Annotated in this window: 100 protein-coding genes, 1 pseudogene and 1 riboswitch (1 of these 102 cut by a window edge); of the genes and pseudogenes, 86 read left to right on the top strand and 15 right to left on the bottom strand. The window is 38.3% G+C overall.

Annotated features, from left to right (window positions below):
- The 25 genes from rpsB to IW492_RS04715 all read left to right on the top strand — a co-directional run.
- A protein-coding gene (rpsB, locus tag IW492_RS04600) for a 30S ribosomal protein S2 (protein WP_202065854.1) crosses the window boundary here: on the top strand, positions 1–286 show its final stretch. Its footprint begins 506 nt before the window's first position; only the last 286 of its 792 coding nucleotides appear in the window; its start codon lies beyond the left edge, outside the window; it ends in the stop codon at positions 284–286.
- A gap of 119 nt (positions 287–405) precedes the next feature.
- Entirely contained in the window at positions 406–1287 is an 882-nt protein-coding gene (gene tsf, locus IW492_RS04605; protein WP_202065857.1) for a translation elongation factor Ts, read from the top strand.
- A 197-nt stretch (positions 1288–1484) separates the two neighbouring features.
- On the top strand, positions 1485–2207 hold the full coding sequence (pyrH, locus tag IW492_RS04610; protein WP_202065867.1) for a UMP kinase: 723 nt from the start codon (positions 1485–1487) through the stop codon (positions 2205–2207).
- Positions 2208–2209: 2 nt separating this feature from the next.
- Positions 2210–2767 carry a ribosome recycling factor gene (frr, locus tag IW492_RS04615; RefSeq protein ID WP_202065870.1) on the top strand — a complete coding sequence of 186 codons (558 nt, stop codon included), beginning with the start codon at positions 2210–2212 and terminating at the stop codon, positions 2765–2767.
- A gap of 415 nt (positions 2768–3182) precedes the next feature.
- Positions 3183–4676, top strand: coding sequence for an ABC transporter permease (locus IW492_RS04620; RefSeq protein ID WP_202065872.1), 1494 nt, complete (start codon positions 3183–3185; stop codon positions 4674–4676).
- Between the two features lie 13 nt (positions 4677–4689).
- A complete protein-coding gene (locus IW492_RS04625; protein WP_202065881.1) occupies positions 4690–5364 on the top strand; it encodes an ABC transporter ATP-binding protein in 675 nt (224 codons plus the stop codon).
- Positions 5357–6982, top strand: a complete 1626-nt coding sequence (locus tag IW492_RS04630; protein WP_202065889.1) for a PASTA domain-containing protein — start codon at positions 5357–5359, stop codon at positions 6980–6982. Before IW492_RS04625 ends, IW492_RS04630 begins: the two co-directional genes overlap by 8 nt.
- A gap of 249 nt (positions 6983–7231) precedes the next feature.
- Entirely contained in the window at positions 7232–8035 is an 804-nt protein-coding gene (locus IW492_RS04635) for an isoprenyl transferase (protein ID WP_202065892.1), read from the top strand.
- On the top strand, positions 8032–8832 hold the full coding sequence (locus tag IW492_RS04640; RefSeq protein ID WP_202065895.1) for a phosphatidate cytidylyltransferase: 801 nt from the start codon (positions 8032–8034) through the stop codon (positions 8830–8832). The genes IW492_RS04635 and IW492_RS04640 overlap by 4 nt, the downstream gene beginning before the upstream one ends.
- 57 nt (positions 8833–8889) lie before the next feature.
- Entirely contained in the window at positions 8890–10053 is a 1164-nt protein-coding gene (locus IW492_RS04645) for a 1-deoxy-D-xylulose-5-phosphate reductoisomerase (RefSeq protein ID WP_202065897.1), read from the top strand.
- Positions 10050–11309: an RIP metalloprotease RseP gene (gene rseP / locus IW492_RS04650; RefSeq protein WP_202065908.1), complete on the top strand. Its 1260-nt coding sequence runs from the start codon at positions 10050–10052 to the stop codon at positions 11307–11309. The genes IW492_RS04645 and rseP overlap by 4 nt, the downstream gene beginning before the upstream one ends.
- 252 nt (positions 11310–11561) lie before the next feature.
- Positions 11562–13271 (top strand): proline--tRNA ligase, encoded by a 1710-nt coding sequence (locus IW492_RS04655; RefSeq protein ID WP_202065918.1) that lies wholly within the window; start codon positions 11562–11564, stop codon positions 13269–13271.
- A 263-nt stretch (positions 13272–13534) separates the two neighbouring features.
- Positions 13535–13663: a hypothetical protein gene (locus IW492_RS18310; RefSeq protein WP_267491498.1), complete on the top strand. Its 129-nt coding sequence runs from the start codon at positions 13535–13537 to the stop codon at positions 13661–13663.
- A gap of 587 nt (positions 13664–14250) precedes the next feature.
- A complete protein-coding gene (locus tag IW492_RS04660; RefSeq protein ID WP_202065921.1) occupies positions 14251–18603 on the top strand; it encodes a PolC-type DNA polymerase III in 4353 nt (1450 codons plus the stop codon).
- A gap of 542 nt (positions 18604–19145) precedes the next feature.
- A complete protein-coding gene (zapA, locus tag IW492_RS04665) occupies positions 19146–19598 on the top strand; it encodes a cell division protein ZapA (protein WP_202065938.1) in 453 nt (150 codons plus the stop codon).
- Positions 19599–19616: 18 nt separating this feature from the next.
- On the top strand, positions 19617–20165 hold the full coding sequence (locus IW492_RS04670) for a CvpA family protein (protein WP_202065941.1): 549 nt from the start codon (positions 19617–19619) through the stop codon (positions 20163–20165).
- A gap of 105 nt (positions 20166–20270) precedes the next feature.
- Complete coding sequence (locus IW492_RS04675; protein WP_202065944.1) at positions 20271–22637, top strand: endonuclease MutS2; 2367 nt, start codon at positions 20271–20273, stop codon at positions 22635–22637.
- A 225-nt stretch (positions 22638–22862) separates the two neighbouring features.
- Positions 22863–23174, top strand: a complete 312-nt coding sequence (gene trxA / locus IW492_RS04680) for a thioredoxin (RefSeq protein ID WP_202065958.1) — start codon at positions 22863–22865, stop codon at positions 23172–23174.
- Between the two features lie 212 nt (positions 23175–23386).
- Positions 23387–25180 carry an excinuclease ABC subunit UvrC gene (gene uvrC, locus IW492_RS04685; RefSeq protein ID WP_202065961.1) on the top strand — a complete coding sequence of 598 codons (1794 nt, stop codon included), beginning with the start codon at positions 23387–23389 and terminating at the stop codon, positions 25178–25180.
- Between the two features lie 786 nt (positions 25181–25966).
- A complete protein-coding gene (locus tag IW492_RS04690; protein ID WP_202065964.1) occupies positions 25967–26176 on the top strand; it encodes a helix-turn-helix transcriptional regulator in 210 nt (69 codons plus the stop codon).
- The gene (locus tag IW492_RS04695; protein WP_202065974.1) at positions 26173–26634 is read left to right on the top strand and encodes a DUF6442 family protein; all 462 of its coding nucleotides are present in this window, start codon (positions 26173–26175) and stop codon (positions 26632–26634) included. The genes IW492_RS04690 and IW492_RS04695 overlap by 4 nt, the downstream gene beginning before the upstream one ends.
- A gap of 83 nt (positions 26635–26717) precedes the next feature.
- Positions 26718–27041 (top strand): PadR family transcriptional regulator, encoded by a 324-nt coding sequence (locus IW492_RS04700; protein WP_202065977.1) that lies wholly within the window; start codon positions 26718–26720, stop codon positions 27039–27041.
- A complete protein-coding gene (locus tag IW492_RS04705) occupies positions 27031–27720 on the top strand; it encodes a DUF2812 domain-containing protein (RefSeq protein ID WP_202065979.1) in 690 nt (229 codons plus the stop codon). Before IW492_RS04700 ends, IW492_RS04705 begins: the two co-directional genes overlap by 11 nt.
- Positions 27721–27906: 186 nt before the next feature.
- A complete protein-coding gene (locus IW492_RS04710; RefSeq protein WP_202065981.1) occupies positions 27907–28806 on the top strand; it encodes an ABC transporter ATP-binding protein in 900 nt (299 codons plus the stop codon).
- Entirely contained in the window at positions 28799–30061 is a 1263-nt protein-coding gene (locus tag IW492_RS04715) for an ABC transporter permease (RefSeq protein ID WP_202065983.1), read from the top strand. The genes IW492_RS04710 and IW492_RS04715 overlap by 8 nt, the downstream gene beginning before the upstream one ends.
- Before the next feature lie 145 nt (positions 30062–30206).
- Here IW492_RS04715 and IW492_RS04720 read toward each other — a convergent pair whose 3' ends face one another.
- A complete protein-coding gene (locus IW492_RS04720) occupies positions 30207–31214 on the bottom strand; it encodes a LacI family DNA-binding transcriptional regulator (RefSeq protein WP_202065985.1) in 1008 nt (335 codons plus the stop codon).
- 215 nt (positions 31215–31429) lie between these two features.
- Here IW492_RS04720 and IW492_RS04725 point away from each other — a divergent pair, with 215 nt between their 5' ends.
- Positions 31430–32824: a 6-phospho-beta-glucosidase gene (locus IW492_RS04725; protein WP_202065987.1), complete on the top strand. Its 1395-nt coding sequence runs from the start codon at positions 31430–31432 to the stop codon at positions 32822–32824.
- 715 nt (positions 32825–33539) lie between these two features.
- The gene (locus tag IW492_RS04730; protein WP_202065991.1) at positions 33540–35285 is read left to right on the top strand and encodes a 1-deoxy-D-xylulose-5-phosphate synthase; all 1746 of its coding nucleotides are present in this window, start codon (positions 33540–33542) and stop codon (positions 35283–35285) included.
- An 85-nt stretch (positions 35286–35370) separates the two neighbouring features.
- Here IW492_RS04730 and IW492_RS04735 read toward each other — a convergent pair whose 3' ends face one another.
- Positions 35371–35802, bottom strand: coding sequence for a hypothetical protein (locus IW492_RS04735; protein WP_202065992.1), 432 nt, complete (start codon positions 35800–35802; stop codon positions 35371–35373).
- Positions 35803–36233: 431 nt separating this feature from the next.
- Positions 36234–37523, bottom strand: a complete 1290-nt coding sequence (locus IW492_RS04740; RefSeq protein WP_442896301.1) for an NAD(P)/FAD-dependent oxidoreductase — start codon at positions 37521–37523, stop codon at positions 36234–36236.
- 132 nt (positions 37524–37655) lie between these two features.
- Between IW492_RS04740 and gdhA the strand changes: the two genes are divergently transcribed.
- The 3 genes from gdhA to IW492_RS04755 all read left to right on the top strand — a co-directional run bounded on the left by gdhA (position 37656) and on the right by IW492_RS04755 (position 41237).
- On the top strand, positions 37656–39002 hold the full coding sequence (gene gdhA, locus IW492_RS04745; protein WP_202065996.1) for an NADP-specific glutamate dehydrogenase: 1347 nt from the start codon (positions 37656–37658) through the stop codon (positions 39000–39002).
- Between the two features lie 398 nt (positions 39003–39400).
- Positions 39401–40750 carry a glucose-6-phosphate isomerase gene (locus IW492_RS04750; RefSeq protein WP_202065998.1) on the top strand — a complete coding sequence of 450 codons (1350 nt, stop codon included), beginning with the start codon at positions 39401–39403 and terminating at the stop codon, positions 40748–40750.
- Between the two features lie 349 nt (positions 40751–41099).
- The gene (locus tag IW492_RS04755) at positions 41100–41237 is read left to right on the top strand and encodes a hypothetical protein (RefSeq protein WP_202066000.1); all 138 of its coding nucleotides are present in this window, start codon (positions 41100–41102) and stop codon (positions 41235–41237) included.
- A gap of 140 nt (positions 41238–41377) precedes the next feature.
- Here IW492_RS04755 and IW492_RS04760 read toward each other — a convergent pair whose 3' ends face one another.
- Positions 41378–41578: a cold-shock protein gene (locus IW492_RS04760; protein WP_202066002.1), complete on the bottom strand. Its 201-nt coding sequence runs from the start codon at positions 41576–41578 to the stop codon at positions 41378–41380.
- 180 nt (positions 41579–41758) lie between these two features.
- Between IW492_RS04760 and IW492_RS04765 the strand changes: the two genes are divergently transcribed.
- The 23 genes from IW492_RS04765 (at position 41759) to IW492_RS04875 (ending at position 65323) form a co-directional block, all read left to right on the top strand.
- Positions 41759–43429 (top strand): formate--tetrahydrofolate ligase, encoded by a 1671-nt coding sequence (locus tag IW492_RS04765; protein WP_202066009.1) that lies wholly within the window; start codon positions 41759–41761, stop codon positions 43427–43429.
- A 596-nt stretch (positions 43430–44025) separates the two neighbouring features.
- Entirely contained in the window at positions 44026–44409 is a 384-nt protein-coding gene (locus tag IW492_RS04770; RefSeq protein ID WP_202066010.1) for a hypothetical protein, read from the top strand.
- On the top strand, positions 44399–45100 hold the full coding sequence (locus IW492_RS04775; protein ID WP_202066014.1) for a CBS domain-containing protein: 702 nt from the start codon (positions 44399–44401) through the stop codon (positions 45098–45100). The genes IW492_RS04770 and IW492_RS04775 overlap by 11 nt, the downstream gene beginning before the upstream one ends.
- A gap of 5 nt (positions 45101–45105) precedes the next feature.
- A complete protein-coding gene (lspA, locus tag IW492_RS04780) occupies positions 45106–45576 on the top strand; it encodes a signal peptidase II (protein ID WP_324254761.1) in 471 nt (156 codons plus the stop codon).
- A 71-nt stretch (positions 45577–45647) separates the two neighbouring features.
- A complete protein-coding gene (locus IW492_RS04785; RefSeq protein WP_202066018.1) occupies positions 45648–46550 on the top strand; it encodes an RluA family pseudouridine synthase in 903 nt (300 codons plus the stop codon).
- A gap of 327 nt (positions 46551–46877) precedes the next feature.
- Positions 46878–47420: a bifunctional pyr operon transcriptional regulator/uracil phosphoribosyltransferase PyrR gene (gene pyrR / locus IW492_RS04790; protein ID WP_202066020.1), complete on the top strand. Its 543-nt coding sequence runs from the start codon at positions 46878–46880 to the stop codon at positions 47418–47420.
- A gap of 28 nt (positions 47421–47448) precedes the next feature.
- On the top strand, positions 47449–48744 hold the full coding sequence (uraA, locus tag IW492_RS04795; RefSeq protein WP_202066023.1) for a uracil permease: 1296 nt from the start codon (positions 47449–47451) through the stop codon (positions 48742–48744).
- Positions 48745–48887: 143 nt separating this feature from the next.
- The gene (locus IW492_RS04800) at positions 48888–49814 is read left to right on the top strand and encodes an aspartate carbamoyltransferase catalytic subunit (protein WP_202066025.1); all 927 of its coding nucleotides are present in this window, start codon (positions 48888–48890) and stop codon (positions 49812–49814) included.
- 9 nt (positions 49815–49823) lie between these two features.
- Positions 49824–51107 carry a dihydroorotase gene (locus IW492_RS04805; RefSeq protein WP_202066027.1) on the top strand — a complete coding sequence of 428 codons (1284 nt, stop codon included), beginning with the start codon at positions 49824–49826 and terminating at the stop codon, positions 51105–51107.
- Between the two features lie 2 nt (positions 51108–51109).
- A complete protein-coding gene (locus tag IW492_RS04810) occupies positions 51110–52195 on the top strand; it encodes a carbamoyl phosphate synthase small subunit (protein ID WP_202066033.1) in 1086 nt (361 codons plus the stop codon).
- Positions 52188–55376: a carbamoyl-phosphate synthase large subunit gene (carB, locus tag IW492_RS04815; protein WP_202066039.1), complete on the top strand. Its 3189-nt coding sequence runs from the start codon at positions 52188–52190 to the stop codon at positions 55374–55376. The genes IW492_RS04810 and carB overlap by 8 nt, the downstream gene beginning before the upstream one ends.
- Before the next feature lie 107 nt (positions 55377–55483).
- Positions 55484–56266, top strand: coding sequence for a dihydroorotate dehydrogenase electron transfer subunit (locus IW492_RS04820; RefSeq protein ID WP_202066041.1), 783 nt, complete (start codon positions 55484–55486; stop codon positions 56264–56266).
- A complete protein-coding gene (locus tag IW492_RS04825) occupies positions 56263–57192 on the top strand; it encodes a dihydroorotate dehydrogenase (protein WP_202066050.1) in 930 nt (309 codons plus the stop codon). Before IW492_RS04820 ends, IW492_RS04825 begins: the two co-directional genes overlap by 4 nt.
- Positions 57189–57905, top strand: a complete 717-nt coding sequence (gene pyrF, locus IW492_RS04830) for an orotidine-5'-phosphate decarboxylase (RefSeq protein WP_202066052.1) — start codon at positions 57189–57191, stop codon at positions 57903–57905. The genes IW492_RS04825 and pyrF overlap by 4 nt, the downstream gene beginning before the upstream one ends.
- Positions 57906–58544, top strand: a complete 639-nt coding sequence (gene pyrE / locus IW492_RS04835; RefSeq protein WP_202066055.1) for an orotate phosphoribosyltransferase — start codon at positions 57906–57908, stop codon at positions 58542–58544.
- Between the two features lie 1179 nt (positions 58545–59723).
- The gene (locus tag IW492_RS04840) at positions 59724–60428 is read left to right on the top strand and encodes a carbonic anhydrase family protein (RefSeq protein ID WP_202066057.1); all 705 of its coding nucleotides are present in this window, start codon (positions 59724–59726) and stop codon (positions 60426–60428) included.
- A gap of 12 nt (positions 60429–60440) precedes the next feature.
- Complete coding sequence (locus tag IW492_RS04845; RefSeq protein WP_202066059.1) at positions 60441–61337, top strand: LysR family transcriptional regulator; 897 nt, start codon at positions 60441–60443, stop codon at positions 61335–61337.
- A gap of 131 nt (positions 61338–61468) precedes the next feature.
- On the top strand, positions 61469–61765 hold the full coding sequence (locus tag IW492_RS04850) for a WXG100 family type VII secretion target (protein ID WP_202066061.1): 297 nt from the start codon (positions 61469–61471) through the stop codon (positions 61763–61765).
- A gap of 48 nt (positions 61766–61813) precedes the next feature.
- Positions 61814–62221 (top strand): hypothetical protein, encoded by a 408-nt coding sequence (locus IW492_RS04855; RefSeq protein WP_202066069.1) that lies wholly within the window; start codon positions 61814–61816, stop codon positions 62219–62221.
- Positions 62214–62501 carry a hypothetical protein gene (locus IW492_RS04860; RefSeq protein ID WP_202066077.1) on the top strand — a complete coding sequence of 96 codons (288 nt, stop codon included), beginning with the start codon at positions 62214–62216 and terminating at the stop codon, positions 62499–62501. The genes IW492_RS04855 and IW492_RS04860 overlap by 8 nt, the downstream gene beginning before the upstream one ends.
- 10 nt (positions 62502–62511) lie before the next feature.
- Positions 62512–62802: a hypothetical protein gene (locus IW492_RS04865; RefSeq protein WP_202066079.1), complete on the top strand. Its 291-nt coding sequence runs from the start codon at positions 62512–62514 to the stop codon at positions 62800–62802.
- Positions 62803–63050: 248 nt separating this feature from the next.
- A complete protein-coding gene (locus IW492_RS04870) occupies positions 63051–63728 on the top strand; it encodes a hypothetical protein (RefSeq protein WP_202066081.1) in 678 nt (225 codons plus the stop codon).
- Positions 63728–65323: an Mbeg1-like protein gene (locus IW492_RS04875; RefSeq protein ID WP_202066084.1), complete on the top strand. Its 1596-nt coding sequence runs from the start codon at positions 63728–63730 to the stop codon at positions 65321–65323. Before IW492_RS04870 ends, IW492_RS04875 begins: the two co-directional genes overlap by 1 nt.
- Before the next feature lie 107 nt (positions 65324–65430).
- Here the strand turns inward: IW492_RS04875 and hisC are convergent, their stop codons facing one another.
- Positions 65431–66480, bottom strand: a complete 1050-nt coding sequence (gene hisC, locus IW492_RS04880; RefSeq protein WP_202066086.1) for a histidinol-phosphate transaminase — start codon at positions 66478–66480, stop codon at positions 65431–65433.
- Positions 66481–66654: 174 nt separating this feature from the next.
- On the opposite strand from hisC, the gene IW492_RS04885 reads away from it, so the two are divergent.
- From IW492_RS04885 to IW492_RS04900, 4 genes are all read left to right on the top strand, one after another.
- A complete protein-coding gene (locus IW492_RS04885) occupies positions 66655–67818 on the top strand; it encodes a pyridoxal phosphate-dependent aminotransferase (protein ID WP_202066088.1) in 1164 nt (387 codons plus the stop codon).
- A gap of 300 nt (positions 67819–68118) precedes the next feature.
- Positions 68119–69009: a phosphate ABC transporter substrate-binding protein PstS family protein gene (locus IW492_RS04890; RefSeq protein WP_202066098.1), complete on the top strand. Its 891-nt coding sequence runs from the start codon at positions 68119–68121 to the stop codon at positions 69007–69009.
- 576 nt (positions 69010–69585) lie between these two features.
- Entirely contained in the window at positions 69586–69897 is a 312-nt protein-coding gene (locus tag IW492_RS04895; protein ID WP_202066100.1) for a hypothetical protein, read from the top strand.
- A gap of 14 nt (positions 69898–69911) precedes the next feature.
- A complete protein-coding gene (locus tag IW492_RS04900) occupies positions 69912–71117 on the top strand; it encodes a hypothetical protein (protein WP_202066102.1) in 1206 nt (401 codons plus the stop codon).
- A gap of 468 nt (positions 71118–71585) precedes the next feature.
- Here the strand turns inward: IW492_RS04900 and IW492_RS18315 are convergent, their stop codons facing one another.
- The gene (locus IW492_RS18315; protein ID WP_269160913.1) at positions 71586–71717 is read right to left on the bottom strand and encodes a hypothetical protein; all 132 of its coding nucleotides are present in this window, start codon (positions 71715–71717) and stop codon (positions 71586–71588) included.
- A 239-nt stretch (positions 71718–71956) separates the two neighbouring features.
- On the opposite strand from IW492_RS18315, the pseudogene IW492_RS04905 reads away from it, so the two are divergent.
- Together IW492_RS04905 and IW492_RS04910 are read left to right on the top strand one after the other, a co-directional pair.
- A pseudogene (locus IW492_RS04905) lies at positions 71957–72127 on the top strand (DUF4368 domain-containing protein); the annotation flags it as partial.
- 188 nt (positions 72128–72315) lie between these two features.
- Entirely contained in the window at positions 72316–73137 is an 822-nt protein-coding gene (locus IW492_RS04910; RefSeq protein ID WP_202066105.1) for a YwqG family protein, read from the top strand.
- A gap of 153 nt (positions 73138–73290) precedes the next feature.
- Here the strand turns inward: IW492_RS04910 and IW492_RS04915 are convergent, their stop codons facing one another.
- Both IW492_RS04915 and IW492_RS04920 read right to left on the bottom strand, forming a co-directional pair.
- Entirely contained in the window at positions 73291–75048 is a 1758-nt protein-coding gene (locus IW492_RS04915; RefSeq protein WP_202066107.1) for a sensor histidine kinase, read from the bottom strand.
- The gene (locus IW492_RS04920; RefSeq protein WP_202066109.1) at positions 75045–75758 is read right to left on the bottom strand and encodes a response regulator transcription factor; all 714 of its coding nucleotides are present in this window, start codon (positions 75756–75758) and stop codon (positions 75045–75047) included. Before IW492_RS04920 ends, IW492_RS04915 begins: the two co-directional genes overlap by 4 nt.
- Positions 75759–76359: 601 nt before the next feature.
- Between IW492_RS04920 and IW492_RS04925 the strand changes: the two genes are divergently transcribed.
- The 6 genes from IW492_RS04925 to IW492_RS04950 all read left to right on the top strand — a co-directional run bounded on the left by IW492_RS04925 (position 76360) and on the right by IW492_RS04950 (position 80205).
- The gene (locus tag IW492_RS04925) at positions 76360–76836 is read left to right on the top strand and encodes a DUF523 domain-containing protein (protein WP_202066111.1); all 477 of its coding nucleotides are present in this window, start codon (positions 76360–76362) and stop codon (positions 76834–76836) included.
- Positions 76829–77473, top strand: a complete 645-nt coding sequence (locus tag IW492_RS04930; RefSeq protein ID WP_202066113.1) for an NUDIX hydrolase — start codon at positions 76829–76831, stop codon at positions 77471–77473. The genes IW492_RS04925 and IW492_RS04930 overlap by 8 nt, the downstream gene beginning before the upstream one ends.
- A 50-nt stretch (positions 77474–77523) precedes the next feature.
- Complete coding sequence (locus tag IW492_RS04935) at positions 77524–77862, top strand: putative DNA-binding protein (RefSeq protein ID WP_202066115.1); 339 nt, start codon at positions 77524–77526, stop codon at positions 77860–77862.
- A gap of 4 nt (positions 77863–77866) precedes the next feature.
- Entirely contained in the window at positions 77867–79288 is a 1422-nt protein-coding gene (gene ffh / locus IW492_RS04940; protein ID WP_202066117.1) for a signal recognition particle protein, read from the top strand.
- A 104-nt stretch (positions 79289–79392) separates the two neighbouring features.
- Positions 79393–79968, top strand: a complete 576-nt coding sequence (locus IW492_RS04945; RefSeq protein WP_202066119.1) for a DNA-3-methyladenine glycosylase I — start codon at positions 79393–79395, stop codon at positions 79966–79968.
- A gap of 93 nt (positions 79969–80061) precedes the next feature.
- On the top strand, positions 80062–80205 hold the full coding sequence (locus IW492_RS04950; protein WP_202066120.1) for a hypothetical protein: 144 nt from the start codon (positions 80062–80064) through the stop codon (positions 80203–80205).
- Between the two features lie 84 nt (positions 80206–80289).
- Here IW492_RS04950 and IW492_RS04955 read toward each other — a convergent pair whose 3' ends face one another.
- Entirely contained in the window at positions 80290–80841 is a 552-nt protein-coding gene (locus IW492_RS04955; RefSeq protein WP_202066122.1) for an NADPH-dependent FMN reductase, read from the bottom strand.
- Between the two features lie 145 nt (positions 80842–80986).
- On the opposite strand from IW492_RS04955, the gene IW492_RS04960 reads away from it, so the two are divergent.
- From IW492_RS04960 to IW492_RS04975, 4 genes are all read left to right on the top strand, one after another.
- Complete coding sequence (locus tag IW492_RS04960) at positions 80987–81796, top strand: GNAT family N-acetyltransferase (protein ID WP_202066124.1); 810 nt, start codon at positions 80987–80989, stop codon at positions 81794–81796.
- 478 nt (positions 81797–82274) lie between these two features.
- A complete protein-coding gene (rpsP, locus tag IW492_RS04965; RefSeq protein ID WP_202066131.1) occupies positions 82275–82550 on the top strand; it encodes a 30S ribosomal protein S16 in 276 nt (91 codons plus the stop codon).
- 11 nt (positions 82551–82561) lie between these two features.
- Positions 82562–82807 carry a KH domain-containing protein gene (locus IW492_RS04970; protein WP_202066133.1) on the top strand — a complete coding sequence of 82 codons (246 nt, stop codon included), beginning with the start codon at positions 82562–82564 and terminating at the stop codon, positions 82805–82807.
- A gap of 80 nt (positions 82808–82887) precedes the next feature.
- Positions 82888–83436 (top strand): TIGR01440 family protein, encoded by a 549-nt coding sequence (locus tag IW492_RS04975; protein WP_202066134.1) that lies wholly within the window; start codon positions 82888–82890, stop codon positions 83434–83436.
- A 57-nt stretch (positions 83437–83493) separates the two neighbouring features.
- Here the strand turns inward: IW492_RS04975 and IW492_RS04980 are convergent, their stop codons facing one another.
- Both IW492_RS04980 and IW492_RS04985 read right to left on the bottom strand, forming a co-directional pair.
- A complete protein-coding gene (locus IW492_RS04980) occupies positions 83494–83832 on the bottom strand; it encodes a hypothetical protein (RefSeq protein ID WP_202066135.1) in 339 nt (112 codons plus the stop codon).
- Entirely contained in the window at positions 83798–85138 is a 1341-nt protein-coding gene (locus tag IW492_RS04985; RefSeq protein WP_236671783.1) for a DUF1576 domain-containing protein, read from the bottom strand. Before IW492_RS04985 ends, IW492_RS04980 begins: the two co-directional genes overlap by 35 nt.
- 197 nt (positions 85139–85335) lie before the next feature.
- Between IW492_RS04985 and IW492_RS04990 the strand changes: the two genes are divergently transcribed.
- Entirely contained in the window at positions 85336–85884 is a 549-nt protein-coding gene (locus IW492_RS04990) for a TetR/AcrR family transcriptional regulator (RefSeq protein WP_202066136.1), read from the top strand.
- Between the two features lie 188 nt (positions 85885–86072).
- On the opposite strand, the gene IW492_RS04995 is transcribed toward IW492_RS04990, so the two are convergent.
- Positions 86073–86816: a peptidylprolyl isomerase gene (locus IW492_RS04995; RefSeq protein WP_202066137.1), complete on the bottom strand. Its 744-nt coding sequence runs from the start codon at positions 86814–86816 to the stop codon at positions 86073–86075.
- A 731-nt stretch (positions 86817–87547) separates the two neighbouring features.
- Between IW492_RS04995 and IW492_RS05000 the strand changes: the two genes are divergently transcribed.
- From IW492_RS05000 to IW492_RS05040, 9 genes are all read left to right on the top strand, one after another.
- On the top strand, positions 87548–88642 hold the full coding sequence (locus IW492_RS05000) for a DUF871 domain-containing protein (protein ID WP_202066138.1): 1095 nt from the start codon (positions 87548–87550) through the stop codon (positions 88640–88642).
- 179 nt (positions 88643–88821) lie between these two features.
- A complete protein-coding gene (locus tag IW492_RS05005) occupies positions 88822–88992 on the top strand; it encodes a hypothetical protein (RefSeq protein ID WP_202066139.1) in 171 nt (56 codons plus the stop codon).
- A gap of 34 nt (positions 88993–89026) precedes the next feature.
- A complete protein-coding gene (locus IW492_RS05010) occupies positions 89027–89950 on the top strand; it encodes an alpha/beta hydrolase (protein ID WP_202066140.1) in 924 nt (307 codons plus the stop codon).
- 247 nt (positions 89951–90197) lie between these two features.
- Entirely contained in the window at positions 90198–91091 is an 894-nt protein-coding gene (gene xerD / locus IW492_RS05015) for a site-specific tyrosine recombinase XerD (RefSeq protein WP_202066141.1), read from the top strand.
- 18 nt (positions 91092–91109) lie between these two features.
- On the top strand, positions 91110–91475 hold the full coding sequence (locus tag IW492_RS05020) for an N-acetyltransferase (protein WP_202066143.1): 366 nt from the start codon (positions 91110–91112) through the stop codon (positions 91473–91475).
- A 23-nt stretch (positions 91476–91498) separates the two neighbouring features.
- The gene (locus IW492_RS05025) at positions 91499–92281 is read left to right on the top strand and encodes a segregation/condensation protein A (RefSeq protein WP_202066144.1); all 783 of its coding nucleotides are present in this window, start codon (positions 91499–91501) and stop codon (positions 92279–92281) included.
- Positions 92278–92895 carry an SMC-Scp complex subunit ScpB gene (gene scpB / locus IW492_RS05030; RefSeq protein WP_202066153.1) on the top strand — a complete coding sequence of 206 codons (618 nt, stop codon included), beginning with the start codon at positions 92278–92280 and terminating at the stop codon, positions 92893–92895. Before IW492_RS05025 ends, scpB begins: the two co-directional genes overlap by 4 nt.
- Position 92896: 1 nt before the next feature.
- Positions 92897–93613 (top strand): pseudouridine synthase, encoded by a 717-nt coding sequence (locus IW492_RS05035; protein WP_202066155.1) that lies wholly within the window; start codon positions 92897–92899, stop codon positions 93611–93613.
- A gap of 253 nt (positions 93614–93866) precedes the next feature.
- A riboswitch (FMN riboswitch) is annotated at positions 93867–93990 on the top strand.
- A gap of 179 nt (positions 93991–94169) precedes the next feature.
- On the top strand, positions 94170–94775 hold the full coding sequence (locus IW492_RS05040) for an ECF transporter S component (RefSeq protein WP_202066163.1): 606 nt from the start codon (positions 94170–94172) through the stop codon (positions 94773–94775).
- Positions 94776–95516: 741 nt separating this feature from the next.
- Here the strand turns inward: IW492_RS05040 and IW492_RS05045 are convergent.
- Positions 95517–95768, bottom strand: coding sequence for a ferredoxin (locus tag IW492_RS05045; RefSeq protein WP_442896299.1), 252 nt, complete (start codon positions 95766–95768; stop codon positions 95517–95519).
- 31 nt (positions 95769–95799) lie between these two features.
- Between IW492_RS05045 and IW492_RS05050 the strand changes: the two genes are divergently transcribed.
- The 5 genes from IW492_RS05050 to rpsA all read left to right on the top strand — a co-directional run bounded on the left by IW492_RS05050 (position 95800) and on the right by rpsA (position 101042).
- Positions 95800–96891, top strand: a complete 1092-nt coding sequence (locus IW492_RS05050; RefSeq protein ID WP_202066167.1) for a helix-turn-helix domain-containing protein — start codon at positions 95800–95802, stop codon at positions 96889–96891.
- Positions 96842–98284: a RecQ family ATP-dependent DNA helicase gene (locus tag IW492_RS05055; protein WP_202066169.1), complete on the top strand. Its 1443-nt coding sequence runs from the start codon at positions 96842–96844 to the stop codon at positions 98282–98284. The genes IW492_RS05050 and IW492_RS05055 overlap by 50 nt, the downstream gene beginning before the upstream one ends.
- A gap of 73 nt (positions 98285–98357) precedes the next feature.
- Positions 98358–98888 carry an SAG1386/EF1546 family surface-associated protein gene (locus IW492_RS05060; protein WP_202066177.1) on the top strand — a complete coding sequence of 177 codons (531 nt, stop codon included), beginning with the start codon at positions 98358–98360 and terminating at the stop codon, positions 98886–98888.
- A 152-nt stretch (positions 98889–99040) separates the two neighbouring features.
- Positions 99041–99712 carry a (d)CMP kinase gene (cmk, locus tag IW492_RS05065; RefSeq protein ID WP_202066179.1) on the top strand — a complete coding sequence of 224 codons (672 nt, stop codon included), beginning with the start codon at positions 99041–99043 and terminating at the stop codon, positions 99710–99712.
- A gap of 118 nt (positions 99713–99830) precedes the next feature.
- Positions 99831–101042: a 30S ribosomal protein S1 gene (gene rpsA, locus IW492_RS05070; protein ID WP_202066181.1), complete on the top strand. Its 1212-nt coding sequence runs from the start codon at positions 99831–99833 to the stop codon at positions 101040–101042.
- A 55-nt stretch (positions 101043–101097) separates the two neighbouring features.
- On the opposite strand, the gene IW492_RS05075 is transcribed toward rpsA, so the two are convergent.
- A complete protein-coding gene (locus tag IW492_RS05075) occupies positions 101098–101544 on the bottom strand; it encodes a hypothetical protein (protein ID WP_202066183.1) in 447 nt (148 codons plus the stop codon).
- A 636-nt stretch (positions 101545–102180) separates the two neighbouring features.
- Between IW492_RS05075 and der the strand changes: the two genes are divergently transcribed.
- Positions 102181–103491, top strand: coding sequence for a ribosome biogenesis GTPase Der (gene der / locus IW492_RS05080; RefSeq protein ID WP_202066185.1), 1311 nt, complete (start codon positions 102181–102183; stop codon positions 103489–103491).
- Positions 103492–103728: 237 nt separating this feature from the next.
- Positions 103729–104004 (top strand): HU family DNA-binding protein, encoded by a 276-nt coding sequence (locus tag IW492_RS05085; protein ID WP_069698339.1) that lies wholly within the window; start codon positions 103729–103731, stop codon positions 104002–104004.
- Positions 104005–104192: 188 nt separating this feature from the next.
- Here IW492_RS05085 and IW492_RS05090 read toward each other — a convergent pair.
- On the bottom strand, positions 104193–105047 hold an 855-nt coding region (locus IW492_RS05090; RefSeq protein ID WP_202066187.1), incomplete at its 5' end, for an ISL3 family transposase.

Genomic DNA, 105047 nt, shown 5'->3' on the forward strand with positions numbered 1-105047 from the left:
ACGTATTGCGGTTCAGGAAGCACAAAAATTAAACATTCCAATCGTTGCGATGGTTGATACAAACTGCGATCCTGATGAGATCGATGTAGTAATTCCATCAAACGACGATGCAATTCGTGCAGTTAAATTGATTACAGCTAAAATGGCTGATGCTTTCATCGAAGGAAACCAAGGTGAAGATCAGGCAGTTGAAGAGCTGTTCGTTGAAGAAACACCTGAAGAAGCAACATCAATCGAAGAAATTGTTGAAGTTGTAGAAGGTGCCGGCGAAGACGCTGCAGAATAACACGAGCATAAATAATAGATGACGGAGCTGTCTCAAGGGCTGGGCGATAGGCCTGATTCTCCTTTGAGATAGCTTTTTTAAAAACAATTTTGACAACTATTTGAGGAGGATATAAGAAAATGGCAGATATTTCAGCTAAGATGGTAAAAGAATTACGTGACATGACAGGTGTCGGTATGATGGATGCTAAGAGAGCATTAGTGGAAGTTGAAGGCGATATGGATAAAGCTGTTGACTACCTGCGTGAAAAAGGCATGGCTAAAGCCGGCAAGAAAAATGACCGTATTGCAGCAGAAGGTTTGGCTAATGTAGCAGTTAATGGAAATTTCGCAGCAATCGTTGAAGTGAATTCAGAAACTGACTTCGTGTCTAAAAATGAAATGTTCCAAGATTTAGTTAAAAGCATTGCAAAAGAAGTGGCTGAAAATAAACCAGCTTCTATGGAAGAAGCATTGGCAATTAAAACGGATAAAGGAACTTTGGAAACTGAACTGATTGAAGCTCAAACAGTTATCGGAGAAAAAATCAGCTTCCGTCGTTTTGAAATTGTTGAAAAAGCAGACAATGCTGCTTTTGGTGCTTACCTGCATATGGGCGGTCGTATTACTGTGCTATCTGTTGTTGACGGAACTACTGACGAAGAAGTGGCGAAAGACATCGCAATGCATGTTGCAGCAATTAACCCTCGTTATGTTGACGAGACTCAAATTCCTCAAGAAGAATTGGATCATGAAAAAACAGTCTTGACTGAACAAGCGTTGAATGAAGGCAAACCAGCAAATATCGTAGATAAAATGGTTATTGGCCGCCTGAACAAATTTAAAGCAGAAATTTCTTTAGTGGATCAGCCATTTGTTAAAGATCCTGATATGACTGTTAAAAACTATGTCTCTTCTAAAGGCGGAACAGTGAACTCATTTGTACGTTTTGAAGTGGGCGAAGGCATCGAAAAACGTGAAGACAACTTTGCTGACGAAGTAATGAGTCAAATGAAAAAATAATTTTGAATGAAGGAAGGCGCAGAAACAGTAACTTGGAAATTCTACCGGATTTTCGTAAGCTGCTCATTTCTGTTCCTACCTAACGGGAACGCAGCTTGCTGCGCTCCTTTTTTTTAAGCAATATAGAAGAATTAACTGAAAGAATGCCTGTCTTATGATAGAATGACTTTAGAGAAATGTTGGAGGGAAAAGACAAGATGGTAAAACCTAAATATCAGCGTGTAGTATTGAAACTGAGTGGTGAAGCATTAGCAGGAAACGATGGTTTTGGAATTAAACCTCCTGTTATTAAAGAAATTGTGCAGGAAATCAAAGAGGTTCATGAACTTGGTATTGAAATGGCTATAGTCGTTGGCGGCGGGAATATCTGGAGAGGTCAAATCGGTGCCCAAATGGGGATGGAAAGAGCTCAGGCTGACTACATGGGAATGTTGGCAACTGTAATGAACGCACTGGCATTGCAAGATACTTTAGAAAATTTAGGTGTACCAACACGGGTCCAATCGTCTATTGAAATGAGACAAATTGCAGAACCATACATTCGCAGAAGAGCAGAACGTCATCTTGAAAAGGGACGTGTAGTCATTTTTGCCGGAGGTACAGGAAATCCGTATTTTTCAACAGATACAACTGCTGCATTACGAGCGGCCGAAATTGATGCGGATGTTATTTTAATGGCTAAAAATAATGTTGATGGTGTATACTCTGCTGATCCGAAAGTAGATGCCAGCGCAGTCAAATATGAAGAGCTGACACATTTAGATGTTATCTCCAAGGGACTGCAGGTGATGGATTCAACCGCAAGCTCATTGAGTATGGATAATGATATTCCGCTGCTTGTCTTTAATCTAAACGAACCAGGAAATATCCGTCGGGCATGTCTTGGTGAAAATATTGGAACAACTGTAAGGGGGAAATAATAATGTCTCAAAAAGTATTGGAAACAGCAAAACAAAAAATGAAAAAAGCAGCACAAAGTCTGGAGCGTGAATTAGGTCAGATTCGTGCAGGAAGAGCAAATGCCAGCTTGCTGGATCGTGTGACAGTAGAATATTATGGAACGATGACTCCGGTTAACCAATTGGCATCTATCACTATTCCAGAAGCACGTGTTCTGATGATTACTCCATTTGATAAAAATTCAATTGGAGACATCGAAAAAGCAATCCAGGTAAGTGATATTGGAATCAGCCCAACTAATGACGGAAATGTCATTCGTCTGGTTATTCCTCAGCTGACTGAAGAGCGTCGGAAAGAATTGGCTAAAGATGTTAAGAAGGAAGCTGAAAATGCGAAAGTTGCAGTTAGAAATGTTCGCCGTGATGCAATGGATGAATTGAAGAAGCTGAACAAAAGCGGAGACATTACTGAAGATGAACTAAGAGGTCTTGAAAAAGATGTTCAAAAACTGACAGATGATGGCGTGAAAGATATTGATGCCATTACTGCGGAAAAAGAAAAAGAATTATTGGAAGTATAATACAAGAACTGCAGTCACAACACCTTTGGTTGGGAAATATTTCCCTGTCAGAGGTGTTTTTTCTATTTCTTCATTAGCAGTTGGAAAGGACAATTCAAAATTGAGTTTTTATAGAGTTGAAAGAATGAAGTGGAGCAAATTTTCTTCAAAAAGTCAGATAATTGTCAGAAAGAATCAGTTATCCTCTTGGTAAGAAGCAATAATTTAAGTTTTTTATTCTATCAATATCTTAAGAAAAATGGAAATAAATAGAGATTTAAAGGATAAATACTTTTTTTTATAAAAAGTTATTTGGAAATTGGCGCAAGGGATGTTTGATTTATCTTTCTTTTAAGTCAGAAAAAGATTGTAACTCCCCCTATATTATGGAATAATGAGGAATGAGTAAAGAAATTATAGTTAAGGAGCTGAGGATGTGAATTTTGTCAAAAGGGCGTTATACAGCGTTACCAGAAGAAAAGGAAAATCCATTCTTTTGTTCGCAGTGATTTTTATTTTGGGAAACGTTATAGCAGGAGCGATTGCCATTCAGCAGTCAACACAGAATGTTGAAAAAAATATCAAAAAAGAGTTAGGCGGACTGGCAAGTATTGAAATAGATTATGAGAACAATCAAGATGCTTTTATGTCAGAAGATTTCAAGATGGAATTTTTGTCAGAGGATCTTATTAAGCAGGTGGGTGAATCGCCGTATGTGAAATATTATGATTATAATATCACCAGCTGGATAGAAACAAAGACACTGAAAGCAGCAACAATGGAAGATTTTAGTAATGATGAATCGTACATTACCTCACAGGGCTTCAATATAAAAGGCTCGAATCTGCCGGGAATTTTAGATGCTGAAGAAAAAATAATTAATATAACCGAAGGGAAAACCTTTACTCAGGAGGATATCACTAAAGGGAATAATGTCGTTGTTATTTCATCCAAGGTTGCTGAAAAGAACGGACTTTCAGTGGGTGATCAGATGATCATTGACCAGATAGGGACTCAATACACCGAAGAAGGTACAATGAATGAGGTGTTTAAAATAGATATTCCGGTAGAAATTATTGGAATATTTGAGCCGACAACGGTTGAGCTGGAAGAAAATAAAGGAAATGACGGCTCCACAGCTGCTGCAAGTGACAGTGAGAATCAGTACCTGTCAATGGAAAAAATGAACACGATGTACATGCCGAACAAAACGGTCCTTGAAATGAATAAAACGTATACAGAAAAATATATTGAAAAAGTTCCAGAGGAAGCAGAGTTTCTGACAACGAATGAAGATGAGTATTATTACACACCTGTTTATGTTATGAATAATGCAGATGAAGTGGAAGCTTTTAAAGAAGAGACACAGCCATTGCTGCCTGAACTTTACACAGTGAGAGCGTCAACGGATCAGTACGACCAAATTGCAGGCAGTATGGGCAGCCTTTCTAAAATCTCCGGCTATGTCGTGACAATAGCCGTTGCAGCTGCTCTGCTGATTATTTCATTAGTCGTTCTACTGTTTATGCGGGATAGAAAACATGAACTGGGCATTTACCTTTCTCTTGGGGACAAAAGAGGTCATGTAATGGGACAGATTATTATTGAAATGGTCATAATAAGCGGTATCGCTCTGATTTTGTCATTACTTACAGGTAATTTCCTGGGGAAAGTTGTTTCGGATGCATTATTGAACAGTGATATGCTGAGTACAGCGGACACAATGATGGATGGCATGGTCTATTATGGAGGGGACTCTTTGGGGACGACGAATTTGACAAATACAGACGTCATGAACTCTTATAAAGTAGAGTTTTCTCTGGGATATATCGTTACCTATCTGGTTGTTGGAATGACAACAACATTGCTCTCCGCTGTTATTCCTCTATTGTACATTCTTCGGCTTGATCCTAAAAAAATTATGATGTAGGAGGGGAAAAAAATTGGCAATACTGGAAACGAAAAAAATGGATTACTATTATCAGGATGGCGATAAGCGCCGCTTTATCCTAAAGGATACAAATGCGGCTTTTGAAAAAGGAACCTTCTACACTATATTAGGGCAGTCCGGTTCCGGCAAGACCACCTTTCTATCATTAATCAGTGCATTGGATACACCTAAGTCGGGACAAATCCTCTTTAAAAATAAGGACATTAAGACGATAGGATATGATAAATACCGCAGAGATGCAATCAGTATTATTTTTCAAAGCTATAATCTGGTACCTTATTTAACCGCAGTGGAAAATGTACTGGTTGCAATGTCAATCACCGATAATAAGCTGCCGGAAAATCAAAAAGAAGTAGCCTATAATCTTCTTGATTACATTGGGATTACCAAAGGCAAAGCAGATCGTCTTGTTAATCAGCTTTCAGGTGGAGAACAGCAGCGTGTAGCAATCGCCAGAGCACTGTCAACAAATGTTGATATTATTTTAGCAGACGAACCGACAGGAAATCTGGATGAGGAAATGGAGCAGGAAATTGTCAACATCTTTAAAAGACTGGCAAAGCAGCACAATAAATGTGTGATTGTTGTTACACACTCAAATGAAATTGCCAGTCAGTCTGACAAGACCTATTATTTGAAAAAAGGTGTGTTGAAGCAATATGAGTGATTTTCTAGCAAACTTCGAAAATAAAAATTATGAGAAGACACGTCAGGATAAGCTTTATGAAAAGAAGAAGGACAGCCAAAGAAAGAATAGTCAAAAAGGTCAGGAATCAGAGCAGAAACAAACAGGAAAAGCTGTAAAGGAAAATGATTTGCGTTCAGCAGAATCTTCATTAAAAAAAACGTCAGAGCCTATAAAAAATGTTCAGACAGAGCCGATAGGAGAGCTTTCTGTAGAAGAATTGCTGAGGCAAAAGAAGCAGCAGAGGTATGAGCGGCAGGCAGCTCGTGAAGCAGCAGAGGTACATCTGCTTCAGGGAGTAAATGAGCAGCAGGCTCAAAATACTGCTTCTAAAGCAGCTGTGAAACAGATACAGGAGCCTGTCCAGCAATCACTGGAGTATGAAAATGAAACAGCAGCTCCGGGAGAAGAGCTGACAGAGACAGACCCTGGTTATCGCAGAAAAAAGATTATTAAGTATATTGTTTTGGCAATAGGGACAGCGGCGGCAATTGGAATTGGAATTTTTGCCTACTATCAATATACCCATGTAACCGTTCCTGATTTTGTTGGAAAGGAATTGTCAGAGGCGAGAGCCTGGACAACAGAAAACGGTGTGACACTTAAAATTGAACAGATTTATGATTTTGACAAACCAACAAATCAAATTATTTCTCAGAATGTTCAAAATAAAAAAATTAAAAAGGGCAGTGAATTACTCATTGATGCCAGCTTAGGACCTGATCCAGAAGAAGTCATTGCGCTGCCGGAATTTAAAGATATGTCTAAAGAAGCTGCGAATGAATGGATTGCAGCCAACAAAGCAGACAGTCTCAGTCTCATTGAAGAATACAATGAGACAAAACCAGCCGGCGAGTTTATTAAGCTTGAAATTGGAGCAAAAGATATCACCGTGGAAACGTATCGTAGAAAAGACAAAGCAAATATTTACTTTTCAAAAGGGGCAGAGCCGCTGGAAAAGACAATTGAAGTGACTGATTTCGTTGGTAAAACGAAGGAGGAAGCAGAAGAGTGGTCGAAGAAAAATGAGCTGGCAATTGAAATTTCCGAAAGCGATTCTGATACAGTCGAAACTGGAAAAGTGATTTCTCAAGAGGCGGCAAAAGGAACGAAGCTGGCTAAAAAGGATAAATTCCCAGTTGTCATTTCGACTGGAAAGGCTTATGTTGTTCCTGACTTTTCTCAAATGTCCATGACTGATGCTGAAAGCAATGAGTCAGTTTCAGTTAGACAGATTTATCACGATACGGTACCTTATGGAGGATTTGTCAGTCAGTCTGTTGAAGCAGGACAAACATTTAAAGAAGCTGAGAAACCGGGAATAGAACTGGTTTATTCAATTGGAAAGCCATTTATAAGAGACCTGAAAGATTCGACACTTGAAGGAGACCTGCAAAAGATTTTTTACGAGGAATATCAGTCTAAAGGTGCGAACGTAACTTTCCAAGTGTATTATGTTGACTCTGAGGTAACGAAAGGAACAGTTGTACAGATGAGCCAGTATAATGAATTTGTGTCAACAAATGCCGTTATTCGGATCAGCATCAGCCGAGGAAATATTGTTCGTACAGAGGAAGATCCAGCTTCTGTTGATAATTAAACGAAAATTTTTATGAAAAAAGCGCAGGAAAGATGAAATGATCCTGCGTTTTTTTAGACTATAAAAAAACAAACAAAGTTTTATAAGGTCGTAGAATTTAGGAGTAAATGCCTTGGAATGAATATTCTGCTGGGAGATCCTTTTCATTTTATTAACAAAACAGAAAAATTTGATCTTTGCATAGGTTTTTCTGAAAGTTATTGCTATAATAGTCTAGATAGATTTTTAAAATTGGAGGGAAAAAGAAATATGTTTCGTTTTTTTCCGCAGAAAGATAAGTATATACAGAAAGAATCTGAATATATATTTGATAAAAACGGCAGTATACCTAAACATGTGGCAATTATCATGGACGGTAATGGAAGATGGGCGCAAAACAGAAGACTTCCTCGCATAGCCGGACATAAAGAAGGGATGAATACAGTCAAAAAAATTACAAAGCATGCGAGTCATTTGGGAGTGAAAGTCCTGACCCTGTATGCATTTTCTACAGAGAACTGGAAAAGACCTTCTGAAGAAGTGAACTTCCTAATGCAGCTACCAGTGGACTTTTTTGATACATTTGTACCTGAGCTGATTGAGGAGAATGTCCGAGTTGAAGTGATGGGCTATAAAGAATTTCTGCCTGCCCATACACAGGATGCAGTAAAGCGGGCAATTGAACAGACAAAAGATAATACAGGAATGGTGCTCAATTTTGCTTTAAACTATGGCTCACGGGCAGAAATAGTAACGGCGGTTCAGCAAATTGCCAAAGAGGCGGCAGATGGCAAAATCACTCCTCAGGATATTGATGAAACAGTAATTTCCAAGCATTTAATGACAAACATATTGGACAAAGATCTACGAGATCCGGAGCTGCTGATCCGAACAAGCGGAGAAGAACGTATCAGTAATTTCCTGTTATGGCAGATTGCATACAGTGAGTTATTTTTTACCGATGCGTTTTGGCCTGACTTCAATGATTTTTTATTAGAATCTGCAATTGCTTCATTTCAGAATAGAAATCGCCGCTTTGGCGGTTTGACGCAGAATAAGGAGGAAAATAAATGAGACAACGGGTCATTACAGCTGTTGCGGCACTGGTATTGTTTATTCCAATTATTGTATATGGCGGTATTGCTATAGAGCTTACAGCTGCAGCTTTAGCAGTTGTTGGTGTCTATGAATTATTTAGAATGAAGGGTCTTGATCTGCTGAGCTTCGAGGGAATACTTTCAGCATTAGCTGCGATTGTATTGGTTTTACCGAAAGATCGCTGGTTCTTCTTTTTACCTGAAAAAACAGATAATTTTATTTTATTTTATTTAATGGTTATGATCTTATTGGGCGCACTGGTTGCTTCAAAAAATACATACAGCATTTCGCAGGCAGGTTTTCCGGTAATTGCCAGCTTGTATCTTGGTGTAGGATTTCAAAATTTTGTAGCTGCAAGAGAGACAGGTTTAGTGGTTTTACTTTATGCACTTTTCGTTGTTTGGGCAACAGACATAGGCGCATATATGGCAGGAAGAAAATTTGGGAATAGAAAACTTTTGCCTTCTGTTTCTCCGAATAAAACAATTGAGGGATCAATCGGCGGTATTTTGTCGGCAGTGGCAGTTGGCGGTGTTTATATCGCACTTGTTCCGGGGAAAGAAGCTTTTACCTACAGCTTGCCTGTCATGCTGGTACTAACAGTCATTTTTTCTATTGTCGGACAGTTTGGAGATCTTGTAGAATCATCAATTAAGAGACATTACGATGTGAAGGATTCCGGGAAAATACTTCCGGGACACGGCGGTATTTTGGATCGATTTGATAGTTTGTTGTTTGTTTTTCCTGTTATGCATCTATTTGGTTTGTTTTAAGAATAAGGGAAGGGAAGGTATAAAAACTCTGACCATTCAGAGTTTTTCTTTATTACCATGAAAAAAATTTCATTATTAGGAGCTACAGGTTCTATAGGAGCAAGTACAATTGAGGTAGTCAACGCTTATTCTGAGCGATTTCAAATTATTTCATTAACCTTTCATTCCAATATTGATAAAGGCCGTCAGCTGATTGAACAGCTGCAGCCTGTGTATGTAGGTGTCGGTACAGTTGAAATGAAAGAGCAGCTTGAAAAAGAATATCCTGCAGTACGTTTCGGTATCGGTGAAGCAGGAATGATTGAAGCAGCAGAACTTCCAGAAGTAGATGTTGTTCTAACTGCAGTTTCCGGAAGTATTGGTCTTCGCCCTACACTGGCTGCGATCGAAGCAGGAAAAGATATTGCCTTAGCAAATAAAGAAACATTGGTGATGGCTGGTGAATGGGTCATGGCAGCCGCAGTAAGAAAAGGCGTGTCTATCCTTCCTGTTGACAGTGAGCATTCAGCAATTTTTCAATGTCTGGAAGGAAATCAGCCCTGTAATAATGTAAAAGAAATTGTTATTACAGCATCAGGCGGAAGTTTTCGCGAATTATCCAGAGAAGAGTTAAAAGAAGTTACATTGGAACAGGCACTGAATCATCCTAATTGGGCAATGGGAGAAAAAATAACAATTGATTCTTCCACAATGGTGAACAAAGGGCTTGAGGTCATTGAAGCGCATTGGTTATTTAATATGACTTATGATAAAATAAAAGTTGTTTTACATAGAGAAAGTACAGTCCATTCAATGATTGTATTTCGGGACGGCGCTTATCTGGCTCAGCTCGGTCCGAGTGATATGAGAGAACCGATTCAGTATGCATTGACTTATCCGGAGCGGCTGCCGATGAAAAATGAAAAGCCATTTGATTTGGCAACAATGGGGGCATTACATTTTGCACCAATGGATTATGAACGCTTCCCCATGCTGAAATTGGCGTATAAAGTTGGAAAACTGGGCGGAGGCTATCCTACAGTGTATAATGCAGCGAATGAGGTGGCGGTGGCGGCTTTTATTTCAGGGAAGATTTCTTATCTTCAAATTGAAGCGTTCATTATCAAAGCGGTGGATAATCATATAGAACAACAGATAATAACTTTAGATGATGTAATCAAAATTGATAAAGAAACACGAAACAATGTAGAAAGATGGATAGAGGAAGAAGGAAATTTATGAAAACAATTATTACATTTATTCTTGTCTTTGGGATTCTTGTCATTGTGCACGAATTCGGACATTTCTTTTTTGCAAAGCGGGCAGGTATTTTAGTTCGTGAATTTGCAATTGGAATGGGACCCAAGATTTTTTCTCATCAGGGAAAAGACGGAACAACGTATACGTTGCGTATTTTACCTGTAGGCGGCTATGTTCGAATGGCTGGAGCTGAAGAAGATGATCTGGAGCTTAAACCCGGGATGATGCTCTCCCTGGTGGTTAATGAAGAGAACAAAGTTGTCAAAATCAATACCAGTAAAAAAGTACAGCTGCCAAACAGTATTCCAATTGAATTGCTGGAGTACGATTTGGAAAAGGAGCTGTTTATCAAAGGGTATGAAAATGGTGATGAGTCGCAGGAAGTGGTTTACACTGTGGATCACGATGCAAACATCATTGAGCCGAACGGGGTGGAAATTCGAATCGCACCGGAAGATGTCCAGTTTCAGTCTGCAAAGCTAAGCCAAAGAATGCTGACTAATTTTGCCGGACCAATGAATAATTTCCTGTTGGCGATTGTACTTTTTACCATTTGGGTATTCATGAATGGCGGAGTGACTGTTACGGATACGAATCGTTTAGGTGAAGTACTTCCGGATGGTGTTGCTTCTGAGGCTGGTTTAAAAGAAAATGATGAGGTCCTGTCTATTGATGGAGAAAAAATAGCAGACTGGCAAAGCTTGATAACTATTGTTCAGGAAAATCCTGAAAAGCCTCTTGAATTTGAAGTAAAGAGAGGGAATGAAACTCAGACAATTATGGTAACTCCTGAGGAGGACAGCTCAGGGGCAGGGAAAATTGGTATTGCAGTTCCGAAGAAAGACAGCTTGGGAGATAAATTGTTGGGCGGACTGACTGAAACAATCAACAATTCAACAACGATTTTCCAAACACTGGGTTCAATGTTTACAAACTTTAACATTAATAAACTGGGTGGACCGGTTATGATGTTCCAGCTTTCCTCTGAAGCGTCCAAATCTGGTGTTGATACAGTGATTTGGCTGATGGCAATGCTTTCAGTGAATCTCGGTATCGTAAATCTGTTGCCGATTCCTGCTTTAGATGGCGGTAAGCTTGTACTGAATATTTTTGAGGGTGTTAGAGGCAAACCGCTTAGTCAGGAAAAAGAGATGATTCTGACACTGATCGGTGTAGGTTTTATCATGCTGTTGATGATTTTAGTCACTTGGAATGATATTCAACGGTTCTTTTTCTAAAAAAAAAGAACAATTTACTGTGAATTGGATTTGTGGGGAAATTTGTTGGTTTCGCAAAAGAAAAGAGCTCTGGAACAGCCATTTTGGTGTCAGACTCTTTAATATATAAGTTGAATAAATTTAGTAGTTAAGCGTAACAGGCTGCTGACTGATTGATAATGGATATTTCACTGAAAGTAGTTTTTTCGAGTTGAATCTATTAGAAAATAGTGCAGTGAGCGGTTTTGCTTGTCTGACAAAGGAGAGTTTTTAATGAAACAGTCAAAGATGTTAATTCCTACTTTACGTGAGGTGCCAAATGATGCGGAGGTTCTAAGTCATCAGATTTTATTGCGTGCTGGCTATATTCGTCAGGTTTCTGCCGGACTTTATTCGTATCTGCCGCTGGCAAATCGTGTGTTGGAAAAGCTGAAAAAGATTATGAGGGAAGAGTTTGAAAAAATTGATGCAGTGGAAATGCTGATGCCTGCACTGCTTCCGGCCGAGCTTTGGAAAGAGTCGGGAAGATATGAAACTTACGGACCTAATCTGTATCGGCTTAAAGATCGGAATGACAGGGACTATATTTTAGGTCCGACACATGAAGAAACATTTACTGAATTGATTAGAAATGAAGTAAATTCATATAAAAAATTACCTTTAAATTTATATCAGATACAGCCAAAATACCGTGATGAAAAAAGACCTCGTTTTGGTCTGCTTCGCGGAAGAGAATTTATTATGAAGGATGGCTACTCTTTCCATTCCAGTTATGATAGTCTTGATGAAACATACAAAGACTATGAAAAGGCATACTCTGCAATTTTTGAACGTTGCGGTCTGGATTTCCGTGCAATTATCGGAGACGGTGGTGCTATGGGAGGAAAAGATTCAAAAGAGTTTATGGCTATTTCAGATATTGGTGAAGATACAATTTGTTATTCTACAGAAGGTGATTATGCTGCAAACCTTGAAATGGCAACAAGTCTTTACACACCAAAAAAATCTCATGAGAGTCAGCAGGTTCTTGAAAAAGAGGCGACACCAAAGATTGGAACTATTCAGGAAGTTGCAGAATTTTTTGATATTGAACCTCAAAAAATCATCAAATCACTTTTATTTATTGCTGATGGCGAGCCGGTCATGGTTCTGGTTCGGGGCGATCATGAAGTAAATGATGTAAAACTGAAAAACTTTCTGGGTGTGGATTTCATGGATGAAGCAACTGAGGAAGAGGTTGAAAAATATATTGGTGCAGCGTTCGGATCAATTGGTCCTGTTGGGCTGTCAGAGGAAGTCAAACTGTTTGCGGATCTGTGTATTCAGGACTTGGGCAATGCAGTAGCCGGCGCCAACGAAACTGGTTACCATTATAAAAATGTCAATCCTGAAAGAGATTTTAATCCAATTAAGTATATCGATTTACGGTTTGTTCAGGAAGGAGACCCTTCACCTGACGGAAACGGAGTACTGGCCTTTACCAAAGGAATTGAAATTGGTCATATCTTTAAGCTGGGGACTCGTTACAGCGAATCGATGAATGCTAATGTATTGGACGAAAACGGCAGAGAGATCCCAGTTATTATGGGCTGTTATGGAATTGGCGTCAGCCGTCTGCTTTCAGCGATTGTTGAACAAAATGCGAATGAAGAAGGAATCAACTGGCCAAAAGGAATTGCTCCATTTGATTTACATGTTGTTCAAATGAACATTAAAGATGAGTACCAGAGCAAGCTGGCTCAAGAAGTAGATGAAATGATGAATCAGGCCGGCTATGAAGTATTGCTTGATGATCGAAATGAACGTGCCGGAGTTAAGTTCGCTGATGCAGATTTAATTGGGTGTCCGATTAGAATTACAGTTGGTAAAAAAGCAGTAGACGGTGTAGTGGAAGTGAAAATTAAGAAAACCGGCGAGATGCTGGAAGTTCGTAAAGAAGAACTGGAAAACACATTGTCAATTTTATTGAATACCGATCAATGAAATAACTGAAGAATATAGACTTGAAGAGGTCGCAACAAAGCCGTTTATTCGGGTTTAAGGGTTCTGGACATATTAATGTCACAGAGCCTTTTCTTTTTTCTTAATTTGAAATTCAGTAAGTTCCACTACTTTTATTTAAAAAGTGATAAGAAAATAAAAGTTTTGGAAGGTCCCCCAGCAGCAATGATTCTAAATGGCAGAGCAGATACTTTAAGAGCTGAAGGAGAAGAACAGGTCTGTTATTTAAGTGATCTGGAGCTGATATGACACAAATCCAATTTCAGGGAATGATTCATGATTTTGTTGGGGTGAATTCAATAGACCAAAGTAATACAACCCGTGCAGGGATGGCTGTGTCGGCTCACTGGATTAACAAACAAAATAAATTATAAAAAAGCAGCTCTGCATAAAAAAATAGGAATTTTATGTAGAAAAGCCCCTAGACAGACTACATGCTCCTGCACCTTCTCCGAACAGCCGAAGTTTCAATAAGGAATGTATTTATACTCATTGACCAAACAGCTAAACCACCTATTAAACGATCTTGGATCAAGTGAAAGAATCTTCTATTTTCACTGGCAGCTGTCCATGCACTTTTGAATTTACCCCAAATTTTAGGAACTAATACAGAGAATCATTGAACGAACAGTATTTCGAAGCACATTCTATTTGTTTAGGAAACAGCTTCTGTAACTACTGATATAATAGGATTTTTAGTGAATAATGGGTAAATTCAAATCATGTACTTCGTTGTGTTTCAGGAGAAATAATAGTATACTTAAGAATGATCAGGACTGTACAGTACAGATAAAATTTAACCTATTATTTTATGAATCAAGTGTGCTTTTTTTGTTTTCAGACAGGACAGTCTGGAACAAAAAGGAAATTTGGTTCATTTCATTATTTAGAATGATAAAGGTCATTTGCTTTTAATTAAATAAAGGAATGGCAGTCAAGTAAGTTAGAGGAGGTTCATTTTTTGGAGCAGGAAAAAGAATTATTCATCAAGTTGTTGGATCAGATTCAACTGGAAGATTCAGAAAGAGAACACCCTATTCTTCAAGAGGGAAAAATAAAAAAAGTTGTTGTTCATCAAAAAAGCCGTGTATGGGAATTTCATTTGGAAATCCCTGAGATTTTGCCGGTTATGCTTTATCAGTCATTCATACAGCATATTGAACTGGCATTTCAACAGATTGCCGGTGTTTCAGTCAGCTTTCAGACATTAAACGGCGGAAGCTATTCAGAAGAGCAGCTGACTGATTATTGGCAGCTCGCTTTGTTAAATTATCAATGTGATTCTCCGCTTGTTCAACGTGTCGTAAAAAATCAAACACCTGTTATTCAAGATCAAAGAGTGATTTTACCTGTTGATAATGAAGCAGTGATATCTTATTTGAAACAGCAGTATTTACCAATCATTGAAAATTTATATACACAATACGGGTTTAAAAAATTTCATATTGAGCCTAAAATGGATCAGCAGCAGGCAGAACGTGTACTGAAGCTTTTTGAAGAGCGGAAACAGGAACAGGCTGAAGCGTTTCAGCAACAGGCAGCTGAGTCTCTTGTAAAACATGAGCAGCGTAAAAAAGAAAAGCAAAATGCTGTCGGAGCATTGGACGGACCAGTGAAGCTGGGAAGAAATATACCCAATGATGAAGTGATTATACCAATGGGAAATATTTTGGAGGAAGAACGCCGGGTCACGATTGAAGGTTATATCTTTGATAAAGAAATCCGGGAGCTTCGTTCAAAACGAAAAATTTTAATCCTGAAGATTACTGATTATACTTCGTCATTTATTGTAAAGAAATTCTCAAATGGTGAGAAAGATGAACAGATTTTCGAAGCAATAAGGAGTAACAGCTGGATTCGCGTCAGGGGGAGTATCCAGGAAGATACTTTTATGCGTGATTTAGTTATGAATGCTCAGGACTTGATGGAAGTCAGCCACGAGGCCAGAAAAGATTATGCACCTGAAGGGGAAAAACGAGTTGAGCTGCATCTTCACAGCAACATGAGTACAATGGATGCTACCAATAATATTGGCGATCTGGTTGCTCAGGCAGGCAAGTGGGGACATAAGGCAATTGCGATTACAGATCATGGAGGAGCTCAGTCTTTTCCGGATGCGCATAGTGCAGGGAAAAAGGCCGGAGTAAAAATTCTTTACGGTGTGGAAGCAAACATTGTTGATGATGGCGTTCCAATTGCCTATAACGAGGCACATATTGAGTTAACGGATGCCACCTATGTTGTGTTTGACGTGGAAACTACTGGTTTATCAGCTGTTTATGATACCATTATCGAGTTGGCAGCTGTCAAGATGCATAAAGGAAATATTATTGATACATTTGAACAATTCATTGATCCCGGACACCCCTTGTCACAAACAACCATTAATTTAACCGGGATTACGGATGAAATGGTTCGCGGTTCTAAATCGGAAGAAGAAGTACTCCGGTTATTTAAAGAATTTGCGGAAGGGACGATTCTTGTTGCCCACAACGCTTCATTTGATATGGGCTTCTTAAATACAAGCTACGGCAAATATGGTATTCCGGAAGCAGATAATCCCGTCATTGATACACTTGAACTGTCTCGTTATTTACATCCAACTTTTAAGAGTCACCGATTAAATACGCTGTCCAAAAAATTTGGTGTCAATCTTGAACAGCATCACCGGGCGATTTATGATTCAGAATCAACGGGACATCTTTGCTGGATTTTCTTGAAAGATGCAAAAGAAAATCATAATATGCACTATCACGATGAGCTGAACATGCACATTGGTGAGGGTGATTCTTATAAACGAGCGCGTCCTTTCCATGCAACAATTCTGGCTGCTACACAAGCTGGACTGAAAAATTTATTTAAATTAATTTCTATGTCAAATGTGAATTACTTTTTCCGTATTCCGAGAATTCCACGTTCTCAGCTGAATAAACTGAGAGAAGGGCTAATTATTGGGTCAGCATGCTCAAGCGGCGAAATTTTTGAAGCAATGATGCAAAAAGGGGTGGAAGAAGCAAAGAACCGGGCAAAATTTTACGACTACATCGAAGTAATGCCCAAGGCTGTCTATGCGCCTTTACTTGAACAAGAGCTGGTTAAAAGTGAAGCAGATTTGGAAGAAATTATCTCGAATCTTGTTAAAATCGGTGACGAGTTGAATATCCCTGTAGCAGCTACAGGAAATGTTCATTATCTGAATGAGGAAGACAGTGTCTATCGTAAAATTCTGATTGGCTCAATGGGAGGCGCAAACCCGTTAAATCGTCATAGTCTGCCGTTAGTTCATTTTAGAACTACGGATGAAATGCTAACAGCTTTCAACTTTCTTGGAGAAGACACCGCAAAAAAAATTGTTGTGGAGAATACCAACGCAATTGCTGATATGTGTGAAGAAATTACACCGGTTAAGGATGACTTATATACACCCAAAATTCCGGGCTCTGAGGATGAAATCAGGAATTTAAGTTATTCTAGAGCGAAAGAACTTTATGGAGAACCATTACCGGATATCGTGGAAAAACGTTTAAAAAAAGAACTGGACAGTATTATTGGGAACGGCTTCTCAGTAATCTATCTGATCTCTCAAAAACTGGTTCACAAGAGTATGGAGGATGGCTATCTTGTAGGATCACGGGGTTCAGTTGGGTCCAGCTTTGTGGCCACAATGACAGGGATTACAGAGGTTAATCCATTAGCACCTCATTATCATTGTCCAAATTGCAAGTACTCTGAATTTTTTGAAGACGGGTCCTATGGTTCCGGATATGATATGCCGGAAAAAAAATGTCCTGAATGCGGAGCCAGACTATTTAAAGATGGTCATGATATTCCATTTGAAACATTCCTTGGTTTCCATGGAGACAAGGTACCCGATATTGACTTGAACTTTTCAGGAGATTATCAGGCAGAAGCCCATGGTTATACAAAAATTCTCTTTGGAGAAGAGTATGTTTACCGTGCAGGTACAATAGGTACGGTAGCAGATAAAACAGCGTATGGCTATGTGAAAGGTTATGAGCGGGATCACAATTTGAATTTTCGCGGAGCAGAAATTGATCGGCTGGCAAAAGGATCAACTGGAGTTAAACGGACAACCGGACAGCATCCAGGCGGGATTATTGTTATCCCGGATTATATGGATGTATATGATTTTACGCCGATTCAGTTTCCGGCTGATGATCAAAATGCAGAATGGAAAACCACTCACTTTGATTTCCATTCTATTCATGACAATGTATTAAAACTGGATATACTGGGACATGATGATCCGACTGTAATTAGAATGCTTCAGGATTTATCTGGAATTGATCCTAAAACAATTCCAACAGATGATCCGGAAGTGATGAGGATTTTTGAAGGGACGAATGTTTTAGGCGTTGAGCCGGATCAGATATTCTCGAAAACAGGTACTTTGGGAATTCCAGAGTTTGGAACTCGTTTTGTCCGTGGAATGCTGGAAGAGACACATCCATCAACATTTGCGGAGCTGTTGCAGATTTCCGGACTTTCTCACGGAACTGATGTATGGTTGGGAAATGCGGAAGAGCTGATTCGTAAGGGTGAAGCCACTCTGGCAGAGGTTATCGGCTGTCGGGACGATATCATGGTGTATTTGATTCATGCCGGCTTGGATGACGGTATGGCCTTTAAAATAATGGAAACAGTGCGTAAAGGGCAGTGGAATAAAATTCCGGATGACTTACGGGATACGTATCTAAAGGCGATGCGTGAAAACAATGTTCCTGAATGGTACATTGATTCCTGTTCAAAAATCAAATACATGTTCCCGAAAGCCCATGCAGCTGCTTATGTATTGATGGCCTTGCGGGTAGCCTATTTTAAGGTCTACTTCCCAATCTTGTATTATTGTGCCTATTTTTCAGTTCGTGCAGATGATTTTGATCTTGTGGCTATGTCACAGGGAAAGGATGCCGTTAAAGCACGAATGAAGGAAATTCAGGATAAAGGTCTGGAAGCTTCAACGAAAGAGAAAAATCTCCTAACGGTGCTGGAGCTTGCCAATGAGATGATTGAACGGGGCTATAATTTCAGTATGATAGATTTATACAAATCTGATGCAGAAAATTTTGTTATCGACGGGAACACGCTGATTGCGCCATTCCGCGCAGTACCAAGTTTGGGTATGAATGTGGCGAAGTCAATTGTCGAAGCAAGAGAAGAACCGTTTCTTTCTAAAGAAGACCTGGCGACCAGAGGAAAGGTATCTAAAACGCTGATTGAATATATGAATGAAAATGGTGTTCTAAAGGATTTACCTGATGAGAACCAGCTGTCTCTGTTTGATATGCTGTAAGAAAGGATTAATGAAAAACCGAAGATGCTGCGAGCTCGACTCAAAGCATCTTTGTTTTTTTTTTAGAATTGATTTGATAAGAGAAGCAAGCAGGCGGCAAGGTGATAGGGTGGAACTAAAAGGTGGTATACAGCAAAAATGAAATACCAGTTTATTCGTTCACGTTACTGATTTACTGCAACCAATCCGTTAAAATCAAATGATAATTAATTCCAAAGAATATAGAGCATACATTAGCATATTCTATCTAATAATGGTATATTTTTTCTGGCATGGGTTTATTTATTTCCTGTTATTATTTTAGAGCTTAAATGGAAAACAAAAGAGTAAATGAAACTTTTTGTATGACATCTGTTGAGGATATTGCTCATTAGGAAAGAAAGTGTTTTAATTCTCTTTAAAGCACATAAGAATAATTGGCTTAAACCTTTAATTTTTCCAATAACTAGCATATAATGATATAGGATTATTCACCGGAAATAACTTTTAGCGGTGATTCATGGTATAATGTGGGTTATGGGTTAGTACAGGAGGGGAAAAACATGGCAAAAGAGAAAACAAGATATAAAGCCGTGATAGCAAATCATACGTATACAATCATTGGGCAGGAAAGTAAAAAACATATGGATATGGTCACCAGAATCGTAAATGAACAACTTGCAGAAATTAAGCATATGTCTCCTCAAACCAACACTGAACAGGCCTCTGTCCTGTTGGCAGTGAATGCTGTTTCCGATCAATTGAAGAAACAGGAAGAGGTGCTTAAATTAAGACATGAAGTGGAAGAGCTGAAACGCCGTACGATTAGAGTTACGGAGCTTGAAAATAGAATTAAGCGCATTGAAGCCATTGAAGCAGAGGCAAAGGGAGTTCTGAAGAAAAATGGCAAGGAGGATGTTGAAATTCATAATCATATGGAAGCTCAGCAGATTCTTAATGAAAACCGTAAACAGCAGATTCAGAACAAAGGAACTCAAGAAAATCAGGAAAATTAATCTTGAAAGGATGGCAGGATGTTAACATTACTGATACTTTTCATTTTAGCAGTCGGCTTTTATACTGGAGCTAAGCGAGGATTTGTTTTACAAATATTATATAGTGTGGGCTATTCTATCTCGTATTTGGTAGCGAAGAGCAATTATAAAGAACTGGCTTCACATCTTGAACTGTATATCCCGTATCCTTCGGCATCGGAAGAAACAAAGCTGGTATTATTTAATCAGGAAATTGTGTTTGAGCTGGATAAGGCATTTTATGGAGCAATTGCCTTTTTGATCATTCTGTTTATTGGCTGGCTGATCGTTCGTTTTATTGCAATTTTTGCTCATGGACTGACGTTTTTGCCCATACTAAAACAGGCAGATTGGATAGCCGGCGGAATTTTGAGCACGGTTGTACTGTATATAGGCTTATTTCTAATTTTAAATGCCCTGGCGATGATTCCCATGGATATCATACAGAATCAGTTTGAAAACAGTGGGCTGGCAAGATTTATGGTAAATGACACACCGATATTTTCCAAGCAGATTTATGATCTCTGGGTAAAACAAATGATCGGTTAACACAAGCTGGAATTTTAATGAGAGGTTGAGACAATGTCCGTTAGGTTCTTTGTTTCAGCTTTTTTTGTACTGATAATGAAGAAAAAAGAAGAGTAGGTGAAAAAATTGAACGAAAAAATATTAACAACGCTAAACTTTGATAAAGTGAAGCAGCGGATGGCAGAGTATCTCGTTACGGCACAGGGAAAAGATGAAGTGGAGAAACTGGTTCCCAGTGACGATAGTCAAGTGATACAATCCTGGCTGAATGAAACTGAAGACGGCTATAAAGTTCAGCGCTTGCGGGGAGGAATCCCGATTCCAAAACTTGAGAATATCAGACCGCATATGAAACGAATTGAAATCGGTGCTGATTTGAATGGTCTTGAACTGGCTCAAATTGGTCGGGTGCTTTCCACGGTAAATGAAGTAATTCGCTTTTTTGAAGATTTAAAAGACAGCGAAATCGAGCTGCTTCGAATTTATGAATGGCTTGATCAGTTGGTGACTATCCCTGAGCTCAGCAGAAAATTGCGAGCATCAATTGCAGAAGACGGTCAGGTTCAGGATGAAGCTTCACCTGAGCTGAGAATTATTCGAAATAATATTCGACGCAGTGAACAGACTATCCGGGAACAGCTGGACGGTATTGTACGGGGGAAGAATGCCCGTTATCTGAGTGATGCAATTGTCACAATGAGAAATGAACGTTATGTTATTCCGGTAAAGCAGGAATACCGAGGTATATTTGGCGGCGTTGTGCATGATCAAAGTTCTTCGGGGCAAACATTATTTATCGAACCAAAGCAGATTGTGGAATTGAACAATCGGCTGCGCCAGCATCAGATTGCAGAACGAAATGAGATTGAACGTATCCTTTCAGAGCTGTCTGCAGAATTGGTCCCTTACCAGCAGGAAATTATCCATAATGCATACGTAATAGGAAAATTTGATTTCATTAATGCGAAGGCACGACTTGGGAAAGAGCTGAAAGCGATTGTTCCTGAACTGAGTCTTGAAAATCACATCTTCTTAAAACAGGCACGTCATCCGCTGTTGGACCCGGACATGGCTGTTGCGAATGACATTGCTTTAGGCGAGGATTATCAGGCAATCGTCATTACAGGACCAAATACGGGTGGAAAAACAATTACATTAAAAACGTTGGGATTGCTGCAGCTGATGGGACAGTCTGGTTTGCCGATACCTGCAGAGGAAGAAAGTGTCATTGGAATCTTTAAGGAAGTTTTTGCGGATATTGGGGATGAACAGTCCATCGAACAAAGTTTAAGTACGTTTTCTTCTCATATGACAACCATTGTAGATGTTCTAAAAAAAGTGGACAGCAATTCTCTGGTGCTGTTTGATGAGCTGGGAGCTGGAACCGATCCGCAGGAAGGAGCTGCCTTGGCTATTTCGATACTGGATGCTTTAGGAAGCAAAAGTGCATATGTTGTGGCAACTACCCATTATCCTGAGCTTAAGGTGTACGGCTATAATCGAGCGAAAACGATTAACGCAAGTATGGAATTTGATGTGGATACCTTGAGTCCGACTTATCGTTTGCTTATTGGTGTTCCGGGACGAAGCAATGCATTTGAAATTTCAAGAAGACTGGGTCTTGAGGAAGTGATTATCAATGAAGCAAAACAAATTATGGACGGTGAAAGTCAAGACCTGAATGAAATGATTGCAGATTTGGAAAATCGCAGAAAAATGGCCGAAACCGAGTATCTGGAAGTTCGGCATTTCGTGGATGAGTCTCAGGGTCTGTTTAAAGACTTGAAAGAAGCTTACAATTATTTTCTTGATGAACGTGAAAAGGAAATGGCGAAAGCACGTAAAGAAGCAAACAAGCTGGTAAGCGAGGCACAGGAAGAAGCTGAAAAAATCATTTCTGATATTCGTAAACTTCAGCTTGCAGGAGGAAATCAGGGTGGTGTGAAAGAACATCAATTGATCGATGCAAAAACGAAATTGTCTAATCTTCATCAGGAAGAGGGGCACCTGAAACAGAACAAGGTGCTGAAGAAAGCGAGAGAGCAGAAACAGCTGAAAGCTGGAGACGAAGTGATTGTCAATACGTATGGACAACGAGGAGTACTCTTGAAAAAAACAGGAACAGATACCTGGCAGGTTCAACTGGGGATTCTGAAAATGGCTGTAAGTGAGGAAGACATGACACTCGTTGGGAAAGAAAAGGAACCGGTTCAGAAAATGACCACTATACGCTCTGTCGAATCAAGTCATGTTCCTAATCAGCTGGACCTTCGAGGCAAACGATATGAAGAAGCACTGGAGGAAGTCGATCGGTATTTGGATGCCGCCATATTGGCAGGATATCCGCAGGTCACAATCGTACACGGAAAAGGTACTGGGGCTTTAAGAACCGGAATAACTGATTATTTGAAGAATCACCGTAGTGTTCAGGGCTTTGAATTTGCTCCGGGGAATCAAGGCGGAAACGGAGCGACCATCGTTAAATTCAAATAGAGCTGTGTAGTAGCAGGAGTTCATTTATACAAAAGGGATTTTTGCATCATGTTTGTGAAAAATCAACATATCTCTTGAAGAAATCACCGCTGTTAATTAGCCATAAATATTTTATTAAGCACCCTAGCTTATTGATCATCTCTTACTAATGATAAGCAAAATGATGGTCTATCGAATCCTGGAATGCTATAATAAATTTGTATTTAGAAGTAGGAGGAATAAAAGATGACTGAAGCAATTACAGATAAAACATTTGCAGCAGAAACGGCTGACGGCTTGGTTCTTATTGATTTTTGGGCTGAATGGTGCGGCCCTTGCCGTATGCAGGCACCAATTTTGGACCAGTTAGCTGCAGATTATGAAGATGAATTAAAAATTGTGAAAATGGATGTAGATGAAAATCCGGAAACACCGGGTTCTTTCGGTATTTTAAGTATTCCAACGTTAATGCTGAAAAAAGACGGCGAAGTCGTTGAACGACTGGTAGGCGTTCATTCAAAAGAGCAACTGGCTGACGTAGTGGGCAAGTATCTTTAATTATCTGCTGTTTATAAAAAAATGAAATCTTGAGGTATTCTTCTTTGTATGAGAGGAATATCTCATTTTTTATTGTGAATTTCAATTCGATCTGGAGGGTAGTTGAATTCACCAATTGCTTTATTCAATATAAGAACATTCATTCGTATCTTGTCGCGTATTTACCGACTTCGTGTTATAATACTACAGGTAAAAAGGGGGAGGAAATCTTCTTGAATGAAAGAATTGCAAATAAATTAGCACTGCTTCCTGATCAGCCTGGCTGCTATCTTATGAAGGATAAAAACGGTACAGTTATTTATGTTGGAAAAGCAAAAATTCTTAAAAACCGTGTCCGTTCTTACTTTACAGGAAGTCATGATACAAAAACTGAACGACTTGTCAGCGAAATTGAAGACTTTGAATATATTGTTACTGAATCAAATATTGAGGCGCTTTTGCTGGAAATCAATCTGATTCACAAAAATGATCCGAAATATAATATCATGTTGAAGGATGATAAAAGTTACCCTTTCATAAAAATAACTAATGAATCCTATCCACGACTGCTGATTACCAGAAAAGTCCTGAAAGACAAAGCACTTTATTTTGGTCCTTATCCAGACGTGAAAGCAGCAAATGATACCAAACGTTTGCTGGATCGGCTGTTTCCATTAAGAAAATGTCGGGTGCTGCCTAAAGAAGTTTGTCTTTATTATCATATGGGTCAATGCTTGGCACCTTGTGTTTTCGATATACCAAAAGAAAAATATACTGAAATGGTAGGAGAGATTCGACGTTTTTTGAACGGCGGTTATCCGGAAATTGAAAAGGAACTCGAAGAAAAAATGGGTCAGGCAGCAGAAGCGATGGAATTTGAAAAGGCAGCAGAATACCGTGATTTAATTAAGTCCATTGAGACAGTGATGACTCGTCAGAAAATGACTAATGCCGATTTAGTGGATCGGGATGTCTTCGGATACGCAGTAGACAAGGGGTGGATGTGTGTACAGGTATTCTTTGTGAGACAGGGAAAACTGATCGAAAGAGATGTATCCATTTTTCCATTTTACAATGAAGCGGAAGAAGATTTTCTAACATTCATTGGACAGTTTTATCAGGAAAACGAACACTTTATTCCAAAAGAAGTGCTGATTCCTGACAACATTGATAAGGAAAGTGTAGAAGCACTGCTTTCAACCACTGTTGTACAGCCGCAACGTGGAGAAAAGAAAAAGCTGGTTAGACTGGCTGGGAAAAATGCTGCTGTTGCACTACAGGAAAAATTTGATCTGATTGTCCGAAAACAGGAACGAACAATTGGGGCTGCGGAACGCTTGGGTAATGCAATGAATATTCCTACACCTGTTCGAATAGAAGCGTTTGATAACTCCAATATTATGGGAACGGACCCTGTTTCAGCAATGGTTGTCTTTATTGATGGGAAACCGGACAAAAAAGAATATCGAAAATATAAAATAAAAACGGTGAAGGGACCGGATGATTATGCCTCTATGAGAGAAGTCATCTACCGCCGTTATTCTCGTGTACTTAAAGAAGGATTGCCTTTCCCAGATCTGATAGTGATTGACGGAGGAAAAGGTCAAGTGGATGCAGCAAGAGAAGTACTTGCCAACCAGCTGGGTTTGGACATACCAATTGCTGGTTTGGCTAAAAACGACAGACATAAAACAAGTGAGCTGTTGTTTGGACCAGAGCTTTCGGTGGTTCCATTGGAGAGAAATTCTCAGGAGTTTTTTCTGCTGCAGCGGATTCAGGATGAAGTTCACCGCTTTGCGATAACTTTCCACCGCCAACTGAGAAGTAAAAACAGTTTTGCTTCAAAACTGGATGATATTGAAGGGTTGGGTCCGAAGAGAAAAAAGGAGCTTTTGCGTCAGTTTAAGTCATTAAAAAATATTACTGCTGCAACTCTGGATGATTTAAAAGCTGCCGGATTGCCTAAAAATGTGGCTCAAAATGTCTATAATCACCTGCATCAAGAAGAAGAGAAGTTGAAAGAGTAAGTGGAAGTTCTACACGGTGTACGTATGTGCAGCTGGAAATAGCTGGCAGATAGGTTCACTGTGTGGGATTTTTTTTACAGGAAAACAGGTTGAATTTTTTCTATAGAATTTAAGTTGTTGTGCTCTGAATTTGCTCACTTTCTACATTAAAATGATTGGTTATAACTGATATACAAAGATAGAAAATGTTAACGTGCATGCTTCAATGACAAGAACGAGCAACCTCAAAAGCAACTGGGGAATTGTCAGTTTCACTGGTGTAAGCTCTTCTAGTGAAATGATATGCGTAGCTTCAATAAGTATTCCTTGGAAGAAGCGAGCTCAGTTAAATAGTGTACGACTTTACAGCTAGTTTGACTCCAGTTAGGGATGAAATCGGCATTTTCTACCGAGTTGCTTCCGTGCTGGCTGCACGTTTCTTGGATTAGGAGCACCACTTAGTTTTAATTTGGTCAGAGCACTAGTGTTATGTCCAGATATTTATCTTCTCTATTTTATGTTGATAAACCTTTGTTAATATTCGAATCATAGGGGATATATACAGGTGATTAATCTTAGGACAAGACACTAGTTATTTTTCCAAGATAAATTTAAGATGTAGCCCTTTTTATACTATTGTCTATTATGGCATCAGATTTTCTTACTATATAAAGTTTATGAAAAAAGCAAGTTTGATTCAAGCTTATTTTTTCATTCATTATTTTGTATAGCTCGCTTTACTTTCTTTGTAAAGTCAGCTATACTATTTTTGTAAAGCAAGCTAGACTTTTTTGAAGGAGGAATTTTGTGCAAAACAATATCCAGAAACTGAGAAAAGAAAGGAAAGTCACTCAAAATGAATTAGCTGAAGCAGTTGATGTAACTAGGCAGACAATTATTTCACTGGAAAATGGCCGGTATAAAGCTTCTTTGGTATTAGCACATAAACTGGCGCAGTATTTTGGACAGACAATTGAGGATATCTTTATATTTGATTTGGAGGAAGAAAACATATGATACTCAAAAAAATTATTAACTCAACCTCTTCAAAGAATTACACTATTGCATTAAAAAGAAGAAGATTATTATTTCTGACTATGATAGCAGTCGGCATTGCTTTGGAGGTCATTGCACTTTTTATTTTAAACGAACAGAGTCAGCGGGCTTCATTTATAAAAGGAATGGGGGTTGGTCTGCTTTCTGTTGGTATTATTTTTTATGTAAAGAATAATTTGATGATGCAAAACAAACAAAAAATGGAAAAAAATAAACGAGAAGAATATGACGAGCGAAATCAGGAAATAAATAATCGCGCCTTGGCAGCAGCTGCAAGTATACTGATGTTTTTGCTGGCAGTTTCAACAATTGTTACAGCTTTTTTCAACCCGACCTATAGCATACTTTTAGCGATGATAAGCTGCGTCTTCCTGATCATCTATCTTATCTGTCATATTGTTTATCAGAAAAAAATGTAAGATCATGGATTGACAAATAAACAGCAGTTCGTTATTATATCGTTGGATGATATATCTAAACACGATATAGTGAGGGAAACTCAATGGATGAGATGCTAACAGATTCAAGCTACTTGATTTTATTAGCTTTGCTTGAGCCGCAGCATGGATATGCAATTATGAAGCAGGTTAATGAACTGACAGAGGGGAAAGTCACAATTGGTCCTGCAAGTATGTATACTATTTTAAAAAAGCTTCAGAAAAGTGGTTGGATTACATTAGAGGAAAATGCAGAACGAAAGAAAATCTATTTGATTTCTGAACAGGGATTAAAGATCCTTGAGAAGGATATCAATCGAAGAAAGCTTCTTTATCAGGTTGGAGAGTCATTATTAACTGAAAAAAGGAGTAGAAAAAATGATCATTAAGGATAAAAATTATGTATTTTCCAGAGGCGTTGCTTTTTATCCCGAAAAGGAAATGGAACTGCTGAAAGAGCAGCTCAAGCATGGCTGGCATTTCATAAAGCTTAATTCTTTGGGATTTCTCGTGTTTGAAAAAGGTGAAATTGAGGATAAAAAGTTTTCAGTAGATTTCTTTTCAGGCAGTAAAGAAGAGCTTGACGAGTACTTGACTATTTATGAAGAAGCAGGCTGGGAATATGTTGCCGACTACAAGAAAAAGTATTATTATTTTCAGGCAGAGCCATCTGCGTTAACGATTTATTCTGATGAAGACAGTTATTCTGTCCGAATGCGGCAGGAATGGCTTTGGAACTTTAAATCAAGTCTAACGTATGTTCCAATAGGTTTGTTGATCTATTTTATTACTTATTTAACCAGACAGTCTGACAGCAGTCACGGTATTTTGTATATTATTTCACGAGCCTTGCTTTTTTTCTTCGGGACTATTTTTACTGTTTTGCCGTTTTCAGTCTTGTTAAATATATTGTTTTCAATGCTTTTTTATAAAGATCGGAAGAAATTTTTCAATAGGCCGGAGATTTTTGCAAAACGGCAGCGGCTCTGGCGGGATTTAATTATTTTGATGTTTTTCGGAGCAATCGTTGGTATGATTTTAAGCTTTATGTTTGGAGATATTGCTTAAAGAGGAGAATAGGATGAAGGTTTGTTGTTTTGAAAGATTTTCGAAAGGAAGCTGCTATCAGCAGAATGCCAAAAAAATTTTAGTTTTTCATTTAGTTTATCTCAGCTAACCTGGCTGTTTGATAAATCACAACAAAGATTCATGAAGTGAAGCACGGTCAATACGTTTAATTCAGGAGGGATAAGAATGTTAGAAGTAAAAAATTTGGTTAAAACATTTGGGGACTATACCGCAGTGGATAATGTTTCATTTGACATTCCAGATGGAAAGATTTTGGGATTAATTGGACAGAACGGAGCTGGAAAGACAACAACTTTCAGATTGATTCTGGATTTTCTTTCTCAGGACAGCGGAACTGTTTTGTGGAATGGACATGAATTAAGCGATAAGGACTATAATGATATAGGTTATCTTCCGGAAGAGAGAGGATTGTATCCAAAAGCGACGATTGAAGATCAGCTGATCTATTTTGCTGAACTTAGAGGGAAGTCAAAAAAAGAAATTAAGCCAAAAATTGACGAATGGATGGAGAAATTTAAAGTCAAGGGAAAGAAAACAGACAAGGTAAAAGCACTGTCAAAAGGAAATCAGCAAAAGGTTCAGCTGATTGCAACCTTAATTCATGAACCAAAGCTGGTTATCTTGGATGAGCCCTTCAGCGGTCTTGATCCGGTAAATGCAGAGCTGTTGAAAGACGGTATTATTGAACTGAAGGAGAAAGGATCTTGTGTGATTTTTTCCAGTCATAATATGGATAATGTGGAAAAAATCTGTGATCATCTCCTGATGTTGAAAAGCGGAACTGTTGTCTTGGATGGGAGAGTTCATGAAATCAGAGAAAGCTTTGGTCGGACAAAAGTATTTTTGGAATCTGCACTCACTGTTGAAGAGATATCCTCTGTAGAGGGTGTTGCTTCTGCCTTTAAGCGTGGAGATGGCGTGATGGATATTACTCTAAGCGATCCCAAGGCCGGTGAGGAAATTTTTACAAGAGCCACTCAATTCGGCTATATTTCAATGTTTAATCAGCAGCCGCCGACATTGGAGGAAATATTTAAGATGAAAGCAGGTGAACCAAATGAGTAAGTTTTGGATTATCGCATTAGACGTTTATAAAAAGAATATTAAATCAGTATCCTTTTTGATTATGATTTTGGCACCGTTTCTGTTGATGGGTGTAATGTATGCTGCGATTAGCTTATCCGGAGGATTTTCAGAAGCAGATACAATTGGCATTATTTCAGATAACCCAGCTGTTGCAGAGCAGTTAAGCCAAACAGAAATCGAAAATTTTGTATTTAAAGCGGTTGATTCAAAAGAAGAGGCCGAGGAGCAGCTGAAAAATGAAGACATTGAAGGATTTCTTGTTTTGGATACTGCTAATGATGAAATCAAAGGGACTCTTTATACTGAATCATCTTTGGGTGCCACAACTGATCTGATGATTCAACAAATATTGAACAGTATCCAGTCTTCTGTTAATGCAGGGAAACTGAATTTAACTCCAGAACAGGCAGCAAGCTTGCAGCAGCCGGCAACGTTTTCAAAAACAAAAGTTACTTTTGATGAAGACGGTCAGATGAGTACAGGGATAGATAACACAGGCATCCAAACGGGTATCTCATTTGCAGTGACAATCATTTTATGGATAATTATTATTACCTATGCATCAATTATTGCTCAGGAAATTGCGTCTGAAAAGGGTACAAGAATTATGGAAGTTATCCTTTCAAGCACAAAAGCGCAAACACACTTCTACGGGAAGCTGACAGGTGTTATACTGGTTGCTTTTACTCAAATTATTATCTATGTTCTTGCTGCCGTGCTTGGTTATAATCAGTTTAAAAACATTGATATTGTTAAAGACTTCTTATCTGGAATTTCTCTGGACAGTCTTTTGGGAAGCTTTATCTGGTTTACGATTATTCTCGTTATTTTGGGAATTTTTGTCTACTCAGTTTTGGCGGCATTATGCGGTTCATTGGTTTCCAAACCGGAAGATACACCAAAAGCAGTTCAGCCGATTATTTACTTGGCAATGATTGGTTATTTTATCGGTCTGACATTGGGAACAGCTGATCCACAAAATATTATTATAAGAATTACATCTTATATTCCGTTTATTTCATCCTTTATTATGCCGATCCGTTTGGCAACAGAAACTGTTTCTACGGCTGGGGTGTTGATTTCAATTGGTATCTTACTGGCATTTGGAATCATTCTAACTCTGTTTTCAGCAAAACTGTACAAATCCAATGTGCTGGTATATAGTGAAGGCGGCGTAATCAAGTCACTGAAGCAATCAATCTCTATTCTGCAAAATGAACGTAAGAAAGCTTAATGGAGGGCTCAAAAAAAGAAACCGGGTTTTCGTATCCTGGTTTCTTTTTTATATTTATCTAAATCTGACTATTACTAATAATAAAACAATTAATAAGTAACGATTGATTATATCTCTTGTTTTTTACTGTTTATCCAACAGCATTTCACTTAATTTTATCAGCCAGACTGTCTCTTGCTTTTTTTGGCGTTGTTTTCCGCTCAATCAGCTGGATGTCCATTGAACGAGGGAGAAGACTCTTTTCGTTTAACCGATTATAAATATGGATGAATGAATTTTCAGCTTGATGATTAATGGAATAGTCTACAGTAGTGATATGCATCAGTTTGCTGATCTGACTGTTGTCAAAACCGATTACAGCAACATCTTTTGGTACATCATAACCAAGATTTTGAAGCTCTGAAATAAATTCTGCAGCTACTGAATCTGTATAAAAGGCCATAACTTCCGGCTTATCCTCCATATGATGCCACTGATAAGCCAGTTTTTGACCGCTTGTTTCCCGTGTTCTATCATAAAAGACCCAATCCTGATTTAGTTCAAGCTTTTTTTCTTTATAAAAGCTGTCAATTGCTTTTACACGAGCTTTTGTATTCAAATTTTTGGGATTACTCATAATGTGTGCGATTTTGCGATATCCTTGCTCATAGAGATAGCTTAATGAGTTAAAATAACCGGAATAATGATCAATATAGGAAGAATAGATTCGATCAGAGTCTATTCTATGCCAGGTGGAGATAGGTCCATACATTGTATAAGGCTCAATCACATCCCAGTCGTTTGCCCGAGTCAGCAGGAAAATACCGTCAATTTGTTTGTATTTTAGTTGATTCAGCGCTTCGATTTCCTTTTTTTTGTCTCCATCAGTGAAGTACAAGGTAACATAATAGTTATAGGATTTTGCAATAGCAATAAAATTACTTAGAAATACACCCAAAGGATCAATGTAGCTTTGAGCTAGAAAGCCAATTGTTTTTGTCTCACCGCTTTGAAGATTTCTGGCAACCAGGTTTGGAGAATAAGCAAGCTCTTCCATAGCGGTCAGAATTTTTTCTCGGCTCTCCTTGCTGACATAGCCATTTCCGGAGAGGACTCTTGAGACAGTGGATTTGGATACATTAGCCGCTTTTGCGACGTCAATTATTGTTGTCATTGATGTAACGACCTCCAAGTCGATCTGCTTTCTTTTAGTATACTGGATAATGATTCTTCCTGCAATTTCAGGAAAAAGCCCCATAAAAATAGAAGAGTTCTGATAAAAAAGAAAAAATTATTTGAAACCGCTTGACATGGGAACATTCCCACACATTAGAATATGTTTGTAAACGATATCAGATTAATTCTGAAAAACTATCAGGAGGGAACTACATGTCAAGAGGAGCACTAAAAATAGCAACAATTGGTGGAGGTTCAAGCTATACACCTGAATTAATTGAAGGGTACATCAAAAGAAAAGATGAACTGCCAATCAAAGAAATCTGGCTGGTAGACATTGAAGCAGGAAAAGAAAAGCTGGAAATTGTCGGAGCAATGGCAAAACGCATGGTTAAAGCAGCAGGATTGGACTGGGAGGTTCATTTAACTTTGGACCGCAGAGCTGCGTTAAAAGATGCGGATTTTGTTTCAACTCAATTCCGTGTAGGGCTTTTGGATGCTCGGATTAAAGACGAGCGTATTCCATTGTCTCATGGAGTACTTGGTCAAGAAACAAATGGGGCAGGCGGAATGTTCAAAGCTTTCCGTACAATTCCGGTTATTTTAGATATTATTAAAGACATGGGAGAACTATGTCCGGATGCATGGCTGGTAAACTTTACGAACCCGGCTGGTATGGTAACTGAAGCAGCGATTAAGCATGGCGGATGGAAGAAAACAGTAGGTTTGTGTAATGTACCGATTGGACACAGAAAACAGGCGGCAGAAGCATTGGGTGTTCCTGAAGAAGATCTGTTCTTTAAATTTGCCGGTATTAACCATTTCCACTGGCACCGTGTTTGGGACAAAGAAGGAAAAGAACGTACGCAGGAACTGATTGACCTTATTTATGGACCAAAAAAAGAACAGGAAAGCCATCTGAAAAATATTTGGGATGCTCCGTTCCATTATGAACAGCTGAAGGATTTGGGTATGCTTCCTTGCGGTTATCATCGCTATTACTATATCGAAGATGAAATGCTGCAGCACTCAATCGATGAATTTAAAGAAGGAAAAACAAGAGCACAGGTAGTCAAAGAAACAGAAGCACGCTTGTTCGAATTATATAAAGATCCTAAACTGGACTACAAACCAAAAGAATTAGAAGAGCGTGGAGGGACTCACTACAGTGATGCTGCCTGTGAAATGATTGCCTCTATCTACAATGACAAACGGACAGATATGGTTGTTTCTACTGAAAACAATGGAACAATCACCGATTTACCATACGACTGTGTAGTTGAAGTTTCAGGTCCTGTTACTTCTCACGGTCATGAGCCATATAATTGGGGAGCTTTCCCACCGGCAGCACGCGGAATTATTCAATCAATGAAAGGTATGGAAGAAACCGTAATTCGTGCCGCTATTGATGGTGATTATGGTGCCGCTTTACATGCTTTCACAGTGAATCCGCTGGTACCTGGAGGAACAATGGCAAAAACATTACTGGATGAGCTGCTGGTTGCTCATAAAGATCATCTGCCGAAATTCGCAGATACTGTAGCAAGAATTGAAGCAGAACAGCCAGATACGGTTGCTTATGTAACTGAACTGATGGAAAGCAACTAACTATCATTTACCAAATAATTAAGCTGAGGTCAAGTACATTTTGATTTCAGCTTTTTTGATGGAAAGATTCATCTTTTTATTGACTAAACCTAACTTTAATCGTTTATTATGGATATAGTTCATTTGTAATGTTGTATTTGGTCAAAGCGGTCAGTATTGATTTGCAGCAACGAAAACAGGATAAAATAAGCATGCTGACAGTCTGAAAAATGAACAAATTCATATACTATTATTGTAGTGTTTTGCAGAGAAAATACATTCAGCAGATGATAAATCGAGTGAAATAGAAGCAGTTAAGCAGGATATAGAAATGCTCGCATCATTAGCAGAAAGGAGAAAAAATAAAAAAGAAGTACTGAAAACTGAAGAAGGAGAACGTTTAGAATCAGTCAGATAAAAGAAAATGCTTCCAAACAACTAGTGTGTTGACCGACTTAAAACTAAGCTATGCTTCCAATCCAAGAAACGTGCAGTCAGTCCGGGAGCAACTCAGCAGAAAACGTCGATTTCATCCCTAACTGGAGTCAAATTAGCTGTAAAAATAGCTAGTAGTTCCCCAGTTGCTTTTGAGGCGGCTCGTTCTTGTCATCGAAGCATGCAAGTTAAAGTTTTCTATCATTGAACATCAGTTATAAATGATTTTTTATTATAATTTATAATTTGGTCAGAGCACTAGATGAAAGCAATAATTAAAAAGAAGAAGGAATGATCTATTTTGACAATTATTAATAAAATAAACAGCCCGTCAGATTTGAAAAATTTATCTATTAAACAGCTGGAGGACCTAGCTGAAGAAATAAGAGAGCTGCTGTTGAAAAAAGTCAGCATTACCGGCGGGCATGTCGGACCAAATTTGGGGATAGTAGAGATGACACTCGCTTTCCACTATGTTTTTGATTCACCAAAAGATAAAGTAATCTGGGACGTATCCCATCAATCATATCCACACAAAATAATTACTGGAAGAAAGGAAGCCTGGCTAAATGAAGAAAAATATCATGAGGTCTCTGGCTATACCGGTCCAGAGGAAAGCCCCCATGATTTCTTTACAGTCGGACATACGTCAACCTCTGTCAGTCTAGCCGTTGGAATGGCAAAAGCCAGAGATTTACAACATAAAAAAGAGAATATTGTTGCTGTTTTAGGTGACGGCTCCTTGTCGGGAGGTTTGGCGTTGGAGGGATTGAACAATGCAGCAGAGCTTCACTCCAATCTGATTGTTGTCCTTAATGATAACGAAATGTCCATTGCAGAAAATCATGGAGGAATGTACCGAAACTTGAAAGAACTCAGACAAACAAAAGGGAATGGGAAGACAAATCTATTTACTGCTTTAGGGCTTAATTACCTGTACGTTGAAGAAGGAAACGACATTCAGGAAATGATTACAGCTTTTGAAAAAGTAAAAGACACGTCTAAACCGATTGTTCTTCATATCCACACAGAAAAGGGGCGTGGATATGAGCCGGCAGTTTCTAACAAAATGGGTTTTCACTGGCACATGCCTTTTGATCTAGAAACCGGTGAGAGTATTAAAAAGGGAACAAATGAAAGCTATGATGATGTAGTCCTTGAGATTCTTTCTCAGCGTATTACAGAAGCTGAAATGCCGATTCTCGCAATTACTGCCGGAATTCCGGGACTGTTCAAATTAAAAGAATTTGAACAAAGACATCCAGACAATTATGTGGATGTCGGTATCGCTGAGCAGCATTCCATTACATTTGCAGCAGGTATGGCAAAAGCAGGAGCAAAGCCTGTTGTTTTCCATTCCAGTACTTTCCTGCAGAGAGCCTACGATCAGCTGTCTCATGATCTTGGAATTGATCAAAATCCAGCAGTTGTGATTGTCAGAGGAGGGAAGATCAGCGGTGGCGATCCGACTCATCAGGGGAGTTTTGATGTTCCTTATATAACAAGTATTCCCGGTCTGATTTATCTTGCTCCGACAAGTAAAGAAGAGCTGTCTGCGATGCTGAATTGGGCACTGGATCAGAATGAACGTCCGGTAATTATAAGAATTCCGGAAAGCAAAGTTGTTTCACTGCCGCTGCATCAGCCATTTGATCCGCTAAAATGGACAATCGAGATACAAGGAAATGAAGTGGCATTACTGGGATTAGGAAGCTTTTTACCTCTTGCCAGACAAGTACAAAAACAGCTGCTGGAACATGGTGTAGCCGCTACAGTAATTAATCCCCATTCTTTTACAGAATTGGATGAAGCTGTGTTAAAGGGATTAAAAATGAGTCATCGTGTCGTTGTTACGTTGGAAGATGGCAGTTTGGATGGCGGATATGGAGAAAAAATCAGCCGATGGTATGGAGCCGATGAAATGAAGGTTCTGAATTATGGAGCAGAGAAACAATTCTTTCCTCACCAGACGACAAATGAATTAATGAATGAATTCCATCTTACTCCTGATCTGATGTCTCAAGATATCCTACACCTATTAAAATAAAAATAACGAAGTCCAAGTTGAATCTCTTTAGCTGATTCAACTTGGACTTCGTTTATATAGGATATTTCTTAAGCAAGGAAAGCACTTATTTGTATAGTTTCAGTAAATGACTGGATGAAGACCATTCAAGTTGTCCATCTATTTCAAACTGGTAAGATTGAAGTCTGAAAACATGGATAAATCCAATAAACAGAACAAGTGCGAATGCAGCTAAATTTAACATAGACTGAATAATCAGACAGGAAACAGTGAAGACTAAGAATGGCAACATGAATTTCAGGAATAATTGCTGTAAGTTATTTGAATTTTTAATAAGGATTTCATGTGTATTGGCAGTGACTTCAATTTTCTTAAAAGAAGAAAAGATACCTTCTTTAAAACTGATTTCATCTCCCGGCTGAGCTTCTATTTCCAATGGAATACAGTTAAATAATTTTACTTTTGACTGGTTATTGACTGTCACAGTTAAAGGTTTAAGACAGCCCCAATGTGTTTGTTTTTTTATTTTGATTTTCATTAAAATCACCTCCCTTATGAATCTATTTTCCCATGTTGTGCAAAAAAATAAATCAGTCTTTTGAATGATTTTTCATTGGTAAATTCTCATGCTGGAGTAGGAGACGAAAGATAGAAGCCTATTAATACTGATTTTTTATCTATATTCTACTCTAAAATGATTTATTTTTTTAATTGAAAGAAGTTAGGATAGAAAAATTGAAAGTTACAGAACATTCTTTCAGTAACCGAGTTATTGTTACAATATAAAAAAAGATATGAAAAAGCAACTATTATTTATATGAAATGAAAAAAACGCTGACAAAGCAAAAAAAGCAAAGCATATGGATGAAAAAATCATCTATTGCTTGCTTTTTGTCTGTTCTTTAATGAATGAGCAATTAGCTTTTAAACATCGGAAAGGAAAAAAGAATTCCAGTTAACAGCTTGAAACTAATAGCCTTCAATTCTGTACTGACTGTATTCAGAAGCTTCAGCAGCATGAACACCGGCACAATGTCCAGTTACTAAAGCTGCAGTGATATTGTAACCTCCTGTGTACCCGTTGATATCCAGGACTTCGCCACAGAAATAAAGACCTTCAATTCGTTTGCTTTCCATAGTTTTGGGATTAATTTCTTTCAAAGCAATTCCTCCGCCGGTAACAAAAGATTTTTCAATTGGGAAGGTTCCTGAGGCTTCGATACGAAAATCCTTTAAGTTAGAAACAAATGTTTCGAGCTGCACTTCGGATACCTGCTTCCCCTTTAGAGCTATAAGTTTTTGTTTCGTCAGTAAAAAATCCAGTAGACGTTCCGGCAAGAACTGCTTCAGCGTATTTTTTAAAAGTTTTTCCGGTTCTGCTGTGATTTTTTTTGACAGTTCATTCAGCAGCTGTTTCGCTGATTCTTCTGGAAAAATGTCCAATGACAAAGAGACAGTGGAGACTCCTTCTTGAGAAAGCTGCTGGTTCACAAAACTGGAACAGCGTAGCGCTGCCGGACCGGAAAGTCCGAAATGAGTAAATAAAATATCCATTGTGTGAGAGATAATCGGTTTATTTTTTTTACTTAAAACAGATAAAGCAACATTCCTCAAAGAAATTCCCTGTAATGTTTTTTCTTTAATAAATGACTCCTCAGAGCGAATAGGGGATTCTGTTGGGTAAAGAGTCTCAATTGAGTGTCCCATTGCTTTTGCGAATTTGTAGCCGTCTCCGGTTGACCCTGTGGAAGGGTAGGTTTTACCGCCTGTAGCAATGATGACACAGGGCGCATAAACTTTTTGATTAATCAGTTCCACTCCAATAATCTGTTCGTCTTTTTTTAATACTTTTCTTACTGCTGCCTCTGTGTACAATGTAACGGACAATTCCTTTAATTTCTCATGAAGGGTTTCCACAATTGTTTGAGAACGGTCTGTTTCAGGAAACATGCGTCCGTGATCCTCCTCTTTTAATTTGACTCCATTTGCTTCGAAGAAATTGATAATATCGTGGTTATCATATTGTGAAAATGCACTGTATAGAAATTTACCATTACCGGGAATATGAGCAATAATCTCATCAGAAGAACGATTATTAGTAACATTACATCGCCCACCTCCGGTTAATAGAAGTTTTTTACCAATGCGTTTGTTTTTTTCTACCAGTAATACTCGTTTTCCTTTTTCTGCTGCCGCTACAGAAGCCATTAGACCACTGGTTCCGGCGCCAATAATTATTACATCAAACGTATTCATAATTTTCCTCCAATTCAAATTACAGTTTATCATAAACTTCATAAAAAAAGTTTTTTTTGATTTTTTTATGCTTAGAGTGGAAAAATCTACTTTTTCCTGTAAAATAAATAATAACTTGAATGGGATGGTGACTATATGAACGTAACAAAGTATGTAAAAGAAATTCGGGAAAAAATCGGAGATAAGGAAAGAGGGCAGACAGAATATCTGCAGGCAATTGATGAGTTTCTGCCAAGCATGGAAGCTTTCTTGAATGAAAATCCAAAATTTGTTGAGGCGAACATTCTTGAAGTGTTGATTGAACCTGAACGGGTGATTCAGTTTAGGGTGCCTTGGCAAGATGATGAAGGAAATTGGCGTGTGAACCGCGGCTATCGTGTTCAATATAATTCTGCGATTGGTCCATATAAGGGAGGCTTGCGTTTCCATCCAAGTGTGAATATTAGTGTATTGAAGTTTTTAGCATTTGAACAAATCTTCAAGAACAGCTTGACAGGTCTTCCGATTGGAGGAGGAAAAGGCGGCAGCGACTTTGATCCTAAAGGGAAATCAGACAATGAAGTTATGCGTTTTTGCCAAAGCTTTATGACAGAGCTTCAAAAGCATATTGGACCGGATACAGATGTTCCGGCAGGAGATATTGGTGTGGGTGCCAGAGAAATTGGGTATCTGTATGGGACGTATAAACGTTTGAGAAATTATGATGCAGGCGTTCTGACTGGTAAACCTTTAACATACTGGGGAAGTCAGACACGTACTGAAGCAACAGGATATGGTGCAGTTTACTTTGTTCGCCATTTGCTGAACGACCGCAATGATTCTTTTGAAGGGAAGAAAGTTGTCGTTTCAGGAAGCGGGAATGTTGCAATTTACGCAATGGAAAAAGCAAAAGAGCTAGGGGCTGTTGTTTTGACTTGTTCAGATTCTAATGGATTTGTTTATGATCCTAATGGGATTGATGTTGAACTGGTAAAAGAACTAAAGGAAAAGAACAGAGAACGTATTTCCAAATATGTTGAAATGCATAAGGATGCGGAATATTTCGATGGACAGTCAGTTTGGGACTTCAAGAAGGCATATGATATTGCTTTGCCATGTGCGACACAAAATGAAATTAACAAAGAGCAGGCAGCTGTTTTAGTGGAAAATGGCGCAAAAATTGTTGCTGAGGGTGCCAATATGCCTTGTTCTTTGGAGGCTGTACACGTTTTTGAACAAAATCAAGTTTTATATTGTCCAGGTAAGGCAGCGAATGCGGGCGGTGTAGCTGTTTCCGCTTTGGAAATGAGCCAGAATTCAGAACGTTTGTCATGGTCATTTGAAAAAGTAGATGCTATGCTGGATGATATTATGAAAAATATTTACGAAACTTGTCGTGATACTGCAGTAAAATATGGTGCAGAAAATAATTACGTGCTGGGTGCAAATATTGCCGGCTTTGAAAAAGTTGCAACAGCTATGTTAAGTCAGGGACTTGTGTAACATCAGCAAATGTTTTAAATCAAAAGCATGAAACTGAGGTCGGGACAAACACTTATAAGGACGATAGCCCTCATAAGTGTTTGTCCCACCGTTTATTCGGGGGTAGATACGAAGAGAGCTTGGAACTTTATTTCTGTCCCACTCTCGTTTTTTTAGTATAGGACAGAATGCTGCCTTTAACGAGCTGCTGCTGTATTTGTCTGGAAGTATGCAGAAGGGAATCTGGCCTCTCATTAACTTGACAGTCCAAACAGCAGATTTAGTTTTTATACGCAGTTATGAGCCCTGAAGATGTATTCTGTTTTAAATTGGTCTATCTATGCATAATTTACTTGATTAAAATGTTGAAAAAACGTAAAGTAGTAGTGTATTAAGTTTATTTTCAAGGAGGAGAAGGAATGTCACACATTAATTTTGACTATTCCAAATTAGCACCTTTTGTTGCTGAACATGAATTGGAATATATGCAAACTCAAATCGATGCAGTGGATGCAGCATTGAGACAAGGAACGGGTGCCGGAAATGATTACATTGGGTGGATTGATCTGCCTGAAAATTATGACAAAGATGAATTTGTCCGTATCAAAAAAGCAGCAGAAAAAATCCAGTCAGATTCAGAAGTACTGGTTGTTATCGGTATTGGCGGTTCTTATCTGGGTGCTCGTGCTGCGATTGAGTTCCTGCAGCATTCTTTCAGCAATGCATTAACAAAAGAAGAGCGCAAAGTACCTCAAGTATTCTTTGCAGGGAACAGCATCAGTTCAACTTATTTAGTTGATTTAATCAATGTAATCGGAGACCGTGATTTTTCTGTCAATGTTATTTCAAAATCTGGTACAACGACAGAGCCGGCAATTGCTTTCCGTGTATTTAAAGAATTATTGGTTAAAAAATATGGCAAGGAAGAAGCAAACAAACGGATCTATGCAACTACTGACCGTGAAAAAGGCGCAGTGAAGGTTGAAGCAGATGCTGAAGGCTGGGAAACATTTGTAATTCCTGATGATGTTGGCGGACGTTTTACTGTACTAACAGCTGTAGGTTTACTGCCGATTGCAGTCAGCGGAGCGGATATCGATGCATTGATGAACGGTGCAAATGATGCCCGCAAAGAATATGCTTCAACAACTGACTTAAAACAAAATCAGGCTTATCAGTATGCAGCATTACGTAATATTTTATATCGTAAAGGAAAGACAACAGAGATGCTGATTAATTACGAGCCTGGAATGCATTACTTCTCAGAATGGTGGAAACAGCTATATGGAGAGTCTGAAGGAAAAGACCAAAAAGGTATTTTCCCGGCTGCTGCTGACTTTTCAACAGACTTACACTCAATGGGGCAGTATGTTCAGGATGGTCTTCGTAATTTATTTGAAACCGTTGTGAAGATTGAGAATCCTCGTCATTCATTAACGATTCCATTGCAGGATGAAGATTTGGATGGACTGGGCTATCTTCAAGGAAAAGAGATTGATTTTGTTAATACAAAAGCGTTTGAAGGAACACTGTTAGCTCATACGGACGGAAATGTTCCTAATATGATTGTCAAAGTACCAAAAATGGATGAATATTCATTGGGCTATGTGATGTACTTCTTTGAAATTGCTGTAGGAATTTCAGGCTACTTAAACGGTGTAAATCCATTTGATCAGCCGGGGGTAGAAGCATACAAGAAAAACATGTTTGCCTTACTTGGCAAACCTGGATTTGAAGATTTGGCAAAAGAATTGAACGAACGTCTGTAAAAAGATAAAAAATGGATGATGCCCGTTAAAGTTTGAAATAGACTTTAGCGGGTATTTCTAATTTCTGCGTCTTCTGTGAATACTAAAATTACCTCTTTTATCTCATCTTTTTAAAGGCCATCTGTCTTTGTATGCCTATCGATAAGATTTATATATTTCTTTTGGTAGCTCAAGGTTCACTTTAGAAACATATGCCAGCTGGCTTTTTTTATGACCCCATCTGTTTTACTATTATCATATGTTCTTTTTCGATTAATTAGTAATAATGGATTTATAGCTTATATGATGTATTTGTTTTTGGTGACATGTATTACTTCAGCTGTCTCATATTTCTCCGGGAGGGTCATATTTGAAAGAAGATGGATTGCATTGCTGTTTTCAGGATATGATTGTCAGAGATGCTTTAGGAGAGTTGTTGGGTTTTGTTTTTGTTCCTTTAGCTTTGGTTGGAATATACAGCATTTTGTTTAAAGATAAAAAATACTAGTATTGGCTTGTTATCGGAATAAGCTTGCTTATTTTGTCGCATATAATTTCTTGGATAATAAATTAGAATAGCCAAAAAACGGCTGAAGAAGAATCTGTGGATTCGTTTCTCAGCCGTTTTAAAGTTTATATTATTTTTGATTAGATTTTCTTTACATGCGCAGCCTGAAGACCGCGATTACCCTGAACAACTTCAAAGGTAACTTCCTGATTTTCTTCCAGTTGTTTAAATCCTTCTTCTTCAATAGCAGTGAAATGAACGAAAATTTCTTCATCTTCATTATATGATAGAAATCCATAGCCTTTTCTATTGTCAAACCATTTGACGAATCCTTTTTCCATTCGCTTCACGCTCCCTTTAAAATTTGAAACTAGTCTAATTATAAAGACTATACAGGAAAACGTCAACATTTTGGAATAGGAGAATATAAACGTGGAAAACTACAAAAATAACCGTTATAATAGTAAATAACTTAACGAAAAGCATTTTATATTTATAAAAGTTCGGGAAAAGAGGTAAAAATGAAGACAGATATTGAAATTTCACAAGAAATAGAGCTTCTGGCAATTGAAAAAGTTGCAGAAACGATAGGTTTAAGCGGGGATGATTTGGAACTTCATGGAAAGTACAAGGCAAAAGTTGATTTTCCAGCAATAAAAAAACTTGAACGAAATGATGATGGCAAACTGATTTTAGTGACATCAATTAACCCTACTCCTGCAGGGGAAGGAAAATCTACAGTTACAATTGGTTTGGGGGATGCACTAAACCGAATTGGCAAGAAAACAGTTATTGCTTTAAGAGAGCCTTCTTTAGGACCAGTTATGGGAATCAAAGGCGGAGCAACCGGCGGAGGCTATGCTCAGGTTTTACCAATGGAGGATATTAATCTGCATTTCACCGGGGATATGCATGCCATTACTACGGCAAACAATGCGTTATCTGCGTTGTTGGATAATCACATTCAGCAGGGAAACGAATTGAACATTGATGTTAGAAGAATAATCTGGAAACGAGTCGTGGATCTAAATGATCGGGAACTCAGACATGTTATTGTAGGTTTAGGCGGTCCGATTCAGGGAGTACCAAGAGAAGATGGATTTGATATTACTGTAGCCAGTGAGATCATGGCTATTCTTTGTCTTGCATCTGATCTGGAGGATTTAAAACTTCGTCTGGGAAATATTGTTATCGGTTATACATTCGATCGCGAGCCTGTAACAGTGAATGATTTAGAAGTTCAGGGAGCACTCGCTCTTTTGCTTAAAGATGCGATCAAGCCGAACCTTGTTCAGACAATTTATGGGACTGCAGCTCTTGTGCATGGCGGACCGTTTGCAAATATTGCCCATGGCTGCAACAGTGTTCTGGCTACCAAAACGGCTTTGAAATTAGGCGACTATGTTGTTACAGAAGCAGGGTTTGGTGCAGATTTGGGTGGGGAAAAATTCTTGGATATTAAGGTGCCGAATTTAAATAAAGCTCCTGACGCAGTAGTTATTGTAGCTACAATTCGTGCGTTGAAGATGCATGGCGGTGTTGCAAAAAATGAATTGGGAACGGAAAATGTATTTGCTTTGAAAAAAGGTTTTGCAAATCTCAAAAAGCATATCGAAAACATGGAAAGCTATGGATTGCCTGTTGTTGTTGCCATTAACGAATTTGTGAGCGACACAAAAAAAGAAGTGGAAATTCTGCTTGAATTGTGCAGTAAAGCTGGCGTTCCAGTTGAACTGACTCAGGTTTGGGAAAAAGGGGCGGAAGGAGGAGAGGCACTGGCTAAAGCAGTGCTTCACACGCTTGATACTCAAATGTCCAATTTCCGTACAATTTATTCGATGGGTATCGGATTGGAAGAAAAAATTGAAACTATTGTCACGAAAATTTATGGAGGAGAAGGCGTTTCATTTTCTCCGAAGGCGCAGAAACAACTGGAAACATTTACAAGATATGGCTGGGATCGTTTGCCTGTTTGTATGGCAAAAACGCAATATTCTCTTTCAGATGATCCGACAAAGTTGGGAGCGCCTGAAGGCTTTACTGTTACAATTCGTGAACTGGTTCCTAAACTGGGCGCAGGGTTTATTGTCGCGTTGACTGGGGATGTTATGACGATGCCGGGGCTGCCTAAAAAACCTGCTGCGTTAAATATGGATATTGATAAAGATGGAAATGCGATCGGATTATTCTAAATAAATCAAGCACAGTGCAGATATTTATTCTGGGAAAAGCAGTGTTAATGCACTGTTTTTCCTAGAATTTTTTATAGCGTGAAGGCAATAAAAATAATCTGAATTACCCGAGTTAAAGCGCTTGCAAAACGATTTGGAATATGGTATAAAATAGATGTAAGGGGTAATAGAAATTCCCTAATAATGCCGCAGAGTTATGGCGGAGGAATAGTGAAACAGATGTTGAGAGAACATCGTAAAATGGGAGCCGAAGATGGCAAAGCTGAAAGGAACGTGGGAATTTGAGAAACTCCTTACCAACTGAATATGGTCTGGCAAGTATCTGATAATTGTTGGATTGAGTGGACATAAGAACCTCAATTCTGATGTGTATGGAAACGAAGAGAAAGATGCTTGTCAGACTATTTTTGTGCATAATTTTCGCTTTTGAGAAAGTTTATAGAAGAAAAATGCTTAAATCATGAAGGAATTAAAATAATAAATAGAAAATGATTAAAGAAAAGGATGTTCCGATGCGGGAATAATCCTTGTTTTTTTCTTTTCTAGCTGTTTCATTTAGTATATACTTGATAAGAGTTGCATGGAGGTGTATAAAAATGATTGTTCATTTTACACGGAAGACCGGTTTTTACGGGATGGCAACACCAATTGAGGTAATGAAAAACGGCGAGCGCTGGTTTCTCATTACTAATAATTCAGAAAAAATGGTTGAAGTAAATGAAAATGAGGTTGAGGTGCAGGTCCGCTTTTATTTTATGAAAAGTGATGTATTCCTTCTTGCAAATAATTCGGCGGAGAAAGAGTTGGAAATAAAAATGAATCCGATTCTGGTTTCAAATTATTTATTTTTCTTTTTTCTGATTCTAGTTGCTCGGGGTTCGTATTGGGGTGTATTGATTCTTTTGGCTTTATACTGTATCTTTTTATTTTCAGTACTCAAAAAAGCATATGTAATTAAGGAGAAAACAGATGGGACATAATGCTGAGCAGTTTTTAAATAGTTTTAATCGAATAGAAAAATGGCTGAGAGATCAGCTTAATAACCCGGCAACAATGGGTTTTAGCGAGATGACCAGACGAATGGCAAAAAAGAGCAAATCTCAGGTAGCGTCATTTGAAAATGATCTTCTCCAGATGGCTCAGCTGAGGAATGCCATTGTTCATGAACGGATATCAAAAGATTTTGTTATAGCAGAGCCTAATGAATGGGCGGTAAGCCGTATCACTGAAATTGAGCATCAGCTGATTGAACCCGAAAAGGTATTACCGAAATTTTCAAAGCCCGTCACAGGCTTTGAAATGACTATTTCCTTGGAGGAAATTTTGAGAATTGTCGCCAAAAAACGGTATTCTCAGTTTCCAATCTATCACATGGGTAAATTTAAGGGATTTATTACGGTTAGAGGATTGGGAATTTGGCTGGCAGTCGAAAGTACAAAAGGAGAAATAAAACTGGCTGGAAAAACAGCAGGTGATTTACTTGCAAACAATTACAAACAAGGAAACTACGAATTTGTTGGTGAAAATACCAAAGTTTTTCAGGTGGAGGAAATGTTTGCTTCAAATGTTCGGCTGGAAGCTGTTTTAATAACGAAGGATGGAAATCCAGATGGGAATTTACTGGGAATTATCCGCCCAAGAGATTTGTATAAAAACGGAGAAAAGGAATGATGGGATTGTTAGCAGTGTATTTGCTTCTTAGCGCAGTGATTATTGGTTTGGATCAATGGACCAAGTATTTGACTGTGAAAAATATTCAACTAGGAGAAACGAAAGATTTTATTTCAGGATTTATTTCTTTCACATATGTTCGAAATACAGGGGGAGCCTGGAGTATTTTGGCAGGGAAGATGACCTTTTTTTATATAATCACGGTAATCGTGGCCGGGGTTATTTTATATCTACTCTTCAAAAACATTAATGGAAGCAAATGGTTTACATTTGGTCTTAGTCTGGTTTTGGCGGGTGCACTCGGTAATTTTATTGATCGGTTGCGTCTTGGTTATGTTGTGGATATGATACAGACGGATTTTATGAAATTTCCGATTTTTAATGTTGCTGATATGTCCTTAGTTATAGGAGTTGGCTGTATTTTTATCTACCTGATTTTAGATGAACGGGCAGAAAAAAGAAAAAAAGCAAAATGATTTAGTAAGATGAATCAGCAGATTATGTATGTCAGTAATCGTCAAATAGAAAGAAATGAAGGATGGAAAAAATGGAGCGAATCAGCTTAACAATCAATACAGAAACAGGCAGAATAGATAAAGTTTTAAGTGAGCATTTAGATTATTCACGTTCACAAATTCAACAGTGGTTGAAAGAACAGCAGGTCCGAGTAAATGGAGAAGTCGTTCGATCCAATTATAAAGTAAAACAGAAGGATCAAATTGAGATTGATATTCCCGAACCTGAGGAATTGCTGATTGAGGCTGAAAATATTGCTCTTACTATTGTCTATGAAGACAAGGATGTTGCTGTCATAGATAAGCCTCAAGGAATGGTGGTACATCCGGCAGCAGGGCATACAAACGGAACACTGGTCAATGCATTGATGTATCATATTAAGGATCTTTCCTCAATTAATGGAGTTATTCGACCAGGGATTGTCCATCGGATTGATAAAGATACTTCCGGGCTTTTGATGGTGGCAAAAAATGATAAAGCACATGAGTCTCTGGCGGAACAGCTGAAAGAGAAAACATCTGTCAGAAAATATCTTGCGTTGGTTCATGGCGAGATTTCGCACGATAAGGGAGAAATTAATGCCCCAATCGGACGTTCAAAAACTGACCGGAAAATGCAGGCAGTTATTGAAACAGGGAAGCCTGCTGTCACTCACTTTCAGGTAGTCGAACGTTTTTCCGGCTATACTCTGATAGAGCTTCAGCTTGAAACGGGTCGAACGCACCAGATTCGGGTTCATATGAAATATATTGGTTATCCTGTGGCAGGCGATCCGCTTTACGGTCCAAAAAAAACACTGAAAGGGAATGGTCAGTTCCTTCATGCCAAAACGCTGGGCTTTGTTCACCCGACAACCGGTGAATACATGGAGTTTGAAACGCCGTTACCAAAGGTTTTTGAAAAAACTTTGGAGCAATTAAGAAATAATGATTGATTTATTTTTTATTAAAAGGTACACTATCTTTAGTTGAATATTATTCCTTTAAGAGTAGTCCCGTGAGGCTAAGAAGGACACATGCAGAAAACATTTAAGTGCGCTTAAATCAAGGTCTGTGTGTATTACAGTATACACTTATGTAAGCTATCCTCCTGTCCTCTGGGCAGGAGTTTTTTTATTGTCAAAAAGCTACTTTGATAAAAAAGGATAAGAAGCTCAACAATTGTATTTTTATAAGGACGTGTCTGAGAATTCGTACTTCAATCGTTTTTGAAACCACAGCCTAATGAATAAAGCAGTAAAATGTATAAGGAGGCATATATCATGCAAGGAAAAGAAGTTGTAGATGCAGTAACAATGAAACGGGCATTAACACGAATCACGTATGAAATCATTGAAAGGAATAAGGGCATTCAGGATATTGTTCTTGTGGGAATCAAGACCAGAGGAATTTATATCGCAGCCAGAATTGCAGAACGTTTGAAACAACTGGAAAATGTTGATGTTCCAGTCGGTGAGCTAGATATCACCTTATACCGGGATGATGTTGCAGATCCCGAAGCACAAGAGCCGGAGCTTCATTCTTCAGATATTCCTTTTTCAGTAGAAGGGAAGCAGGTTATTCTGATAGACGATGTCCTTTTCACTGGAAGAACCATTCGAGCAGCACTGGATGCGATCATTGATCTTGGCAGACCAAAGAAAATTTCATTAGCTGTGCTGGTGGACCGAGGGCATAGAGAGCTGCCGATTCGCGCAGATTATGTAGGAAAGAACATCCCAACCTCCTTAAAAGAAGAGATCATTGTAGAGATGGAAGAGCTGGATGGAAAAGATAGAATTTTAATCAATAAAGAATCAGAATAGGCTGGATAGAAAGTTGGAAAAAGAGAAAATGGATGAGAAAAAGTTTAGAAATACAGATGTTGTTTTGGATATACAAGATAAACCAGGTGCCCTGCAGTGGATGGGCTTAAGCCTGCAGCACTTATTTACAATGTTTGGCGCCAATGTACTGGTGCCGATTTTAACGGGACTTGAACCAAGTATCGCTTTATTTAGTTCGGGCGTTGGAACACTATTATTTATCCTGATCACTAAAGGGTCAGTACCTGCGTATCTTGGCAGCAGCTTTGCCTTTATCTCAGCAATTAATGCATTGATGGCGACTCAAGGGTACCCGGCTGTGGCACAGGGAATTATCTATGCGGGGATTGTTTATCTGATTGTCGCACTGATTATTTCAAAAGTCGGATCAGACTGGATAAATAAAATTTTGCCCCCGGTCGTAGTTGGACCGGTGATCATGGTTATCGGACTGGGGCTTGCTTCAACTGCTGGGAACCAGGCAATGTTCAGAACACTGGCAAATGGGGAAGCTGTTTATGACAGTAAATTTTTCATAGTAGCATTATTTACTTTGGGAATTACGATCTTTTTCAACATGTATTTGAAAGGATTTATGAGTCTGATTCCGATTTTACTGGGGATCGTCTGCGGTTATCTTTTTGCAATGCTGATGGGCATTGTGGATTTATCTGCGGTTGATGAAGCAAGGTGGTTCAGTCTGCCGGCATTTCAGCTGCCTTTCATAGACTATGATCTCTCATTTTCACTCGCAGCACTGACGAGCATGGCTCCGATTGCGTTTGTGACGATGACGGAACATATGGGACACATGATGGTTTTAAGTAAAATCACCAAACGGAATGTCTTTAAATCTCCGGGGCTGAATAAAACATTGTTGGCAGACGGACTGTCAACAATTATCGGCGGGTTTACAGGCGGGCCGCCGACTACCAGCTATGGCGAAAACATAGGTGTACTTGCGATTACAAAGGTTCACAGTGTCTATGTAATTGGTGGAGCAGCTGTACTGGCTATTGCAGCTGGATTCATCGGAAAGGTCAGTGCATTAATTCTGAGTATTCCGAGTCCGGTAATCGGCGGAATCAGCTTTCTACTGTTTGGAGTGATTGCTTCAAGCGGATTGCGGATACTGATCGACAACAAAGTCGATTATGATCAGAAACGGAACCTTGTCATCACATCATCCATTTTGGTTATTGGGATTGGCGGAGCGTATTTGAAAATTGCCAGCTTTGAATTAACAAGTATGGCATTAGCAACCATGCTGGGAATCATATTGAATCTGATTTTACCTGAGAAGGCACGAAGCGAAGTAGAATGATTGGTTTATAAGCTGTAAATGCAGCTTTTAGTATTAGTAATAGAACACGAAATAATGAGACAGAAAAATTGACCATTTTCTGTCTGATAAATCAGATCTGGTTTCTAAAGAAAGAGTAGACATAATAATAGGAGGAATGACGAATGATTCATACGTCAGAACGAGTCAGTTTAAAGCACTTATTAACTGTTGAAGCCTTAAGTGATCAGGAAGTAATGGGATTGATCAGACGAGGGCAGGAATTTAAACAGGGAGCAGTATGGCAATCCGGCAGGAAGCAGTACTTTGCAACGAACCTCTTCTTCGAAAACAGTACGCGGACGCATAAAAGCTTTGATGTTGCTGAAAAGAAACTGGGCCTTGAAGTGATCGAATTTGAAGCCAGTACAAGCTCTGTTCAAAAAGGTGAAACACTGTATGACACAGTTCTGACAATGTCGGCTCTTGGAGTAGATGTAGCAGTTATTCGTCATGGCGAAGAGAATTATTATGATAAGCTGATTCAAAGCAAAACGATTCAATGCTCCATTATCAATGGTGGAGATGGCAGTGGTCAGCATCCTACCCAATGCTTGCTGGATCTGATGACCATTTATGAGGAATTTGGTTATTTTGAAGGATTGAAGGTCGGTATCATTGGAGACCTGACACATTCCAGAGTGGCAAAATCAAATATGCAGCTGCTGAAAAGGCTTGGAGCTGAAATTTATTTCTCTGGTCCCGAAGAGTGGTATGATGCGCAGTTTGATGTTTATGGTGATTACGAATCTATTGACGAGGTCGTCCAAAAAGCAGATGTAATGATGATGCTGCGGGTACAGCATGAACGACATGACGGAACGGAAAGCTTTTCAAAAGAGGAGTACCATCAGCAGCACGGTTTGACTGTTGAACGTGCAAAAAAAATGAAAAAAGAAGCAATTATTATGCACCCGGCACCCATTAATCGAGATGTGGAGCTGGCTGATTCTCTGGTTGAAGGTATTCAGTCCAGAATTGTTCAGCAGATGAACAACGGAGTCTACATGAGAATGGCAATATTAGAAGCTGTATTAGCAGGAAAGGCATAGGAGGCAAGTATGAAAACATTAATAAAAAATGGAAAAATTGTTGAAAACGGGAACGAATTAACTGAAGCTTCAATTTGGATTGAAGCGGGGAAAATATTTGCAGTTGGTCAAAAATTTGATGAAGCGCTGTTTGAGCGGGTTTACGATGCAAAGGGACAGTTGATTACACCCGGACTGGTTGATGTTCATGTCCATTTGAGAGAACCGGGCTTTACGTATAAAGAAACGATTGCAACAGGAAGCAAAGCAGCTGCAAGAGGCGGCTTCACTACTGTTTGTGCAATGCCGAATTTGAATCCTGTACCTGATACCGCAGAAAAGCTGGGAGAAATCTACAAGACTATCAGCAAAGAGGCTGTCGTAAAGGTACTGCAGTATGCACCCATTACAGAAGAGCTGAGAAGTGAACGGCTAACGGATCAAAAGGCTTTAAAAGAAGCTGGCGCATTTGCATTTACGAATGATGGTGTGGGTGTTCAGACTGCAGGAACCATGTATCTGGCAATGAAGGAAGCAGCAGCAAACAATATGGCTCTTGTTGCACATACAGAAGACGAATCGCTTTTGTTTGGCGGAGTAATGCATACCGGTAAAGTATCGGAAAAACTAGGACTTCCAGGTATTCTCGGTGCCGCCGAAGCTTCACAGATTGCACGAGACATCACACTGGCAAAGGAAACAGGCGTTCACTATCATGTCTGTCACGTGTCTGCAGAAGAAAGTGTGCGGGTTATCCGTGATGCCAAACGAGCAGGAATTCATGTAACGGCTGAAGTTTCCCCACACCATCTTCTGCTGATTGATGAAGACATCCCGGAAGATAACGGTTTTTGGAAAATGAATCCTCCCTTAAGAGGGAGAGCGGATCGCAAGGCTTTGATTGAAGGGCTGTTGGATGGAACGATTGACTGTATTGCAACTGACCATGCACCGCATGGTCTGGAAGAGAAGAAGCAGTCATTTTTAAAAGCTCCATTTGGAATTGTCGGCAGTGAAACGGCTTTTCAACTGATTTACACTCACTTTGTTGAAACAGGAAAATTCACACTGGAACAAGTAGTAGATTGGATGTCCGTGAAACCGGCTGAAATATTCGGATTGAAAGCTGGAACACTGAAAATTGGTGCGGCAGCAGATTTGGCTGTATTTGATTTAGAACTTGAGGAAGCCATTGATGATAAAAAATTTGAATCACTTGCGGTAAATACACCTTTTGTCGGGTGGAGAGTAAAAGGAAATACATTGATGACATTTGTTGATGGGAAGCTGGTTTGGTCTAAGGAGGAAGCATAACGTTGAAACGATTACTGATTTTAGAAGACGGCACTGTTTTTGAAGGAAAAGCGTTCGGGGCAGAAGTGAATGTAGTAGGCGAAGTCGTATTTACGACGAGTATGACTGGGTATCAGGAAACAATTACGGACCAAAGCTTTAACGGTCAGATTATCACATTTACTTATCCGATGATAGGGAATTACGGCATTAATCGTGATGATTATGAGTCCATTTCGCCGACCTGTAAAGGAGTGATCGTTAAAGAGTATGCAAGACTGGCGTCAAACTGGCGCAACCAAATGACACTGGATGAATTTCTCAAAAGGAAAGGAATTCCCGGTATTGCAGGAATTGACACACGTGCATTGACGAAAAAGCTTCGTTCTGTTGGAACCATGAAAGGACTGTTGACAGATGAAGGGGATGACTTTAATCATCTATTTGATCAGCTTCGTGCGACAGTTATGCCAAAGAATCAGGTTGCTCAGGTTTCAACAACAAAGCCCTATCCGAGTCCAGGTGTCGGACGAAATGTAGTAGTGATTGATTTTGGTTTGAAACACAGCATCCTGCGTGAGCTGTCCAAGAGAAATTGCAATCTGACTGTTTTACCTTATAATACAGATGCACAAACGATTTTAGATCTCCATCCGGATGGAGTGATGCTGACAAATGGACCTGGAGACCCAAAAGATGTCCCGGAAGCAATTGAAATGATTCAGCAGATTCAGGGGAAGGTTCCGATTTTTGGAATCTGTCTTGGACATCAGCTCTTTTCGCTGGCTAACGGAGCAGACACTTATAAGATGAAATTCGGTCATCGGGGACTGAATCATCCGGTCAGAGAGATTGCGACTGGGAGAATAGATTTTACTTCTCAAAACCATGGTTACGCAGTGGATGAAAAAACAGTTGATCCAGAAAAATTAATGGTCACGCATATAGAAATAAATGATGGTACAGTTGAAGGGGTACGACATAAGGAATTTCCGGCTTTTACTGTGCAGTATCACCCGGATGCAGCCCCTGGTCCTCATGATGGACTACACCTTTTTGATGAATTTATGGAACTAATGGATGCATGGAAGGAGCAGGAAAATGCCTAAAAGAACAGATATAAAGAAAATTATGGTCATCGGTTCCGGGCCGATTATCATTGGTCAGGCTGCAGAATTTGATTATGCAGGAACACAGGCATGTCTTGCTCTGAAAGAAGAAGGCTACGAAGTTGTTTTGGTCAATTCCAATCCAGCAACAATTATGACGGATAAAGAGATTGCTCATAAAGTTTACATCGAACCGATCACTCTTGAATTTGTTTCGAGAATTCTGCGTAAAGAAAGACCAGATGCGTTACTTCCAACACTGGGTGGGCAGACTGGTCTGAACATGGCAATGGAACTGGCAGCATCGGGCATCCTTGAAGAGCTGAATGTTGAACTGCTGGGGACGAAGCTGAGTGCGATTGACCAGGCAGAAGATCGTGATCTGTTCAAACAGTTAATGGAAGAACTTGAACAGCCGATTCCTGAAAGTGATATCGTGCACACGGTGGAAGAAGCAGTTGCTTTCGCCAATACAATTGGCTATCCAATTATCGTTCGTCCTGCATTTACTTTAGGCGGAACCGGCGGCGGAATGTGCGACAATGAGGAAGAGCTGCGAGTGGTAGCTGAAAACGGCTTGAAACTTTCGCCGGCAACGCAGTGTCTAATTGAAAAAAGTATAGCCGGCTATAAAGAGATTGAGTATGAAGTAATGCGGGATTCAGCTGATAATGCCATTGTGGTCTGCAATATGGAAAATTTTGATCCAGTGGGTATTCATACAGGAGATTCGATTGTATTTGCGCCAAGTCAGACATTATCAGATTACGAATATCAAATGCTGAGAGATGCATCACTAAAAATTATTCGTGCCTTGAAGATCGAGGGGGGCTGTAATGTTCAGCTCGCGCTTGATCCTCATAGCTTTAACTATTATGTAATTGAAGTTAACCCCAGAGTTTCCCGCTCTTCTGCATTGGCAAGTAAAGCGACCGGCTATCCGATTGCAAAGCTTGCAGCAAAAATTGCCGTTGGTTTAACGCTGGATGAAATGAAAAATCCTGTAACTGAAACAACCTATGCGGAGTTTGAACCGGCATTGGATTACGTCGTTGCGAAAATTCCCCGTTGGCCTTTTGACAAGTTTGAAAAGGGTGAACGTCTTTTAGGTACACAGATGAAGGCAACCGGAGAAGTTATGGCAATCGGTCGAAATATTGAGGAATCTTTACTGAAAGCTGTTCGTTCTCTGGAAATCGGAGCCTATCACAATGAATTGAAAGAGTTAAAAGAGGTTTCAGATGAATTACTGACTGAAAAAATGGTTAAGGCGCAGGATGACCGTCTGTTCTATCTGTCAGAAGCATTAAGAAGAGGCTATAGTATTGAAGAACTTGCTTATTTAACGAAGGTCGATTTATTCTTCCTTGATAAATTATTGCATATTGTGGAATTGGAAACAGCGCTTGCTGCAAACAAGAACGATTTTGAAACACTGAAAGAAGCAAAACAAAACGGTTTTTCTGATCGTAAAATTGCTGATCTGTGGTCCCTGACTGAACAGGAAATAAGGAAGTACAGATATGATAATAATCTGATTCCTGTCTATAAGATGGTAGATACCTGTGCAGCTGAATTTGAATCGCAAACACCATATTTTTACAGCACATATGAATTCGAAAATGAGAGTATTCGTTCTGAGAAGGCATCTATCCTGGTGCTTGGCTCCGGTCCTATCCGAATTGGTCAAGGTGTGGAATTTGACTATGCAACCGTACATTCCGTTAAGGCGATTCAGGCAGCAGGCTATGAAGCAATTATTATGAACAGCAATCCGGAAACCGTCTCAACTGACTTTTCAATCTCAGACAAATTATATTTTGAACCCTTAACACTTGAAGATGTTATGAACGTGATTGATTTGGAGCAGCCGGAGGGTGTGATCGTTCAGTTCGGCGGTCAAACGGCAATTAATCTGGCGGAGCCATTATCGAAAAACGGCGTGAAAATTCTTGGAACGACGATTGAAGATCTGGATCGTGCAGAAAACCGCGACTTGTTTGAACAAGCTTTAAAACAACTCGAAATTCCTCAGCCGCCGGGAGATACAGCAGTCAGTGCAGAGGGGGCTGTTGAAGTAGCCAATCGGATCGGCTATCCGGTTTTGGTCCGCCCAAGTTATGTACTGGGGGGACGAGCAATGGAAATTGTCGAAAATCAGCGTGATCTTGAGGATTATATGGAGCATGCAGTAAAGGCTTCACCTGAGCATCCTGTTCTGGTAGACAGCTATCTGGTCGGAAGAGAATGTGAAGTTGATGCTATCTGTGATGGAGAAACCGTCCTGATCCCAGGAATTATGGAACATATTGAACGTGCCGGCGTGCATTCAGGTGATTCGATGGCTGTTTATCCGCCGCAGACTCTTTCTGAAACAATTAAAGAAACGATTACTGAGTATACAAAAAAACTGGCTTTAGGCTTAAATTGTATTGGTATGATGAATATTCAATTTGTTATTCATGAAGAAACGGTTTATGTGATTGAAGTGAATCCGAGAGCCAGCCGCACCGTTCCGTTTTTAAGTAAAATCACAGGCATCTCAATGGCACAGGTAGCGACAAAAGCAATTTTAGGTGAAAAATTGACAGAACTTGGTTATGAAGATGGGCTGTATCCTGAAAGTAAACAGGTTCATATTAAAGCACCAGTCTTTTCCTTCACCAAATTACAAAAAGTAGATACGTATCTTGGACCTGAGATGAAATCCACAGGAGAAGTCATGGGTTCAGACTACAGTCTTGAAAAAGCACTCTATAAGGCTTTCGAAGCCAGCGGTCTTCATTTGCCAAGCTATGGTGCAGTGTTGTTTACGATTGCAGATGAAACCAAAGAGGAAGCTTTGGCATTGGCAAAACGGTTTACAGCGATTGGCTATAGCCTGGTTGGTACAGCCGGTACAGCAAAATATTTTGAAAAGGCTGGTCTTCATGTAAAGTCTGTATCCAAAATTGAAGATAAAGAGGAAGACAACGAAACAGTTGTGGATGTTATCCGAAGTGGTCAGACACAGGTGGTAGTTAATACAATGGATAAGGACCGGTCATCTTCAAATGAGGATGGATTTATTATTCGGAGAGAGTCTGTTGAGCAGGGGGTACCATTATTTACCTCTCTTGATACGGCAAATGCCATATTAAAGGTATTGGAATCCAGGGCTTTTTCAACAGAGGCAATTTAGAATCAAGGCTGGGCAGAATTTGCTCCGAGCTGATGTTCTATTGTGAGAAAAAAGATGGATAAAAGAATGATCAACAGGTACAAGAATATTATGGAGGGAGTCAGCAGATGAAACAGGAAATGATGACAATCGTTGAACAGAAACAACTGGCACCGCGGATTTTTCAAATGACTTTATCTGGTGAGCTGGTTAATGAGATGGGGATTCCCGGTCAGTTTCTACACATTAAAGTCCCGCGCGAAGATTTTCTGCTCAGAAGACCAATCAGCATCAATCAGATTGATAAAGAAGAGAAAACATGTACAATTATCTATCGAACAGAAGGTGATGGGACCCTTTATTTTTCCAACATGTCTGTTGGTGAAAAACTGGATGTGATGGGACCTCTGGGTAACGGTTTTGATGTATCGTTTTTGGAAGCCGGACAAAAGGTTTATATTGTTGGCGGCGGCATTGGCATTCCTCCCTTATATGAGCTGTCCCGTCAGCTAAAAGAAAAAGGTGTTGAGGTTGTCCACTTTCTTGGATATGCTTCAAAGGCTGTTTCCTACTTTCAAAATGAGTTCATTGCGTTAGGGGATACACGTTTTGCGACAGACGATGGAACGTTTGGCATAAACGGAAATGTCGGTAATCTATTGTTGGATGCTTTAAAAGATGAAGAACCTGCTGCTGTATTCGCGTGCGGTGCCAATGGCATGTTAAAGGCTGTAGCTCAGTTATTTCCAGATAATCCAAATGTCTTTTTGTCAATGGAACAGCGGATGGCCTGTGGAATGGGTGCCTGCTATGCCTGTGTCTGTCATGTTCCCGATGATGCAACAGGTGTTAAAAGTGTTAAAGTCTGTGACGAAGGTCCAATCTTTAGAGCAACGGAGGTTGTATTATGATGAAAAATCCATTAGCCGTGAGTTTGCCGGGACTTGAACTGAAAAATCCCATTATTCCTGCCAGCGGATGTTTTGGCTTTGGAGAGGAGTATGCAAATTATTATGATATCGGACAACTTGGTTCAATCATGATAAAAGCAACAACTGCTGAAGCTCGTTTTGGAAATCCTACGCCTAGAGTAGCTGAAACACCGAGTGGAATGTTAAATGCCATTGGTCTGCAGAATCCCGGTCTGGAAGCTGTGATGACCCAGAAACTGCCAGCTTTGGAAAAATATGATTTGCCGATCATTGCCAACGTCGCAGGTGCTTGCGAAGAAGACTATGTGGAGGTTTGCAGTAAAATCGGCGATGCGCCCAATGTTAAAGCAATTGAATTAAATATCTCCTGTCCAAATGTAAAGCATGGGGGGATCGCTTTTGGAACAGATCCGGATGTTGCTTTTCAACTGACTGAATCGGTGAAAAAAGTGGCAAAGGTTCCCGTGTATGTTAAATTATCTCCAAATGTAACAGACATTACTCCTATTGCTCAGGCAATTGAAGCAGGCGGTGCAGATGGGTTTACAATGATCAACACACTGCTTGGTATGCGGATTGATTTAAAAACGCGGCGTCCGATTTTAGCCAATAGTACGGGAGGACTTTCAGGACCAGCAATCAAACCTGTGGCAATTCGATTGATTCATCAGGTTTCCAAAATTTCCAAACTGCCGATTATTGGCATGGGCGGAGTCCAGACAGTAGACGACGTGCTTGAAATGTTTATGGCCGGAGCCAGTGCAGTTGGGGTTGGAACTGCTAATTTTACTGATCCGTATATTTGCCCGAAATTAATTAAGGGATTGCCTGTTCGCATGGGAGAACTAGGAATTGAATCACTGGAAGAATTAATTAAAGAAGTCAGAGAGGAGCATCAGTCATGAACAGCCGACCTGTCGTTGCATTGGACTTCCCTTCAAGAAAGGAAGTAGAAGATTTTCTGCAACACTTTCCAAAAGAGGAATTGCTTTATGTAAAAGTGGGAATGGAGTTGTTTTATCAGGAAGGACCGGAAATTGTTAAATGGCTTAAGGCTTCCGGACATTCTGTTTTTTTAGATTTAAAGCTACATGACATTCCCAATACAGTGGAATATGCAATGAAAGGTCTAGCCAAATTGGGTGTGGATATGACCAATGTTCATGCTGCTGGAGGAATACGAATGATGGAAGCTGCCAAAAGAGGGCTTGAGGCTGGGACTAAGGAAGGTGCTGAGACGCCAGTCTTAATAGCTGTTACACAGCTTACATCAACAAGTGAAGAAGAAATGCAGAGAGATCAGCTGATCAGCGTTTTGCTGGAAGAGAGTGTTGTGCACTATGCAGAATGTGCTGAAAAAGCAGGCCTTGATGGTGTAGTTTGTTCCGCCTGGGAGGTTGAAAGGATTAAAAAGAAAACAAATCAGGATTTCGTTTGTCTGACTCCCGGCATTCGTCCAACAGGAAGTGCGATTGGCGACCAGCAACGTGTGATGACACCTCAGGAAGCAAAAAAAATCGGCTCGGATTATATTGTCGTGGGGCGACCAGTAACAAAAAGCGACAATCCTTATGAGGCATATCTTTCTATTAAAAAAGAATGGAATGGAGAGAAATAAATGACTGAATCAGCAATAAATATCGCAAAAGATTTACTGAAAATTGAAGCAGTATTCCTAAGTCCAAACGAACCATTCACTTGGGCAAGCGGGATTAAAAGTCCTATTTACTGCGACAATCGAATTACAATGAGTTATCCGATGATCCGTAAAGAAATCGCTCAAGGCTTGGCTGACAAAATTGAAGCTGAATTTCCCGATGTAGAGGTGATTGCAGGGACAGCCACTGCAGGTATTCCTCATGCAGCATGGGTCGCAGAGATTTTGAATCTGCCTATGGTGTATATTCGCAGCAAAGCCAAAGAACACGGTAAAGGCAATCAGATCGAAGGGCGAATCACTGAGGGTCAGAAAATGGTTGTTATCGAGGATCTGATTTCTACTGGCGGAAGTGTATTGGAAGCTGCAGAAGCAGCCAAGCGTGAAGGAGCAGATGTTTTAGGAGTGGCAGCAATATTCACCTATGAACTGCCGAAAGGTCAGGAGAATTTTGCTTCACATGGTATGGACTTGGTTACCTTAACGAACTATTCTACTTTGCTGGAGGCAGCATTGGAGGCAAATTATATAGAAGCGCAAGATTTGGATCTTCTGAAAGAATGGAAAAAGAACCCGGAGGCATGGAAAAAAGACCAGTGATCTGACAATGTTATAAATTATAATTAAAAATAATTTATAAATGATGTTCAATGATAGAAAATGTTAACCTGTATACTTCAATGACAAGAACAAACAGCTTTAAACCTGTATTAAAAGCGTGCTTCTACGCTTTTTCGGATGCTCGTCGCATGTCTTATAACCACATACAAGACATGCTAATGCTTTTCCAAGTAGACACGTTTGTATCAAGAATCGAACGAAGTCCTTCAATTTTTAGTGACTTTGCCATTTAGAAATTGATGAGATCGAAACGAAGTGTAGTGTAGTGTAGTTGTAGTGAGAATCATAGATACAAGGATTTCCCGCTTTTGTAGGAATATCTAGTGAAATTGCCAGTCCCACTGATGCAGGAATATCTAGTGGGATGGTATGCGAGCCGACAATCTGAGGAATGTGTAAACATTCAATCACTTTTTGGAGGTAGCTGCCAGTCTCACTAAGATAAATAAACTAGTGAGATGGTAGTAATGCTCTGGTTGAAATAAATGGGCAACCATTTATGTTCATCACTAAGAGATTACTAGTATGCGAAGCTCTGAAGGGGATAAATTTATTCCATATACAAAGAGACAGCTGTATACGTACGACAATTTTTTTATGTGTAAACATTCATCTCATAATAGGAGCAGCTGTTCATTTATATTGGCACATGTCTAATATTTTTTTGTATAGCTTACTCCTGTACTTTTAGCAAATACTCATTGCCTATCCAGTAGTCTCATATGTAATACTACTGGATAGGCAATACGTTTCTTGGATTTAGAAGCCAAGCTTAATTTTAATTCGGTCAGCACACTAGACAATGATTCAAAAAATGCTATAGTTTAGAGTGATATACACATTGATTCAATACAGGGACAGAAGAAGGTATCTGCATAGTGTTGCAGCAAATTTTCTAACTGCTTAAACAGCAATTACCGTGCTGAAAACGAAGCTCTTCCTTGCCGTGCTTAATTTTTTCAGTTTCTAACATAAATATATTAGGAAGCTTTTTTATAGTGTGTATATATGCTTTGCTATCTGTTTTCATTTCCCTCTTATTAGAACCAATTTAGCAAACTTACTGCATGTTTGCTGTGCAAAGTATTCATCAGTTGACTAAAAATTTGAAATACGCTACAGTTATCAAAATAAATTTTTCTGATTCAGGAGGGTTTTATGAAGAAAATTAGAAATATGGATGTAGAATGGAGTTATTCAGGAGACAGAGGAACGGAACACTGGCATACTCTGTGCGACTGGTTTGCTCAGGGAGCAGCTTTTCCCGATCAGTCACCAATCATGCTTTCAGAAAAAATAATAGATGAAAAAAAATCGTCAGTAGACAGCCTGACATTCCACTATATAGAGGAAACCTTTACCGAAAAGGAATTTAAAAATACCATGCATTTTGTTCCGCCAAATACAGAAAGCTATGTTGTTCATCAGAATCAGCAGTATCGTTTAACAGACATTCACTTTCATACACCGAGTGAACATCTGCTTCAAGAGGTTCAATATCCAATAGAATTTCACCTTGTTCATATGAATGAGGAAGGACAAAATCTGGTTGTCGGCTGTCTTTTTGAACTTGTAGATAAAACAGAAAAGTTTTCTAAATTGAAAAGACTGCTTGAAGTGAGTGAAAGAGCACATGATTTTGTTTTTAATCCTGTTCTTTTTTTGCCAAATGAGCGTACACACTATCATTACATAGGATCGCTGACAACACCTCCTACGAAAGGCCCGATTCCATGGTTTGTTTTTCGACAAGTAGAAGAAATTGATCGTCAGCTGGTTAAAAACTTAAAAAAAGATATGTTGGAATTTAATAATCGGCCGATACAAAGCAGAAATAAGCGAAAGATTTATTTGGTTGAATAATGGAGAAAACACATGAATATTAAACAAATGAAATATGTGGTGGCTGTGGCAGATAATGGCAGTTTTCGTGAAGCAGCAAAAAAGCTGTTTATTACACAGCCGAGCCTTTCTAATGGAATCAAAGAGCTGGAAGACGAATTAGGTGTGAACTTGTTTACACGAACTAATAAAGGGGCTTTGCTGACAGAAGAGGGTATTGCCTTTTTAGAATCTGCTGAGAAAATTTTGACCCAACTATCTCTACTTGAAAATCGCTATCAACATCAGCAAAAAGAAACACGTTTTTCCATTTCTTCCCAACATTATGATTTTTTAGGTGGTATAATGGCAAAAACAGTTCAGAAGTTTGGCAATCAGTATAAAGAATTTCGTCTTTTTGAGACAACGACATTGAAAGTTATTGAGGATGTAAAAAGTTATCACAGTGAACTTGGCATCTTGTATTTAAACAGCAGCAATCGCTCTGGCATTAAACGCCACCTGTCTGGAACTAATTTAATATATGATGTGGTCGGCTGCTTTGATACTCATATTTTTTTAGGCAATCATCATCCCCTTGCTCATAAAAAAGAATTAACACTTGAGCAGTTGGTACATTATCCTCAGGTTCGATTTATTCAGGAGGGCAGTGAATTTTCGTATTTGTCTGAAGATCTGGTGGAAGAAAATGAACAGGATATAGTTATTAGTGTGAACGATCGTGGAACGTTGATGAATATCTTGGCTGAAACCAATTCTTATGCATCAGGCTCTGGAATTCTTACGGGATTTACCAAGAAGGAGATTAAATTGATCCCTCTTGTTCAGGAAGAAGAGAACAAAATCTGTATTATTTATCAGAAGAATCAACAAAAAAGTGCTATTTTAACTTATTTTATCAATGAGCTAAAAACAATTATCTCTAAGTAAAAATACGATGTTTGACTGAGATTTTTCTCAGTCTTTTTTTATTTTCCTAAGTTGGAGAATCTGGATTTTCGATTTGTTTTTAATAATCTGTTGAAAAATTTATTTTTTGCGTATCTTTATTACGACAGGAGATGATTAAAATAAGAATACAGCTTGATTATTCAGAATTACTTCGCATTTCTTCAGAACTTTACAGGCAGGAAGAGAAATATGAAGAGTGTATAAGCAGTTTGGATGAGATGCTCCTAACAGTTCCGCAATTTTGGGAAGGAAGTGCAGCTGAAGCCTATTGTCAAAGATTTGAGAATCTAAAACCAAGCTTTGAAGAGACGCGAAAAATAATTGAAATTTTGCAGAAGCAAATCAAGGAGTCGATCATGGTAATGAAAGAAAGAGATCATATACTTGCCGGTAAGCTGGACTTTTAATATCAAAATAGAGGAAAGGAGAAAAGAAGCATAAAAGAACAAGAATATTTGTTTGAGAATAGAGCTTTACAGCAGCAGATCTTTGATATTGAGGATCAAATTAGAAAAAAGGAACAGGATTTGAACGACTTATACCATTTAAAAAAACAACATACTGCACAGATGGATGACATCAGTTGGAACTTTTACGAACGAAACAGAAGAATTGAACAGGTTTCATCCGATGCGTTCGATCTGAATTTTTATCGCGGGTACAGAGAATTTATGGGTAAACTGATACTTGAGAGTAAAAAATATTATCAAAAATCAGAAGAAGAGCACTTGGCAATTACTCGAATCATCTATCAATTGGAACAGGAGATAACTGATTTAAAGCAGCAAAGAATCAGAAATGAATCTCAATTATTTTCCTTAACTAATTTAATGAAGCTGGAAAGGGCTGAGGGATATGGCTAATAAAGAATTGCTCATTGCTGATGCCGAATTTATTTTCGCTGAAAAATCTTTAATCACCTATTTAATAGCGATCAGTGAAATATGCAATGAAGTTCAGGAAATTCTTATATCTGTCACCACGCAGGCTTTAGAGGATCAGCAGATTTCTGCAAGACTTAAACAGTTTGCTGATCAGATAGCCTGTATCGCGGGAAAAGCTGAAAATCTTGCGGAAACATTAAATGGAAAAAGCTATTTATTTATTGAAGAAATCGATCAAAAGGATCAATTCATTTATTAAGGAGGATGAGATGGAGAAAATAAGTTTAGAGACTGATGAAATGGCTTTGCTTAAAAATCGCTTGATGAGCATCAGTGTAAAAGTAAATGAAATTTCCTGTGGAGGATATGTTACCGAACATTTGTTTACACAAAGTCAGGGACAGGCAACAGAGATGCTAAACCAGTGTTTGGCTATTCTTGTTAAAGGTGCAGATGAGCTTCAACTAATTACCGACAAATCAATCAGATTTTTAGAAGAAATCATTGAAGGATTTACGGAAACAGATCAGGTACAGGCTAAAAAAATAACTGGAGAATAAATAGAAGAAAAGTAAAAGGCAGCTAATAACTGGAATGGGTTTGGAATGAATGGAATCAGAATGTAGACAACACAACATGTAAGCCTATTCTGAAAAAGATAAGAAAAGAGGACCCTTTTTGAATGTCAGCAGTTTTATAAAATGAGTGATATATTCAATTTTAACTATTTAGGGATGAGACGAAAATGCAAAGATTTTTTGTGACCATTGTTTTAGTACACATACTTTTAATGGGGGGATGTAAACGGATGAACGAAACAATCAACCAGAAATTGCCATCGCGCGAGGAAGTTAAGACAGAAATATTACAGTATTTAGAAGAAAAGTATAAAGAAGAATTTATTTCTCATTCAATCGAATATCGTTCATGGTCTCAACCGAACCATGAGAGCATGCTTGCCTATCCAAAAGAAGGCGAGCCTGAAGAGTCTTTTGTTGTTTACCGTTATGAAGATGGGCAGCATTATGAAGATGGATATATCGGTTATTTGATGAAGCCGTTCTATTATGAATTATTTGATGACATAATAAAAGATTATTTTGATAAATATCAGCTGGTTATTCATTATAACCAGGTTTACCCCAATTTTTTTACAAAAGAGACGACCTTTCCGGAGTTTCAGAAGTATGCAAACAAAAGCACAACAATTATGGGGGTACTTTATGTTCCTGTGACATCAGAAAAGGATAAAGAGAAGCTGGAAAATAAACTTTTTGAAATAGTAGAAAAAATAAAAAAAGAAAACGTTGCTATTGGAATAATCAGTATTAATGCGTATCTTGAAGCAGATTACCAGAAGGATATAGAAAATGACAGATTTGAAACAAAGAAGAACGGTGATAACTATCCTACCGAAAGCCTGCTTTTTGAGTTAAGAGAATCTTGGGGAAAAGTAGATAGAACTGAAGGCAGGGAAGATAAGTAGTGGCACAGCCGACAGAAAGTGAATTACTAATTCTGAATGCCATAATTTATACAAATGATTTTGTTAATCAGGCAGAAAACATGAGTATTTATGAATGGGCGGTACAATTTGATTCAGATAATCTGGATGACAGTAGAAAACCGGCTGAAATGTCTAAAACTGAATTTCAAAAAGTCATTCACACAATTAAAGAAAATAAATCTATATATCATCAGATGATTGTAAGAGATATAAATAATGAACAATACGCAAATGAAAGCGGTTCTCAGAGGGTAACGAATGCGGCCGTTGCGTATGGGGAGGATTTAATCATCCTATATAAAGGAACAGCTGGAGATTTGGAGTGGCGTGATAATGGGATTGGCGGCTATACAAAAATAACAGATACAGAGCAGCAAAAACTGGCATTAGATTATTTTGACAAGATGAGAATTCAACATGGAAGAGATAAAATCTATGTATCCGGACACTCAAAAGGTGGGAATAAAGCCCAATACATAGGTGTATTAAGAGGTGAGCAGCTAGAACATGTTTACTCGTTTGACGGTCAGGGATTTAATCAGAGCTTTTTACTAAAATATAAGCAGCAAATTGAAGTAAATAAAAATAAAATCACCAATATTAGTAACGAATATGACTTTGTAAATATTTTATTGTTTCCTATAGCCGGCAATCGCAAATATATTTCTTCAACCACAAGTCTGGGAATCATGGACAAAAGCTCCTTCGCTCTAAGCAACAGTGAACATGTAACTATTGAGAAGTTAAGGGAGGAGAGGCTTGGCCAAGGAAAGGCTGTGTTGGAATGGGCAAAAATTGTAGGCGGAAATATAGCTGTACACAAAGCAGGTGCCTGGCATTCTCCCTATTCAATGTTTGTAGCCACGAAACAGGATACGTTGATTCTAAATGATGTCACAGAACAAAGCACAGCCATGAAAGAAGTACAGAGATTACTGCTGTATTTTAATAAATATATGCGTGAAGAGGATTGGTGCTACGTTTGCTATTCGGTAATGTCTGCGGTTCAGAGTGGAGATAAAGCGTATGGAGAAGATTATTCAAAAATGCCTGATGGATTTATAGAGAGAGCAATGACTTTAACAAAAGGATATTTGCAGAAGCAAAAGGGGATCGACAGTTCCGAAGTATTTTTGTTTCTAAACTCTATACTTGGATTAAACATTGGCAGCCTAATGATCAGCAGCATCGCAGGATATGGTTATGATGGATTAACTGGAACAAGCTTTACAGACTTGACACGGGATTTCACTCACCGTACCAAAGATCAGCTGCTGACATTAGTGGAAGAAGTAGAAGACGAACCATTTTGGGATATCACGAAATGGGATGTCTTTTATCGTATTGACCAATATTTTTTAGGTGGGATAGATTTTCCGGGAAACAGCAAGGAACTGATGAACTATTATCAGAAAATCATAGATATTCAGGAAATTTCTGCAATGGAGATTCATCGGATTTTTGATGAGGTATATGAAACAGAAGCAAAATTTGCTCAAGAAATGGAAGAGGTTAAAAATAGCGCGGAGGAAATTTTATCGTCTTTAAAAGAAATTTCCGGAAGGATTACTTAAAAAAGACAAAAGAGACAGAACAAAGATCTAAATCTTGTACTGATGGAACTGCTCTGGTTTCCATCCAATACTTAAGATTAGACCTAGTTTCTCTGTCTCGATCTTGGTTATTTACTGACAAAATTTGCCAATACAGCTGCTACTCTTTTCATTTCTTCCTCTGTACCGATAGAAATCCGAAGAAATTTTTTCAGGCGTTCCGGCTTGGTGAAGTAGCGGACAAAGATATTTTTTTCTTCGAGATATTGGAAGAGCTCATTCATTTTGACTTTATCGTGTGAAACAAGGACAAAATTTGTTTGAGAAGGTAAAGAACGGAAGCCGCTTTCCTCAATTTTCTGAGAAAACCAGTCTCTGGTTTGGCAAATCTTGCCCGTTATTTTTTGATAATATTCACTATCTTGAATTGCAGCAGTTGCCAGTGCTTCAGCAAGCATGTCAACTGAATAGGGATTAAACGAAGATTTTACACTTTCCAAAATAGCAATATATTCAGGATTTCCCATTGCATATCCAATTCGGAGACCGGCAAGTGACTGGGATTTTGAGAGTGTATGAATAATAATCAGATTAGGAAATTCATCTAGTAAAGAAGTCATCGAATCTTCCGCAAATTCTATATAAGCTTCATCAAGAATAACAATTACATCAGAATGGTTTTTTAACAATTCTCTGATTTCATTTTTTGTTTTAAATAAACCTGTCGGTGCATTGGGATTGGTGATTATAAGACCGCCATTTATTTGATTGTAATCGGAAAAATCAATTTCAAAGTTTTCATTCAAAGGAATCTCTTTAAAAGGAATAGAGAATAAATCTGCCCAGACTTTATAGAAACCATAGGTAATGTCAGGGAAGAGAATCGGATCACCACTGTTAAAAAAAGCCAGAAAACAAAAAGCCAGCACCTCATCAGAACCATTGCCAATTATCAGCTGTTCAGGAAGAACATTGTGTTTTGCTGCAAGAGCCTCTTTCAAAGGTTGGTTATCCAGTGAGCTGTAAAGTTTTAGCTTATCCGCTTTAAAGTTCTTAAGGATTTCGGAAACTTTAGGTGATGGCGGATAGGGATTCTCGTTTGTGTTTATTTTTATCATGCCGGAAATATTCGGCTGGGTTCCCGGTATATAAGGAGCTATTTTTCGAATGCCTTTCATTTGTCCACTGCCTCTCTACTATAAGGTTCAATTTTCTCTACTATAAAGAAAAGAATCTTTAATTGCAAGCTGAAAATGAGAATACGGATAGTAAATGATTCGGATTTTAAATAGGATTTTCATTTTCAAAAAGAATATGGTACTATAATGTGCAAGTGAAAAGGAGCGATAATGATGGATTTAACACAAAAGTTTAACTCACAGGTTTATAAAATTTCTGTCTCAACTATTCGACAATTTGATGAGCAAGTTTCATCAATTCCTGATATATTGAAGCTGACCCTGGGAGAACCTGATTTCAATACACCCGAACATGTGAAAACAGCGGGGCAGCAGGCAATCGAAAATAATTTTTCTCACTATTCGGGTATGGCCGGACTTTCAGATGTTCGAGAAGCAGCAGCCTGTTTTATGAAGGAAAAATATGGACTTTCATATGATCCTTTTTCTGAGATATTAGTAACTATTGGGGCAACTGAAGCTATCTCAGCAAGTTTGCTGGCTATTCTTGAACCTGGGGACAAAGTACTGTTGCCTGCCCCCATCTATCCTGGCTACGAACCGGTTATTACGTTGGCTGGGGCTGACCCTGTTTATATTGATACAACCTCTAATGGCTTTGTGCTAACACCGGAAATGGTTGATCAGGCGATGGCGGTTCATGGGGAGTCCGTAAAAGCGGTCATATTAAATTATCCAAGTAATCCAACTGGAGTTACGTATAATCGGGCCGAAGTTCAGGCTCTGGCAGAAGTTTTAAAGAAATATCCGGTATTTGTAATTAGTGATGAGATATACAGCGAACTGACTTATGATAATTCTCATGTGTCTATTGCGGAGTATATTCCACAGCAAACAGTTGTTATCAACGGTCTTTCTAAATCGCATGCAATGACTGGCTGGCGTATTGGCTTTATCTTCGCCAGTAAAGAATTTACTGCTGAAATCATTAAAGTCCATCAGTATTTAGTTACAGCTGCATCAACTATTTCTCAAAAAGCAGCTGTCAGAGCACTTGTTGAAGGAATGAATGATGGACTGATTATGAAGGAAGAGTATCGAAAACGACGAGACTTTGTCTATGATAGGATGTCATCTTTGGGATTTGAGATTGCACGGCCAAATGGAGCTTTTTATATTTTTGCTAAAATTCCAGACGGCTATGAACAAGATTCAATGGCATTTTGTTTGGATCTGGCGAACAAATGCGCACTCGCACTTATCCCCGGGATCGCCTTTGGTCCGGAAGGCGAAGGATACATCCGCATCAGCTATGCTGCTGATATGGAACGTCTGGAAGAAGCAATGAAGCGTATGGCTGTCTATATGAATCGATAATTGATAAAATGCTGTTTCTCACTAAAAAAGAAACAGCATTTTTTTGCTTATGTAATCGAAGCAGCTGATTTACATGCTAACCATTTTTGAAAGTTCAAGGTGAGAGAAAGCTGTCTTTCGAAGCTGTTCAAAAGATAAGAACAGCATGGATTTATTGAGCTTTCTTGTTTTTAGTCGACTAAAGTCAGTAGACTACACTTAATTTTTACATTCTTTACGTGAAATTTACAGAAAGTTGGATGAGGATTAACAATCACCTGTTAGACTGTGCTTGTAACTAATTATGAAGGAAGTGTCGAAATGAAAAAAGGATTATTAACGACTTTAGTGATTACTGCTGGGGTGCTTTTAGCAGGCTGTAACAGTTCTAACGGAAGTGAAGCTTCTAATTCCGGCTCGGCATCAAGCGATCCGATAAAAATTGTAGCTGTTGGTTCAACTGCTTTGCAGCCACTTGTTGATACGGCTAAGGATCAGTTTGTTGAAGATGAACCAAATTATTCCATTTCGGTTCAAGGGGGAGGAAGCGGAACAGGACTTTCTCAAATTGCTGACGGAGCTGTTACAATTGGAAATTCAGATGTATTTGCAGAGGAAAAATCAGGGATCGATGCTTCTAAACTGGTGGACCACAAAGTGGCTGTTGTTGGTATGGGACCGGTTGCCAACAAAGATGTTGGTGTAACTGAGCTGACAAAAGAGCAGCTGATTGAAATTTTTACAGGAAAAGTAACTAATTGGAAAGAGGTTGGCGGTAAAGATCAGGAAATCGCAGTGATTAATCGACCTTCAGGAAGTGGTACCCGAGCAACATTTGAAAAATGGGGACTTGATGGAGCACAAGCAGTAAAATCGCAAGAACAGGATTCTTCAGGAACTGTCCGACAAATTGTTGCTCAAACACCTGGAGCAATCAGCTATCTGGCATTTTCATACATGGATGATACCACCTTGGCATTAAGCTTGGATGGAGTAGAACCAAAAGAAGAAAATGTGGCTGACAATTCTTGGCCAATCTGGTCCTATGAGCATATGTATACGAATGGCGAGCCGGATGCTGGAGTAAAGAAATTCCTTGATTACATGGTCAGTGACGATGTTCAGCAAACCATTGTTAAAGAGTTGGGCTATCTGCCGATTACAGATATGAAAGTAGAAAGAAGTGTTGATGGTGAAGTAACCAAAAACTAAAGGCAGCAAATAATAAACTGTTTGAAATGATAACTAACTCCTAATTAAAAGAGCGGCTGAAAAGCTGCTCTTTTTTGAGTACAGAGAGCCGGAAATAACCTATAACCCCAAAAAAGGTAGCGAGTGTCAATTTCGCTACCTTTTTTGCTTCTACACAGACTAATAGTTATTGAAATGACTTGTCGCACCAAGCTTATCAAAAATATCTAAAAATATATTTTCTCGTCAAAAAATTGACAGTATTCATTTTTCGCTCATAATCTTAATTACTCCCTTGCTATCCTATTTCCTACATACAATGTTTTTAATAGGCAAAACATTTGAAATTGTCTCTTTGGAGATGTTTTCAGTCGCTTTAAGTGGATTTCAATACCCTCGATATAATATGTATGTTTCTAACAAGACATTTATGTCATTTACAAAATAATATACTCATAATAAAGTAAAACTTATATTTATTAATAAGTGAGGAGCTGTTGATACAAATAAATGAAAACGGTTTTTAAACTATTCATATTTGTTGTGTTGATTCTAGTATTCTTAGCAGGGTGTACTAACAAGAAAGGAAATTATCAAATGAATTCATATGTTGACGAACAGCCTCCAGAAATTTTAGAAGGTAGAATAACATATATATCCGAAAAGAATGAGATGGAAATTTTAATTTTGAATAATAAAACTAAGGAACTTTCTACTTTAGTTTTAGATTTTTCTGATATTATCTTTGATAAAAATGGTGAGTCGGCTTCTCTAGACAGTGTGAATAAATTCGTTAGTATGTTTACAGTAAATGATCAGATAGAATTAACATATGGAAAAGGGACAATTGATTCTGATACAAGAGTTTATAAAATAAACTCGTTAAGTAGCATAAAAAAAGTAAATTAGATAGGGGATTTTTTATGAAAAGGTCAAAAATTTTATTCAGTATTTTTTTTGTTATAGCACCTTTTTTTATAAATTTAGATGTTGCCCGTGCAGAAACTGTTTCGTTTTCTGATGATAATGTTTCAAAAATTGAAGAAGGAGCGGAAGTTGTTGGAAATGAAGAGGTAGCGTCTAGGCTGGCTTTAGATTTTGCTAAAACTATTGAACCAACGCTAGATTTAACTATCGGTTCGACGACTCCTATTCGGGATGTTGAGGGTGTAACGGTTGGTTATGATATTGCCTTTAATTTAGATACAGAGCAATATGGCTATGTAATCATTGATTTTAGATTGCAAGATGATTATATTTCTCAGTTTAGTATAGAGCGAGGAGTTCCTGATTATTATACTCAAATGACAAAACAGCTTTCAAATGAAGTTAGTGATGATACGAATGCTGAAATTTTAGAGACGATGCCTACAGAGTATAATGTAGTAGTTGAAGACGAAGTATTTAGGTCCGATGGTGAAGAGTTAACCTTACAAGAATTTGAGAACTATCAAGATTCTGTAGCTGAGGATGCTTTAAATGTTGTTGAAGAATCTCAAAAATACGCTACTTCAGCAATGTATGGTCATTCATCTGAGTTTTTCATAGATTATCCTTCTGATTTTCAGATGTCTTCAGTATACTACCTTAGACAGTTTAATTCTATTACTCAGGATTATACGCTGAAAGTTAACAAAAAGTATGCCTGTGCGGTAGTTGCATTAGCTACAATTGCAAGTTCTTACAATTTTTATAGTACAGCTGTAGAAAGTCAATATAAAGCTGCTTATGATAGATTATGGACTCTTGCCTATACAAGTAATGAAGGTTTGACACAAACTCGTTATATCGGATCAGCACTAGTTAATTATGCAAGGGAGAAAGGTGTAACATTAACACAGACTACAACGCCTTCCCCAAGCTTTGTGTTAATTCAAAATGCTATTGCTCAGAGTTATCCTGTAGCACTTAGTGTCTTTTATAATAAAACAAATGGTGGTGGAGTTTCAGGTCACACAGTATTTGTTCAGGGAACAATGACTGGTAAACGAGGGCAAACAATGAATAATTTCATTATATTATCAAATGGTTGGACGGCTTCTGCCACATATATGAATTATTCAACAGTTCCGTCCACTTTGTATTCATATGAAGCTGCTATTTGGAAAGGAAAAAAATTATTCTATTAGCAATGTAAAAGCAGTCAGAATAAATAACCTATAACCCAAAACAACTGACCATCACCGTCAGTTGTTTTTCTTTATTATAAATAAATAGCCTTGTGTTGCAACAAAATACACTGTGTGCGATTATAAATAGAAAGTTGAATCCTTTATCGACTTATTATTATTTTTCCGCTATACAGACTGTAGACAAAAAGGAGTTGGTAATCAAACCAGCTCCTTTTTGTCTACAGTCTGTTCTGTCCATTTTAATAGACAGATAGACTTTCGATGAAAAAATTTGCCGTTTAGAAATTGATGAGATCGAAACGAAGTGTAGTGAAAACCGTAGACGCAGAAAAATGGATACAGCGTAATGTTTTGTCTCGAGAATCGTTAGACGCGTAGAGACAGCAGTTCTGGAAATAAGTCGAACGATACTGAAAATATGAGTAGCTCCAGGGAGGTATCAATTCACAGCTAGTCATATTATGACTAGTGTTCCTTGACAATTTTCGTATAGTCCGACTTATTGACATAAATCACTACGATTGACTTGTCAGAGTAGATGATACCTACCTGGTTCTTGAGATAGAATACTTCTGCTCCTGCGGTTACTCGTCGCACAAAAAGCTTGCTCCTGCGGTTACTCGTCGCATGGAGAAGCTTTGTCACAACCTCTGATGAACGGCGCCATGAAGAAATTGATCGAATTATCCAGCGTTTGTATGAAGATCATTTATCTGGAAAACTGACTGATGAATGCCTTATGAAGATGAGCCAGACTTACGAGAAAAAGAACAGAATCAATTAGCTAAACCATTTCAATAGTCAAAGAGAGCCTTTCTACGTAGGAAAATCAAAGCTTAGATGTTTCACGGTTTATGGATAGAGTAAAAAAATATACTCAACTGGAAGCTCTAAACGTGGAGAGTGTTAACGAGTTACTAGATAAGAATGTGATTCACAAGCCCGAAGGGACAAAGCGAAACCGCATCTTGACTATTGACATCTTTATCGGCAATCTGAAAGACTAAAAAGTAAGTAGCGTTACGGTTACTCACTTATCTGAATATTAACGATTGCTACGTGACTGGACAGCTAAAGCTGCTCTTTTTTGAGTACAGAGAGCCGGAAACGATATTCACAATCTGAACCCTTGATAAAGTCAGTGTTTACAGAGGTTTGTGAAAAAGTTACAATAGAGAGGAAGGGACGTGAAGATTTGGAAAATGAATTAAAGGATTTGTTGCCTGAGATTTGGTGGGAGCGTTATAAAGAAACGAAGCGTGAGTTTATTAAGCTGAAAATCAGTGATAGGGGGTCACTTGATCTGGCTGCAAGCAAGGCTGGCGGTGTGGGGTATTTACCAGTTGACCAGGACTATCCAAGAAACAGAGATACAGGGGTACCTTTGTTTTTGTTGGCTCAGATTAACTTTGAAGAGCTGCCTAAACTGGATGGATTTCCTCAAAAAGGAATTCTCAGCTTTTATGTGGATTACACAGATGATTTAATGGGTTTAGATTTCTCTGATCAAACAAATCAGATCGGTTTCAGAGTTTTGTATTTTGAAGACTGCTCAAAAGGTTCATATACAAGAGAACAGCAGCTTGCTATTTTGGTAGAAGCAGAAGAGGCAGGCGAACTCTATAAAGTGGTTAGTGGAGAATTCAAAATGGAAGGAACAAAAGAAAGTCAATATCAATGCGGAGATAATTTTGATTTTGAAAACAAATTTGGGAAAGATCTGTTTGACTGGCTGGCAGATGTGGCTGAAAATGAGGAACAGAAAGAAAAAATCTATAATAAATTGACTAAAGGAGCTTCCGGCAGTAAAATCGGCGGCTATTCATACTTTACACAACAAGATCCAAGAACAGATGATACACATGATGTGCTGTTGTTTCAATTGGATAGTGAATCAAAAAATGGGAGCTGGCCAATTATCTGGGGAGATGTTGGTATTGGCAATTTCTTTATCAATTATCAAGAATTAAAAGAGAAAAATTTTTCCAATGTCCTATACAACTGGGATTGCAGTTGAAGTTATCAGAAAATAAAAAATTATTTGTAAATAAACAAGCAGTTGAGGGAGAAGCATTTTTATGCGCTCCTTCTAACTGCTTTGTTTTTTTAGGTTCTATAATATTTTGTGTTGGTGGAAAATCTGCCAATATTTTTTAACATAGAACCTTTTTTATAGTGGAAGAGAGAGTGTAAAAAGTGAGCCAATGCCGGGATAGCTTTCAACGGTCACTGTACCGCCAAGAAGTTCACTATAATTTTGAACAATCGCCAATCCTAAACCTGTTCCGCCAGAATTACGGGTTCTCGCCTTATCAACTCGATAAAATCGCTCAAAAATCCGTTTTTGATCCTCTAAAGGTATGCCTAAACCAGTATCCTGTACAGAGAAATTCAGGTGCTGATCTATAGTATCAAAAGTCACTGTAATGTGTCCCTCTATAGTAGAATATTGAACTGCATTTTCAATCAAATTCTTAATGATAGGCTGGAACAGCTCATAAACAGTAGTGAAGGACAGCGTTCGATCCCCTACAATTTCAATTTGGATTTTTTTCTCTGCAATCGATTTTTGATAAGATTGAATGATTTCGTTTGTAAAAGGATAGAGATGAATCGCTTGCTTTTCATACGAATTTTTTGAATCTCTGGAGAGAAGAATAATTTCCTGAATCAGGCGCTCCAGACGATACGCATCTTTTTGAATTATTTCAAGAAACTGATTTAGCGTCTCCGGATCTTCTTTGGCACCATCCAGAAGCGTTTCAGTAAAACCGATTAGAGAAGTGACTGGTGTTTTCAGTTCGTGAGAAACATTTCCTACAAAATCCTTTTGAATTTTTTCCAGTCTGCGTACTTGAGATAAATCATAAGCCACACCAAAAATCTGATGGTTGTTAAAATCATTATCAAAATAGTGCAGTGACAAATCGACTATTCTTTCTTCATTACTGCCGGCTAAACTGATTTCCTGCTGAACATTTTTTTCTTCAGTAATTGCCTGATTAATTAAATGAATCATAGTAGGATCGTTAATCGTTTTTAAGTAACTTTCTTTTTCCGCTGGCTTTCCGGTAAACATTAGAAAGTCACGCATAACTGCATTGATCAATTCCAAGTTACCATTTTTATCAATGATAAAGACCCCGATCATTAACCCGTTCAGCAAACTATGCAGCTGTTCTTCTGTAGAAGTATATGCTCGATAGGTTTCGCTCATTTGATGGCTAAGTTCATTCGCAGTCTCATAAAGTTCATTCCACTCCGAAGATTCCTGAATAATAGATCTATTTTTTTCAGGATCTTTAATCATTCGTTTTAAAAAAGGGAGTACCGTTAATAATGGTTTGTTTTTCTGACGGATCATCAATAAAATAAAAATAGTGAGGATTAAAAACAGCAAACTAAAAATACTGATGAGAAAATTACGAAAGGTTCGAATGCTTCCTGAGAATTTACTTGCTTCTTCAGAAACTCGAATGATGCCAATTAATTTACCATCGGATTTTATTGGTAATGCAAGATAGAGCAGATCAACATTTAAGGTTGTACTGATACGATGAGATGAGCCAAAATCAGCACCTGCAATAACAGCTTTTATTTCCGGTCGTTGCGCTCTGGTCTCATCCAAGTTTTTATCCGTTGTGTCATAGAACAATTCCCCTTCGCTGTTTAGCAGGCTGATTCGTTCTTCATTGCTTTCTGTATACTCTTTCAGCAGATTACTTTCCTGTGCGGTCAGGCTTTCCTGCAAAAATACGTTGTCTGTAAGCTGTTTACTTAGAAATGTTGTTTTCTTTTGAAGATAGGATACTTGTTGAGACATTAATTCTCTTTTGAAAAAAGAGTTAATCGTAAAAATGCTGGCAAAAAACAGAATCAGCATCAATGAAACGGCCAGAAAATACTCCAAACGCTGTCTTTTATTCATTTTTTAGGCTCCTGAAAACGGTAGCCAAATCCTCGAACAGTCAATAAATACGCTGGACGCTTTGGATCTCTTTCAATCTTATCCCGCAGATGACTGATATGAACATCCACAATCCGACTTTGACCGGAAAAATCATACTGCCAAATTCGTTCAAGCAGGGTATCCCGATTGATGACGCGATCCTTTCTCTTCATAAAGTAAACAAGCAGTTCAAATTCTTTCGGTGTCAGTTCAATTTTTTGTCCTCGCACCACTACTTCATAGTTTTCTTCATCAACTTCAATTTCACCAACAACAAGCTGTGTTTTAGGGTTTTCTGAAGGCGTATCAGCTGAAGATATGGGTTTCTGTATTCTGCGGAAAATTGCTTTCATCCGCGCCAATACTTCCCGTGGGCTGAACGGCTTGGTCAGATAATCATCTGCTCCAATTTCCAGTCCAATAATTTTATCTACCTGATCATCTTTGGCTGTAAGAATTAGAATTGGGGTTTCGATCCGCTCTCTGCAAAGAGCTTTTGTAATCTCCAAACCATCCATCCCGGGAAGCATGACATCCAGTATAATAAAATCATAGACATTGGCCAAAGCCATTTCATAAGCTTTAGTTCCAGTTTCTGCTGTGGATACTTTATATCCGTCTTTTTCCAAAGTAAATTGCAATAAAGTTAAAATGGATGGTTCGTCATCTACAACTAATACGTGTTTCATGAATGTTCTCCTTTTAATTATTGAAGCAACCGCCTTTCCATACTCGACAGTCGGTTACTGTCATTTTGTTGGTCCGATAGCCCCATTCCTAAGCCGATGAATCGGCAAGGACTGCGGTTCTCCTTTTAATTATTGAAGCAACCGCCTTTCCATACTCGACAGTCGGTTACTGTCATTTTGTTGGTCCGATAGCCCCATTCCTAAGCCGATAAATCGGCAAGGACTGCGGTTCTCCTTTTAATTATTGAAGCAACCGTCTTTCCATACTCGACAGTCGGTTACTGTCATTTTGTTGGTCCGATAGCCCCATTCCTAAGCCGATGAATCGGCAAGGACTGCGGTTCTCCTTTTAGGATCGATTGATGATACCTGCATCAATCTCATTCAAAATAATCTTTCTGTCTTTCTTTATTCTATCATAGTTTTAATGGATCAGAATAGGATTATCTCTGTAGGAAACCTTAAGTTGATGGTATAATAGACTGAATAGAAAAAACAATGTTCATGAAAAATCAACTGGACTATTTTTCAGCAAATGGAAACTGTTCTTATGTTTTTGGTGACAGGAAAATAAAGGAAACATGAAAAGGAGAGAAGCGGCTTGATTGGAATCAGTGCCTGTTTGGGAGGAGTCTCCTGCAGATATGACGGAAATGCTAAACCAATCGTTGAGTTGAGAAAACTGATTGATAGTAAGAAGGCAGTGCTTGTCTGTCCAGAAGTGATGGGCGGCTTATCAACACCTCGAGAGCCCTCAGAAATCAGTACTGGAGACGGCCGAGATGTCTGGTCGGGAAATGCACGTGTGATTACAGCTTCCGGAATTGATATTACAGAAGCTTTTAAGCAGGGAGCAATAGAGGCCTATAAAAAGCTGAAGGAAAAAGGCGTAATCAGTATTCTTATGAAAGAAAACAGCCCATCTTGCGGCAAGCTGAGAATTTATGATGGCAGTTTTTCTGGTATAACCAAGAACGGGATAGGGGTTGCAGCGGCATATTTTGAACAGAAGGGAATCAAAGTTGTTCCGGAAAATGACTGGAAAAAATTTTTGGAGGAAGCAAATTTACATGGCTGAAAATGAACAATTGAAAATATTTAATCAAAAATATGAACAAATTGGAACAGCAAGTCGTGCTGAAGCACATGAAAAAGGATTGTGGCATGAAACGTTTCATTGCTGGTTCTATACGATGGATCAGGGAGATCTGATTATTTATTTTCAGCAGCGTTCCCTTCAAAAGAAAGATTTTCCCAATCAACTGGATATTACTGCTGCAGGACATTTGTTGTCAAATGAATCTGTTTTGGACGGATTTCGTGAGGTAGAAGAAGAGTTGGGTGTAAAATTAACACAGGATGAACCGGAAAAGCTTGGGGTATTTATTGTAGAAATTGATTTAGGTGATTTTGTTGATAATGAGTTTACCAATGTATTTGTCGTTAACAAAGCATTATCACCAGGCTCTTTTTATCTTCAGGAAGAAGAAGTGTCTGGACTATACCCGATAAGACTAAAACAATTCAAAGAAATCTTCTACGGGAAACGTACAGCTATCACAATAGATGGAATCTCTCAAAAAGAGGGAAGGCAATTTTCTGATCGAAAGACATTCGCAATAAAGGATTTCTGTGCGAATGCTCTGAGCTACTATGATCAGCTGATACTCTCGTTTGAAAAAATTCTTGAAAATCAAACGAAGACTCTTGACTAATCGAAGTGAAATCGGTAACCTAAAAGGGATTATGATGGAGGAAGAGAAGCATGGAAATCGAAAAGACGAACCGTATGAATGCCCTGTTTGAATTTTACTCCACTTTGCTGACAGAAAAGCAGATGAATTACATGGAACTGTATTATGCAGATGACTTTTCTCTGGGCGAAATTGCTGAAGAATATCAGGTCAGCCGACAGGCAGTATATGATAATATTAAACGTACCGAAAAGATTATTGAGGAATATGAAAGAAAGCTGCATTTATACTCTGATTATATCGTAAGAGGAGAAATACTCGATAAACTAAAAAGATACTCTGCAGAGACGTATCCCAAAGATGAAACACTAGTCACTTTGATCGAACAAATTCAGGAAATAGAGGAATGATACTATGGCTTTTGAAAGCTTAACAGAACGCCTGCAACAGGCGATGAGCAAACTGCGTCGTAAAGGAAAGGTTTCCGAAGCTGACGTAAAGGAAATGATGAGAGAAATCCGACTGGCTTTACTGGAAGCCGATGTCAATCTCCAAGTAGTAAAAGATTTTACAAAGCGTGTCAGAGAGCGTGCGGTTGGTGTCGAAGTGCTTGAAAGCTTGTCGCCAGCTCAACAGATCGTTAAGATAGTTGATGAAGAATTAACGGCAACTCTGGGCTCTGAAACGGTTGGATTAAATAAATCGCCTAAAATCCCAACAGTAATAATGATGGTGGGGCTGCAGGGGGCAGGTAAAACAACCTTTGCCGGAAAATTGGCAAATCAGCTGATTAAAAATGAAAATGCCCGCCCGCTGATGATTGCGGCCGATGTATATCGCCCTGCTGCGATTGATCAGTTGAAAGTTTTGGGACAGCAGCTGGATGTGCCGGTCTTTGATATGGGCACAGATACAAATCCTGTTGAGATTGTGAAACAGGGGATGGCGCTAGCTGCTGAGAAGAAAAATGATTATGTTCTAATAGATACAGCTGGACGACTCCATATTGATGAAGCTTTGATGGGCGAACTGCAACAGATTAAAGAAGTTGCCAAACCAAATGACATTCTTCTGGTTGTTGATGCAATGACTGGTCAGGATGCTGTTAATGTAGCCGACAGTTTCAATCAGCAGCTAGGTATCACCGGTGTGGTTATTACAAAACTTGACGGAGATACTCGAGGCGGTGCTGCATTATCTATTCGTGCAGTGACTGGTGCGCCGATTAAATTTATCGGTTCAGGCGAAAAGCTGACTGATTTGGAAATTTTCCATCCCGATAGAATGTCCAGCCGGATTTTGGGGATGGGTGATATGCTCACGCTGATTGAAAAAGCACAGCAGGACTATGATGAGAAAAAGGCTGAAGAGCTTGCTCAGAAAATGAAGGAAAACAGCTTTGATTTTAATGACTTTATTGAGCAGATGGATCAGGTTATGGGGATGGGACCTATTGAGGACCTGTTGAAAATGATTCCGGGAATGAGCGGGATGCCTGGGCTGGAAAATATACAGGTAGATCCTAAAGATATGGCACGCAAAAAAGCGATGGTCCAATCCATGACACCGGCAGAACGTGAAGATCCTGATTTGTTGAATCCGAGCAGACGCCGCCGAATCGCTGCGGGGTCTGGAAATTCAGTTGTTGAAGTCAATAAAATGATTAAACAGTTCAAGGAATCAAAAAAAATGATGCAGCAGATGTCCAACGGCAATATGAACATTCCGGGAATGGATCAAATGTTCGGCGGCGGTGTCAAAGGAAAACTTGGAAAAATGGCTATGAATCGTATGGTCAAGAAAAACAAGAAGAAAAAAAAGAAGAAGAAAAAATAAGCAAATTTAATAATAGAGGGGAAAGACAGCGATATAAAAAGTGGTCTTTCCTCTTTTTTAGAGAAAAGTGGGTTTGGTTATGGATTTTATATGGAGGAATTCAAATGGAAAAATGTGACTGGGCAAAAGTCAGTTCAACTATGGAGCTCTACCATGATCAGGTGTGGGGAGTGCCAATTTATGATGACCGTCTATTGTTTCGCAAACTGGTTCTTGACATCAATCAGGCAGGATTAAGCTGGCAGACAATACTGAATAAGTCAGATGCTTTTGATCTGGCTTTTGACTCATTTGATATCGACACGGTTGCAGAATATGATCAGAATAAAATAGAGGAGCTTTTGAAAAATAAAGAAATTATTCGTAATCGCAGAAAAATTGAAGCTGCAATTCACAATGCTCAGATAGTTAAAAAAATCCAGAAAGAGTTCGGCAGCTTTTCTGATTACCTGTGGAAGTTTGTTGATTATAAGCCTCTGGATACACAACAATATAAGAATGTACCGATTCCTGCAACCAGTGAATTATCAGATGCAGCGAGTCAGGATATGAAAAAACAGGGATTTAAGTTCATTGGAAGCACAATTATTTATGCTTATTTTCAGGCGGTTGGAATAATCAATGATCACGTTGTGGAATGTTATCGACATGATGAGTTGCAGTCTAAAAATAACAGCTGAAATGAAAGGTATCGTGACAGAATTCTTTCACTTAATTACTATTATCTTCCGAAAGCTACAGTTCAGGCAGCAATCGGCAGTATTCCATTAACTATGGGAATTCATAACGGAGAAATGATGTTGACAGTTGCGGTTCTCTCAATTCTTATTACCGCACCGATGGAAGCTGTCGGAATGGATGTATTTTATAAAAAAATGCTGGCTAAGGATTGGAATGAAAATGAATTTCCTTCTTAGGATATGATAATCATTTGTAAAATATGAAAAGAACTCTCCTTTATCTATCATCATGTAAACAACGGGTAAAGGAGAGAATAAATTTTAGCTGTTTGCTTCAGTAAATGAAATGAAGGCATCTACAATTACCTGAAGGAAACTCATCGTTCCTTCAACAAGCGTTCCATCATCAGTGATTAATTGAGTGATATTTCCTATATACGCTTCCGGCTGTTGCAATGTCGGAACATTAAGGAAGACAAGTGACTGTCTTAAATGATGATTTGCTCCAAAAGCACTCAGAGCACCGGGGGAAACGCTGACAACCAACCCAGGTTTTTTATCCCAGACATTTTGACCATAAGGACGCGAGCCGACATCCAAAGCATTTTTTAAAACTCCTGGAACAGAACGATTATATTCAGGTGTAAAGAAGGCCACCGCATCCAGCTGTTTCACCTGATTTCTAAAAGTTTTCCAAGCCTCTGTTGGTCTTTTTTCATCATCTAGATCCTGATTGTATATTTCTAAAGGCGCCAAATCGATAAATTCAGCTTCATAACCATCTGGCAGCAGACCAGCCAGTGCATTTGCGACCTTTCTAGTATAAGATCCTTTTCTTAAACTTCCTACAAAAAATCCGATTTTTTTTACCATACCTAATTCCTCCATTCTGAAAAAGATTCTATCTTCATACTAGGACTGATGCTATATTATTGCAAGCAAAAGGGCTTTACAAGGCGATTGTATTCTGAATTTCAGTCACGTATAATCGATATAACAGGTGAGGAGGGATTGCTGGTTGAAAAATGAAATTATCTGGAAGAGGAAACTGACGAAAGAAGAAAGACGCCAAGTGTCAGAATTGCTGAAGCAGGTTGAAAATATACAAAGTGTTTATCATAAGTTGGATCTTAATTTTTCAGAAGAAGAAAAATCCTATGCAACACATCTTCTTTATTGGGAAGGGGATCAACTGAAGGGGTATGTCTGGTGCACAAGCTTCGATGCATCATCACTTGAGGCAACAATGATTGTTCCAGATTCCAAGGTTGTACTTAGCGTTTTGCTAAAAGAGGTTAAGCTGTATTCAGAGAAGAATAACATTAAAGAAATTCTTTTTATTGCAGATTCCTCACATTTGTTTTTGACTAAATATCTGATTAATAATCAGTGTAAACTGCTTTTCTCGGAATATTATATGAAATTTCAAATGGATACTTTGGTTGACAGCTTGTCTGCAGCTGTTTCTCTGGTTCAACCAAAATCGGTGAATTTGCCTGATTTAGAGCTTTTGCTAGAAGGGGAACCTTTAGAAGAAGACCTTATCAATACATTGATTTATAAAGAAGAAGGGGAACTGTTGGCTTGCATTCGTTTGGAGGAAGCTTCTGGTTTGTGGGGAATTTACGGCTTTGTAGTAAATGCGAATTATCGAGGCAAAGGAATAGGCAGAAAAGTTCTGTCTGCTGTCCTTCATTCAATTAAGGAAAAAAATCCTGCTGGTATTTATTTAGAAGTTGAGACTAAAAATGTTCCTGCCTACCAATTGTATTTATCAGAGGGATTTCAGGTGAGAAATCAATATAATTATTATGTATTAAAGTATTAGTATGTTGACCGAATTAAAAATAAGTTATGTTTCTAATCCAATTCACAGAGCCTCTAGACGATTAACGGTTCAGCAGAACAGGCACTAGGTTATGTTCAGAGACTGGAGATCGAGTTGATTAAATAGTGCGGAGATTGAATGTCTGCACATTTATAAGAATGTCGGGACCCATATCATTCCACTAGCTGTTTCTGCAACAATGGGACAGGCAATTTGTAAGCCCTGATAATTTTCAGCCACGATCTGGAACAAAAAAGCTGAATACAGAATGTATTGGAATTTTGTATTGCAGCCTAATTCCTGTTCAGCCTGTATTCAGCTAAGGCAAAAAGATGCCCCTGCCAAGGTGAGTCCACTATACCATGGCAATGCCATGAAAAACAACAAAAATAAAGGTGTCAAGAAAAAACTCTTTACAGCTAATGGTAAATCTGTTAAACTAGCATTTGTGATTAAGTTAATGGAGGTGTAATAGAAAATGGCAGTTAAAATTCGTTTAAAACGCATGGGTTCTAAAAAGAGTCCTTTTTACCGTATTGTAGTAGCAGATTCACGTTCTCCTCGTGACGGACGTTTCATCGAAACTGTAGGAACTTACAATCCTTTAAAAGATCCTGCGGAAGTAGTTTTAAAAGAAGATTTAGTGTTGGATTGGTTGTCTAAAGGTGCTCAACCTTCAGATACTGTTCGTAACATCCTTTCAAAAGAAGGCGTGATGAAAAAACATCATGAAGCTAAACTTGAAAAGAAATAAGGTGACTAAAAATGACTGATGTGAAAGAGTTAGTATTAACGATTGTTCGTCCGTTAGTAAGTCATCCAGAAGCTGTTTCTTTGGAAATCAAAGAGTCAGATAATTTTTTTGAATATAATTTGACTGTGTCACAAGAAGATATTGGGCGAGTAATTGGTAAACAGGGACGCGTTGCTAAAGCGATTCGTACAATTGTTTACAGCGTTCGTACAGATGGACCAAAGAAAGTTCGTTTAAATATTTTAGATGGACAGTAATTTTATGCCAGTAAAACATCCGTTGTTTTACTGGTTTTTTCTATTTTGCTGAAGGATAATAAGTACAAGGAGGCATTGTTATGGAAAAAGAGCTTTATACTTATCAGAGGCAACTGGAAACCGGGATGAACGAATATTTTGCCCAGTATCCGATGGAAGAAGGAAAGATATTTGTTTTAGGCTGTAGTACGAGCGAAATACTTGGTGAACGAATCGGCAAACATTCCACATTGGCAGTGGGTCAAGTTGTTGTTGAAACACTAAAATCAATATTAACAGAACGAGGACTCAACCTTGCAGTTCAAGGGTGTGAACATATCAATCGTGCACTGGTTGTTGAAAAAGCAGTTGCTGAAAAATTTGATTTTGAAATAGTAACAGTAATTCCTTCCCTTCAGGCAGGCGGTGCTGCAACAGCAGCGGCGTATCATTCTTTTGAAAAGCCTGTAATAGTCGAAAAGGTTGTCAGCAATGGCGGAATTGATATTGGTGATACATTTATCGGCATGCACGTAAAGCATGTGCAGATTCCAGTTCGTACCTCTGTTAAAGAAATCGGTAAAGCGCATACCACTTATCTGGCTTCCCGACCTAAGCTTATCGGTGGTCCGCGTGCTGTTTACAACTAAAAAAGATAAAAAAGAAAACATTCAGTTTTTCACAAAAATTCATCTGAATATTTTCTTTTATCTTTTTCGAAATACTTTAATATCAAAAATAGAAGAATCAAAAGTAATCTCTGCCTCATCGATCATCAGTCCCAACAAGCGGTAATCTTTTTCTTCATGATGAGAGATTCCCAGCAGCTCATCATAATAGGATTCAATGCTTGTATCTCTTGGTGTATTTAAGAGCTCAAGCAAGTCCATGACTCCATCCGGCTCTTCATCAATTTTACCTTGCATTTCAATATAGAAGCCCTCCTCAGTAAAATCCAATCCAATCCGAATATCCTCAATATTATTAGAAAAGAAATAAGTGAGCAGTTCATCAATAATTCTTTTTGCTTTTTCTCTTTCCTGCATTCATTTTCTCCTTTTTAATCTGTAAAATATTATCAAGCAGAGGCACCATCACTGCTGCCACAAAGCCTGTTGAAAAGCCATTGTTATAGAGATTTAATCCCCCGTGAAGAAAGTTCACATTCGTGACGAGAGACAAATGTAGGTAGCCTGCAATTAAGCCATAGATGGGACCATAGTAACCGGCAATAGGTGCCAGGCTGGTACCGAAGATGCCAGCCATGACAACCACCGTCTGATCTATTTGGAATGCTGGAGTGAACTGAGCAGTCAGGAAAACGCCAACAAGTAATGGTAAACTGTTTAACGGATGATTACCGAATGCACTAAATCCGACAGCAGATAGAATAGCTCCTATAATCGGTCCATTCATTGTTCCATGACAAATCACAGTAAAACCGGTAAGAAGAAATCCCATTAAAGCCATATTCATCAACGTAGGCCCAACCGTTGCAATGGTGATGAAATCTGTAATTAATTTACCCGAGGTTTGGCTGATTGTTTTCAACCCCTTGATGGAACAATGATTCAAGAGGAAACCGGAACAAAACATTAAACTGAATAATACGAGTGAAAATAAGAGCAGTTCATCATGAAATGAAGTTGAAACCAGATTTTTAACATCTACTTGTCTATCAAATATTTTCAGTGTACTAGTAAACAGCATAGCAATCAAGCCCGAAGTGAAACCGACATTGTAAAGAGAGAAACCTTGGTGGAAATTTAGTACGTGAGAAGCTAGAGGTGGTAAAATAATACCAAGAAAGATTCCGATTATATAACTCAAAGGAATAGAAAGGATTAGGGGTAAAGATAATCCAAATGTGATATAGCTGATAATCGGAGAAAGGGCACTTCCAAATAAACTGACAACAATCACTGAAGAAAAAGGCTTCTTGACAATTTTGCTGTAAATATATCCTCCAATAATAATTGGAATCGAGTTGTAAAGATTTTTACCAAAGAAAGAACAGCCAGAAACTGTAAAGAGAGCGGCTATAAGCGGTCCTGTGATCGGTATGTTGTTTCGCCTGGTTAATAAAACACTGACCAGGGTTAAAATACCGCTATTTAAAAATGCACTGTTGATTGATCCCAATGCAATGTAATCTGTCAATAAATGACTAGGTGATGTAAGTATATTTAATGTCCCGTCAAATAATAGCGGCAGGGAACCGCTGAAAAGACCGATAAAAATTAGAAAGAATGAATAGGAGAGCATAAAAAAATAAGATTGTTTCGTATTTTTTTTCTGAAATTTTGATTTCTCTGTATGTAGTAATGTAAATCTGTCAGTTTTTTTGATCAAAAAATCCCCCCTTAAACCAATATCTATAGTTAATATACCTATAAAGAGCAGTAATAGTCAATATAGAACGAACAAATTATCAGCATTTTCCATATTTTTGGTAATTATTGAGAAAAAAAATATAAAGAACAGTGTAAAATGAGGATGAGGGTAGTGGAGAGAAGTGTTTTTAGGGTTAAAAATAGAAAGGAGACAGTATGGTAAGAAAAAAAGTCTATACAAAAGATCAGATTTTAAATGCTTCCTATAACATTATTTTAAAGGAAGGGTTTTCAGGAATTACTGCCAGAAATGTCGCTGAAAAAATGGGAATCTCAACACAGCCGATCTATCTAGAATTTACAAATATGGAAGATTTGAAAATTACTTTGCTGACAATGATTCATGGACAATTGGAAAAACAGTATTTTTATAATAAAACAAAAGGAGACCCTGTAATCGATCTTGGGATAAATATCATTGAATTTGCCAAGAAGGATCGTCGACTTTTTATGTATTTATACATTGATCATCACGGATACGGCAAGATGCTGAAGGAATTGTCTTATCAGCACTTTGAGAAACAAATTCAGACATCCCTAAAATATCAGAAGTTGGCGGAAGAATTAATAAAGCAGATTCATGAAAAAATATGGATAACAGCTGCTGGAATTGCTACTTTGTACACTACGAATACAGCTGGGATAACAGAGAATGAAGTATGCCAATTGCTTGAGGAATCTATTCAAAAGTATTTGTCAGCATGATTTCATTATGGCAAGCGTATTCTCAAATAAATAACTGTATGAATACTGAAAGACTGAGACAAACATTCGTTAGCAAAGAACGCTGCCGGGATGTTTGTCTCAGCCTTTCTTTTTACTACAAAAAAAGCATCTGGGAAGAATTCACCCAAACAGTGAATTCCCCGATGCGTCCAACTAATCAATTTTTTTTATTTTGCTTCCTGCAAAATATTGATTTTTTCAATTGTTACTTCGTTTTTAGGCTTATCATTGCTGTCAGTTTCGCTGGCAGCGATTTTATCAACGACATCCATCCCTTTGATTACTTGACCAAAGACGGTGTGTGCACCATCCAAATGAGGTGTACCACCATTTTTGTATGCTTCAATAATTTTGTCAGGCTTGTCTGTTCTTAAAAGCCCGTCAGACATATCATCTGAGTTTTGTACGATAAAGAATTGGCTGCCGTTTGTTCCAGGTCCGGCATTCGCCATTGAAAGAGCCCCTCTTAAATTGTACAGTTGATTGCTGATTTCATCCTCGAAAGGTTCTCCCCAAATACTTTCGCCGCCTGTTCCGTCTCCGTTAGGATCGCCGCCTTGAATCATAAAGTTTTCGATCACACGGTGAAAGATAAGTCCGTCATAGTAGCCGTCTTTAGCATGTGTGATGAAATTTTCAACTGTTTTTGGTGCAATTTCAGGAAACAGTTTAATTTCAATGGAACCTTCTGAAGTCACCATTTCAATCAGGGCTTCGTTGTCTGCAACTTCTTCTGAAAGCTGAGGAAGATCCAACGCATTTAAATCTATTGATTCAGATGAACTTTCAGTTGTAGTGCTTGAATTACTGTCAGCTGAACTTGAACTGTCATTACCATTGCCGCAGGCAGCTAAAAGCAGAACTGAAGCAGCAATTGAAACTGTTGCTGTAAAAAGTTTATTGATCTTCATGTGTAAAATACATCCCCTTTAATATAGTCATCCTAAATATAATAACAAAACATCTACCTGACTACCAGACTATTTTAAAAAAACAGAACAAAATCATAAAAAATTTCATTTATAGTTTAAACTCATCCATTATTCAGATAATTGCTTGCTGAATGTATTTCCCTTCAAAATCATAGATAGTTGATAAGTGTAATCGAAGCAGCTATCTTAGGTAACTGATAGAGAGAAGCTAAGGCTTTCCAACCTTATAAGAAGAACTATATAGGTCTGAAGAACTCTTGAAAAAAAGAGATCACTCTTTTCAAGGGGCTTTCGGTTGGCGTACGTGCTTCATTTCTGCAGACTCCAGATTTTATTCCGTCTTAATAAAGTATTCATAATATTGATTGGTGGTTTCAGACTGTGAATGCCCTCCAACAAAAGCATGAAGAAATATTTTTCAGAAACTGCAGAAAGTTTTCTAAAATACATGATTATTGATCAGAAAATTTACAATTGATACGTAGTAACTATGTATTTTTTTGACTCACTATTTGCTATCAAAAAAGGGAATGGGAAATAACAGAGAAATTTGGGATTCAGAAAATAAATAGTATGATTTTCACTAGTGTCTTCTTCATACTTTTGTCCTGGAGAATAACAGGAAAGGTGTAGACCATTTTTTTAGCTTCTGTTATAATCAACAGTGACAATCAATGTCAATAAAGAAGAAAACTTAGGAGGCAGCAACAATGGGAAAATTAGGGCTTTCGATTTATCCAGAACGCTCAACTTTTGAAAAGGACAAAGAATATTTGGAACTCGCTCACAAATACGGGTTTAAACGTGTGTTTACCAGTTTGCTTCAAATTAAAGACGATAAAGAAAAAGTTCTCGCTGAGTTTAAAAAAGTAGTTGATTATGCCAACAGTTTGGGTATGGAAGTAATGGTTGATATTAATCCTGAACTATTTGCACAATTGAATATTTCCTATGATGACCTGTCATTTTTCCACGAAATGGGTGCATACGGTGTACGTTTAGATATTGGATTTACAGGCAGTGAAGAAGCAAAAATGACCAGAAATCCATATGGTATCAAAATTGAGATCAATATGAGTACAGGAACCAGTTATGTTGACAATATTATGAATTACTCACCAAATACAGCAAATTTGATGGGCTCTCACAATTTCTATCCTCATCGCTACTCAGGTCTTAGCTATGATCATTTTGTATATTGCTCAGAACAGTTCAGAAAATATAACATTAATACAATGGCTTTTGTCAATTCACATGATGCCACTTTTGGTCCATGGCCTACTTCAGATGGACTGTGTTCACTGGAAGAGCACCGCGATCTGGAAATTGCCACTCAAGTAAAACATTTAATTTTAACTGGCTTGATTGATGATATTTCAATTGGAAATGCCTATGCATCAGAAGCGGAGTTAAAAGCAATGTCAGAAGCTTTCAATGCTGATTTTCCGACATTAAAAGTTGATGCGGCATCAGATATTACTGAAAATGAACGAATTTGTCTGTTTGACAATTTGCACAGCTACCGGGGAGATCGTTCTGAGTATATCCTGCGTTCAACAAGGACACGTATATATTACAAGGACAAAGAATTTCCTGCACATAACACAAAAGACATGATCAGAGGAGATATTCTGATAGATAATGAGGGGTATGGGCAATACAAGGGTGAAACACAGATTGCTTTAAAAGAAATGAAGAATGACGGACGAGTTAACGTTGTTGGAAGGATATCAGAAGATGAGCTTTTCCTTCTAAACTTCTTACGTCCTTGGTCAAGCTTTAAACTAATTGAAAATAAAGAATAGAACATTTAAAGTTTTATGGAAGAAAATGAGCTTTCTATTACTGGAGTGGAACAAAGGTGAACTAAAACCTTGTTCTGCTCTTTTCATTTTTAACTATACTTTTTCAAATTTCCTGTAAAGTAAAAAAGCATTTTTTTCCATCTAATGATAAAATAAAGGAGGCACGGAGGGAAATAACATTGAGAGAAGAACTCGGAATGTTATTCTCAAAACTTCAAGGAATTGCTCAAACAGGAAAGATATTTGAAGAAACAGAGCAACCGGAACTCTCAGGAGAACGCAATGCAGCAGAAGATATTGGGATGCTATTTAAAGAGCCTTTTACTAAAAAAAAGATCAGTCTTCTGTAATTAAAAATGAAATGGAAAATTGGAGATTAGAATTATGTGGAAAAAGCTGATTATCATTACTATTATTATGGGGATAATTGCTTTGGCGGGAGCTGGATTTTATTTTTATCAGTATGCTGTTGTTCCTTCAAAAAAGAATTTTATTAAGGATGATACCCCTGGAACAGATGAAATTGGCTCTCCCGAAAAAACATGGTTTAAGGAAGAGGCAAACAGAGAATATTGGAATATAACATCCAATGACGGTCTGAAACTTCAGGCAATCTATTTACCTGCGAAAGAAAAGACGACAAAAAATGCCATTCTGGCTCACGGCTATATGGGAAATGCAGAAACGATGGGTAAATTTGCTAAAATGTATTATGATTGGGGCTATAATGTTCTTGTTCCTGATGCACGCGGACATGGGAAAAGCGAAGGGCATTACATTGGCTTTGGATGGCCTGAAAGAAAAGATTATCTTCAATGGATTGATAAAGTGATTGCAGCAAACGGAGCAGACAGTCAGCTGGCTCTTTATGGAATCAGTATGGGCGGAGCGACAGTCATGATGACCAGTGGAGAAAAGCTTCCTAAGAATGTGAAGGCTATTGTGGAGGATTGCGGCTATACTTCAGCGAAAGATGAGCTCACGTATCAGTTAAAAGAAATGTACAATTTACCGGGCTTCCCTCTAATTGAAGTAACCAGCGGCATCACTAAAATCAGAGCAGGCTACTTTTTGGGAGAAGCCAGTTCAGTGAAGCAGCTGAAAAAGAATAAAACACCCATAATGTTTATCCATGGAACAAAAGATGATTTTGTTCCTTATTCCATGCTTGATCAGGTTTATGATGCGACAGATGCACCGAAGGAAAAATATGTTGTTGAAGGCGCCAAGCATGCGACTGCTATGTCGACAGATTCGGAAACGTATAAAAGGCGGGTTTCAAACTTTCTGGAACAGTATATTGATTGAAAATGAGTCATTTTGCTTAAACCGATCTTAAGCCGATAAAGAAATGGATATTTTAGCAGCTTTTTAGCAATAAGCGACAGAATAATTTGAGCAGCAGAATTAGTGTAATCACTTTTCTGATTCTGTTGTGTTTATTTTGATATTTTCACCAAGGCTTTGCAGATGCAGGAGAAAATCAATGGAATTAACTATACTTTGTCTCGGTGAATTGTTATGATAGTACAGTGAAATGAGGTAAAATAACCTAATGGAAGAAACAATCAATACGTATTTGCACTACCTACAGATAGAACGAGGGCTATCTCTGAATACTCGAAAAAGTTATGAACGGGATTTGGAAAAGTATTTTACTTTTTTAAAAGAAAAGGCAGCAATCCCTTCTTGGGAGGCGGTTGACCGTTACACTGTTTTGGATTTTCTTCAGGAACTTCACAATGATAAAAATTCTCCTGCCTCGGTTATTCGTATGATATCAACACTGAGAGGTTTTCATCAGTTTTTGCGTCAGGAAAGAGTCACAGACCATGATCCCATGCAGCATATCGATTCGCCTAAAAAAGCACAGAAACTTCCTGATACTCTTTCGGTGGAAGAAGTCACTCAACTTATTGAAACACCGGATGTTTCTAAGCCGCTGGGGATTCGAAATCGGGCAATACTAGAAGTTATGTATGCCACAGGACTGCGCGTTACTGAATTAATTGAACTGAAGCTGGCAGATCTTCATTTGGCGATCGGATTGCTTCAAACGATCGGGAAGGGCGACAAGGAACGAATCATCCCATTGGGAGATCATGCCATTTACTGGATTGAAAAGTATTTGGAAGAAGGCAGGCCGAATCTGATTAAGTCTCCTTCGAATGTACCGCAGCTGTTTGTCAATCACCATGGAAAATCATTGTCGAGACAGGGGATTTGGAAAAATCTTAAACAAATTGTTCAGGAAGCCGGAATTAAAAAAAATATCACCCCGCATACATTGAGGCACAGCTTTGCCACTCATTTGTTGGAAAATGGTGCAGATTTAAGAATTGTTCAAGAGCTGTTGGGACATGCAGATATTTCAACGACACAAATTTATACGCACATCACCAAGAAAAGAATGGCTGATGTCTATAAAAAACACTTTCCAAGAGCCTAAAGAGGAGGCGAAACACCTATGTTGATCCCTTATCGAAAGGAACATCAAAAGATTGCAGCAGGGCTGCTGAGTTTTCATGATAAAATGGAAAAGTATCATTCGCTGCTGAATGAAATAGAAATTTATGAGCAAAGCAATAATCTGAGTTTGCTGCTGTGGATTCCTACTCAGGAGAAAAATATTCAGGGGCTTCTGGGAATCGAACAGGAGTCTGCAAGAATGCTGGTGCTTCATGATATAAGTATAAATCCGTCTTTACGTGGAGAAGGGGCAGGGTTTCTTTTATTAAATGAGCTTCAGGAAAATTACAGCGATTGTATGATTAGCGGAACGAATGCCACTGTGGCATACCTGGATAAATGGAAGCAGAAACAAGGGAATTGATAAAGTAGAAAGTTGGATATATTTTGCAGGAAATCAATATAAAATTAGATATCTTTGAAGGCCCGCTGGATTTATTGCTTCACTTAATCAAAAAGCTGGAGATCGATATCTATGATATCCCAATTACTGCTGTAACAGAACAGTATATGGGCTATATACATGCCATGCAGTCGCTGGAGCTGGAAATTGCCGGAGAATATCTTGTTATGGCTGCTACATTGATGGCGATTAAAAGTAAAATGCTGCTGCCGAAACAAGAACTGGAAGTCACTGATGAAGAAGAACTCGAAGGAGAAGATCCGAGAGAAGCTCTGGTTACTCAGCTTCTTGAATACCGAAAATTTAAGTATGCTGCCGGATTACTTCATGAAAAAGAAGCGGAACGCAGCTTGTACTATACAAAGGAACCGATGGATATTGAAGAATACAGGGAAGTACAGCCATTGCTTAAACCGAATCAACTAAATACCATTGATTTATTTTTGGCTTTTCATTCCATGCTTGAAAAAAGGAAAAAACGTCAGCCGGTTCAGACAACTGTGACAGGCGAGGATGTTTCGATTGAGATGAAACTTGCGGAGCTGACAGAAAAGATCGGGTCGCTGCATTCAAATGAGCCGGTCGAGCTGGATTCTTTTTTTGAAAGCTATTCTAAACAGGAAATTGTAACAACGTTTATGGCTTTACTCGAGTTGATGAAAAAACATCTGGTCCGCGTTGAACAGGAGTCAAATTATGGTTCGATTTTTCTGTATAATGCTCAGAGCAACAATGAAACAACAAATGATTTGGAGGAAACAACGTGACAATGATGAGTCAAGTCGAAGCAGTTCTTTTTGTAGTGGGGGATGAGGGGATCAGCTTGGAAGAGCTGGCATATCTATTAAATCTACCTACTGCAAAAACATTTGAAATTGTATCTGAATTGATGAAAAGATATGAACAGGATGAGTGTTCGGCATTAAATATATTAGAAGTGGGGAATCAGTTTGTTCTTTCTACAAAGAAAAAATATGCTCCTTTGCTGAAAAAATATGCTCAGTCGCCAATCGCCAATAATCTTTCCCAGGCAGCGTTGGAGACACTGTCAATCATTGCTTATAAGCAGCCTATTTCAAGAGTTGAAGTGGACGAAATTCGTGGAGTGCAGTCTGCCGGCTCTATTCAAAAGCTGGCTGCTAAACAGTTAATAGTGGAAAAAGGTCGGGTTGATGGGCCTGGTCGGGCAATATTATATGGTACGACTGATTATTTTATGGATTATTTTGGATTGAAAACTTTGGATGAACTTCCAGATATTCAGGATATGGAAGAGGAAATTAACGAAGAGCTGCCTTTGGATCTCTTTTTTGATCGATACAAGAATGAACTTGCTGAAACAGAGATGCTAGAAGAGCCGGAGAGTGAGGAGAAAGAATAACATGGAAAGACTGCAAAAAGTAATTGCTCATGCCGGGATTGCTTCACGCCGAAAAGCAGAAGAATATATTGAGCGGGGAAGAGTAAAGGTCAACGGAAAAATTGTTAAAGAGCTGGGAACAAAAGTCAGCAGAAATGATCTGATTGAGGTAGACGATGTGCCGATTTATCAGGAAGAAAATGTTTATTATCTTTTTTATAAACCAAAAGGGGTTATTTCCTCTGTATCTGATGATAAGGGCAGAAAAGTTGTTACGGATTTTTTCCCAAGTGTTAAAGAGCGAATTTATCCTGTTGGTCGTTTAGATTATGATACATCAGGGATCATTCTTTTAACAAATGACGGAGAATTTTCGCAAAAGCTGATTCATCCAAGCCACGAAGTAAACAAGGTGTATGTGGCTAAGGTAAAAGGACTTCCTAAAAAACATGACTTGCAGCCTTTGAAAAAAGGTGTTCGCGTTAAAGGTTACAGAACGGCTCCGGCAGATTTTCAAATTCTGTCAGTGGACTTGAAAACAAACACCGGTATTGTTGAACTGACGATCCATGAAGGGAAAAATCATCAGGTCAAAGACATGTTTCAGGCTGTAGGTTATCCGGTGCAAAAATTAAAAAGAGAAAAATTTGGAAATCTGACATTACAGGGACTTAGACCTGGGGAATATCGCAGTTTGAATAAAAAAGAAATCAGCAGTCTGCTTAATGAGGCAAAATAGCAGCACAATGAATAATTAATCTGTGCTCGAATTTTGCCAGCCTGTTTCCTATTCACTTTTATTGATAGCAGATAGTTAGTAAAAAAATAGATGGTTATTATGTATCAATTGCAAATTTTATGATCAAGGCCCCTGTACTTTCTATCGCTTCATAAAATAGTTTTTCATGCTTTTGTCGTGATTGTGAGATGCTAAACTATTGCTTTTTTGCAGAAGTGATGTATAATTGGGATGTATTAAAAATTAAATAAAGGTTCGTCTTCAGGGGCAGGGTGTAATTCCCGACCGGTGGTTATAGTCCACGACCTACTTATTGCAAGTAGCTGAATTGGTGTAATTCCAATACCGACAGTAAAGTCTGGATAAAGAAGATAGGGCTTATTTGAATAGCTTTCTTTCAGATAAGATGACTCTAACTCTATTTTTCCCTGCAGAAAAATAGAGTTTTTTTCTGCAGTTGAAAGATTTGTAAGAGGATGTTTAAATGCGGAACATCTAAAGAAAGTTCGCTTTTTGAATGGTTCGTTTGAAGATGGATCCTTGTCAGGAGGATTTCATGAGAAACAGTAAGGTACAAAAAATGGTTGGTGTGGCAATGTTAGCTGCTCTTGGTGCAGCATTGCAATTTATTGATTTTCCATTGTTGCCGTCGGTTCCTTTTTTAAAGATTGATTTCAGTGACATACCGGTGATGGTGGGCATGTTTTTATTCGGTCCATTTGCTGGGATTGTTACAGCATTTATTCGTTCTATGCTGCATTTGTTGATGACAGGACCGTCACCGCAGAACATGGTCGGAGATATTGCCAGCTTCCTGGCTTCTACAATGTTCACGTTGCCGATGTATTATTTCTTCAATAAAGGCTCGCATAAGCTGGTAAACAAAGCAGCCGGAATTGTAACCGGTATTCTGATGATGACTGTATTTATGAGCATAGCAAATTATTTTGTGATTACGCCATTGTATTTGAGACTTTACGGAGTCAGTGCACAGGAATTTTTGGGAAGATCAATGGAAAGCTACATCGCTGCCGCAATTGTTCCATTCAACTTAATTAAAGGAGTTATTATCAGCAGTGTGTTTATGCTGTTCTATGTGAAGATACTCCCTTGGTTAAGCAGAAAGCAAAATCAGCTGGGCAATCAAACAACCGCAAAATAAGCGAAGCATCCCCATTAAAAATTGTAAAAGAAAGACCTTCCTGCTTTTTTGGGCAGTGAAGGTCTTTTTTAGATACTTTGTCAAACAGTCATGAGCCATACTATTCGTTCATCCTGAATACTGAAAGTTATTGATAATTTTTCGTATAAATTTGGACTGATGAGTGATTTTATAAAGATGATAGATGGAGGGCGTATCTTGCATTCATTATCTTCTTTAATTGTTATTTTATCTTGATTAAATCCGCAGTTAAAAAGATGCGAGTCTTCATATTAGTGTATGATTCAAGCCTATAGAGGACACATTCTAATATCTTGATATGAATGTTTAGTGCTTCATTGGTAAGCTAGCAAGAGGGTATGCAATACTTTGATAAAATAAATGATAGTGTATTAAATCAGGAAAAATTTTCCGAAGCGAAAGAATAGTTGCCTGAGTCAATTCTTTTGAAGAAATTCAAGGTGGAAATCATGCAGAATTTGGAAGCTATGGTCAGTAAAACGAACCATTGAGCTTGAAATAAATAGTGATGAGCAGCAGAGAATTATCAGTAATTTACTTATTCAGCAGCGGTCTCAGTTGGTCGAAGCATAGAAATATAATTATTTAGCTGAAAACAATTCTAATTGAGTCCTCTTTATTTAATGAAGAAGAAAAAGACTGTTAAATTTCTTAAATCTATGAATACAAGTAAGTCTATTAAGCAAATTATATACTGGATATTTTTTCCAATAGGAACAATCATATGCACAAATGTCGGTCTTTTTTTTCAATCTCTATTGCACGAACAGGACATTTGCGGTAAGCTTTGATCACGGCGTCCAGAGTAGCCTGATCTGTGTTTGAAACATTTATTTCAAGCTGCTGCGGCTCATTTTTAAAAAGAATAATGCCTTCTTCTGTATAATCAAAAATAGAAGGAGCATAAACTTGGCAAAGTCCGCAGGCAATACATTTATCGGGGATAATTCTACACTTCAAAGAATCACACATCCTATCTTATTTATTGGAGAGGCTGATCACTATGACAACTCTATTCATTTTATCCTTATTCAAGCAGGGATACAAGATAAAGATATCAACCCTTTTTCATCTTTTAAAAGGGAAACGAACTATTTCTGTTTTAATGAATGGATTTTTATATGAAAATTTAATTTTCTTTCAACTGTTTCCTGAACTGACAGAGGAAGAATTTCAAGCGACTCTTCAAAAGTTAGTTGCAGAAGGATTTTTAAGCCTTCAACAAGAAAATTTGGAAGCGGTTATCACTGAAAAAGGAAGAGATTGTATACAAAAACACAGCTTGCAAGCAAAAAAAGAAAGTCAATGGCTGAATAGTTACAGATATGGCAAAATCGATAACAAAATCTGGCGGCTGATTCAATTTTTTGTTCAGGTAACCTCTAATCTTTCTTATCAAAATAATACTTATTCTCCTTTGGAATCCTCTCCCTATTATCAATGGAAAATGAAGCAGCTTCTCAAGAATAATGACAGGAATACAATTGGCAACCGAGTAAGAGAGGAGCTGTTACTGGTGTTTGATCAGTTGTCTAATGAAGAGAGTCAATTTTTCGCTTTGCAATTTTCTGGTTATCGCTGGAATGGAAAGGCTGAGCAGCAAGTAGTTGATTTATATCCTGCCTTTAAATCGGAATTAGTAAGAAGAAATGCTTGTCATCACTTTTTTAGAGTTATTGAATCAACTGATAAGGTCGTCATGCTAAAAAAAGTTGTGCTTGATGAAGTGGAAGCTGCCAATAATCAAAGTATGCTGAAGACAAAGAAGTTATTGCTTTCCGGGAATTCTTCTGAAAAAATCTGTGAAATACGTCAGATGAAGCAGAGTACAATAAATGATCATCTTCTGGAGCTGGCAATTCAGAATCCAATGTATTCGTTTGAACAATTGTTGTCAATTCAACATATTCATTTTTTTAAAGCTTTACCTGCAGCTTGTCAGGAATGGAGCTACACATCAGTAAAAGAAGAACTGCCTGATTTGGATTACTTCAGCTATCGAATGGCTCAGATTTTAACATTACATAAAGAACGTGGGAATAGATATGGATTTAAAAAAAATACTAAATCTGGAATTCGGGTTTTCGAACTTTAGAGAAGGCCAAGAGGAGATTATTTCTTCGCTGCTACAGCAAAAGAACACCTTTGCCGTACTACCGACAGGTACAGGAAAGTCGCTCTGCTATCAGTTTGCAGGAAGGATGCTTGAAGGAACTGTACTTGTTGTTTCTCCTTTAATTTCCTTGATGGATGATCAGGTGAGACAATTACAAAAATCAGGAGAACGAAGTGTGATTGCCTTTAACAGCTCTCTGTCATATAGCGAAAAGAAACATGTATCAGGTCGTCTTTCAGATTACAAATATTTGTTTATCAGTCCGGAATCATTGATGAATGAATCGGTAATGCAAAAACTAAAACAAATGAAGCTGGCTCTTTTTGTGATTGATGAAGCACATTGTGTCTCTCAATGGGGAGTGGATTTTAGACCAGAATATGTTAAAATAAAAGACGTGTTAAAAATCTTAGGATTTCCTTTGACTCTGGCATTAACAGCAACAGCTTCAGACAGCGTAAAAGAAGAAATCAGGCAGCACTTGTTTCAAGAAAATATAGAAATCCAACAATATTTTTATTCGGTAAACAGAAATAATATTTCATTAAGTGTGGAGATGACAGAAGATAAAGATGCTGTACTTTTTAAATTTCTGGATAAGTTTAACCAAAGCGGGATTATTTATTGTACCTCCAGAAAAACGACGGAGAGAATCAGCTGCTTGATAAATGAAAAGTTGGGAATCAGAACAGCATTTTATCATGGAGGACTTTCAACTGCTGAAAGAGGAAAAATCCAACAGCAGTTTGTTGATAATGATATTCAGCTGCTTTGTGCAACCAATGCATTTGGAATGGGAATAGATAAACCGGATATCCGGCTGATACTTCATTATGATTGTTCTGCAAGTCTTGAAAATTATGTTCAGGAAATTGGTCGGGCCGGAAGAGACGGAATGTCAAGTCAGGCTGTTCTTTTATATAGGCATGGAGATGAATTTATTCATTATTTTTTTCAAAATGAAGTAACTGAGGAGTTAAAAATACTGCAACGGCTTGTTCAGTCAGAAATGGATTTCTCTGAAGGACTTTTCAACTCATTAAGTGAGATTCAACAAAAATGGCTGGAAGGGTATCTGAATGGTTCATATACATTTGATCAATTAAGAAAACGACTAATTGAAAAAAGAATAGAGAGACAGTATCAGCTCCATCAGATGCTTGAATACATTCAGACGAAAAACTGTAGAAGGATATTTGTAATGGATTACTTTTCTGAAAAAGGAAAAGTCGGTCGAAAAGATAGCTGCTGTGACAACTGCGGACTGGAATTTCCAACTGCTGAAAATGATCAGAAATTGTCTGAATCCCCTGCAAATACTGAGTCTGGATGGCAGGAAATATTAATAAGATTATTTAAAGTTAATGAATAATTTAACTTTATCTCAGCAGATCCGAGGAAGCTGTGTTATAATAGCAAACGATATGATTTTAGGAGGAAATAGAGTGAGTAAAAAAGATAAATATAAGAAATCTGAAGCACGTGAACCTTGGGAACAATCGATTTATGACACTAAGGAAGACAATGGGCATTCAAGAATTGAAAAGAGACAGCATAGAAAAGGAAATACCGTCTTTTTAACTATTTTGGTTATCTTATTATTATTGATTATTGCTTTGCCTATAGGGACTTATTGGTGGGTAGCAAGAGATAAACCAAGCAGCAATGGAACAACACCTTCCTCCTCCATAGTAGTGTCATCAACAGAACAAAGTACGACTACAGCGCCTCCGGCAGAATCAAGTGTGCAATCTTCTGAGGCTCCGGCGGAAAGTACAGCACCTTCAGGTGAAGGCGAACAAACAGATACGCCAACTGTTGATACAGTCGAACCATTATATACAGAGGTATTTGCTGGAGAAGGATTTAAGCAGGTTGCTGAGAGAAACGGAATAACTGTTGAACAATTAATGGAACTGAACGGATTAAGCGCAGATGCGATTATTCATCCCGGTGATTCATTACGTGTGCAATAAAAGTAAAAACTGGGACAAGGTTTTATTGTCCCGGTTTTTTTGAGAGAAAAATGAACAGTTGATTGAGCAGAAATGGTTGTTTCTGCATAATATTAAAAAAAGTCTGAAATAATAAAGAATGTTTTTTTCAGTCGGCAGGAATGGAGAGAAAAATGAAAAAAATAAGTATTGCAATTGATGGTCCGGCATCATCAGGGAAAAGTACAGTAGCAAAAATATTGGCAAAAAAATTAAACTATATTTATTGTGATACAGGGGCGATGTACCGCTCTCTGACGTATCTGGCTCTTATTAACAATGTAACAATAGATAACGGCACTAAATTATGCGAATTGCTTTCAACACACACAATTTCCTTTAAGCAGGAGGAGAATGGTCAGCTGGTTTTTATTGATCAGCAAAATGTGACCGATTTGATTCGCCAGCCAGATGTTACCAACTCCGTTTCAGTCGTTTCAGCACACCGCGAAGTTCGTGAAAAACTAGTTGAGCTCCAACAGGACATTGGCAAAAAGGGTGGTATCGTAATGGATGGTCGGGATATCGGAACAACTGTACTGCCGCATGCTGAAGTGAAAATATTTCTTGTTGCCAGTGCAGAAGAACGAGCACAAAGACGATATAAAGAGAATGTTGAAAAAGGGATTGCTACAGATCTCGAGACATTAAAAAAAGAAATCGAACGTCGAGATGAGATTGATTCAACAAGAGAAGTTTCTCCGCTGGTTCAGGCGGCAGATGCAGTACGAATTGATACAACTGGAATGTCAATTTCGCAGGTAGTTGAACGAATTGAGTCGATTATTCGTGAAAAAGCGAATTAGAATCAATAAAATATGATTATTTAAGAGAAATCGCTTTATTTTTTCCTCCAAATCCCTTAATATTAGAGAAACGAGACTTTTTTTACGAATTTTTGTTGGCATAGGAGGATAAGTATTCATGACAGAAGATAATCTAGTAGAAAACAGCAATGAAACAATGGAAGACGCAATGAATAGCGTTCAGGAAGTTAACGTGGGGGATATCGTTAAAGGCGAGGTTCTTGCAATTGAAGACAAACAGGTAATTGTCGGAATTGAGGGAGCGGGTGTTGAAGGTGTTGTACCTGCGAAAGAACTTTCTACTTCTCAGGTAGAGGATATCAATGATTTAGTAAAAGTACATGATATTCTGGACTTGGTTGTTATTACTTCAATTGGCAAAGATAAAGAGAACGGCAGTTATCTATTGTCTAAGCGCCGTTTAGATGCAAAAAAAGTTTGGGAAGAGATCGAAACAGATTTCCAGGCAGGCAAAATTATTGAAGCACCGATTACAAACGTTGTAAAAGGGGGCTTGGTTGTTGATGTTGGGGTACGAGGATTCGTACCGGCTTCAATGGTCGAAGATCATTTTGTCGATGATTTTTCTGAATATAAAGGAAAAACAATGAGATTCAAAATTATTGAAATTGAACCTTCTGAGAATCGGTTGATTCTATCTCATAAAGCTGTAGTTGAAGCAGAGAAGGAAGAACACAAAAAAGAAATTCTTGCTGATCTGCATGACGGAGATGTTGTAGACGGGAAAATTGCAAGATTAACTGATTTTGGTGCATTTGTTGATTTAGGCGGAATTGACGGTCTGGTTCACGTTTCAGAAATCGCTCATCATCATGTTGATAAACCAAGCGATGTACTGAATGTAGGAGACGAAGTGAAAGTTAAAATTCTTTCAATCACTCCTGATGAAGAACGTATTTCATTATCCATCAAAGAAACGCTGCCTGGACCTTGGACAGATATTGAAGAAAAAGCTCCTGTGGGTGCTGTTCTTGATGGAATTGTAAAACGTTTGACAAGCTTTGGCGGATTTGTTGAAGTATTCCCAGGTGTGGAAGGACTTGTTCATATTTCTCAAATTTCTCACAAACACATTGCAACACCACATGAAGTTTTACATGAAGGTGACGAAATTAAAGTGAAGGTGCTCGATGTAAATGAAGAGGAGCATCGTATAGCTTTGAGTATTAAAGCATTAGAAGCGAAACCTGAAATGCAGGAAGAGCCTAAAGAAGTACAGGAATATGAATTACCTGAAGAAAATACTGGCTTCACCATGGGAGATATACTTGGTGATCAATTAAAAGCTCAGGAGACAGAGGACGAGTAATAGTGAAATAAAAGCTGCAGGAAACCCGATTGGTTTTCTGCAGCTTTTTTGTTAGTCAACTATCAAAATTGGATTTGGATGATTTTTGATAAAAAGTCAAAATTGAGCCATCCACTGTAGTTAATTCCACGTAATTTATTCCATCATCAGTACGTTTGATTACACAAGGCGTATTGTTAGAGGCTTTATTTACAAATGCAACTAGTTTATCTAATTTTATCGTAGGAATAATAGAGACAAGTTCTTTTCTTGGCTCTCCTTTAAATATATGGATTTTCACCGATTTTTGTGACCTATCGTAAAAATACTGGAAGGGAATCGTATAGGCTAAACCGTAAGCAGCTAAACCAGATGCATCTCTTTTTTCCACTTTTGTCAGCCAGCCGAGAAATGTATCAAACCAATGTAATGTCTTTTCTATATCAGAAGAATAATAGACCGCCTCTATACCTAGAGAAAGAGGACCTACTGGCATGGTTGAATTTTCATCATTATTATACATACAAAACGCCCCCTTACTTAAAGTTTCTTTTATACTATCATTATAAGTAAAAAGCAACCTGTTTTCAAACAAGTAGAAAAAACTGACTTTTTTTTAAAACTGATTAGAAGTATTATTGATTAAGGATTTATTTTAAAAATACGATAAATTAATCAAATTAGTAAAATAAATTTTTGGAAATTGGTAAAAAGTATATATGAAAATATGTAAAATGAAAACAAACTAAAGATATTCATAGCATTCAATTAGAATGTTTTCGCATTCAAAAGAATGTGCAGTAAAAAAATAAGCTGGTGGTGAAATTAGCCTTCCTTTATAGCATGTCTGTGGCATCATCGATGAAATAGATAGAGATATTTGCTTTCTTTCAGAAATGGCATCAGGAATATTAATTTTAAGCTTTTTCCATTGGAAAAAGCTGTAACTTACTTACTAAAAAACTTTTGAGGATTTTTTTGATCATAAATATATAAGTGTATTCTATACCAGAAGAAATATAAAAAAAATTCTTGCATTTATTGACGATTATAATCTTTCAATCCATAATCTGACATGTTCTTTGAGTTTTTCTTGCATAATCATTGAATTATGAGGTAAACTAGACAAGATTGAAAACTGTCAAGGAGGTAGTTTTATATGGCAAATCCTACAATAGCAATTGTTGGTCGACCTAATGTCGGCAAATCGACAATTTTTAACCGTATAGCTGGTGAACGTATCTCAATTGTAGAAGATACTCCAGGAGTGACAAGAGATAGAATTTATGCAAAAGGTGAATGGCTTGGCCGTGAATTCAGCATTATTGATACTGGTGGAATTGATTTAGGTGATGAGCCTTTCATGGAGCAGATTAAGCATCAGGCTGAGATTGCGATCGATGAAGCAGACGTTATCATTTTAGTCGTCAGTGGTCGTGAGAGTGTCACAGATGCAGATGAAATGGTGGCAAAGATATTATATAGAAGCAATAAGCCGGTTATTTTAGCTGTTAATAAAGTTGACAACCCTGAAATGCGGGCAGAAATTTATGAGTTTTACGCTTTAGGACTTGGGGAACCGTTTCCTGTATCAGGCAGCCATGGCTTGGGAATCGGAGATGTTTTAGATGAAGCAGTGAAGCATTTCTCTACGGAAACGGAAGAAGAGGAAGAAGGGCTGATCAAATTCAGTTTGATTGGACGTCCAAATGTTGGAAAGTCTTCTTTAATCAATGCAATTTTAGGTGAAGATCGAGTAATAGTTTCAGAGATAGAAGGAACAACTCGAGATGCAATTGATACGTATTTTGAATCAGAAGATGGTCAGAAATTTTTAATGATCGACACAGCAGGTATGCGTAAACGCGGCAAAGTGTATGAGACAACTGAAAAATACAGTGTGATGCGGGCAATGCGGGCAATTGAACGGTCAGATATTGTTTTAATGGTTCTGAATGCCGAAGAAGGAATTAGAGAACAGGATAAAAAAGTTGCAGGCTATGCACATGAGGCTGGTCGCGGCATTGTGATTGTTGTCAACAAATGGGATACGGTTAAGAAAGAAACAAATACGATGCGTGAATTCGAAGAAGAAATTCGTGACGAGTTCCAATATCTTGATTACGCACCGATTATTTTTGTCTCAGCACTTACAAAACAACGGCTAAACAAATTGCCGGAGCTGATTGAAACAGTCAGTATGAATCAAAATCTGAGGATTCCATCAGCTTTACTGAATGATGTGATCATGGATGCGATAGCAATTAATCCAACACCAACAGACAAAGGCAAAAGATTGAAGATTTTTTATGCGACTCAGGTTGCGGTTAAACCGCCGACTTTTGTTATTTTTGTAAACGAAGAAGAACTGATGCATTTTTCATATGCTCGTTTTTTAGAGAATCAAATTCGAAATGCGTTCACTTTTGAAGGAACACCGATTAAAATTATCCCAAGAAGGCGAAAATAGTGCATTTTACCATAATGTCATCAAATGTTCAAACATATTGGAATATTTGATGATTTTTCAAAAAAAACTATTTAAATAGCGTTAAATCCCTTGCTATTACTAGTTTCCTATGATATCTTGTTAACAGAATATTGATCCGATTCAATATTTATATTTTGTCTTTGGACCACTCAAAGTCAAAATACATTTGATGTCTATTTTAGATATCCTATCCTTATGGAGGAGGTGAAATAATCCATGGCAAACAAAGCAGAATTAATCGAAAATGTTGCATCTTCAACTGGCTTAACAAAAAAAGACGCAACCGCAGCGGTAGATGCTGTATTTTCAACAATCCAAGAAACTCTTGCTAAAGGTGAGAAAGTTCAATTAATCGGTTTTGGTAACTTTGAAGTCCGCGAACGTGCTGCACGTAAAGGACGCAACCCACAAACTGGTAAAGAAATCCAAATCGCTGCAAGTAAAGTACCTGCGTTCAAACCAGGTAAAGCGTTGAAAGATGCTGTTAAATAGAGCAGTTCGGGGAACCCTTGATTTTCAAGGGTTCTTTATTTATTTCCGGGGAAAGTCAGTATCTGAACAAAATGATTAGAAAAACAGGCTCATTGTCAACTAGTGTTGGTGAAAGAAATACAAGAGAATAAAGCCAAGCAGTTAGGTGGGCACCTACCTAGCTGCTTGTTTTTCATGCATGGATTCTGTTAATGAGGGTTCTTTTTAACTTCTTTGAAATACGTTCCTCTATAAAGGAAAATCCTTTCTCTAAAATTATTGAAATTACGAAAGCCATAAGATATCCGCTTCAATACTTTACTATGATTATTTAAGCATTCCAACGGTCCATTAGAATAAGGCACACGCAGGGCTCGTTTGATCTCCTGTTTGTACTTTCTAAAGGTAGTCAGGGGGGTGTGATAGACTTCCGGAAGGTCCTTCTTGTTCTTCCTTAGCAACTGGCAAAAGAGAGCAACATCCCGATGCTTAATGGTAGATAAGAAGGATTGATACAGCTGATAACTTGCATTCAGCTCTTCATCATACCCAAGCAGGCGATCGACAAGCTCTGATTCTGTCAGATAGGCTCTGAATGAAGGATGCCATCTTGACTTCGTATAATCGAGAGACCATGCATTTTTTTGAAGAAGTCTCCAATACCGCTTCAGCTGTTTATATTGGAACTGATCCGGGCGAAACTGTTTCATACGCTGTATTCTGTGTTTTAAAAAAGTCCGAGCAATATGCTGGGCAATATGAAAACGGTCAGCGACAATATGGGCATGAGGAAAACACTCCTTTACAAGCGTTCGATAAGGTGTATAGAAATCTGTGACAACTAAGCGAACCTTCGCTCTTTCCTCTATGGAATACCGAGAAAAATAGGTTCGTAGAGAAGAGAGTTGCCGATTGGGGGCAATATCCAGCAGTTGGTGTGACTGACCATCCATCATGACAAAACTCATGGCAGCAGAAACGTTTTTGACGGATTTAAATTCGTCAAAACAAAGGACTTCAGGCAGAGAACGGGTTGGACAAACGGCCGGAGAACGAAAGCTGTG

Source organism: Enterococcus sp. BWB1-3, assembly GCF_016745275.1.
Lineage (GTDB): Bacteria > Bacillota > Bacilli > Lactobacillales > Enterococcaceae > Enterococcus_L.

Excerpts from the sequence above, each read along its gene's own strand:
- IW492_RS05010 (WP_202066140.1), top strand. The coding sequence starts at position 89,027 with ATGTGGAAAAAGCTGATTATCATTACTATTATTATGGGGATAATTGCT.
- IW492_RS04645 (WP_202065897.1), top strand. The coding sequence starts at position 8,890 with ATGAAAAAAATTTCATTATTAGGAGCTACAGGTTCTATAGGAGCAAGT.
- IW492_RS04635 (WP_202065892.1), top strand. The coding sequence starts at position 7,232 with ATGTTTCGTTTTTTTCCGCAGAAAGATAAGTATATACAGAAAGAATCT.
- frr (WP_202065870.1), top strand. The coding sequence starts at position 2,210 with ATGTCTCAAAAAGTATTGGAAACAGCAAAACAAAAAATGAAAAAAGCA.
- IW492_RS04785 (WP_202066018.1), top strand. The coding sequence starts at position 45,648 with ATGGAGCGAATCAGCTTAACAATCAATACAGAAACAGGCAGAATAGAT.
- IW492_RS05045 (WP_442896299.1), bottom strand. The coding sequence starts at position 95,768 with ATGTGTGATTCTTTGAAGTGTAGAATTATCCCCGATAAATGTATTGCC.
- gdhA (WP_202065996.1), top strand. The coding sequence starts at position 37,656 with ATGAACGTAACAAAGTATGTAAAAGAAATTCGGGAAAAAATCGGAGAT.
- carB (WP_202066039.1), top strand. The coding sequence starts at position 52,188 with ATGCCTAAAAGAACAGATATAAAGAAAATTATGGTCATCGGTTCCGGG.
- uraA (WP_202066023.1), top strand. The coding sequence starts at position 47,449 with ATGGATGAGAAAAAGTTTAGAAATACAGATGTTGTTTTGGATATACAA.
- pyrE (WP_202066055.1), top strand. The coding sequence starts at position 57,906 with ATGACTGAATCAGCAATAAATATCGCAAAAGATTTACTGAAAATTGAA.
- IW492_RS04640 (WP_202065895.1), top strand. The coding sequence starts at position 8,032 with ATGAGACAACGGGTCATTACAGCTGTTGCGGCACTGGTATTGTTTATT.
- ffh (WP_202066117.1), top strand. The coding sequence starts at position 77,867 with ATGGCTTTTGAAAGCTTAACAGAACGCCTGCAACAGGCGATGAGCAAA.
- IW492_RS04890 (WP_202066098.1), top strand. The coding sequence starts at position 68,119 with ATGAAAAAAGGATTATTAACGACTTTAGTGATTACTGCTGGGGTGCTT.
- pyrH (WP_202065867.1), top strand. The coding sequence starts at position 1,485 with ATGGTAAAACCTAAATATCAGCGTGTAGTATTGAAACTGAGTGGTGAA.
- trxA (WP_202065958.1), top strand. The coding sequence starts at position 22,863 with ATGACTGAAGCAATTACAGATAAAACATTTGCAGCAGAAACGGCTGAC.
- IW492_RS04885 (WP_202066088.1), top strand. The coding sequence starts at position 66,655 with ATGGATTTAACACAAAAGTTTAACTCACAGGTTTATAAAATTTCTGTC.
- IW492_RS04760 (WP_202066002.1), bottom strand. The coding sequence starts at position 41,578 with ATGGAAAAAGGATTCGTCAAATGGTTTGACAATAGAAAAGGCTATGGA.
- IW492_RS04990 (WP_202066136.1), top strand. The coding sequence starts at position 85,336 with ATGGTAAGAAAAAAAGTCTATACAAAAGATCAGATTTTAAATGCTTCC.
- tsf (WP_202065857.1), top strand. The coding sequence starts at position 406 with ATGGCAGATATTTCAGCTAAGATGGTAAAAGAATTACGTGACATGACA.
- IW492_RS05000 (WP_202066138.1), top strand. The coding sequence starts at position 87,548 with ATGGGAAAATTAGGGCTTTCGATTTATCCAGAACGCTCAACTTTTGAA.
- IW492_RS05075 (WP_202066183.1), bottom strand. The coding sequence starts at position 101,544 with ATGTATAATAATGATGAAAATTCAACCATGCCAGTAGGTCCTCTTTCT.
- IW492_RS04970 (WP_202066133.1), top strand. The coding sequence starts at position 82,562 with ATGACTGATGTGAAAGAGTTAGTATTAACGATTGTTCGTCCGTTAGTA.
- IW492_RS04980 (WP_202066135.1), bottom strand. The coding sequence starts at position 83,832 with ATGCAGGAAAGAGAAAAAGCAAAAAGAATTATTGATGAACTGCTCACT.
- IW492_RS05035 (WP_202066155.1), top strand. The coding sequence starts at position 92,897 with ATGGAAAGACTGCAAAAAGTAATTGCTCATGCCGGGATTGCTTCACGC.
- IW492_RS04895 (WP_202066100.1), top strand. The coding sequence starts at position 69,586 with ATGAATTCATATGTTGACGAACAGCCTCCAGAAATTTTAGAAGGTAGA.
- IW492_RS04955 (WP_202066122.1), bottom strand. The coding sequence starts at position 80,841 with ATGGTAAAAAAAATCGGATTTTTTGTAGGAAGTTTAAGAAAAGGATCT.
- IW492_RS04800 (WP_202066025.1), top strand. The coding sequence starts at position 48,888 with ATGATTCATACGTCAGAACGAGTCAGTTTAAAGCACTTATTAACTGTT.
- IW492_RS04945 (WP_202066119.1), top strand. The coding sequence starts at position 79,393 with ATGGAAAAATGTGACTGGGCAAAAGTCAGTTCAACTATGGAGCTCTAC.
- rpsP (WP_202066131.1), top strand. The coding sequence starts at position 82,275 with ATGGCAGTTAAAATTCGTTTAAAACGCATGGGTTCTAAAAAGAGTCCT.
- IW492_RS04700 (WP_202065977.1), top strand. The coding sequence starts at position 26,718 with ATGGATGAGATGCTAACAGATTCAAGCTACTTGATTTTATTAGCTTTG.
- IW492_RS18310 (WP_267491498.1), top strand. The coding sequence starts at position 13,535 with ATGACACAAATCCAATTTCAGGGAATGATTCATGATTTTGTTGGGGTG.
- IW492_RS04710 (WP_202065981.1), top strand. The coding sequence starts at position 27,907 with ATGTTAGAAGTAAAAAATTTGGTTAAAACATTTGGGGACTATACCGCA.
- IW492_RS04915 (WP_202066107.1), bottom strand. The coding sequence starts at position 75,048 with ATGAATAAAAGACAGCGTTTGGAGTATTTTCTGGCCGTTTCATTGATG.
- IW492_RS04750 (WP_202065998.1), top strand. The coding sequence starts at position 39,401 with ATGTCACACATTAATTTTGACTATTCCAAATTAGCACCTTTTGTTGCT.
- IW492_RS04670 (WP_202065941.1), top strand. The coding sequence starts at position 19,617 with ATGTTAACATTACTGATACTTTTCATTTTAGCAGTCGGCTTTTATACT.
- IW492_RS04770 (WP_202066010.1), top strand. The coding sequence starts at position 44,026 with ATGATTGTTCATTTTACACGGAAGACCGGTTTTTACGGGATGGCAACA.
- IW492_RS04705 (WP_202065979.1), top strand. The coding sequence starts at position 27,031 with ATGATCATTAAGGATAAAAATTATGTATTTTCCAGAGGCGTTGCTTTT.
- IW492_RS04900 (WP_202066102.1), top strand. The coding sequence starts at position 69,912 with ATGAAAAGGTCAAAAATTTTATTCAGTATTTTTTTTGTTATAGCACCT.
- IW492_RS04715 (WP_202065983.1), top strand. The coding sequence starts at position 28,799 with ATGAGTAAGTTTTGGATTATCGCATTAGACGTTTATAAAAAGAATATT.
- cmk (WP_202066179.1), top strand. The coding sequence starts at position 99,041 with ATGAAAAAAATAAGTATTGCAATTGATGGTCCGGCATCATCAGGGAAA.
- IW492_RS05085 (WP_069698339.1), top strand. The coding sequence starts at position 103,729 with ATGGCAAACAAAGCAGAATTAATCGAAAATGTTGCATCTTCAACTGGC.
- IW492_RS05050 (WP_202066167.1), top strand. The coding sequence starts at position 95,800 with ATGACAACTCTATTCATTTTATCCTTATTCAAGCAGGGATACAAGATA.
- IW492_RS04630 (WP_202065889.1), top strand. The coding sequence starts at position 5,357 with ATGAGTGATTTTCTAGCAAACTTCGAAAATAAAAATTATGAGAAGACA.
- IW492_RS04735 (WP_202065992.1), bottom strand. The coding sequence starts at position 35,802 with ATGAAAATCAAAATAAAAAAACAAACACATTGGGGCTGTCTTAAACCT.
- IW492_RS04845 (WP_202066059.1), top strand. The coding sequence starts at position 60,441 with ATGAATATTAAACAAATGAAATATGTGGTGGCTGTGGCAGATAATGGC.
- hisC (WP_202066086.1), bottom strand. The coding sequence starts at position 66,480 with ATGAAAGGCATTCGAAAAATAGCTCCTTATATACCGGGAACCCAGCCG.
- pyrR (WP_202066020.1), top strand. The coding sequence starts at position 46,878 with ATGCAAGGAAAAGAAGTTGTAGATGCAGTAACAATGAAACGGGCATTA.
- pyrF (WP_202066052.1), top strand. The coding sequence starts at position 57,189 with ATGAACAGCCGACCTGTCGTTGCATTGGACTTCCCTTCAAGAAAGGAA.
- rseP (WP_202065908.1), top strand. The coding sequence starts at position 10,050 with ATGAAAACAATTATTACATTTATTCTTGTCTTTGGGATTCTTGTCATT.
- IW492_RS04695 (WP_202065974.1), top strand. The coding sequence starts at position 26,173 with ATGATACTCAAAAAAATTATTAACTCAACCTCTTCAAAGAATTACACT.
- IW492_RS04655 (WP_202065918.1), top strand. The coding sequence starts at position 11,562 with ATGAAACAGTCAAAGATGTTAATTCCTACTTTACGTGAGGTGCCAAAT.
- IW492_RS04840 (WP_202066057.1), top strand. The coding sequence starts at position 59,724 with ATGAAGAAAATTAGAAATATGGATGTAGAATGGAGTTATTCAGGAGAC.
- IW492_RS05020 (WP_202066143.1), top strand. The coding sequence starts at position 91,110 with ATGTTGATCCCTTATCGAAAGGAACATCAAAAGATTGCAGCAGGGCTG.
- IW492_RS04820 (WP_202066041.1), top strand. The coding sequence starts at position 55,484 with ATGAAACAGGAAATGATGACAATCGTTGAACAGAAACAACTGGCACCG.
- IW492_RS04850 (WP_202066061.1), top strand. The coding sequence starts at position 61,469 with ATGATTAAAATAAGAATACAGCTTGATTATTCAGAATTACTTCGCATT.
- IW492_RS04995 (WP_202066137.1), bottom strand. The coding sequence starts at position 86,816 with ATGAAGATCAATAAACTTTTTACAGCAACAGTTTCAATTGCTGCTTCA.
- rpsA (WP_202066181.1), top strand. The coding sequence starts at position 99,831 with ATGACAGAAGATAATCTAGTAGAAAACAGCAATGAAACAATGGAAGAC.
- IW492_RS04950 (WP_202066120.1), top strand. The coding sequence starts at position 80,062 with ATGGGAATTCATAACGGAGAAATGATGTTGACAGTTGCGGTTCTCTCA.
- IW492_RS04720 (WP_202065985.1), bottom strand. The coding sequence starts at position 31,214 with ATGACAACAATAATTGACGTCGCAAAAGCGGCTAATGTATCCAAATCC.
- IW492_RS04870 (WP_202066081.1), top strand. The coding sequence starts at position 63,051 with ATGAACGAAACAATCAACCAGAAATTGCCATCGCGCGAGGAAGTTAAG.
- IW492_RS04865 (WP_202066079.1), top strand. The coding sequence starts at position 62,512 with ATGGAGAAAATAAGTTTAGAGACTGATGAAATGGCTTTGCTTAAAAAT.
- IW492_RS04765 (WP_202066009.1), top strand. The coding sequence starts at position 41,759 with ATGAAGACAGATATTGAAATTTCACAAGAAATAGAGCTTCTGGCAATT.
- xerD (WP_202066141.1), top strand. The coding sequence starts at position 90,198 with ATGGAAGAAACAATCAATACGTATTTGCACTACCTACAGATAGAACGA.
- IW492_RS04975 (WP_202066134.1), top strand. The coding sequence starts at position 82,888 with ATGGAAAAAGAGCTTTATACTTATCAGAGGCAACTGGAAACCGGGATG.
- IW492_RS04930 (WP_202066113.1), top strand. The coding sequence starts at position 76,829 with ATGGCTGAAAATGAACAATTGAAAATATTTAATCAAAAATATGAACAA.
- IW492_RS04775 (WP_202066014.1), top strand. The coding sequence starts at position 44,399 with ATGGGACATAATGCTGAGCAGTTTTTAAATAGTTTTAATCGAATAGAA.
- IW492_RS04725 (WP_202065987.1), top strand. The coding sequence starts at position 31,430 with ATGTCAAGAGGAGCACTAAAAATAGCAACAATTGGTGGAGGTTCAAGC.
- zapA (WP_202065938.1), top strand. The coding sequence starts at position 19,146 with ATGGCAAAAGAGAAAACAAGATATAAAGCCGTGATAGCAAATCATACG.
- IW492_RS05040 (WP_202066163.1), top strand. The coding sequence starts at position 94,170 with ATGAGAAACAGTAAGGTACAAAAAATGGTTGGTGTGGCAATGTTAGCT.
- IW492_RS04805 (WP_202066027.1), top strand. The coding sequence starts at position 49,824 with ATGAAAACATTAATAAAAAATGGAAAAATTGTTGAAAACGGGAACGAA.
- der (WP_202066185.1), top strand. The coding sequence starts at position 102,181 with ATGGCAAATCCTACAATAGCAATTGTTGGTCGACCTAATGTCGGCAAA.
- IW492_RS04935 (WP_202066115.1), top strand. The coding sequence starts at position 77,524 with ATGGAAATCGAAAAGACGAACCGTATGAATGCCCTGTTTGAATTTTAC.
- IW492_RS04825 (WP_202066050.1), top strand. The coding sequence starts at position 56,263 with ATGATGAAAAATCCATTAGCCGTGAGTTTGCCGGGACTTGAACTGAAA.
- IW492_RS04860 (WP_202066077.1), top strand. The coding sequence starts at position 62,214 with ATGGCTAATAAAGAATTGCTCATTGCTGATGCCGAATTTATTTTCGCT.
- IW492_RS04920 (WP_202066109.1), bottom strand. The coding sequence starts at position 75,758 with ATGAAACACGTATTAGTTGTAGATGACGAACCATCCATTTTAACTTTA.
- IW492_RS05055 (WP_202066169.1), top strand. The coding sequence starts at position 96,842 with ATGGATTTAAAAAAAATACTAAATCTGGAATTCGGGTTTTCGAACTTT.